Raw genomic sequence first — 108,877 nt, 5'->3', positions numbered from 1 at the left:
AACAAACCCACCACATCACTCCAACCTCTCTTAGGACACCCCGCCGCCCTAGTAACCAACACCCTTCGGGGGGTGGGGGTTGGGGTTCACTCCCCCCCCCCCCCCCCCCCCCTCCGCCGTCTCCGTACACCTCCGCCGTCTCCGTAAGGGCGGATCAGGGTCCTACTGCTGGTGCAGGCCCCGGCCCGCCAAGGTCAGGAACGTCTCGCCCACCGCCTCCGACAGGGTCGGGTGGGCGTGGATGTGGTGGGCGACGTCGGAGGGTTCGGCGTCCCAGCCGACGATGAGCTGGCTCTCGGCGATCATCTCCGAGACGTGGGGGCCGACCAGGTGCACGCCCAGGACCCGGCCGTCGCGCTCGGCGACGACCTTCACCATGCCGCCCTGCCCGTGCACCATGCCCTTGGCGACCGCGGTCAGCGGCATGGTGTTCGCCACCACGTCCAGGTCACGGGCGCGGGCCTCCGCCTCGCTCAGGCCGACGGCGGCGGTCTGCGGCGAGGAGTACGTGACCCGGGGCACCGCCGCGTAGTCCACGGGCTGCGGGGCGAGCCCGGCCAGGGTCTCGGCCACCAGGAGCCCTTCGGCGAACGAGGCGTGCGCCAGTCCGAGGGACGGCGGCGGCAGCAGGTCCCCGACCACATGGATGCCGGGCACCGGGGTCTCCAGCCGCGCCCAGTCGGCCGGGGCCACGAACCCCCGCTCGTCGGTGGTCAGTCCGGCCGCCGCCAGGCCGAGACCGTCGGTCACCGGGACGCGGCCGACGGCGACGAGCAGCCGTTCCGCCGCGACGGTACGGGTCTCGCCGCGCGCGGTGCGCACCGTCGCCCGTACCCCGTCCGCCAGCACTTCCGCGTCCAGCATCCGCGCCCCGGTCCACACGTCGACACCGCGCTTCTTCAGCCCGCGCGTCAGATGCCGGCTCACGTCGGCGTCCTCCAGCGGTACGAGCCGGTCCGCCGCCTCCACGAGGGTCACCTCGGCGCCCATCGAGCGGTGGAACGAGGCGTACTCGACCCCGATCGCCCCGCCGCCCAGCACCAGCACGGAAGCGGGCAGCGCGGGAGCGAAGAGCGCGTCGTCGCTGGTGACGACCCGCCGCCCGTCCGGGTCCAGACCGGGCAGGGTGCGCGGCCGCGAGCCGGTGGCCAGCACGATGCCCCGGCGCGCGGTGAACTCGCCCCGCCCGGCCACCCGTACCGAACGCGGCCCTGTCAGCTCCGCACTGCCACGCACCACCCGCACCCCCGCGTGCGACAGATGCCCCTCCACGCCCTTGTGGTTGCGGGAAACGATGTCGTCCCGGGTTGCCACCAGCGCAGGCCAGTCGACCGAGTCGAGGGTCGCCTTCACGCCCCAGCGCTCCCGGGCCTCCGCGATGCCGTCGACGAGTTCGGCGGCGTGCAGCATCGCCTTGGACGGGATGCAGCCCCGGTGCAGGCAGGTGCCGCCCACCTTGTCGCGCTCGGCCAGCACCACGGTCAGGCCGAGGGCGGCGGCCCGCAGGGCGGTGCTGTAACCGCCGGTGCCGCCGCCGATCACGATGACGTCCACGTCGTTGCTCACGTCGTTGTTGTTCATGGCTTCACCCTCCGCCGACCAGCGGTGATGCGTCCAAGGCAATAATTGTCTGGCTGCGATGCACGATCTTTATGAGCGATGAGCGACGGGGAGCGGACGGTCATGAGCCTGCGTCAGATGGAGTACTTCCTCACCGTCGTCGAAGAGGAGTCCTTCACCCGGGCCGCCGAACTCCTGCACGTCACCCAGCCAGCCCTCTCGCACCAGATCAAGGCCCTGGAGAAGTCCGTCGGCGGCCCGCTCCTGGAGCGCAGACCGCGCGGCGTCGGCCTCACCGTCATGGGCCGCGCCTACCTCCCGCACGCCGAACGCGCCGTCCGCAGCGCCGTCCAGGCCGGCCGGGCGGCCCGGGCCGCGGCCGGTGCGGACGGCGGCGAACTGCACGTCGCCGCCCTCCACTCGGTGGCCGTCGGCATCCTCCCCGACGTCTTCGCCCGCTGGCGCCGCGAGCACCCCGGTGTCGCCCTCCACCTGCACGAGTACGCCACCACCGACGCCCTGGAGGACCACGTCGAACGCGGTGTCGCCGACCTGGCCGTGGGCCCCGAACCCGCCCACTGGCCGGGGCCCGTGGTGCGGGTGGGGCAGGAGGAGATCGTGCTCGTCGTCCCCTTCGACGACCCCCTGGCGGGCCGTACGACGGTACGGCTGGAGGAACTGTCCGAGCATTACTGGGTGCGGTGCGCGATGGAGGCCGTGGTCGAGGGGCGCGCCTTCCTCGACTGGGTCTGCGAACGGGCCGGGTTCGTCCCGCGTACGGCGGTCCGCACCGAGCACACCTCCACGGCCGTCCGGATGGCCGCCGCCGGTGTGGGCGTGGCGACCGCCCCCGCCCATGTCGTACGGGGCGCGGTGGGCGAGGACTGCGTGGTCCTGTCGGTGGACCCGCCCTGGAGCCGCGCCCTCACGGTCTACTCCCGGGTGGAACTCACCGGCGCTGCCGCCCGCTTCACGGACCTGCTGCACCGCTCGTCCTCCCTGGGAGGGCTGGGCGCCCGCCACGAGGAAGCGTGCGGCGCCGTCTAGCCGCCCAGCCGTCCAGCCGCCGAGTCGTCTAGCCAGGAACAGGTTCCGCCCGCACCAGCAGCCCCACCGGCCGTTCCCCGAGCAACCTCCGCAACAGCACCGCCCCCTCGAACTCCCGCCCCGCCCCCGCCCACTCCACCCAACGCCCCTCCGGCAGCTCCACCACCGTGGACTGCCAGCCCCCCGCCTCCGCCAGCCGCAGCGACAGCCGGGTCACCACCGTCACGGCCTCCCCGCCCCGCACGAACGCCACACAGTGACGCGCCGCAGGGCCCCGTACGGCCAGCGGTGCGTACGTCCCCGTCTCGCCGAACACCTCCGGCCGCTCCCGCCGCAACCGCAGCACCGCCGAGGTGAGAGCCAGCTTCTCGTCCGAAAGGCCCCTGGGCCCCGTCGGCTCCTCCCGCACCCGGGCGAGCTCCGCGGGATCGAATCCCACCACCCCCCGGTTGTCCGGATCCACCAACGCCAGGGACTCCCGCTCCGTCCCCTGGTACAGCTCCGGCACCCCCGGCATCGTCAGCTGTACCAGTACGCCGCCCAGCACGTTCGCCCGCACAAAAGGTGCCAACTCCCGCTGGAACACCACCAGTTCGTAGGATGCCGCCCCGCAGGGGCCCGACCGTACGAAGCCCTCCAGCGCCTGCTCGTACGCCGTGTCCTGCTCCGTCCAGCTGGTGTGCAGCCCCGCCTCCCGCGCCGCCTTCAGCAGTGCCGGAACCAGCCGCTCCGCCCCCGCCTCCGGCAATGCCACGGCGGTCTGCCAGGCCACCCACGCCGCGTGCGGATCCGGCGCGGCGGCCGTGCCCGCCACCCGTTCCAGGAGGCCCGCCCACCGCTGCGGGCACTCGGTCAGCACCGCGAGCCGCGCCCGTACGTCCGCACTGCGCTTGGTGTCGTGCGTGGACAGTACGGTCCCGGTAGCCGGCCAGTCCCGGGCGATCCGTGCGCAGAAGGCGTGGAACTCGTCGGGCGGGACGGCGGGCCGCCCCGGGGCACCACCCACCTCGGCCGCCGACAGCAGCGGGGCGTACCGGTAGAACGCCGTGTCCTCGACGGACTTGGCCCGCAGCGCCGACGAGGTCTGCGCGAACCGTGCGCAGAACGCCTGGTGGTCGTCCCCCGTCCCCAGCCGCCCGAGCGCCAGCTCCCGTACGACGTCCACCGCTTCGGCCTCCTCCGGCACGGAGAACACCGCCTTCGCCTCCCGGACCGCCTCGGGCGGCAGCGTCGCCTCCGCCTCCTCGGGGGTGGGCCCGCCCGCCGCCACGTACGGGCGGTACACCGGCATCCGGACGAGCAGCTCGCGCAGCGCGGTGCGCAGGGCCCACGGGGCGTGGTCGCGCAGGGCGGGGTCGGCCGCGCAGATCCGTCCGGCGGCGCGCACCAGGAAGCCGGTCTCGGCGGCCAGTTCGTGGGTGAGGATGCGGTACGCGGCCCGGCGCGCGGTGGCCGCCCAGTAGCCGCCCCTGTCGCCGGGCGGATCGGCGAACACGCGGTAGAACTCGGTGAGTTCGTCGGCTCCGGTGGGGTCGTGGAACAGTCCGTCGATCCTGTGCAGCGCGTCGTAGCCCGTGGTGCCCGCCACCGGCCAGTCGGCGGGCAGCCGCTCCTGCCCCGTGAGTATCTTCTCCACCACGGTCCACACGGTCCGCCCGGAGCCGGCCCCCTCCACCGCCTCCGCCAGCCGTCGCAGGTAGTCCCCGGGCGCGGCGAGCCCGTCCGGGTGGTCGATCCGCAGCCCCTCCGCCACGCCGTCCCGCACCAGCTCCAGGATCTTCGCGTGGGTGGCGGCGAACACCTCCGGATCCTCCACCCGCACCCCGATCAGGTCCGAAATGGTGAAGAAGCGCCGGTAGTTGAGCTCGGTGCGGGCCAGCCGCCACCAGGCCGGGCGGTACCACTGGGCGTCCAGCAGCTCCGGCAGCGGCAGCTTCTCGGTGCCCTCGCGCAGCGGGAAGGCGTGGTCGAAGTAGCGGAGCACGCCGTCCTCGACGGACAGGTGAGCCAGCTCGTCGCCGAGCCGTCCGCCGAGCACCGGCAGCATCATCCTGCCGTCGCCCGCCGCCCAGTCCACGTCGAACCAGCGCGCGTAACGGGAGGCCGGACCGTCCCGGAGCACCTCCCACAGCGGGCCATTGAGGTGCTCGGGCGAGGGGACGGCCATGTGGTTGGGCACGATGTCCAGGACCAGGCCGAGGCCGTGCTCCCGGGCCGTGCGGGCGAGCGCCCGCAGTCCCTCCTCGCCGCCCAGCTCCTCGCGCACGCGCGCGTGGTCCACCACGTCGTAGCCGTGCGCCGAACCCGGCACGGCTTCCAGGACGGGCGACAGGTGCAGGTGCGACACCCCGAGGGCGGCCAGGTACGGCACCGCCGTCGCGGCGGCCGCGAACGGGAAGGAGGGCTGCAGCTGGAGGCGGTAGGTGGAGGTGGGCGTCATGCGAACCTACGTACCCGCATTCGGGGCTTCTGTGTCATCGACCCATGCACCTACGTGCGTACGCCTGAGCTAATTTCGCCCAATGGCTGGAGACAACAAGGTACGGAACGGCAAAGGCAGTTCAGGAGCACTCAGTACCTACCGGCAGAGCTACCGGGAAGCGATAGCACTCACCGGACCCGTACTGCCCCTCGTCTCCTTCCTGGGCCGGCTGCCGCTCGCCATGTGCCAGCTCGGCACCCTGCTCCTGGTCGCCGAGACCAGCGGCAGCCTCGCCACCGCGGGACTCGTGGGCGGCGCGCTCGCGGCCGGACAGACCGTCGGCGGCCCCCTGCTCGGCCGGGCCGCCGACCGGCGCGGACAGCGCGTCGTGGTGCTCGGCGCGACCCTCGTCAACGCCCTCGCGGTGACCGCCCTGGTCCTCGCCGCCCTCGCCCGCACCGAGACCCTGCCGCTCGCGCTGATCGCCGTCGTCGCGGGCGCCTCCGTACCGCAGATCGGCCCGATGTCGCGCACCCGCACCCTGGCGCTGGCCCGCCGGAAGAACGCCGACGAACGGCTCATCGGCACGGTCCTGTCCTTCGAGGGCACCCTGGACGAGGTCACCTTCGTCCTCGGCCCCGCCCTCGTCGGCCTCGCCGTGGCCGTCGCGCACCCGGCCGCCGCCCTGCTCGCCGCCGCGGGACTCCTCGCCGTATGCGGTACGTGGTTCGCCCTCCATCCGACGGCAGCCCTGCTACGCCCCGCCGCGCGCACCGCCTCCGCCGAACGTACGAGGCTGCCCGGCTCCGTCTACGCGCTGCGCACCGCGATGGCCCTCCAGGGCGCCATGTTCGGCGCCTCCCAGGCGGGCATCACCGCCCTCACCGAGGACCTGGGCATGCCGGAACAGGCCGGACTCGTCTACGCCGCCATGGGCGTGATGAGCGCCGTCGCGGGCTTCTCGATGGCGGCCGTACCCGCCCGGATCGGCCTCTCCACGCGCTGGCGGATGGCCACCGCCGCCCTCGTCGTGCTGTCCGTACCGCTGCTCTTCGTGGGCAGTCTGTGGGCGCTGTACGTCGTCGTGGTCGTGCTCGGCGTCGCGTACGCCCCGCACATGATCACGATCTTCGGCCTCACCGAACGGGTGGTCCCCGCGAACCGGCTCGCCGAGTCGATGGCCTTCCTGATGAGCGGTGTCGTCGGCGGCCAGGCACTGGCCCTCGCGCTCTCCGGGCGGCTCGCCGAGACCAGCGGCCCGCCCGCCGCCTTCGCCGTCGCGATCGGCGCGGCCGTCCTGTGCGCGGGCCTCGCCTGGGCGGTGCGCCCCCGGGCCGCGCGCGGACGCACCGTACACACGACTCCCGGAACCGGCCCCGGCGCGGCTCCCGTCAAGCAGGACGCTGAAGGACCGTCAGGCTCCGGCCGATCAGCGTGACGTGCTCACCGGCGTCGTGCTTGGCACCGGTCCCCGGCGGTACGCCGTCCTCGCGCGCGGTGTCCACCACGACCTGCCACCGCACCCCGTGGTCCGCGGGAACCATGAAGTCCAGCGTCTCGGCACTCGCGTTGAACATCAGCAGGAACGAATCGTCGGTGATCCGCTCCCCGCGCGGCCCCGGCTCCGAAATCGCCGCCCCGTTCAGGAACACCGTCAGCGCCTTGGCGTGCGCCGCCTCCCAGTCCTCCTGGGCCATCTCGTCGCCCTCCGGCGTGAACCACGCGATGTCCGAGAGCTCGTCCTGCGTACCGCGCACCGGACGGCCGTGGAAGAAGCGGCGGCGCCGGAAGACCGGGTGCTCGCGGCGCAGTGCCACCATCGCGCGCGTGAAGGACAGCAGTGTGCCGTCCTGCGGTGGGCTGCCGTCCGCGTCGGGGCGCGGCCACGGCACCCAGGACAGCTCGTTGTCCTGGCAGTAGGCGTTGTTGTTGCCGTGCTGCGTGCGCGCGAACTCGTCCCCGTGGCTGAGCATCGGCACGCCCTGCGACAGCATCAGGGTGGCCACGAAGTTGCGCATCTGACGGTCCCGCAGGGTCAGGACGGCGTGGTCCTCGGTGACCCCTTCGGCGCCGCAGTTCCACGACCGGTTGTGGCTCTCGCCGTCCCGGTTGCCCTCGCCGTTGGCGCTGTTGTGCTTCTCGTTGTACGCGACCAGGTCGTGCAGCGTGAAACCGTCGTGGCAGGTGGTGAAGTTGATGGAGGCGAGCGGGCGCCGCCCGTCGTCCTGGTAGAGGTCGGAGGACCCGGTCAGCCGCCCGGCGAACTCCGCTATCGTCTGCGGCTCGCCCCGCCACATGTCGCGCACGGTGTCCCTGTACTTGCCGTTCCACTCCGTCCAGAGCGGGGGGAAGTTCCCCACCTGGTAGCCGCCCTCGCCGACGTCCCACGGCTCCGCGATCAGCTTCACCCGGCTCACCACCGGGTCCTGCTGCACCAGGTCGAAGAACGACGACAGCCGGTCCACCTCGTGGAACTGCCTGGCCAGCGTCGCCGCCAGGTCGAAGCGGAAGCCGTCCACATGCATCTCGGTCACCCAGTACCGCAGCGAGTCCATGATCATCTGGAGGACGTGCGGGGAACGCATCAGCAGCGAGTTGCCGGTGCCGGTGGTGTCCATGTAGTACTTCGGGTCGTCGGTGAGGCGGTAGTACGACTGGTTGTCCAGCCCCCGGAACGACAGCGTCGGCCCCAGGTGATTGCCCTCCGCCGTGTGGTTGTAGACCACGTCGAGGATGACCTCGATGCCCGCCTCGTGCAGCGCCTTGACCGCCGTCTTGAACTCCAGCACCTGCTCGCCCCGGTCGCCCCAGGAGGCATAGGTGTTGTGGGGGGCGAAGAAGCCGATGGTGTTGTAGCCCCAGTAGTTGCGCTTCCCGGCGTCGACCAGCCGGTGGTCGTTGACGAACTGGTGCACCGGCATCAACTCCAGCGCGGTGACGCCCAGTTCCACCAGGTGGTCGATGATCGCCGGATGGGCGAGCGCCGCGTACGAACCGCGCAGCTCGTCGGGGAGCTCCGGGTGCAGCATGGTGAGGCCCTTGACGTGCGCCTCGTACAGGATCGTCTGGTGGTACTCGGTGCGCGGCGGGCGGTCGTCGCCCCAGTCGAAGTACGGGTTGATCACCACCGAGGTCATGGTGTGCGGCGCGGAGTCCTGGTCGTTGCGGGAGTCCGGCTTGCCGAAGTGGTAGCCGTACACCGACTCGCCCCACTCGATCTCGCCGCTGATGGCCTTGGCGTACGGGTCCAGGAGCAGTTTGGCGGAGTTGGACCGTAACCCCTGGGACGGCTCGTACGCGCCGTGCACCCGGTAGCCGTAGCGCTGGCCCGGCATGACGCCGGGCAGAAAGGCGTGCCGTACGAACGCGTCGCTCTCGCGCAGTTCCACCGCCATCTCCGAGCCGTCGTCCTGCAGCAGGCACAGCTCGATGCGGTCCGCGGACTCCGAGAACACCGCGAAGTTGGTGCCGGCGCCGTTGTACGCGGCGCCCAGGGGGTAAGCCTCTCCGGGCCAGATCTGCATGCGGTCGACTCTTCCACTCGGTGGGCGCCGTAGCGTCAGATCTTCCCCGGAATCCTCCCTCAATGCGGGCCGGGCGGCCTGCTGTTCCGGCCTTGGGGCGCCTTGTGGCGCTTTCTCCCCGCCGTCTCGGGGAACGGCTGCACCCGCCACCCCATGCGGAGTACCCTTCCTTGATCGTTGACGATGGTCGGAAAAGCGTTCAGAAGGCGGTGCGTGGGTGAGCTCGGGAGGGCTGGAGCTACCCCCAGGTGACACGGGTCACGAGGGGGGCTCGGGCGACATCCCGCCCGGTACGGTCTCGCTCGCGCGGCCGGTGGAGATCGGCGCGGAACTGGACTGGGACACGGACGCCTGGAGCGAGGTGCGTACGCGCGCCCAGCGGGCCGGCCGTGCCTACATCTGGCTCAACCTGGTCGAGCAGCGGATGCGCGCCGTCGTCGCCGCCGTCCTGCGCCCGGTGTACGAACCGGTGCACGGCGAGGAGTGGGTGGTGGCCGCGGCGGGTCCCGCCGGACAGGAGTGGGTGCAGCGCGCCGTCGCAGTCCGCGAGGTCAGCCGCCGCAAGGGCTATCTGCTCGACCCCGCCGACGACAACATCCTCAGCTTCCTCACGCTGCCGCAGCTGCGCGAGCTGATGGTGCAGCACTGGCCGTGCTTCGAGCCGTACTACGACGACCGCAGGGACGTCGAACTCGCCCTGGACGAGCTGGAGGTCACCCGCAACGTCGTCTCCAGGAACAGGGCCCTGTCGGTGACCGTGCTCGCCCAGGCGGAGCGGGCGTCCGCCCGCCTCCTGGAGATCCTCGGCGCGGGCTCCGGCGCCCCGGCCGCCGACCGGCTGCCGGTGGACGCGGTCGAGGACCTGGTCGGCGACCGGTACGCGGACGTGGTCTCGGTCCACCCCGACCGGGTGAGGCTCCAGCGGCAGCTGCCCGCCGAGGACCTCTTCGGCGGGGCGCGCAGGGTCGACGCGATCGGCATAGGCCTCAACCTGCTGGTGCAGAACTTCTCCGGGCGGCGGCTGGTCAGGCTCGCCGAGGCGGGCTGCCGGGTGCGGCTGCTCTTCCTCAACCCGGCGAGCAGCTCCGTCAAACGGCGGGAGCGGGAACTCGGCCTGAAAAAGGGCGAGTTGAGCCGCTCGGTGGAGATGAACATCCTCCACATGCGGCGGGTGCGGGCCAGTCTCCGCGACCCCGGCGCCTTCCAGATCCAGGTCTTCGACGAGACGCCGCGCTTCACCGCGTACCTCGTCGACGGCGACGGCCCCGGCGGGCTGGCCGTCGTCCAGTCGTACCTGCGCAGGGCACGCGGCATGGAGGCACCGGTGCTGGTGCTGCGCGGCGGCGGGCGGGGCGGCCGCGACGGGGTGGTGCGGCACGGACAGGACACCGAGCACGGCCTGTTCGAGACGTACCGCGAGGAGTTCGAGGCGGTCTGGACGGACTCCCGGCCGGTCTCCTGACGATCTTCGTGGCCGGATTGTCAGTGCTGCGTGCGAGGGTGGTTCTCCGTTGGGGGAGCACATCGAAGGAGGCCCAGGACATGGGATGGCACGGGGAATCGCTGATCGGCTTCGACCTGGAGACCACGGGCACGGAGCCGCTGGAGTCGCGCATCGTGACCGCGGCGGTGGTCGAGGTGCGGGGCGGGGCCGTGACCGGTCAGCGGCTGTGGCTGGCCGATCCGGGGGTACGGATTCCGGCCCAGGCCTCGGCGATACACGGGATCAGCACCGAGCGGGCGACGGCGGAGGGGCGGCCGGCGGGGGAGGTCGCCGACGAGGTGGCCGGGCTGCTGGTGGAGAACTGGGCGCGCGGCGTTCCGGTGGTCGCGTACAACGCCGCCTTCGACCTGACGCTCCTCTCGGCCGAACTGGCCAGACACGGTCTGCCCGCACTGGGGGACCGGATGGCCGCGCTGACGGGTGACGGGGGGATCGGCCCCGTCGTGGACCCGCTCACCATCGACCGGGCGGTGGACCGCTACCGGCGCGGCAAGCGCACGCTGGAAGCGGTGTGCGTGGAGTACGGGGTGGTGCTGGACGGGGCGCACGAGGCGTCGGCGGACGCGCTGGCGGCGGTCCGGGTGGCCCTGGCGATAGCGGAGCGGCACCCTTCGATCGCCGCCCTCCCGCTGGCCGACCTCCACCAGGAGCAGGTGCGGTGGTACGCGGACTGGGCGATCGGCTTCCAGGACTTCCTGCGCAAAAAGGGCACTCCGGATGCGGTGATCGACCCGACCTGGCCCCTGCGGGCCCCGGCCCCGGTCTCCACCACGAACTGACCCGGGCGGCAGCGAAGTCCCGGCAGCAGGGTCAGAACGGGTACCAGCGGACCTTGGGGTCGTTCTCCCTGAGCGAGGTCACCCGGCGCCGGAACTCGGCGAGCGCCTTCGGGTTGGTCGGCGCGTGCTGGGCGACCCAGGCACAGCTCGCCGTCTCGCGGGCGCCGCGCAGCACCGTGCAGCCGTCCCACTCGCGGACGTCCCAGCCATAGGTGGTGACGAACGCGTCGTACGCCTCGGCCGGCAGGCCGTAGCGGTCCCGGGAAAGAGCCATGACCACCAGGTCGTGCTCGCGGAAGTCGAAGGAGAAGGTCTCCAGGTCGACGAGGACCGGACCCTCGGGGCCGACCAGGACGTTGCGGGGGAGCGCGTCGCCGTGGATCGGCCCGGGCGTGAGGTGCGGGTTCAGGGCGGCGGCCGCCGTGGCGAAGCCGTCCCGGCGCCCGCGCAGGTACACCGCGTCCTCGGCGTCGATCGCGTCACCGGCCAGCCGCAGCCAGCGCTCGACCCCGTCCAGGAGTTCGCGCGGCGGCAGGGCGAACGGCGGGGCCGGCAGGGCGTGCACCAGGTTCAGGAGCGCGGCCACATCACGCGGCTCGGAGGGCCGGACCGCCTCGGGCAGCTTGTGCCAGAGGGTCACCGGGTGGCCGTCCACCAGCCAGGGCTTCGACGCGGCCGGACGCACCGCGGGAATTCCGGCCGTGGCCAGCCACTCCCCGACGGCCAGTTCGCGCTCCGCGCGGGCCGCCAGATCGGGGGAGTCCCGTCCCACCTTCGCGACGAAGGAACCGTCCGGGCCCGTCACGGCGAACACCGCGTTCTCGCCCAGGGACAGCAGCTTCGCCCCGGCGGCAAGCCCGGTCGCCTCCAGCACCTCGCGTGCGCGCGTCTCGTCCATCGTCGTGCTCTCCGTTATGGCATGGGCCCCGGATGCCGGTGGTCCCGGATTGTCGGGGAACGGGTGGTGAATCCGTCAAAGTCTCGCATCCGTGCAGGCAGACGTGCCGATTGGCTTGACGAACAGACGGGGCGTCAGCACGATGACGGAGGCCGCCCGGGCGGCCAGACCGGTACAAGCAGCCTGAACTGCCCTAAGGAGCCGAATTCGTGTCATTGGCTACTGAAAAGGGGCAGTCGGGGAGACCCGGCCGACCAGCAGGGAGACCGGCAGGGCGGAAGGAGGGACGAGGGACCGACTTCGGCACCTGGTTCCTGGTGCTGCCCGCCCTCATCCCCATCCTCATCCTCAGCGTCGGCCCTCTGCTTTACGGCATCGCCCTCGCCTTCACCGACTCCCAGTCCGGCCGCACCGCCCCCACCCAGTGGATCGGCGCCCTCAACTTCCAGGACCTGCTGCACGACACCCTCTTCTGGGACTCGTTCCGGATCGGCCTGCTGTGGGCGGTCGGTGTCACCGTTCCCCAGTTCCTGCTGGCCATGGGCCTTGCCCTGCTGCTCAACCAGAACCTCCGCTTCCGCTGGCTGGCACGCGCCCTGGCGATCGTCCCGTGGGCCATGCCCGAGGTCGTCGTCGGCATCATGTGGCGCCTGGTCTACAACCCCGACGCGGGCATCCTCAACGAAACGCTGCGCAACCTGGGCCTCGGCGAAGGCCGCGACTGGCTGACCGGCCTGGCCACCGCCCTGCCCGCCGTGATCCTCGTCGGCATCTGGGCCGGCATGCCGCAGACCACCGTCGCCCTGCTCGCCGGACTCCAGAACACCCCGCACGAACTGCACGAGGCCGCCGCCCTCGACGGTGCGGGGGCCTGGCGCCGGTTCCGTACCGTCACCTGGCCCGCCCTCAAGCCCATCGCGCTCTCCATCACCGCGCTCAACTTCATCTGGAACTTCAACTCCTTCGCCCTGGTCTACGTCCTGACCAGCGGCGGACCCGGCGGCCGGACCCGGCTGCCGATGCTCTTCGCGTACGAAGAGGCCTTCCGGTACGGCCAGTTCGGATACGCCGCCGCGATGGGCTGTGTGATGGTCGCGGTCATCTCCGTACTGCTCGCCGTGTTCCTGGTGGGCCGGCTCAAGGGAGGCGAGGACAGTTGAGCCTCCGTACCAGCAGACCCGCACGCGCCGGACAGTACCTCGCGCTCCTCGCGTACCTGGTCTTCCTCGCGTTCCCGTTCCTGTGGCTGATCTCCACGTCGTTCAAGTCCCCGCGCGAGCTCGGTGATCTGCACCCGACCTGGATCCCCAAGGACCCGAGCCTCGACAACTACCGGCAGGCCTTCGAGGAACAGCCGCTGCTCCAGGCCGCCCTCAACAGTCTGGTCGCCGCCCTGGCCGCCGCCCTGATCGCCGTCCTCATCGCCACCCCGATGGCGTTCGTGATGGCCCGCCACCGCTCCCGGCTGACCCGCGCAGCGACCGGCTGGGTCGTGGTCAGCCAGGCGTTCCCGTTCGTCCTGGTGATTATTCCGCTGTTCCTGATCCTGAAGAACCTGCACCTGATCAACTCGCTGCCCGGCCTGATCATGGTGTACGTCGTCTGGTCGCTGCCCTTCGCGCTGTGGATGCTCGTCGGGTACGTCCGCGCGGTCCCCCACGAGCTGGAGGAGGCCGCCGCCGTCGACGGCGCGAGCAAGCTCCGTACCCTCGTCTCGGTCACCGCACCGCTGCTCGCACCCGGTCTCGTCGCCACCGCGCTGTTCGCGTTCATCACCGCATGGAACGAGTTCTTCTTCGCGCTCGTCCTGCTCAAGTCCCCGGAGAAGCAGACCTTGCCGGTCATCCTGACGCACTTCATCGGTACCGAGGGCGTCGCCGACCTCGGCCCGCTGGCCGCAGCCGCCTTCCTCGCCACCCTGCCCTCCCTGGTGATCTTCTCGGTCATCCAGAAGCGGATCACCGGCGGCATGCTGGCCGGGGCGGTGAAGAGCTGATGCGCACCACGCCCTGGCTTCCGGCGGCCCTCTGCGGGGTCCTGCTCCTCTCCGGCTGCGCGGCCACCGACCGGGGCCCCGACAAGGACGGCGTGATCACGCTCCGCTTCCAGTCGCTGGCCTGGCAGAAGGAGTCCGTCGACATCAACAAGCAGCTGGTGAAGGAGTGGAACGCGGCCCACCCCAAGGTCCGCATCGAGTACGTCCAGGGCAGCTGGGACAACGTCCACGACCAGCTCCTCACCTCCTTCGAGGGCGGCGAGGCGCCCGACATCATCCACGACGCCTCCGACGACCTCGCCGACTTCTCCTACGGCGGCGACCTCGCCGACCTCACCCCCTACCTGACGGGACCCCTCGCCCGGCTGAAGAAGGACGTCCCGCAGCGGAGCTGGCAGACCGCGACCTTCGACGAGAAGGTGTACGGCGTCCCCTTCCTCCAGGAGCCGCGCGTCCTGATCGCCAACGCCAAGCTGCTCAGGACGTCGGGCGTACGGATCCCCACGCCCGCGAAGCCGTGGACCTGGCAGGAGTTCCGGCAGGTCACCAAGAAGCTGACCGCCGACATGGGCGACAAGAAGTACGGCGTCGCCTGGCCGCTGAAGGAGCCGGTCTCCGCCACCCTCAACCTGGGGCTGACGGCGGGCGGCGAGCTGTTCCACAAGGGCGACGACGGGAAGTTCCAGGTCCGCTTCACCGAGGGCGACGCGGTCGTGCCCGGCACCGTCCACGACCAGGTCAACACCGACCGCTCCGCCTCCTCCGCCACCCTCGGCATGGGCGGCTCCGACACCCTGCCCGGGTTCTTCGGCGGCAAGTACGCGATGGTCCCGCTCGGCTTCTCCTACCGCCAGCAGATCAACGAGCAGGCACCCGAGGGCTTCGAGTGGACCGTGCTGCCCGCCCCGGCGGGCCGCGACTGGCTCGCCCAGGGCGTCAGCCCGCAGACGCTGTCGGTGGCCGAGGACAGCCCGTACAAGAAGGAGGCGGTCGAGTTCATCGACTTCTTCCTGCGGCCGGCGAACATGGTGCGCCTCGCCAAGGGCGACTGGATGCTGCCGACCGGCACCGAGGCCCTCAAGGACCCGGCGCTGCACGCCGAGAAGGACGGCTGGGCCACCGGCACCGCCCTCGCCGCACACCTGCGGGCGGCCCCCGCACAGGAGGTGCGCGGCTACCCGGAGTGGAAGGACAAGGTCGCCACGCCCGCGTACCAGGAGTACTACAGCGGAGCCATCGACGAGGCGGCGCTGCGCCAACGCCTGGAGAAGGACGGCAACTTGGTGCTCGCCCGCTACCAGCGCTGAGGAGGACCCGTACGGAAAATCGCTTGCACGAGACGTCTCGTCTCGCCTACGGTGTGCGCATGACTGCCACGCCCCGCACGGGCACACCCCGCGCCGCCGCCCATATCGCCATGTTCTCCGTCGCCTTCCCCGGCCACGTCAATCCGAGCCTCGAAGTCGTACGGGAGCTGGTCGCGCGGGGTCACCGGGTGAGCTACGCGATCCCCGCCCCGTACGCCGACAAGATCGCCGCCACCGGCGCCCGGCCGGTGATCTACACCTCGACCCTGCCGGACGAGAACGCCGACCCGGAGGTCTGGGGCACCGAACTCATCGACAACCTCGAACCGTTCCTGGAGAACGGCATCCACGCACTGCCGCAGCTGATCGAGGCCTTCGAGGGCGACGAGCCCGACCTCGTCATCCACGACATCACCGGCTACCCGGCCCCGATCCTCGCCCACCGCTGGGGCGTCCCCGCGATCTCCCTGTCGCCGAACATGGTCGCCTGGAAGGGGTACGAGGAGGAGGTCATGGCCCCGATGTACGCAAGCCTCCTGGAGACCGAGCGGGGGCAGGCGTACATGACCCGCTTCGGCGACTGGCTGCGGGAGAACGACATGCCCGCGGACGACTTCTTCCAGTTCATCGCCCCCACCCGCTCCCTCGTCCTCATCCCCAGGGCCCTCCAGCCGAACGCGGAGCGGGTCGACGAGAGCATCCACACCTTCGTCGGCGCCTGCCAGGGCGAGCGCGCGGACCAGGGGGAGTGGCACCGCCCGTCCGACGCGCAGAAGGTCGCCCTGGTCTCGCTCGGCTCGTCGTTCACCAAGCAGCCCGCCTTCTACCGCGAGTGCCTGAAGGCCTTCGGGGAGCTGCCCGGCTGGCACCTGGTGCTCCAGATCGGCAAGTTCGTCCAGGAGTCCGAGCTCGGCGAGATTCCGGCCAACGTCGAAGTCACGCACTGGGCACCGCAGTTGAGCATCCTCAAGCAGGCCGACCTGTTCATCACGCACGCCGGTGCAGGCGGCAGTCAGGAGGGGCTGGCCACCGCCACGCCGATGATCGCGGTCCCGCAGGCCGTCGACCAGTTCGGTAACGCCGACATGCTCCAGGGGCTGGGCGTGGCCAAGCGCATCGACACCGAGGACGCCACCGCCGAACTCCTGCGCAGCACCGCGCTCGACCTCACCTCGGACCCCGAAGTGGCACGCAGGCTCCAGGAGATCGCGCGCGAGATGGCGGCGGAGGGCGGCACCCAGCGGGCCGCCGACCTCATTGAGGCGGAACTCCCCTAAAGGAAGCACGCCATAATCCATCCGCAATTGAGGAGATGAAGAGAAGAAGTGAAGGAGCCCGGCCCTTGCGATATTCGCAAGGGCCGGGCTTTTTGTGAAGAGGTGAACTGACTTCAAAGTAAGCCCAGTCGGCAATCTGTCCGACTCGGCCCGCGCTGTCCCCATTTTTGATTACGGATTTTTGTTTAATGGATTACGGCCGTATGGAGGTCTTGATCTGACGCCGTCAATCCGCCAGTGTTTCGACCCAACCCCCGGAGGACTTCCGGTCCTTGGGGGGTACCCCCACATTTTCCCCCCACAAAAGAATGGCGAGGAGTCTCCTCTTCATGGCCATACACAAGACCAAGCTGATCGCGGCGATAACCACCGTTGCCGCCGTGGCAGGCATGACCGCCCTCACCGCCCCCACGGCTGGTGCGGCCCCGGCCGAAGGCATCATCTACGGTGCGAACGCCGAAGGCGCGGTAGCGGGCAGCTACATCGTGACGCTCGACCAGAAGGCGGACAAGCAGGCCCTCGCCAAGAACTACGGCGGCGAACTGAAGCGCAACTACAACGCCGCCATCAACGGCTTCTCCGCCTCTGGCCTCACCGAGACCGAGGCCAAGCGGCTGGCCGCCGACCCGGCCGTCTCCAAGGTCGTGCAGAACAAGAAGTTCACCGCCGACGCCACTCAGGACAACCCGCCGTCGTGGGGCATCGACCGCATCGACCAGGCCGACACCGCCGGGGACAAGAAGTACACCTACCCCGACAGCGCCGGCGAGGGCGTCACCGCGTACGTCATCGACACCGGCGTCCGGATCACCCACAAGGACTTCGGCGGCCGCGCGGTCTCCGGCTTCGATGCCATCGACAACGACGACAACGCCGACGACGGCAACGGCCACGGCACCCACGTCGCCGGCACCATCGCGGGCGAGGCCCACGGCGTCGCCAAGAAGGCGAAGATCGTCGCCGTCCGCGTCCTCGACGACTCTGGCTCCGGCACCACCGAGCAGGTCGTCGCGGGCATCGACTGGGTCACCAAGAACCACAAGGGCCCCTCCGTCGCCAACATGAGCCTCGGTGGCGGTGTCGACCCGGTCCTCGACGAAGCTGTCCAGAAGGCCATCGCCTCCGGAGTCACCTTCGGCGTGGCCGCCGGAAACGACGCCAGCGACGCCAAGGACTCCTCCCCGGCCCGCGTCCCGGAGGCCATCACGGTCGCCTCGTCGGTCAACGACGACAGCCAGTCGGACTTCTCCAACTTCGGCTCGGTCGTGGACATCTACGCCCCCGGCTCGGACATCACCTCGGCGTGGAACGACAGCGACACCGGCACCAAGTCCATCTCCGGTACGTCGATGGCAACGCCGCACGTGGTCGGCGCGGCAGCCGTCTACCTGGCCGGCCACAAGGACGCCACCCCGGCCCAGGTCGGCGAGGCCCTGACCGCTGGCGCCACCCCGGACAAGATCACCAACCCGTCCGCGGGAACGCCGAACAAGCTCCTCAAGGTCGTCGAGTAGCCACCGGCAGCACCATCTGAGGAACCTCAACACCGAGGAACCGAGGAACCGAAGAACCGACAACTCGGCCGCCGTGCTCTCCCCCCACGGAGCACGGCGGCCGATTGTCAGTCCCGGGATCTATCGTCGAGGCATGACGAACAGGACCGGGACGACGACGAAGAAGTACGCAGCCCTGCTGCGCGGCGTCAATGTGGGCGGCGCCAAAGTGCCGATGGCCGAACTCCGCACCGTGCTCGACGAGTTGGGTCATACAGACGTAGTCACCTATCTCAACAGCGGCAACGCCGTCTTCGGCGCGGACGCCGCCGCCTCCGAGGACGACCTCGCCCGCGACCTCGAAACCGCCGTCGAGAAGCACTTCGGCCTCAAGGTCCCGATCCTGGTCCGCGACCACGCATACCTGAGCGCGGTGGCCGACGCCTGCCCCTTCCCGGCCGCCGAACTGGAGGGCAGACAACTCCACGCGACTTTCTACGCCGCACCCCTGGACCCGGACCGATTCGCCGCACTGGACAGGGCGGCTTACCTCCCCGAGGAATTCGCCCTCGGCGAGCGGGTCGTCTATCTCTACGCCCCGAACGGCCTCGGCCGCTCCAAACTCGGCGAAGCCCTCGCCAAACCCGCCCTCAACAAGGGCCTGACCGCCACCAGCCGCAACTGGAACACCGTGGTGAAAATGATCGCCCTCACCGCCCCGTGACGGGCCCGCACTCCCTCGGGCATGATCGTCGGACGACAAGCGACCAGCCAGGGGGACACATGCGGTACATCGTCATCGGCGCCGGTGCGGTGGGCGGCACCATCGGCGGACGCCTGGCCGAGAACGGCCACGAAGTGGTCCTCGTGGCGCGCGGCAGCCACCTCGCGGCACTGCGCGACACCGGCCTGCGGCTCACCACCCCGGAGGGGACGCGCACCCTGCGGCTCCCCTGCGCGGCCGGGCCCGAGGACGTCGGCCTCCGCCCCGACGACGTACTCGTCCTGGCGGTCAAGACCCAGGACAGCATCGCCGCACTCGACGCGTGGAGCGGACGGCCGGTCGCCGGCGGGGGCACCGCGGGTGAACTGCTGCCCGTGGTCTGCGCCCAGAACGGGGTCGAGAACGAGCGCCTCGCCCTGCGCCGCTTCCGCCGGGTGTACGCGATGTGCGTCTACCTCCCGGCCACCTTCGTCGAGGACGGCGCGGTGTCGGCGGCCGGAGACCCGGTGACCGGCATCCTGCACCTCGGCCGTTACCCCGAGGGCGCCGACGACACGGCCCGCGCGATAGCCGCCGACCTGGAGAAGTCGTGCTTCCTGGCACCGGTGGTGCCCGACCCGATGCGCTGGAAGTACGCCAAGCTGCTGCACAACCTCGTCAACTCCCTGAACGCGGTGTCCGGCACGGACGGCCTCCAGTCCCCGGCGGGCCGCTCCCTGGTGGCCCGTGCGCTGGCGGAAGGCAGGGAAGCACTGACGGCAGCGGGCATCGCCGTGGCGAGCGACGCCGAGGAGGAGGCGGCCAGGGGCGGCCGGATCGCCATGGTCAAGCTCGACGGCAAGGAGCCGGGCGGCGGCTCGTCCTGGCAGAGCCTGGTACGCGGCACCGGCAGCATCGAGGCCGACCACCTGAACGGCGAGATCGTCCTGCTCGGCAGGGAGCACCGGGTGCCGACACCGGTGAACGAGGTACTGCTGCGACTCGCGAACGACTTCGCCAGGGAACGGCGGGCGGCGGGCTCGATGCCTGCGGAGGAAGTGGCGGCCCACGTAGCGGCGGCGGAAGAGCGAGCAGCCGAAATGGCCCAGCGGGACGCGGGCTGAATGGACCGGGATTCCGGGCCGCTCCATGCCTAGGGTCGCAGTCATGACGACAACGACCTCGGTGGACTTCTACTTCGACCCCGCGTGCCCCTTCGCCTGGATCACCTCCCGCTGGATGCTGGAGGTCGAGAAGCACCGCGACATCCTGCTCCGGTTCCGCCCGATGAGCCTCTACCTGCACAACGAGGGCAACGAACTGCCCGACTGGTACCGGGAACTGGTCGACAAGTCGATCGGCCCCGTACGGGTTGCCGTCGCAGCCGCCGAGCAGGCGGCGGAGCGAGCGGGGGCAGGCGCGGGGGAGGGCGCGGCGGAAGGCGCCGAGGACGCCGTCCTGCGCGACCTCTACACCGCCTTCGGCACGCGCATCCACCAGGAGAAGAACAAGGACTTCGACGAGGTGATCGCGCAGTCGCTCGCGGAACTGGGCCTGCCTGCCCGGCTGGCGGACGCCGCGCACTCCGCCGAGTACGACGAAGCGGTACGCCGCAGCCACCGGGCGGGCTTCGACCCGGAAGCGGACGGCTACGTCGGCACGCCGACCATCCACGTCGACGGAACCGTGTGGTTCGGCCCCGTACTCCAGTCGATCCCCCGGGGCGAGGAGGCCGCACGGCTCTTCGACAGCTTCCGGGTGATGGCCAACCACCAGGGGTTCTTCGAGCTGAAGCGCACCCGCGCGGGCAAGCTCGACTTCAGCTGAGGCTGAGGCAGCCCGCGCCGCCCCGGGACTACGCCGCCACCGGCACCCGCGCCCCCGCCTCCTCGTACCGGTGCAGCACCAGCCGCGCCAGTTCCCACGAGGCGCCCAGCACCCCGGCCAGTACGTCCGCCCCGGCCGCGCCCCGCGCGATCCGGTCCGGCAGCCGGCCGGGGGCCAGGACGTACGGGGCCACGGCCACCCGCCGCACCCCCGTCGCCCTCAGTTCCCGTACGACGTCCTCCGTACGGGGCAGTGCCGCGGAGGCGAACGCAGGCCGCACGGCACACCAGCCGGTGTGCCGCAGCTCCCGCGCGATTTCAGCGATCACTGCGATCGCCTCCGGGTCGGTGGAGCCCGCCGAGGCAAGGACGACCCCGGTCGAGCTCTTGTCGGTGGGCCGCAGCCCGGCCTCGTACAGCCGCCGCTCCACGGCGGACAGGAGGAGCGGGGACGGGCCCAGTACGTCCGCACGGGTGACGTGCAGCCGGGGGTGCCTGGCCCCGGCCTCCCGCAGCACGGCCGGGATGTCCGACTTGGCGTGGAAGGCGCGGGTGAGCAGGAGCGGCAGCGCGACGACCTCGCGCACCCCCTCGGCGTCCAGGCGGTCCAGCTCGTCCGGTACGGAAGGGGAGTCGAAGTCCAGGAAGGACACCTCCACCCGGGTCCCCGGCCGCTGCTCGCGCACCCGCGCGGCCAGCGCCCGTACGGTCGCCGCGTGGCGGGGGTCGCGGCTGCCGTGGGCGATGAGCAGGAGGACGGGGCCGGAGGAGTCGTACATGAGGGGGATCAGCTCCTGACGAGGAGGCCGCGGCTGCGCAGCACGCGACGCTCCAGGGGAGAGAAGAACAGCAGGTCGATGCCGATGCCGACGATCAGGATGAGGATGATCGTGGCGAGCACGCCGGACATGTCGCTGTTGATGCGGAAGTTTTCCATCAGCTGGCCGAGTCCGGTGCCCAGGTCCGGCGAGTTGGCGATCAGCTCGGCCGCCATCAGGGACCGCCAGGAGAACGCCCAGCCCTGCTTGAGTCCGGCCAGATAGCCCGGCAGCGCGGCCGGGAGCAGAACGTGGCGGACACTGTCGAGGCCACGCGCACCGAGGGTGCGGCCCGCCCGCAGGTAGAGCGGCGGGATCTGGTCGACGCCGGAGACCAGGCCGTTCGCGATCGAGGGGACCGCGCCCAGCAGCACCACCGCGTAGATCGTCGCGTCGGTCAGGCCGAACCAGATGATCGCGGCCGGCACCCAGGCGACGGAGGGCAGCGACTGGAGGCCGGAGAGGATCGGGCCGATCGCCGCCCGCACCACCTTCACCCGGGCCACCAGCAGCCCCAGCGGCGTACCGATGGCGACGGCGACCACGAAGCCGAGGGCGCCGCGCGAGATGCTGGTCCAGATGTAGCCCAGCAGGGTGCCGTCGAGCCACATCGTCTCGACGGCCTTCCACACGTCGAGCGGACCCGGCAGGACGTAGTCCGGCTTGAGGTCGGAGGCCGCCGCGAGCTGCCAGACCGTCAGGACGAGGACGACGGCGACGAGCGGCGGGACGACCTTGGCGAGGACGATCCGGCCCAGACCGACGCGCTCGCGCGCCGGACCCGACTCCAGGGCGTCGAGGCCCGCTTCGAGCCCGGCCAGGCCGGTGGTGCCGCCCGAAGTGTCTTCGCCGGCGGCCTTCCCGGCCTTTTCGGCCGACCCGCCCGGCCCGGTCGCCTCGGTGGCCGTGGTCGTCGTCTCAGTGCTGGCCATGTCGGCGGATCTCCCCACGCAGCTGTTCGGTGATCTCTACGGACAGGTCGGCCACCGCGGGGTCCTCGATGCGGCGCGGTTGCGGGATGTCGACCTGCCACTCGCGCGCCACCCGTCCCGGGCGGGACGACAGCAGCACGACGCGCTGCGCGAGCCGTACCGCCTCGCGCACGTTGTGCGTGACGAAGAGGACGGAGACGGACGTCTCGGCCCAGATCCGGGTCAGTTCCTCGTGCAGGACGTCCCGGGTGATGGCGTCCAGTGCCGCGAACGGCTCGTCCATCAGGAGGAGTTGGCTGTCCTGCGCGAGCGCCCTGGCGAGCGCGACGCGCTGGCGCATGCCGCCCGAGAGCTCGTGCACCCGCTTCCCGTACGCACCCTTCAGCCGTACGAGTTCCAGCAGCCGCTCCGCCTCCGGGCGGCGGTCCGCCTTCGGCACGCCGCGCAGCTTCAGCGCGAGCTCGATGTTCTTGCCCGCGGTCAGCCACGGGAACAGGGCATGCTCCTGGAACATCAGCGCCGGGCGCCCGCCCGGTACGTCGATGGCCCCGCTCGACGGCTTGTCGAGCCCGGCCACCAGGTTGAGCAGCGTCGACTTGCCGCAGCCGGAGGCTCCCAGGAGGGTGACGAACTCACCCGGCGCGACATCGAGGGTGATGTCGTCCAGTACGAGCTGTCCGCCCGCGCCGGGCCTGCCGAACGACTTCGAGACGTGGTCGATGCGCGCGGCGTACGACGACGCTCCGCCGGTGACCGGGACAGCGGCTGCCGGTACGTCCTGCTTGGCGAGTGCGGTGGCCATGGGTCTCACCTCCTGGGGGTTGCTGCGGTGACGAACTGCGGTGGTGCGGGGCTTACTTGACGCCGAGACCCGCATCGTCGACGGCCGGCTTGCCCGCCGCCTTGAGGACCTTGTTCAGCGGACGCAGGTCGTAGATGCCGTCCAGCAGCGGCTCCTTGAGCAGACCGGCCTTCACCGCGTGCTGGGCCTCGTCGCGCAGGGTGGAGGCCAGCGGGTCGTCGATCACCTCGACGTTCTTGAACGCCCGGTCGAGTACCTTCGCGGGCAGCTCCTTGCCGGAGTCCGCCTTCAGCTTGGCGTTGACGCTGGCCTTGGCCTTGTCCGGGTTGGCCTTGATCCACGCGTTGGTGTTGACCGAGCCGCGCAGTACGGCCTCGACGACGTCCGGGTGCTCCTTGAGGAACTTCTGCGAGACGATGATGTTCGTGATGACGAACTTCTCGTCCTTCCACAGCTTCTTCTCGTCGAGCAGCACCTTGCCGCCCGCGTCGACCAGCCGGGCAGCGGTCGGCTCCGGGACCCAAGCACCGTCGATGGCACCGGACTTGAAGGAGTTCGGGATCTCCTTGTTGTCCTGCCGCAGAACGGTGACGTCGCCCTTTCCGGTGGCCGCGTCGACCTTGTGGCCCTTCTCGGAGAGGTAGTTGAGGAGCGCCACGTCCTGGGTGTTGCCGAGCTGCGGGGTGGCGATGCGCTTGCCCTTGAGGTCGTTCAGGGACTTGATCTTGTCGCCGTTGACGACCAGGGAGACCCCGCCGGACGCGGAGCCGCCGACGATACGGAGGTTCTGGCCCTTGGACTTGCTGAAGCCGTTGATGGAGGGGGAGGGGCCGATCCAGCCGATGTCGATCGCACCGGCGTTCAGCGCCTCGATCTCGGAGGGGCCGGCGTTGAAGACCTGGGACTTGATCCTCGTACCGCCCAACTCCTTCTGGAACAGGCCTTCCTGGAGGCCTGCCAGGGCGGTGGCGTGGGTGACGTTGGCGAAGTAGCCGATCTTCACCTCGTCGAGGCCGCCGGTCTTCGCGCCCTTGGCGACGGGTGCGGTCTTGTCCTCGCTCTTGGCCTGGGATCCGTAGCCGCAGGCGCCGAGCACGCCGACCAGCAGGGGCAGGGCGGCGACGGCGGCCAGTGAGCGGCGCAGGGTGGTGCGACGGGCAGTCATGGTGATGGGTCCTCAGGTCTTCGCTTGTGCGGCTCGCGCGGCTGCCGGTGCGGCGGGCGCGGCGCGTACGGGGGAAACGGGGAGCACGGGGAAAAGGAGCATCGGTGGCCGGGGGCGTACGTCATCGCGCACATCGCCCGACCCCGCCCTGCCCGCTGCCGAGGGTGCCGCTGCCGATCCGGCCGCCCTCCTTCGCGAAGGACGCGTACACATCGATGGTCGTCGTCATGGTCAGAAGTCCCAGCCCTCGTCGTCCGCGGCGGAGTCGGCGGAACCGGCGGAGCCGTCCGGCTTCGCGGCGGCGGCCGCGAAGGACTCGCCCGCCATGCCCGCCGCCAGCGTCGTGCCGTCCGCCGGGTCGATCAGGAGGAAGGAGCCGGTGCGCCGCGAGTCCACGTACGCGTCTAGTGCGAGCGGCTCCGCCGTGCGGACCACGACCCGGCCGATGTCGTTGGCGACCAGCTGCCCGGGGGCCGGGTGCTGGGAGAGGTCGTCCAGGGTGAGCCGGGACGGGATGTCCTTGACGATCGCCTTGACGGTGCGGGTGGTGTGCTTGAGCAGCACCCGCTGGCCCACCGAGAGCGGCTGGTCGGCGACGTGGCAGACGGTCGCCTCGACGTCCTGCGTCGGCGCCGGGGCGTCCGAGCTCGGCGCGATCAGATCACCGCGCGAGACGTCGATGTCGTCCGCCAGGCGCAGCGTCACCGACTGCGGCGCCCACGCGATGTCCACGGACCGGCCCAGTGCGTCGATGCCCTCGATGGTGCTCGTACGGCCCGACGGCAGCACGGTCACCCGCTCGCCGACCCGGAACGCGCCGGCCGCGATCTGGCCCGCGTAACCCCGGTAGTCGGGGTGCTCGGCGGACTGCGGGCGGATCACGTACTGGACCGGGAAGCGGGCGTGGCAGGCGGTCAGGTCGTGGGCGACCGGCACCGTCTCCAGGTGCTCCAGGACGGTCGGACCGCCGTACCAGTCCATGTGCGCCGACGGCTCGACGACATTGTCCCCGGCGAGCGCCGAGATCGGGATCGCGGTGATCTCCGGAACGCCCAACTCGCTGGCGTACGCGGTGAATTCACGGGCGATGTCGGCGAAGACGGGCTCCGCGTAGTCGACCAGGTCCATCTTGTTGACGGCCAGCACCACGTGCGGGACGCGCAGCAGGGCGGCCACCGCGGCGTGCCGGCGGGTCTGCTCGACGACCCCGTTGCGGGCGTCGACCAGGACCACGGCCAGCTCGGCGGTGGACGCGCCGGTCACCATGTTCCGGGTGTACTGCACGTGCCCGGGGGTGTCGGCCAGGATGAACCGGCGCCGGGCCGTCGCGAAGTAGCGGTACGCCACGTCGATGGTGATGCCCTGCTCCCGCTCGGCCCGCAGCCCGTCGGTCAGCAGCGCCAGGTCCGGCGCGTCCTGGCCCCGGCTCAGCGACGCCTGCTCGACGGCCTCCAGCTGGTCGGTCAGCACCGACTTGGAGTCGTGCAGCAGCCGTCCCACGAGGGTCGACTTGCCGTCGTCCACGGAACCCGCGGTCGCGAAGCGAAGAAGGGTGGTGGTGCTCAACTGCTCTGCCACTGTGGTCATGGTTAGAAGTACCCCTCGCGCTTGCGGTCTTCCATCGCGGCCTCGGACATCTTGTCGTCGGCCCGTGTCGCGCCCCGCTCGGTGAGCCGGGACGCCGCGATCTCGGTGATGACCTGCTCCAGCGTCGTCGCGTCCGAGTCGACGGCGCCGGTGCAGGACATGTCGCCGACGGTGCGGTAGCGGATCAGCCGCGTCTCGACCGTCTCCGACTCCTTCGGGCCGCCCCAGTCGCCCGCGGTCAGCCACATGCCGTTGCGGGCGAACACCTCGCGCTCGTGCGCGTAGTAGATCTCCGGGAGTTCGATCTCCTCCCGCTCGATGTACTGCCACACGTCCAGCTCGGTCCAGTTGGACAGCGGGAACACCCGGACGTGCTCGCCGGGGGCGTGCTTGCCGTTGTAAAGCTGCCACAGCTCGGGGCGCTGGCGGCGCGGGTCCCACTGCGAGAACTCGTCACGCAGCGAGAACACCCGCTCCTTCGCGCGCGCCTTCTCCTCGTCGCGGCGCCCGCCGCCGAACACCGCGTCGAACCGCATCTCCTGGATCTTCTCCGTCAACGGCAGGGTCTGGAGGGGGTTGCGGGTGCCGTCGGGGCGCTCGCGCAGCACACCCCGGTCGATGTAGTCCTGTACGGAGGCGACGTGCAGCCGCAGCCCGTGCCGCGCCACCGCCCGGTCCCGGTACTCCAGGACCTCGGGAAAGTTGTGCCCGGTGTCCACGTGCAGCAGCGAGAAGGGGACCGCCGCGGGGGCGAACGCCTTCAGCGCCAGGTGCAGCATGACGATCGAGTCCTTGCCGCCGGAGAAGAGGATCACCGGCCGCTCGAACTCACCCGCCACCTCGCGGAAGATGTGCACCGCCTCGGACTCCAGCGAGTCCAGGTGGCTCAGTGCGAACGGGCTGCCGAGACTCTCGTCGTCGGCGGTGACGGCGCTGGTCGTCATGCCAGACCCCTCTCGGTGAGCAGCGCGTGCAGGGCCGCGGCGGACTCCTGCACGGACTGGGTGTGCGACTCGATGCGCAGGTCCGGCTCGGCGGGTGCCTCGTAGGGGTCGTCCACCCCGGTGAGGCCCGAGATCTCGCCGGCCGCCTGCTTGGCGTACAGCCCCTTCACGTCCCGTACGGAGCACACCTCGACCGGCGTCGCGACGTGCACCTCCAGGTACGCGGTGCCCTCGGACTGGTGCCGCTTGCGGACCGCCTCGCGGCTGGCGGCGTACGGGGCGATGACCGGGGCCAGCGCCAGCACACCGTTGCGGGCGAGGAGTTCGGCCACGTAACCGATCCGCTGGACGTTGGTGTGCCGGTCCTCGCGGGTGAAGCCGAGCCCGGCGGAGAGGAACTCGCGGATCTCGTCCCCGTCGAGCACCTCCACCCGGCGGCCCTCGGCGCGCAGCCGCTCGGCGAGCGCGTAGGCGATGGTGGTCTTGCCGGCGCTGGGCAGGCCGGTGAGCCAGATGGTGGCTCCGGTCACGGTGGTCTCCCGAGGGGTCTGGCTGTCCTGGCTGTCCGTCATCCGTGCAGCCCGCATTCGGTCTTGCCGCGTCCGGCCCAGCGTCCGGCCCTGGCGTCCTCGCCCGCCAGCACCCTGCGGGTGCAGGGCGCGCAGCCGACGGACGCGTAGCCGTCCATGAGGAGGGGGTTGGTCAGGACGCCGTGCTCGGCCACGTAGGCGTCGACGTCGTCCTGCGTCCAGCGGGCGATGGGCGACACCTTCACCTTGCGGCGCTTCTCGTCCCAGCCGACGACCGGGGTGTTCGCCCGGGTCGGGGACTCGTCGCGGCGCAGTCCGGTCGCCCAGGCGTCGTACGAACTCAGGCCGTCCTCAAGGGGCTTGACCTTGCGCAGCGCGCAGCACAGGTCCGGGTCGCGGTCGTGCAGCCGGGGACCGTACTCGGCGTCCTGCTCGGCGACGGTCTGCCGCGGGGTGAGCGTGATGACGTTGACGTCCATCACCGCGTCCACCGCGTCGCGGGTGCCGATGGTCTCCTCGAAGTGGTAGCCGGTGTCGAGGAACACCACGTCGACACCGGGGAAGGCGCGCGAGGCGAGGTGGGCGACGACCGCGTCCTCCATCGAGGAGGTCACGCAGAACCGGCTGCCGAAGGTGGCGGTGGCCCACTTGAGGATGTCGAGCGGGGAGGCGTCTTCGAGGTCGCGTCCGGCCTGCTCGGCCAGTGCGCGCAGATCTTCCTGAACGACTGTCATATTCCTTCCCCTTCGGTCGAGTTGGTCGAGTTGGACGAGGAGACGGTGGTCGTGGTGACGCCCCGGGAGAGGAGACCCAGGTACTTCAGCTGGAACGCCCGGTTGCAGGAGTGGCACTCCCAGGCGCCGTGCCCGGTCTCGTTGGGCCGCAGGTCCTCGTCACCGCAGTACGGGCAGTGGAACGGGGCCGCCCGCTCGCTCACGACAGGTCTCCGTCCGCCGCACGCGTCACCCAGGTGGCGAACCGCTCGCCGTCCTCGCGCTGGTCCTGGAAACGGGTCAGGACGCGCTCCACGTAGTCGGGCAGCTCGGCCGAAGTGACCTTCAGGCCACGGACCTTGCGACCGAACCCGGCCTCCAGGCCGAGCGCGCCGCCCAGGTGCACCTGGAAGCCCTCCACCTGGTTGCCGTCGGCGTCCAGCATCAGCTGGCCCTTGAGACCGATGTCCGCGACCTGGATACGGGCGCAGGCGTTCGGGCAGCCGTTGATGTTGATGGTGAGCGGCTCGTCGAACTGCGGGATACGGCGCTCCAGTTCGTCGATCAGCGAGGCGCCGCGCGCCTTCGTCTCGACGATCGCCAGCTTGCAGAACTCGATGCCGGTGCAGGCCATCGTGCCGCGCCGGAACGGCGAGGGGGTGACCCGCAGGTCCAGCGACTCCAGACCGGAGACGAGCGACTCGACCTGGTCCTCGGCGACGTCGAGCACGATCATCTTCTGCTCGGCGGTGGTACGCAGCTGGCCCGAGCCGTGCCTGCCGGCCAGCTCCGCGATCTTCGTCAGCGTCGATCCGTCGACCCGGCCGACGCGCGGGGCGAAGCCGACGTAGAACCTGCCGTCCTTCTGCGGGTGGACCCCGAGGTGGTCGCGCCACGTCCCGGCGGGCTGCTGGGGGGCGGGCCCGTCGCTGAGCTTGCGCTTCAGGTACTCGTCCTCCAGGACCTGGCGGAACTTCTCCGGGCCCCAGTCCGCGACCAGGAACTTCAGCCGGGCGCGGTTGCGCAGCCGGCGGTAGCCGTAGTCGCGGAAGATGCCGATCACCCCGCCGTAGACGTCCGGCACGTCCTCCAGCGCCACCCAGGCCCCCAGCCGTACGCCCAGCTTGGGGTTGGTGGAGAGCCCGCCGCCGACCCACAGGTCGAAGCCGGGGCCGTGCTCGGGGTGCTCTACGCCGACGAAGGCGATGTCGTTGATCTCGTGCGCCACGTCCAGCTGCGGCGAACCGGAGATCGCCGACTTGAACTTCCGGGGGAGGTTGGAGAACTCCGGGTTGCCGATGAAGCGGCGGTAGATCTCGTCGATGGCGGGGGTGCCGTCGATGATCTCGTCCACGGCGATGCCCGCGACCGGCGAGCCGAGGATGACGCGCGGGGTGTCGCCGCACGCCTCGGTCGTCGACAGGCCGACGGCCTCCAGACGGCGCCAGATCTCCGGCACGTCCTCGATGCGGATCCAGTGGTACTGGACGTTCTGCCGGTCGGTGAGATCGGCCGTGCCCCGGGCGAACTCCTGCGAGATCTCGCCGATGACCCGCAACTGCTCGGTGGTCAGCCGTCCGCCGTCGATGCGCACCCGCAGCATGAAGTACTCGTCGTCCAGCTCCTCCGGCTCCAGGATCGCGGTCTTGCCGCCGTCGATGCCGGGCTTGCGCTGGGTGTACAGGCCCCACCAACGCATGCGTCCGCGCAGGTCGTTGGGGTCGATCGAGTCGAAACCGCGCTTGGAGTAGATCGTCTCAATGCGTGTCCGCACATTGAGACCGTCGTCGTCCTTCTTGAACTGCTCGTTGCCGTTGAGAGGCGTGTGGTGCCCTACGGCCCACTGGCCTTCGCCACGGTGGCGTCCGGCCTTGCGGCGGGCGGTGGCAGCAGCACCCGCGGCGGGCTTCTCTGGGGTGGCAGGCATGGCGATACGTCCTTCGGGGGTGCGAGCGGTCTTCGGAGAACTCGCGGGCAGGCGGCTCTGACCTGCACACTCGCGCAAAAGCGGCGGGTGGGTGCGCAGACATGCTGAAAGGCGGTGAGGCGGGGGGATGCGAAGGGGGAAGTGCGGCAGTGCTGGGCTGTCAGCAGGCCGGACAGATGGCGCTGGACATGCGGCCGAGGTCGACGTGACGTCGACTCACCAAGGCAACTCCAGCGGTATCCATGGCGGAAGCGTGGCACGGGCATCTCGGGCCAGTCCACCGTTGTCCGCGATGTGGACGAGACTGTCCCGAAATGTGGGACGGTGTGTCACCGGTCACGTCCGCGCGAAATGGTCGTACAGGGGGAAAGCGGGGCGGATCGGTCGCCCCGCTTTCCCTCATTCGATCGAGCCGGATCCCACCGTGGACCCGGGAGACCCGTGAAGGGGCTCAGGCGTGGGCGCCCGGCCACGGGCCCGGGTTGGCCACCTCCGCCTCGGGCTCCTCCTTCGTGTCGAAGAGCCGGAACCCGCGCTTCAGGTAGTTGTCCATGGCGTGCGGACCGTCCTTCGAGCAGGTGTGCAGCCAGACCCGCTTGGTGGGGGTCCGGCCCGGGTGCCGCTCGGCCAGGTCCCAGGCGCGCTGGATCCCGTACGAGAGGAGATGACCGCCGATCCGCCTGCCGCGGAACGCCGGGATGAGCCCGAAGTAGACGACCTCGACGACGCCGTCCTCCTGGGCCTCCAGTTCGACGTACCCCGCCGGGGTCCCCCTGTCGTACGCCACCCAGGTCTCGGCGCCCGGCCGGTCCACGACCCGCTGCCACTGCTCGTACGACCAGGGCAGCCGGTCCGTCCACCCGATGTCGCCACCGACGGCGGTGTACAGGAACCGGCTGAGCTCCGGGGACGGCACCTCGGCGCGGACGATCCGCAGGGCGTCGCCCGGCGGGGGCGGGACGGGTGTGTGGTCGGCGGGGGAGGTCTGTTCCAGCGACCAGGTGGTCACGGTGACGGTGCGGTTGTTCATGGGCCTCAGGGAATCACGGCCCCCAAAGCGGGCCGCACGCACGGGCTCAGATCTCCACCCTGGCCCGCTCCACCACCGCCCCCAGGTCCAGGCTCGACGGCAGCGTCCCGAAGGCCGCCCCCCAGTCGCCGCCGAGGCGCGAGGCACAGAACGCGTCGGCGACCTCGGGCGGCGCCCAGCGCACCAGCAGCGACCCCTGGAGCACCAGCGCCATCCGCTCCACGAGACGCCGTGCCCGGCCCTCGATGCCGTCCAGGTCGGCCAGCTCGGTCAGGAGGTTCTTGATCGCGCCGTCCAGCCGGTGGTCGGCGCCGCGCGCCTGGCCGACCTCGGCGAGGAACGCGTTCAGCGCCGTGGGCTCGCGCTGGAGGGCGCGCAGGACGTCCAGCGCCTGGACGTTGCCGGAACCCTCCCAGATGGAGTTCAGCGGGGACTCGCGGAGCAGCCTGGGCATCCCGGACTCCTCGACGTACCCGTTGCCGCCCAGGCACTCCAGGGCTTCCGCCGCCACCGGGGTGCACCGCTTGGTCACCCAGTACTTGGCCGCCGGGACGGCGAGCCGCAGCAGCGCCCGGTCCTGCTCTGTGTCGCTGTCGTACGCCGCCGCCAGCCGCAGCGCGAGAGTGGTCGCGGCCTCCGACTCCAGGGCGAGGTCCGCCAGCACGTTGCGCATCAGCGGCTTGTCGATCAGCTCGCCGCCGAAGGCCCTGCGGTGCGCCGCGTGATGGGTGGCCTGGGCGACCGCCTGCCGCATCAGGGCCGCCGAGCCGATCACACAGTCGAGCCGGGTCGCCGCCACCATCCCGATGATGGTGCGCACCCCGCGCCCCTCCTCGCCGACCAGCCGCCCCCACGTCCCGTCGAACTCGACCTCGCTGGACGCGTTCGACCTGTTGCCGAGCTTGTCCTTGAGGCGCTGGATACGGAAGACGTTGCGCGTGCCGTCCTCCAGCACGCGCGGCACCAGGAAGCAGCTCAGCCCGCCCGGTGCCTGCGCGAGCACCAGGAAGCCGTCGCTCATCGGCGCCGAGCAGAACCACTTGTGCCCGGTCAGCACGTACTCGCCGTCGACGCCGGTCGGCGCCGCCTCGGTCGTGTTCGCCCGTACGTCGCTGCCGCCCTGCTTCTCCGTCATGCCCATGCCGAACAGGACGCCCGGCTTGCGTGCCGCCGGCAGCAGCTCCTGCCCGTACACGGACGAGGTCAGCCGGGGCTCCCAGAAGGCGGCCAGCGAGGGGTCGGCGCGCAGCGCGGGCACCGCCGCGTGGGTCATCGACACCGGACAGCCGTGGCCGGCCTCCGCCTGGGTCCACACCAGGAACCCGGCGGCCCGGCGGACGTGCCCGTTCGGGCGGCCCCAGGCGCCGGTCAGCCCGGCGGAGACGGCGTGGCCGAGCAGCCGGTGCCAGGACGGGTGGAACTCGACCTCGTCGAGCCGGTTCCCGTACCGGTCGTGGGTGCGCAGCTTCGGCGGATTCTCGTTCGCCTGCACCCCCCACTCCTGTACCTGGGCGGAGCCCGCGGCCTGTCCGAGCGAGGTCAGTTCCTCCCGTACGCCGTCCAGGAGAGCGGCGTCGGTGTGCCGGGCGACGGCCTCGGTGAGCGCCCGGTCCGTGCCGAAGACGTCGTACCCCACCAGGGGCGGGGGCTGATTGGTCACTGTGTGGGTGGTGGCTGCCATGCCGATACGGTAAGGAGGTGCAGGCAGCAAAGGAAACACCCGAACGGCCCCGGAAACACCGGCGGGAGAATCGGCTCCACCGGGCTCGCGTTCTCTACCGCAACGTATCGAAGCGCAAGCTGGCCTGGCTGCTGCTCAAGGACACCGTCAACAGCTGCATCGAGTACCGCATCCTCGGCCTCGCCGCCGAGGCCGCCTTCTTCACCCTGCTGTCGCTGCCGCCCCTGCTCCTGGGTCTGCTCGGGCTGCTGGGATACATCGACAACTGGACGGCGACCGAGACGGTCAAGTCCATCGAGGAGAACATCCTCGGCGCGTCGAACGCGGTGCTCTCGGAGCGGGGGGTGAACGAATTCGCGAAACCGCTGCTGGAGGACGTCACCCGGGAGGGCCGCCCCGACGTCATCTCCATCGGCTTCGCCATCGCCCTGTGGTCCGGGTCGCGCGCCGTCAACGTCTTCATCGACACCATCACCGTGATGTACGGGCTCGACGGCCACCGGGGCATCGTCAAGACACGCCTGCTGGCCTTCCTCCTGTACGTGGTCGCGCTGCTGATCGGGGCGGTGGTGCTGCCCCTGATGGTGGTCGGCCCCGACCGGGTGGTGGCGCTGGTCCCCTTCGGCACCGAGGTCATCAGCGTCCTGTACTGGCCGCTGGTGATAGTGCTCTCGGTGGTCTTCCTGACGACGCTCTACCACGTGTCCGTGCCGGTGCGCTCCCCGTGGGTGGAGGACGTACCGGGCGCGCTGATCGCCCTGGGCATGTGGGTGCTCGGCAGCTTCCTGCTCCGCATCTACGTCACCAGCACGGTCGAGGGCGGCACCATCTACGGGTCGCTGGCCGCGCCCATCGCGGTCCTGCTGTGGATCGGCGTCTCCGCCTTCGCCGTGCTGGTCGGCGCCGCCGTCAACGCGGCCATCGACCGGGTCTGGCCGTCGGTCGCGACGGCCGCCGCCCGCGCCGAGAACGACCGGCTGCGGACGGTGCAGGCGGCGGAGGTGATAGCGCGTGCGCGGGCTGCGGAGGCGGAGAGCGCGGCGGCGGGGCGGGCCGAGGACGAGGAGGACTTCGAGGACGGGGAGGGGGAGTGGACCGGGGCCAACCCGGACATGCCCTCGGAGTTCCCGGAACGGTGGTCGCGGTTCCTGCCACCGGACGACGTCAAGGCCCACCTGCACAGCCCTCGGGAGTCCCGGGAGAAGGCCCAGGGCCAGGCTTCGGACACCGGTTCGGACTAGCCTGGCGGCATGACGGGTGACGACGGGGCGTACCGGGAGCGGCCCTCCCGGCTCGGTGGGGCCGTCGTCTGGCAGCGCGGCGCGGCTCCTGGCACGGGGTCCGCTCCCGCCACGTACCCCGTGCTGCCGGACGGCTGCATGGATCTGCTCTGGACCGGGGGCCGGCTGATCGTGGCCGGTCCCGACACCCGGGCCCACGGCGCCACCGACAGCCCCGGCGCGGCCTTCGCCGGGATCCGTTTCGCGCCCGGCACGGCGCCCGGCTTCCTCGGCGTACCGGCGCACGAACTGCGGGACCGGCGCGTACCGCTCGACGCGCTGTGGGCAGGGGCACGGGAGCTGGCGGAGCGGGTCTCCGAGGCCCCGGACCGGGCGGCCGCCCTGGAGGAGCTGGCACTGCGCAGAGCCGCCGAGGCCGGGCCGCCGGACGCGCTCGTCCGGGCCGTCGCGGCGGAGCTCGAAGCGGGAGGCACCGTCGCGGGCGCCGCCGATCTGGTGGGGCTCAGCGCACGCCAGCTGCACCGCCGCTCGCTCGACGCGTTCGGGTACGGGCCCAAGACGCTCGCCCGGGTGCTCCGGCTCCAGCGCGCCCTGGCGCTCGTACGGGAAGGGACACCGTTCGCGGCCGCCGCCCACGCGTCCGGCTGTGCGGACCAGGCCCATCTGGCCCGCGAGACAAGGGAATTGGCGGGGATGACGCTGAGCGCCTACGCCTCGCTGGCGGCGAAGAGGGACACCCCGCACCCGTCCGGGTCGAGCACGACCGCGTAACGCTGCCCCCACACCGCGTCCCACGGCTTCAGGTGCCCGCCGTAACCGGCGCCGATCAGGTCGTCGTACACCGCGTCGACCTCGGCCGGGCTGTCGCAGAGGAAGGCCAGCCCGACCCGGTCCCCGCCCTGCGGCTTCTGCCACTGCGGATCGAAGGACTTCATGACCTCCTCGGTGTCCCACAGCACCCGCACCCCGTTGGGCAGCACGGCCTCCACGTGCGGCTGGGAGGCGGCGTCGGCGGGGAGCGGTACGCCGAGGCGGCGGTAGAAGTCGAGGGATGCGGCCATGTCGGAGGTGACGATGCCGATGGCGTCGAGTCGAGGAGTCATGGCACGAGCGTAGACGGGGAGCACGCGACGGATCTTGAAGAAAACGGACGCGGCCGGTGCGCGCACGCACGGACGCCCACGGACGTCACGGAACGGTAAGCACCACGGGGCGCGCACGGCCGCCGGGACCGGGCGAGACTGTCCGACATGGAGAACGAGGACGACGACGGCCGACCGCAGCCGACACCCCCGGCGACACCCCCGCCGGACGCCCATGACCAGGACGTTCCGGGGCCCGGTGGCACCTCCCCGCGCCACGTCCTCGTCGTCGATGACGATCCCACCGTCTCCGAGGTCGTCACCACCTACCTCCGCAAGGCCGGTTTCCGGGTCGGGCAGGCGGGGGACGGGGCCGGGGCGTTGCGGTCGGCGGAGGCAGAGCGGCCTGATCTTGTGGTGCTCGATCTGATGCTGCCCGGTATGGACGGGCTGGAGGTGTGTGCGCGGCTGCGGGCCGAGTACGGGGCTCTGCCGGTCATCATGCTCACCGCGCGTGGCGACGAGGAGGACCGCATCCTCGGGCTTGAGGTCGGGGCCGACGACTATGTGACCAAGCCGTTCAGCCCGCGTGAGCTGGTGCTGCGCGTGGAGTCCGTGCTGCGGCGGGCGGTGGCGGCGCGGCAGGCGTCGGGGCCGTTGCTGCGGGCGGCCGGTGTGGTTGTGGATCCGGCCGCTCGGCGGGTTACCCGGGATGGTCGTGAACTAGCCCTCACGCTGAGGGAGTTCGACCTTCTGGCGCACTTCCTGGCCCACCCCGGCCGGGTGTTCGCCAGGGAGCAGCTCCTCAAGGACGTGTGGGGGTGGGACTTCGGTGACCTGTCGACGGTCACCGTCCATGTGCGCCGACTGCGCGGCAAGATCGAGACGGACCCGGCGCAGCCCGCCCTGATCCAGACGGTGTGGGGCGCGGGCTACCGGTTCGATCCCGGTGCGGGGCAGGGCGTCTCCGGCTCCGGGGAGTCCGGATGAGCGCGGTGGCAGGGCGGCTGCTCGCCGCGGGCGGCATGGTCGACAACATGGGTGGGATGGGGGATATCGCCCTCATCGCGCTGTTCGCCGCCCTCGGGGCCGCCGTCGCCGGGCTCGGCGGTGCGCTCGCTCTGCGGTTGCTGCGGCGGCGGTCGGTGGCCGTTTCGCTGACCGTCGTCGTGGCGGTGACCGTGGCGGCCATGCTCGCCGGGACGCTCTCCGTGTCCTGGGCGATGCTCATCAACGCGCACGACCTCGCCGTCGTCACCACCGTCATCGCCATGGCCGCCGTCGTCTCCCTCGCCACTGCGGCCCTCCTCGGGCGGTGGGTCGTGGCCCGGAGCAGGGCCCTGACCCATGCCGCCCGGTCCTTCGGCGAAGGGGGCGACTTCGCCGCGCCCGGCGGCACCGCCACCGCTGAACTCACCGAGCTGGCTGAGGAGTTGGCCGCCACGAGTGCGAAGCTGTCCGCCTCGCGGGAGCGGGAGCGCGCGCTGGAGACCTCGCGGCGCGAGCTGGTCGCGTGGATCTCGCACGACCTGCGCACTCCGCTCGCCGGGCTCTGTGCCATGGCCGAGGCGCTGGAGGACGGCGTGGCGGAGGATCCGGGCCGCTACCACCGGCAGATCCGTACCGAGGTCGACCGGCTCAACACCATGGTCGGCGACCTCTTCGAGCTGTCCCGGATACATGCCGGTTCGCTCACCCTCGTCCCCACCAGGCTCTCCCTGTACGACCTGGTGGGCGACGCGCTCGCGGGCGCGGACCCGCTCGCCCGTGAGCACGGTGTCCGGCTGGTGCCAGGACGGGTCGACTCCCTGCCCGTCGAGGTCGACGGCCGCGAGATGTCCCGGGTGCTCGCCAACCTCCTCGTCAACGCCATCCGCCGCACCCCCGCCGACGGCACCGTCGCACTCGCCGCCGAGCCGGGACCCGACCCCGGGACCGTCCTGCTCTCCGTCACCGACGGCTGCGGCGGCATCCCGGAGGCCGAACTTCCCCGGGTCTTCGACACCGGCTGGCGCGGCACCGAGGCCCGGACCCCGCCCGCAGGGGCGGGACTCGGACTGGCCATCGTGCGCGGCATCGTCGAGGCACACGCGGGGCGGGCGGGGGTCCGCAACGTGCCGGGCGGCTGCCGGTTCGAGGTGACCCTCCCGCTCGCGCCGTCCGCTCGGGCATGATGGCGATCATGAAGCTACTCATACTCGGCGGGACCGAGTTCGTCGGCCGGGCGGTGACCGAGGACGCCCTCGCCAGGGGCTGGGACGTCACCGTCTTCCATCGCGGCAACCACGCCCCGCCGCCCGGCGTGCACGCCCTGCACGGCGACCGGCTCGGCGACCTGTCCGCGCTCGCCGACGCCGTACGGGACGGAGCGCGCTGGGACGTCGTACTCGACACCTGGTCGGGCGTACCGGGTGCGGTGCGGGACGCCGCTGAGCTGCTGGCGCCGCACGCCGGGCGGTACGTGTACGTGTCGACCGTCTCCGTGTACGCCGACCCCCTGCCGGCCGGGCACGACGAGAGCGCCGCGCTGGTCGAGCCGGGCGACGAGGGATACCTGCACATGAAGCGGGGCGGCGAGCTCGCCGCCGCCGGGGCGTTCGGCGAGGACCGTACGGTGTTCGCGCGGGCGGGCCTGATCCTGGGCCCCGGCGAGAACATCGGCCGTCTCCCCTGGTGGCTGAACCGCGTCGCCCGGGGCGGCCCGGTCCTCGCTCCCGGACCGCGCGACCTGCCCCTCCAGTACATCGACGCCCGCGACCTGGCCGTCTGGATGCTGGACGCGGCCCGGTCGGGACTCTCGGGACCGTACAACCTGGTCTCCCCGGCGGGGCACACCACCATGGGGGAGCTGCTGGATTCCTGCGTACGGGTGACGGGGTCAAGCACCGCCGAACTCCGTTGGGCGGAGCCGGAGTTGATCCTTTCGTACGGCATCGAGCCCTGGATGGACCTGCCGGTGTGGCTTCCGCCGGGCGAGGGACACGACGCCGCTCACGGTACCGGGGTCGCCAAGGCCCTTGCGACGGGGCTCAGTTGCCGCCCGGTCGGGGAGACGGTCGCGGACACCTGGGCGTGGCTGGGGACGCTGGGCGGGGTCGCTCCGCAGCGCCCCGACCGGCCGGTGGTGGGACTCGACCCGGCGACCGAGGCGAAGGTGCTTTCCGCGCTGGGCGGCTGACGGGAGGCGGGAGGGGGGAGTGGCTGGGGCGCCGGTCACTCCTGCCAGCCCTCGGTGGCGATGAGCAGGCCCACCCGGTGCGGCTGGAAGTCGACGAGTTCGCGGCACCGCTCGGTCATCGAGTGGTGCCGCTGCGCCCAGTCGGGCCGGTACCCGTAGGCGGAGAAGAACTCCTCCAGCGCGCCGACGGCCTCGGGATGGTGGGTGCGGACGATCCACTCGCACCACGCCAGGTCCTCGACGGGGTCGCCCGCGTGCGCCCACTCCCAGTCGAGCAGTGCCGTCACCCGTGAACCGTCCCCGGTCAGCAGGACGTTGTTCGGCCCGAAGTCGCCGTGCACGAGTGCGGTACCCGGTCTGGCCCGCTGGAAGACGTCGGAGGCGTCGACGGAGTGCACGGTGCGCAGTGCCGTACCGCAGGCGTGCAGCACCTCCTCCGCCCGGCCGGCCTCGATCAGGTCCTGGCCGTGCACCCCCGCCAGGAACGTCATGCTCAGGCTCTCGCCGGTGCAGCCGATCAGCTGGGGCACGGGCAGCGCGGCCCCCATCGTCTCCAGACCGCCCAGGGCGGCGGCCTCCCGCTCCATCCTGCGTTGCGCGTCGCGGCCCCGATAGGTCTTGGTGACCACCCCCGCGTGGTGGGTGGTGTGGTTGGTATATCCGTGCGGCAGCATCTCCATGGGGTCAGCTTTGCCCATGAACCGCCGTGTGTGTGCCCGTCGTTGGTGCTACGGCGGGAGGTTGACGCCCACGGGGGTGGCAATACTGGAACATCCGTGCACTCCTCGCAAGAACAGGGGCCCTCTCGATCTTCGTCATACGTTAGGTTAGGCTCACCTAAGGAAGTCGAGGGAGGCCCTTTCATGCCCGAGCACATACCGGCACAGCTGCCGCATCAGTCGTCCGCGCCGGGCGAGTTCGCCGGCCGGGTCGCACTCGTCACCGGCGCCGGACAGGGCATCGGTGAGGCAGTCGTACGGGCGCTGGTGGCACGGGGTGCGACCGTCGCCGCCACCGACCGGGCGCCGGAAGGCATCATCGCGCTCGCCGAAACCCTGACAAAGGGGGACGAGGCGGGGAAAGTGGTGGTGTATCCCCTCGATGTCACCGACGGCGGGGCCGTGAACGACACCGTGGCCCGCGTCGAGGCCGAACTCGGTCCGCTGGACCTCCTGGTGAACGTCGCCGGAATCCTCCGTACCGCACCGGCCACCGAGCTCACCGACCGGGACTGGGCCGACACCTTCGCCGTCAACACCACCGGTGTCTTCCACACCTCCCGGGCCGTCGCCGCCCGGATGACGGAGCGCCGCAAGGGCTGCATCGTCACCGTCGCCTCCAACGCGGCCGGGATCCCGCGCACCGGCATGGCCGCGTACGCCGCCTCCAAGGCGGCGGCGGCCATGTTCACCAAATGCCTCGGTCTGGAGGTCGCCCGCAGCGGGGTCCGCTGCAACGTGGTCGCGCCGGGATCCACCGACACCCCCATGCAGCGCGGCTTGTGGGACGGCAAACCCGACGCCGAACAGGGCGTCATAGAGGGCGACCTGGCCTCCTACCGGACCGGTATACCGCTCGGCCGGATCGCCCAGCCGTCGGACATCGCCGACGCCGTGCTCTTCCTCGCGTCCGACCGGGCGCGGCACATCACCATGCAGGACATCTACGTCGACGGCGGCGCGACGCTTCGCTGAGTCGCCCGTGCGGACGTCGTACCTCTCCGTACCTCTCCGTACCTCCCTGCAACTCCCTGTACCTCTCTCGCTCCGCCCCCACATCCTCACGAGCATTGGAGACACCGTGGACACCGTGTCGACGGCACCCGAAGTCGCCACCGCCACGCATCGCCGCCCGTCCGGCGACGCGGCGCATCCCGCCGTTGGCGCGGCCACCGGACTGCTGGACGCCTACACCTGCGGCGCCCGCTTCCTCGCCACCCCCAGCCGCACCCTGCTCGCCGACGGCCCCGCGCGTGAAGTCCCGCACGGGGACGCGCCGTTGGCGCAGCGTGTCGCCGAGACGCTGGCCGCCGCGCGGCGCGACGGGCAGCCGCAGCCGGTGGTCATGGGCGCGGTGCCGTTCGACCAGAGCGCGCCCGCCGCCCTGGCCGTACCGGAGTTCGTGCAGGACGCGCCGCCGCTCGCCACCGACCCGCTGATCGCGCTGCCCGCCGACCTGCCGGCCGCGACCGAGTGGAAGGTACGGCCGGTGCCCTCGCCGGAGATGTACGGGGCCGGGGTCGCGGCGGTGGTGGACCGGATGTGGCGCGGGGAGTTCAGCAAGGTCGTCCTGGCACGCACCCTTGAGCTCACCGCCGACGCGCCGCTGGACCTGCCGGTGATGCTGCAGCGGCTGGCCCGGCGGGACTCGTCCGGGTACACGTTCGCGCTGCCGACCGGGCCCGGGCGGACGCTGATCGGCGCCAGCCCCGAGCTGCTGCTCTCCCGGCGCGGCAACAAGGTCGTGGCCAACCCGCTGGCCGGGTCCACGCCGCGCAGCGAGGACCTCGCGGAGGACGTGCGGCGTGCGGCCGCGCTGCTGACCTCGGCCAAGGATCTGCACGAGCACGCGGTGGTGGTGGACGCCGTGCACGGGGCGATGGCACCGTTCTGCGACACGCTCGACGTGCCGGCCAAGCCGACGCTGATCAGGACCGCCACCATGTGGCACCTGTCCACCACGGTCACCGGCACCCTCCCCGAGGGAAGCACCGTCTCCGCGCTGGAGCTCGCCTCGGCGCTCCACCCGACGCCGGCCGTGTGCGGCACGCCGACGCTGACGGCACGCCAAGTGATAGCGGAGACCGAACCGTTCGACCGGGGCTTCTTCACCGGGATGGTCGGCTGGGGCAACGCCGACGGCGACGGGGAGTGGGTCGTGACGATCCGCTGCGCGGAGGCGGAGGAGCGGACGCTGCGGCTGTACGCGGGGGCGGGGGTGGTGGCCGCTTCTGATCCGGAGGCGGAGACGGCGGAGACGGGGGCGAAGTTCAGGACGTTCTTGCATGCGGTGGGGGCGGAACAGTAGGAGGTGACGGGGGGCCACTCCCTGGCGGGGGCGCATGGAGGACGCCCCCCTTCCTCGGCCTGCGGTCGAGCGGCGTCACACCTGTTCCGTCCGGGCGTGCGGCCCAGGCTGTCCAAGGGTGTCGCGCCTGCGGCGGGCTGGATGCCCCTCCCCGCCCCTTCCCTAGACCGCTGGCCGCGGGGCCAGGGGTTTGCACGCGCGGGCCGGTGGGTGGTTGCTCGCGCAGTTCCCCGCGCCCCTAAAGGGGCGCCTCCCCGCCGCCCGCCTCGGCGGCGTTGCCCCCGCCTCCCTTGGGCACCGGGGCCGCCCCCCGGGGGCGGGACGGGTGGGCAAGGGGGGCGGCCCCCCGACCCCGCTCGGCCCCCGCTCCCGTCCCACCTCCGCCATGGCCCCCCACTCCACCCCCACCCGCCACACAGGGGTCGCCCCGGCGCGGTGCCGTCACTCCTGACGTTCCCTTCGTGGCATCCGTCCTACGGTGACCGGTATGAACGCATCCGACATGGATTCAGCCCGGCTGAACGCCCTCGCCGCGCTCAGCCAGAGCACCGACGACAACCGCCCCGACCTCCTCGCCACCGCCTGGCTCACCGGCACCCGCAACGCCACCGAACTCGCCTCGGTCGCCTCCACGGACCGGGACACCGTCTACGCCGCCCTCACCGCCCACAGCATCGACTGGCGCGACCCCGACGCCGCCCCCGCGCCCCGCCCCGAGCGGGTCACCGCCGAAGTGGTCGAGCCCGTCGCCCGTCAGGCCGAGGAGGCGTTCGGGCCGCTGGTCCACGACACCCACGACCCCGGCCCCCTCACCACCGTCACCTGGCAGCTCGCCATCGCGTACCGCTCCATCGCCGCCCTCCTCCTCGACGAACTCCCGGACGCCGAACGGGAGGAGACCGCCGAAGAGCTCTCCGACCGGCTCCAGATCGCCCAGCACCACTCGCACATCTACCGGGCCTCCCGAAGCACCCCGCGCCGCCTCGCCGCCCAGACCCGGCGGACCGACGCCGAGATCTCCGTACTCCAGCCGCTGCCCAGCGGTGCGACCGTCACCCTCAGCCTCCAGTCGGGCGAGACCCTGACCGTGCACCTCGGCAGCGACGAGAACACCGGGCTGGCCACCCTGACCTCCGACAGCCCCCTCCTCGACACCGTCCTGGAGCCCCACGACCACCTGGAGCTCCACACGGCCCTGGACACGATCGCCCAGGTCATCACCCGGCATCTGTGACCACCTCAAAGCGCGCTACGTCGCCGCCAGTTCGGCCGCCCCGAACGACACGTCGAAGCGGTCGCACCAGATGCTGACACTGCGGTACCCGGTCAGGTCCAGGTCGGCGGGCAGGGCGTAGTTCTGGTCGCCCTTGTTGCCCTTGAGCTTCGCCAGGGTGGTGTGCTTGCCGTCGTCGAAGACGTGCCAGCCCGCCTTCCCCGGCACCACCTTGGCGTCGCTCAGGACCACTCGCAGGTCCGGACCGTCGCTGGTGTCCAGGTTCTCGATGCGCAACGTCCGGCTGCCGTCGGGCAGACGCAGCACCTTGACCGTGCCGCTGGTCGCATGCTCGTGGCTGATCAGGGTGCCGGACGAGAGGGCGGCCGGGCCGATTTCGGCCTCCGTGGCGTCCGCGGATTTCGTCGGGGCTGCCATGGGGGCCGCGTCCCGCACCGTCGTGTCCGTGAAGAGCTTCCACGGCTGGAACCAGTACGCCCCGAACCCCGTCGCCAGCACGGCGACCACCAGTATCCCGCGCACCAGCGGGCGGCTGAAGAATCCTCGCTTGTTCATGACTTCATTCAACTGCGCGCAGCGGGTCCGTGGTCATGATCGACAGGTGACGAAAGTCTGACGCCGTCCCGCCCGAGTCGGCCGCTCAGGCCCGCCACCAGCTGGAGTCCCGCCGCCGTCAGCAGTGCCGCCGGTACGGAGCGGGCGGCCAGCGGGCCCGCTGCCGCCGCTCCCAGGGCGAAGCCGGTGATCTTGAGGCTGGCGCCCGTGGTGAAGATCCGGGCCCGCAGGTGCGGCGGTGCGAAGCGGTGGCGTACCGCGAACAGCGCCGTGAGCTGTGGCCCCGCAGCCATGCCCGCCAGGAGTGCGGAGACAACCACCGGTAGCGGTCGGAGAGTTGCCGACAGCAGGTGAGAAGTGGCCAGGAGGATAGTGCTCAGTGTGAGGACCGCGGTCGGGTGCTGTGCCGCGCGGGGGAGGCGGGTCAGCGCGGCGTTGGCGGCCAGCGCGCCCAGCGCCGTACCCGAGAGCAGGAGCGCGCCGTGTTCCGGGCTGCCCAGTGCGGCCGCTCCCAGCAGTGGCGTCACCGCGACGTAGATGCCCTCGCCCGCGCACGAGAGAGTGGTCAGCGCGGTGGCACCGGCGATCGGGCGGTTGCGTACGACTGCGCGGAAGCCGTCCGTGAGGTCTGTGAGGAGGGTTGCCGGGAGTGCATTGGCCTGTGTCGTACGGGGGAGGGCCCAGGCCGCCGGGACCGCCGCCACTATCAGTGCGACCGACACCGCCACCGCCGCCGACGCCCCCGCCCATGCCGCGACCGTGCCCGCCAGCGCGGGGCCCGCGAGGCTTGCCGCGCTGAAGGTCTGGGCGTCCCAGGCGTTTGCCCTCGGCAGCTCCTCCTCCCGTACGACGTGCGGGAGTTGCGACGTCCAGCCGCCGGACAGCGCCGGGCCCAGCAGTCCCGCGCCGACCGCCACCACCAGCACCACCCCGACCGGGACGCGTCCCAGCGTCAGCAGGATCACCAGCAGCGCGGCCGCGTACAGGGCCAGCGCCCCGGCGAGCAGTCCGCCCGGGCGGCGGGTCCGGTCCAGGAGGACCCCGAACAGCGGGCCGCCCAGCGCGGCCGCCACGGTCACCGCCGCCAGCAGGGACGACGCGTTCGCCGCCGAACCGGTGACCGTCAGGGCGAGCAGGAGCAGCGCCGGTCCCGACATCTCGTCCCCGGTACGGGCAGCGGTCGCACCGGCGACGTACCGCCACCGGTTCCGACGGGGTGAGGAGGTTCGCTGAGGCATGGCTGGAACGGTAGAGGTGTAACGCAATTAGTTGCTAGTTGCGTTACATTCTCCGCATGCTGTCGATGACGATGGAGACCGCCAGGCGGACCGTGGCACTGGTCAACGTCCTCTGTGAAGAGCGCGGGGAGGATGACGCGCTTGCGGCCGTTCGTGCGGTGCTCGTCGAGTACGGGGAGGCCGAGCCGCTCGGGATCGGGTCCGCCGACCTCGCCGAACTGCGGGCCGCAGCAGTCCTGTTGCGCGACGTCTTCGCCGCCCGGGACACCGGCGGGGCGGCTGCCCGGCTGAACGGCCTCCTGCGCCGTACACACGGGCATCTGCGCCTCACCGACCACTCCGGCACCACCGCCTGGCACCCCCACCTCGACAGTGACGACGAAGCCCCGTGGGGGGAGTGGTTCCTGGCCTCCTCCTGTCTGGCACTGGCGGTGCTGCTGTGGGACCGGGGGGCGGCGCCCGGCGGGCTCTGTGCCGCCGACGGGTGTCCGCACGTCTACCTGGCCCACGGTGCGGGACCCGAGCGCCGCTACTGCTCGCGGCGCTGCGCGACCAGGGAGCGGGTGGCGGCACACCGTAGGGCCCAGGCGGCGAATCGCGCCGTCACCGGGTGACCGGAGTGGTCTGTCCCGCCCTCTCCGTAGCGCCGCCCGCGGCCCTTTTCTCGTCCGCGTCCGCCAGCCACAAGTACACCGGCGGCATGACCAGTTCGATGACCAGCAGCACGATCTGGAACGAGTGCGGCCGGCCCTCCGCCACGAGCGACACCAGCCGTCCCGCCGCGCCCAGCAGGAAGATCCCCGCCAGCCGGCGCACCGTCGTCGCGGGGATCGGGGCCTGGCGGGCCGCCCACAGCCAGGCCAGTCCGTAACCGGCGAAGACCGCGCCGAAGAAGCGGCCCAGGCTGTCGATCGTGGCGCCCGCCGACTCCGCCCCCGGGATGACGGCGTTGCCGCCCACCACGTGCAGCAGGCCGATCGCCACACAGGCGTACCCCATCACCTGCGCGAGCACCTTGAGAGTTCTTGCCACGGCTCAACCACCCTTTTCCGTAAGCCTGGTTGGTAGTTAGTTGACATGCGTCTACCAAGCTAGCCGAGGTAAGTAGACATGTGTCAAGTAAGGTGGGCGGGTGCCTCCTCGCAGACGACTCGCCCCCGCCGACCGCCGCGCCCAACTCCTCGCCGTCGGCGCCGGACTCTTCGCGGCCAGGCCCTACGACGAGGTGCTGATGGAGGAGGTCGCCGACGCCGCCGGGGTGTCCCGCGCGCTGCTCTACCGGCACTTCGCCAGTAAGCGCGACCTGTTCGTGGCGATCTACCAGCAGGTCGCTGACCGGCTGCTCGCCCAGTCGCGGTTCGACCCCGCCGACACCCTGGAGGAGCAGCTCGTCGAGGGGCTCGACGCCCACTTCGCGTTCTTCGCCGAGAACCGGAACACCGTCATCGCGGCCAACCGCACCCTGGCCGGTGACCGGCTCGTCCAGACCGTGATCGCGGGCGAGCTCGACGCCCTGCGCGAGCGGCTGCTCGACTCCCTCGCCGTCACCGAACCCGGGGCGCGGGCGGCGCTCTCCCAGGTGATCAAGAGCTGGCTCGTCTTCGTCCAGGTGCTGGTCGTGGACTGGCTGGCCGACGAGACCTGCACCCGCACCGAGCTGCGCGACGTGGCCATCGGCGCACTGCGCGGTGCGCTCGGGCCGCTGCTCGGCGAGGAGGGGCGGGAGGAGAAAAAATAGCTGGCGCGATCCGGGAGGGCCGGTTTATCGTGTGGACCGTTCCTCCGGCAGCCGCCGCAAACGGCCGCCGGTGTCGGCCCGATCAAGGCAGGAGGTGTGACCGATGGGTGTCATCACCATGGGTGCCGTGCGCACTCGGAAGCTCGTCATCACCACCTCCGTGGCCACCGGCTGACCACTCCTCTTTCCGCGCCTTGAGGCGCGTTGCCGGGGCCACCCTGTTCGTGAAGGGTCACCCCTTGTCTTTCTCCACGCTCCACCAGACTTCGCTCCACCAGGCTTCCGCCATGCCCTCGCACCCGCTTGCCCCTTACGGGTGGGACGCGGGCTGGGAGGCCGAGTTCGCCCCGTACGCCGAGCAGGGTCTGCTGCCCTGCCGGGTGCTCCGGGTCGACCGCGGCCAGGCCGACGTCATCACCGCGGACGGAACGGTCCGCGCCGACACCGCCCTGGTCACCCCGCACGACCCGCTGCGCGTCATCTGCACCGGCGACTGGGCCGCCATCGAGCCCGCCGGTGACCCGCAGCTGATCCGGACGCTGCTGCCGCGCCGGACCGCCTTCGTGCGTTCCACTTCCTCCAAGCGGTCCGAGGGGCAGATCCTCGCCGCCAACGTCGACCACGCGATCATCGCGGTCCCGCTCACCGGCGAACTGGACCTCGGCCGCATCGAACGCTTCCTGGCCCTGGCCTGGGAGTCCGGTGCGACCCCGCTCGTCGTCCTGACCAAGGCCGACGTGGTGCCGGACGCCACCGGACTCTCGTACCTCGTCGAGGACGTCGAGACCACCGCGCCCGGTGTCCAGGTCATTCCGGTCAGCTCTCTGACCGGCGACGGCATCGACGTCCTGTCCGCCGTCGTCTCCAGCGGTACGAGCGTGCTGCTGGGCACGTCAGGAGCGGGCAAGTCCACCCTGGCCAACGCCCTGCACGGGGCCGAGGCCATGGAGGTACAGGCCATCCGGGACGTCGACGGCAAGGGCCGTCACACCACCACCACCCGCAACCTGCTCGTCCTGCCGGGCGGGGGCGTGCTCATCGACACCCCCGGGCTGCGCGGGGTCGGGCTGTGGGACTCCGAAACCGGGGTCTCCCAGGTCTTCTCCGAGATCGGGGAACTGGCGCGGCAGTGCCGCTTCCACGACTGCGGCCATGTCTCCGAACCCGGCTGTGCCGTGATCGCCGCCGTCGAGGACGGCACACTGCCCGACCGCCGGCTGGAGAGCTGGCGCAAGCTGATCCGCGAGAACGAGCGCATCGTCGCCAAGACGGACGCCCGGCTGCGCGGCGAGATGCGCCGGGACTGGAAGCAGAAGTCGGCGGAGGGCCGCGCCAACCACGCGGCCAAGCGCGGCGGCCGGATCCGGTAGGCCGCCAGGTAGCCGTCAGGGTGCCCCGGACGTCGGCTGGTCGGGCGGCGAGTCCTTGAGGAACACCAGCCCGTCCACGCTCGTCAGGTGGTCCGGGTCGAACGGGGCGTAGCCGAACCAGGGCGACACGCGGTGGGCCGGACGCGTGTCGCCCAGGGCGGCGGCCAGCAGACGGGGGTCGACGACGCAGCGGTCCTCCGGCAGGGCGTACAGGAGGCCCTCGATCGTGTCCGGCTCCGGGGTGTCCACTCCCCGGTGCCGGATCGTGCCCAGCGCCGTGGCCAGGAAGGCGTACTCCGCACCCAGCCGCGCACTCACCAGGGCGCCCGCGCTCCACCACTCCACCGGGCCCTGCCACATCCCCATCGAGCTCTTCACCCGCTGGAAGTGGGCGTTCTGGGCGTGCGCGAGCAGTGGGCGCCGGTCGGCGAGGGCGAGGAGGTTCCGGGCCATCATCAGGTCCCGCTGGGCGCACAGCCGGGACATCCGGGCAGGTGAGGTGTCGGCCATGGAGAAGTGGTAGCGCAGCAGACCGGTCGCGGTGCGGCCGTGGAGCTGTGCCCGGTCCAGGTCGGTCAGGTCCAGGTCCGCACGCGACGTCGCGGCGAGCAGGTGCGGTGTCTGCGTGTCGAGGAGTGCCACCAGGTCGTCGGCGAGCAGCCGCAGCTCCCCGACCTCGTCCGCGCTGCCCACGGACTCGGCCGGGTCCATCATCGCGGCGGGGTTCGTCCACCGGTCGTCGTCGCCGAGCAGGCGGTCGAGCGTCCCGGCGGTGCAGGGGAGCAGGTCGGCGGGCAGGTGGGCGGCGAGGTACGTGTGGAGTGCGGTGAGGGACCGGCGGGGGCTCTCGGCGGCGGCGATCTCCAGGGGGCCGTCGAAACCGGCGAAGTGGACGTGGTCGGTGGCGGGCCTGCCCTCGTTGAAGGTGCGCATCCAGCGCACCAGCTCGCGGTTGGCGGCGGACTCGCCGTATCCGTGGCTGAAGCCGTGCGCCATGGCGTCGTCGAGGGTGCCCGCGCCCTTTGTCACGTAGTCGTCCACGGCCAGGGCGCGCAGGCAGTCGCTCTCGATGGCGATCGTCCGGTAGCCCTCCTCCGCGACGAGCTGCCGGAAGAGGCCGTTGCGCAGTTCGAGGAGGGAGTCCTCGCCATGGGTGGGCTCGCCCAGGGCGAGCACCCTCGGCCTGGTGGCGAGCAGGCCCAGGACGGCGGAGGCATCGACGGGGTGGCAGGTGTCCTTGATGTCGGGCGTCATGCCTTCCACGCTATCGTTGAACCCTCGGTGGAAACTTTCCCGCGGCGGGGTCAGTAAAATGGCGCAGAACCTTAAAACCGGTGGTCGGCTCAGGCCGGTCGATCTGGCGCGCGGGCACGGCCTGTCCACCCAGGCGATCCGCAACTACGAGGCCGCCGGCATCCTCCCGGCCGCCGACCGCACGCCCAGCGGATACCGCACCTACACCCCGCTGCACGCGGCGGCCCTGCGCGCGTTCCTCGCGCTGGCGCCCGGCCACGGCCACCAGCAGGCCACGGCGATCATGCGGGCGGTGAACGAGGGCCCGGCCGAGGAAGCAGGCGAGGAAGCCTTCCGCCTCATCGACGAGAGCCACGCCCAGCTCCTCGACGACCGCCGGACCCTCCGGGCCGTGGAGGACGCCCTGCGCGACCTGGGGCCGACGACGGCGACGGCCACCGCGCCCGCTTCCGCACCCGCCTCCGCACCGGCCCCCGGCGGCACCTTCGTCGGACCCCTCGCCGCCCAGCTCGGGATCCGCCCCGCGACGCTGCGCAAATGGGAGCGTGCCGGGCTGGTGAACCCGCGCCGCGACCCGGTGACCGGCTACCGGGTGTACGAGGCTGCCGATGTACGCGACGCCAGGATGGCCCACCAACTCAGGCGCGGCGGCTACGGGTTGGACCGTATCGCCCCGCTGATCGCCCAGGTGCGCGCGGCGGGCGGACCGGAGCCCCTGGAGGCCGCGCTCGGCGACTGGCACAAGCGGCTGGCGTCGCGCGGCCGGGCGATGCTGGCCGGGGCCGCCGAGCTGGAGGAGTACCTCCGCCGCCGCGCACGCGACCAGGACCGTCCCGGGCGACGGCCTGCCTCGATGTCCGAATCCCGCGAGCCCGGCGCCGGGAGCGGGCGCACACTGGGGGCATGAGTGCATCGGAGGACACCCGCTACCAGGCTGTGAGCAGCCGCGACGCCCGTTTCGACGGAGTGTTCTTCTTCGCCGTGACCAGCACCGGCATCTACTGCCGCCCCAGCTGCCCGGCGGTCACGCCGAAGCGCGCGAACGTACGGTTCTTCCCCACGGCCGCCGCCGCCCAGGGCAACGGGTTCCGCGCCTGCCGCCGCTGCCGTCCGGACGCCGTTCCCGGCTCGGCCGAGTGGAACGTGCGCGCCGATGTCGTCGGCCGGGCAGTCCGGCTGATCGGGGACGGCGTCGTCGACCGCGAGGGCGTCCCCGGACTGGCGGGACGGCTCGGCTACAGCGCCCGGCAGGTGCAGCGCCAGCTGACCGGGGAACTGGGCGCGGGCCCCGTCGCCCTCGCGCGCGCCCAACGCGCTCACACCGCACGGGTGTTGCTCCAGACCACCCGGCTGCCCATCACCGAGATCGCCTTCGCCTCCGGCTTCGCGAGCGTGCGGCAGTTCAACGACACGGTGCGGCAGATCTACGCCCGTACCCCCAGCGAGCTCCGCGCCGAGAACGCGACCGGCCTGCCCAAGGGCTGCAAGGCCGATGCGGCCCCGGGCGCCGACGGCAGCACCGGCCGCCCCGCCGCCGGAGTCCCGCTCCGCCTCGCCTACCGGGGCCCGTACGCCGCCCGCCAGGTCTTCGACCTGCTCGCCCGCGACGCCGTGCCCCGGATCGAGGAGATCCTCGGCGAGCCGGGCACCCGCACCTACCGGCGCACCCTCCGCCTCCCGTACGGCAGCGGCGTCGCCTCCGTCGACGAGGCGCCGCACCCCGGCTGGCTGGAGGCCCGGATCAGCCTCAGCGACCTGCGGGACCTGACCACCGCCGTCCAGCGGCTGCGCCGCCTCTTCGACCTGGACGCCGACCCGTACGCCGTCGACGAACTGCTCGGCGCCGACCCGCGGCTCGCTGCGCGCGTCGAGACCAGCCCCGGGCTTCGTTCGCCCGGCGCCGCCGACCCCGACGAGCTGGCGGTACGCACCGTCGTCGGCCGGGACCGGGCTGCCGCGCTCGTCGAGGCGTACGGGGAGGAGCTGCCCCAGCCGTGCGGCACGCTGGACCGGCTCTTCCCGCTGCCCGGCGCCCTCACCGGCGACCCGGCGGCCGGGCCGCTGGCCGCCGCGCTCGCCGACAGCACCGTACGCCTCGACGCGGGGACCGACCGCGAGGAGGCCGCGCGGGCGCTGGCCGCCGTGCCCGGGGTGGACGCGCACGCCGTCGCCCTCATCCGGATGCGCGCGCTCGGCGACCCGGACGTGGCCCTGCCCGGCGGGGCGGACGACGCACGGTGGCGGCCGTGGCGCTCGTACGCCACCGGGCACCTGAGCACCGCCGAGCTGAGTCAGTCCTCGCCCAGATAGGCCTTGCGGACGGACTCGTCGTGCAGGAGGTGCTCGCCCGTCCCGGAGAGCACGACCCGGCCGATCTCCATGACGTGGCCCTGGTCGGCGAGGGAGAGCGCCGCCTGCGCGTTCTGCTCGACGAGGAGGATCGTCGTGCCCGACGAACGGAGCTCGGCGATGGTCTCCATGATCTTCTTCATCATGATCGGGGAGAGGCCCATGGAGGGCTCGTCGAGCATCAGCAGTTTGGGCCGTGACATCAACGCCCGCCCCATGGCGAGCATTTGCTGCTCCCCGCCGGACAGGGTGCCCGCCGCCTGCTTCCGCCGTTCGCCCAGGATGGGGAAGAGGTCGTAGGCGCGCCGGACGTCCTTGGCGATGGCCGCCTTGTCGGTGCGGAGGAACGCGCCGAGCTGGAGGTTCTCGGCGATGGTGAGGCGCGGGAAGATGTGCCGGCCCTCGGGGGAGTGGGCGAGGCCCAGGGCGACGACACGGTGGGCGGGCACTCCCGAAAGCGGCTTCCCGTCGAAGACGACCTTGCCGCCGGTGGGTCTCAGCAGCCCGGACAGCGTGCGCAGGGTCGTCGTCTTGCCCGCGCCGTTGGTGCCGATCAGGGTGACCACCTGGCCCTCGTCCACCCGGAACGAGATCCCCTTCACCGCTTCGATCCTGCCGTACGAGACCCGTAGGTCCTTGACCTCCAGAAGTGCGCTCACGCGGCGGCTCCTTCGCTGTCCGTGGTGCCCAGATAGGCGGCGACGACGCGTTCGTCGCCCCGTACGACATCGGCCGAGCCCTCGACCAGCTTCTCGCCCCGGACGAGGCAGGCGACCCGGTCGCAGAGGTTGAAGATGAACCGCATGTCGTGCTCGATGACCAGGACGGCGACGCCCCGGTCGCGGATCGCGAACACCAGCTCCTCGGTGGCGCGCGTCTCCTGGGGGTTCATTCCGGCGGTCGGCTCGTCGAGCAGGAGCAGTCCCGGATCGCTGGCGAGTGCGCGGGCGATCTCCAGCTTGCGCTGTTCTCCGTAGGGGAGGTTGCGGGAGAGGTGGTTCGCTTTGTTCGCGAGGCCGGTGAACTCCAGGAGTTCCATGGCGCGTTCGCGCGAGGACTCCTCCGCCCGACGGAAGCCGGGTCCGCGCAGGAGGGCGGAGAAGAGGCCCTCCTTGGTGCGGGTGTGGCGGCCGACGAGGACGTTCTCCAGGACGGTCATGTTGGCGAAGAGCCGGATGTTCTGGAAGGTGCGGGCGATGCCCGCCTTCGTCACCAGGTGCGGCTTGGGCGGCAGGACCGTGCCCCGGTAGCGGACCGTGCCCTCGGTGGGGACGTACAGCCCGGTCAGGCAGTTGAAGAAGGTGGTCTTGCCCGCGCCGTTCGGCCCGATCAGGCCGACGATCTCGCCGGGACCGACCCGCAGGTCCACCCCGCGCACCGCGGTCAGCCCGCCGAAGCGCATGGTCACCCCGGTCGCGTCCAGCACGTACGTCTCAACCGGCACAGCCGTCTCGGCCGTCACAGCCGTCTCATCCGTCTCGTCCGTGGGGCTCATGCCGGGGCTCCTGCCGCGTCGTGGGTCATGCGCTGCCTGCGGTCCTTGACCAGACCGTCGGGGCGGAACCGCATCAGCAGGACCAGCGCGATGCCGAACGCCATCAGCTGGTAGTCCTGCATGAACTGGAGCTTCATCGGGATCAGGTACAGCAGCGCCGCCCCGATCAGCGGACCCGCCACCGTGCCCGTACCGCCGAGGACCACCGCCGCAAGGAGGAAGGCCGAGTTGGGCGGCACCGCGCCCGCGAACTGGTACGGGTCGGGCACCACCGCGTACGACACGTGCGCCTGTACGGTGCCCGCGACGCCCGCCAGTGCGGCGCCCAGCGCGAACGCGATCAGCTTCAGCTTGAAGCTGTTGATGCCCATCGCGGTCGCCGCCGTCTCGTCCTCGCGGATCGCCACCCAGGCCCGCCCGGTGCGGGACTCCCCGACCCGTCCGAAGACGACCACCACGACGGCGGTGACGAGCAGCATCAGCAGGAAGTAGTTGGCGAAGCGGCCGAGTTCGACCCCGGCGATCACATGGGCGGCGCCGAAGTCGAAGCCGAAAAGGGCGAGGTCGGGGATGTTGGGGATGCCGCCGGGGCCGCCGGTGATGTTCGGGCCCGAGACCCCGTCGAGGTTGTTCACGGCGATGCGGAAGATCTCGCCGAAGCCCAGCGTGACGATCGCCAGGTAGTCGCCGCGCACCCGCAGCGTCGGGGCACCGATGACCAGACCGAAGAGCATGGACATCAGGCCGCCCGCCAAAACCGCTGCCCAGAAGGGGAGTTGGAACCCGAGTGCGGACGCGGAGGCCCCGGACACCAGGGCCGCCGTGTACGCGCCGACACCGAGAAAGGCCACGTAACCGAGGTCGAGCAGCCCGGCGAGACCGACGACGACGTTCAGGCCGAGTGCCACCGTCGCGAAGATCAGGATGTTCACGCCCACCGACATGTACGACTCGTCGGACCCGGTGAACGGGAACGCCACGGCCGCGGCCAGCGTCGCCCCGGCGGCAGCGGTACGGTGCCGGGCGGTCAGCGCGGTCAGCCGGCCGAGCACCCCCGACTTGGCGAGTGCCGCCGCCGTGAACCCGGCGGTGATCAGGAACCCGGCGAACAGCTCGCCGTACTCCGTGCCGATCCCGTACGTGAAGACCAGCAGTCCCGCACCGGCCGCCGCCGCGATCAGCAACAGCTCGGCCCAGGCGGGCAGTTGGCGTGCCTTCGCCGCCTCCCGGGAGTCCTGCGGCAGCAGGAAGGCGCCCAGCACCGGCACCGCGGCGGCGACCGCCGCGAACCAGCCGCCCGCCACCACGTTGACCGCGCCGCCCAGTGTCCACGAGATGGCCGCGACCGCGAACCAGGTGACCGCGAGCCCGCCCAGCGCGTACAGCCGCAGCGCCGTCGTCGCCCCTGCGGGCACCGTCCACCGCAAGCCCCGTACGCCGTACGCACCCAGCGTGGCAAGCACGGTCAGCAGCCCGGACACCAGCGTGAGCACCTGGAGCCCGCCCGGCCAGCCGGTCACCGTCAGATCGCCGGGGAACTCCGTCGTCCAGGTCCACGCCACGAAAGCGGAACCGGCGCTCAGCACGCCCCCGAGCCCGGTGAGGGCCCGGCCCAGCGGCAGGGACACCGGCAGGGTGGCCGCATTCGGCATCGAATCCGACACGGAACCCGTCTTCGACAAGGAACTCATCCCCCTCACGCCCTGTCCGCGGTCAGCCGGCTGAACAGCCCCTGCGGCCTGATCAGCAGCACCACGATGAGCAGCACGAACGCCCAGACGTTCGCCCACGCGCCACCGCCGAACAGCTCAAGCCCCGGCAGGTGCTGCACGTAACCGGAAGCCAGCGCCTCCGCCAGCCCCAGCGCCAGACCGCCCAGCATCGCGCCCTGGATGGAGCCGATGCCGCCGAGCACCGCCGCCGTGAACGCCTTCAGCCCGGTGATGAACCCCATCCGGAAGTCCACCTGCCCGTACCGCAGCCCGTGCGCCACCGCCGCCAGCGCGGCGAACGCCGCCCCGATGGCGAACGCGGTGACGATGATGCGGTCCGTGTTGATGCCCATCAGCCGCGAGGTGTCCGGATCCTGCGCGGTGGCCTGCATGGCCCGTCCCGTACGGGTCCTGCGGACGAACCACATCAGCGCCAGCATCGACCCGACGGCGGCCACCACCAGGAAGATGTCCCCGGTCTGCACGGTCACCGGCCCCCACTCGTAGGGCCCGCCCGGCAGATGCGGGAAAGTACGGGCCTGCTTGGCGTCCGGGTACCAGGCCCACACCATCTGCTGGATGGCGATCGAAAGACCGATCGCGGTGATCAGCGGCGCCAGCCGGGACGACCCGCGCAGCGGCCGGTAGGCCAGCCGCTCCGCGAGGACCGCCACCGACGTCGACACCAGGACGGCGGCGAGCAGCATCACCGGCAGCGCCAGCCACAACGACACACCGCTCGGCAGCATCAGGAACGCGGTCAGGGCGCCGAAGCCCCCGGTCATGAAGACCTCGCCGTGGGCGAAGTTGATGAGCTGGACGATGCCGTAGACCATCGTGTATCCGATGGCGATCAGCCCGTACATCGAGCCGAGCATGAGGCCGTTGGCCAGCGTTTGCGGCAGTTCGTGCACTGCAACGCCTCCGTGGGAGAAGTGAACGGGGAAGGGAGGGTGGCTACTTCTCGGTGAAGGTGCTGCTGGTGACCGGCGCCCACGCGCCGCCCTTGACCTGATTGACCGTCAACTGCTTGTTGGTGGTGTCGCCGAACTCGTCGAAGGAGACCTTGCCGGTCACCCCGTCGAACGCGACCTTCTGCACCGCCTCGGTGACCTTCGCGCGGGCGTCGGACGGCAGCCTGCCGCCGTTCGCGGCCACCACCGCCTTCACGGCCTCGATCAGCGTGGTCGCCGAGTCGTGCGCGTATCCGCCGTAGGCGCCGTACGGGTCCTTGAAGTCCGCCGCCTTGTAGGCCGTGGCGAAGGCCTTGCCCGCCGCGCCCTCTTCGAGGGGCGCGCCGACCGTCGTGCAGTAGTCGCCGGTCGCGCCGCCGCCCGCGAGCTTCACGAAGTTGGCGTCCGAGATGCCGTCGCCGCCGACCAGCGGGATCTTCACGCCCGCCTTCTTCAGCTGGCCGGTCAGCGGGCCCGCGTCCGGGTACTCGCCGCCGTAGTAGACGAACTGGGCGCCCGAGCCCTTGATCTTGTTGATCACCGAGGAGAAGTCCTTCTCGCCCGAGTTGATCTGATCGGTGCCGGTCACCTTGCCGCCGCGCTTCTTGAACTCGTCGGTGAAGGTGGCAGCCAGGCCCGCCCCGTACGCCTTCTTGTCGTCGACGACGAAGACCTTCGTCAACTTGAGGGTGTCGTGCAGGTGCTGGGCGGCGAAGGGGCCCTGCACGGCGTCGGTCGTCGCGGTGCGGAAGTACGTCTTGAAGCGGCGCTCCTTGGTGCCCTTCGCCCAGTTGTCGCCCTGGGTGAGGCCGGGGCTGGTGGTCGCGGGGGAGACCACGGCCAGCTTCGCCTGCTCGAAGATCATCTGCATGGACTTGGCGACGCCGGAGTTCAGCGGGCCGACCACGCCGAGCACCTGCTTGTCGCCGGTGAGCACGGTGGCGTTCTGCTGGCCCGTGCCGGGCTGGCCCTGGTCGTCCAGTGACTTCAGGGCGAACTTCACCCCCGGCACGGCCTTGGACTTGTTGGCCTGGTCGACGGCGAGCTGCGCCGCGTTCTTCGCGCCGATGGCGAGCGCGGACAGGTCGCCGGTCAGCGGGCCGTCGAAGCCGATGACGACGGTGGTCTCCGTGCCGGACGCGCCGGTGGCCGCCCCGCCGTTCGAGCGGGTGCCGCAGGCGGACACCAGGAGAGTGGCACAGAGGGCGAGCGCGGGCATGGCAACAGTGCTTCTGCGCATGGGAGTTGATCCTTGTCCGAGGAGGGTGGGTTACGGCTGGCTGTTGCGGAAGGGGGCGTCCGGCCGCCCGAGGTTCGGCTTGCCCAGCACCTTCGGCGCGGACAGCGCGTAGATGCCGTGGTTGGTCAGCGCCCAGGCGATGTTGCGGTCCCACTCGACGTACACGCCGTGCGTCTGGTTGCCGTAGGCGTAGTCCGGGGTGTCCTTGCCGTACGCCTTCGGCACGAAGTACGCCTCGATCTCCGGCTTCGCGGGCTTGGACACGTCGAAGAACTGCACGCCCGCGTTGTAGAAGCCGTAGCCCAGTACGCCCGCGTCGTGGCTGCCCGGGTTGGTGTAGTAGCCGGTGCGCTTGGGGCCGAAGCTGCCGCGCCGCTGGCAGAAGTCCGTGATCCCCGAGGACTTCGGCGGGGTGGGGCGGGGGAGCCGGCCGACGATGCGCGGATGCGCCGGGTCCTTCGCGTCGACCTGGAAGATCTCCTTGTACGGCTCGTAGCAGTCCTCGGTGAGCGGATAGCCCGAGACGTAGACCATGCCGGTCTTCTCGTACTGCGAGACGTCGATGTTGTCGCCCTCGGTGCCCGCCACCGACGGCGGCAGGTCCAGGTGCCCGACCGTCCGCATCTTCGCCGGGTTCGAGATGTCCAGGACCGTCAGTCCGAGTCCGCCCTGCACCGCGAACGCGTAACGGCCGCCCTGCTCCGGTGACTTGGGGATGAACAGCGGCATCCGCGCGCCCAGCCAGCTGGTCCGGTTCCCGCAGCGGGGGTTCTTCCGGTACGCCGCCGTTTCGCCGGTCACCTGACCCGGCAGGTGCCAGGTGTCCAGCAGCTTCGGGTGCGCCGGGTCGGACATGTCCCAGGACTGGTAGCCGGCCGAGTGCAGGTTGGTCGGGTACTCGTTGCCGGAGTAGGTGTCGTTGGGGGCGACCGCCAGGAACATGTACTTCCCGCCCGTCCAGTACGGCACGTCCAGCGAACCCGAGCCCTGCTGCGGCTTGTTGAGGTCGCTGTTCAGCGGATCGCGCTGGGTGGAGTCCGTCGAGACCGTCGACAGCAGCTTCCAGTCCTTCTTGCGCGGCCCGTCCAGGCGGTAGACCTTGAAGCCCTTCAGTCCCTTCTTGGCGCGCAGCTTCGCGACGCCCTCCGGGTTGGAGTACTTGTCGTGCCCCGGCTCGTCGCTGAGCTCGCTGATCTGCCGCTTGTCCTCGAAACTCACCACCATCACATAGGCCTTGAGCTTCTTGTTCCACTGGATGGTCGACCCGCCCCAGTAGTCCCCGGCCGCCCAGTCCCTGCTCGCCCTCGACTCGTCGCCGTCGACGTCGGCGCGGGTCAGCTTCTCGACGACCTTGACCTTCTTCACGTCGGTCACGTCGTAGACCCGGGCCTCGGAGCGGTCGTACTGGAAGAGGTAGCGGCGGCCGTCGAAGTCGACGATGTTCTGCCAGGTGTGAAAGTAGTCCGGGGTGAACTCGGCGCCCTCGTAGGCCGCTTCGACCTTCATGTTCTTGCTGTACGACTTCGTGTCGTACTTCTCGCCGCGCCCCGGGAAGGGGTGCGGGTGCTCCTCGTCGAGCGGGGTGAGGGCGGGGTGCAGGAAGGTCCTGTCGAGCTGCATGCCGTACGACCCGGGGTCCACCGGGTCCGGGCGGCGGTCCTCGCACACGGTGGGGATGTCCGGATCGGCGGGAGCGGCGGCCACCGCCTCGCCCGGCGTCGGTACGAGGAGGGTCGCGGTGACGGCTGCGACGGCGGTCGCGGCCAGCGCGACCCGGACGGGGGCGGGCCTCGTGAAGGTGGGACGGGCGGTGCGCATGTGGCGGTCCTTCCGGGAACAGGAGGTGCATATGCGGAGGAAAGGGGCGGCGCGGGGGTGTGCGGTGCCGGGGGAGGGGCGGGGTGCCGCCTCCCCGTGACAGGGAGCGGGGGTGGAAGGGGGTGGGCCGGTCGGCTCAGGTCACCGTGCTGCTCCGCTGGAAGCGCGCATCACGGTGCTCGCCGGTGCTGACGATCTCCCTCAACTGCCGTACACAGCAAAGGACATCGCCGTACGAGACATAGAGCGGGTTGACCCCGAACCGCAGCAGGTCCGGCGCCCGCATGTCGCCGATCACACCGCGCGCGACGAGCGCCGCGATCAGCGGGTACGCCTCCGGGTGCCGCAACGCCACCTGGCTGCCCCGGCGTTCGGCCTCGCGCGGCGTCGCCGCCGTGAAGCCGAACCCGTCCAGGAGCGCGTCCGCGCACTCCTGGAAGAACCCGGTCAGCGCGAGCCCCTTCACCCGGACGTCCGCCATCGCCACCCCGTCGTACGCGGTGAGCGCCGCCTCCAGGGCGAGCAGCGACAGCAGTGGCGGAGTGGAGATCCGGGCCCGGCCGATGCCCGGTGCCGGGGTGTACGTACCGTGCATGCCGAACGGGTCGGCGTGCCCGTGCCATCCGGTGAGCGGCTGGTCGAAGGAGGCCTGATGGCGTTCGGCGACGTACAGGAACGCCGGGGCGCCGGGCCCGCCCGAGAGGTACTTGTAGCCGCAGCCCACCGCGAAGTCGGCCCCGATCGCGTCGAGTTGGATGTCGAGGGCGCCCGCCGCGTGGCACAGGTCCCACACCATCACCGCACCCGCCTCGTGGGCCGCCGAGGTGATCGCCGCCATGTCGTACGCCTCGCCGGTCCGGTAGTCGACCGGTGCGTACGCGGCCACCGCCACGTCGAAGCCCTCGGAGGCGAGCACCGACCGCACCTCGCGGGCCGGCACCCGCCGCACCTCGACGCCGAGCAGCCGGGCCACCGAGTCGGCGATGTACTGGTCGGTGGGGAAGTGGTCCGGGTCGGTCAGCAGCAGACTGCGCCCCGGCCGCAGCCGGACGGCCGCGACCAGCGCGTTGTAGAGCTGCACACTCGTCGAGTCGCCGCCGACCACGACCTGCCCGGGCGCCGCGCCGACCAGTTTGCCGACGGTGTCGCCGACCCGCAGCGGGGCGTCCCACCAGTCGTTGTCGTTCCACGACCGGATCAGGTCGGTGCCCCACTGGCGGCGTACCGCGTCCTCGACCACGGCGGGCACGGCGGCGGGCAGCGCGCCCAGCGAGTTGCCGTCGAGGTAGACGACGCCCTCCGGCAGCAGGAACCGCTCCCGTACCCCGGCGAGCGGATCGGCCGCGTCGAGCGCCTCGGCGCGCACGGTGAGTTCCTTCAACTGCTCGTCAATGTCCATGGGTTGACGCCCTCCTTCGGGGTTCACACGGGCGGGGTTCGTGCCGACGGGGTTCGTGCCGGCGGGATTCATACGGGACTCCGTTGCTGTACGAGGTCCAGGGCGATGTCGGTCAGCAGGTCCTCCTGGCCGCCGACCATCCCGCGCGCCCCCGCCTCCACCAGCAGGGCCCGGGTGTCCAGCCCGTACCGGGCGGCGGTCGCCTCCGCGTGCCGCAGGAAGCTGGAGTACACCCCGGCGTACCCGAGGGTGAGGGTCTCCCTGTCCACCCGTACCGGACGGTCCTGGGTCGGCCGTACGAGCTCCTCGGCCGCGTCCATCAGCGGGAACAGGTCGCAGCCGTGCTCCCAGCCCATCAGCTCCATGACCGCGACGAACGGCTCCAGCGGGGCGTTCCCGGCCCCCGCGCCCTGCCCGGCCAGCGAGGCGTCCACCCGGTGGGCCCCCGCCTCGACGGCGACGACGCTGTTGGCGACGCCTAGGGCGAGGTTGTGGTGGGCGTGGATGCCGATCTGGGTGCCCGGGTCGAGTACGTCGCGGTACGCGCGCACCCGCTCCCGCACCCCGTCCATCGTCAGTCGGCCGCCCGAGTCGGTGACGTACACGCAGTGTGCGCCGTACGACTCCATCAGGCGTGCCTGGGCGGCCAGTTCGGCGGGCGGTGCCATGTGCGACATCATCAGGAAGCCGGAGACATCCATCCCCAGCTCCCTAGCCAGCGCGATGTGCTGGGCGGAGACGTCGGCCTCGGTGCAGTGCGTGGCGACCCGGATCGACGTCACGCCCAGCGCGTGCGCGCGGCGCAGGTCGGCGGCGGTGCCGATGCCCGGCAGCAGCAGGGTCGTCAGCTTCGCCCGGGTCAGCACCGAGGCGGCCGCCTCCAGCCACTCCCAGTCGGTGTGCGCCCCAGGCCCGTAGGTCACGGAGGCACCGGACAGGCCGTCCCCGTGGGCCACCTCGACGGCGTCCACACCCGCCGCGTCGAGCGCGGCGGCGATGGAGCGGACCTGGTCGAGGGTGTAGCGGTGGGAGACGGCGTGCATGCCGTCCCGGAGGGTGACGTCCTGGACGTACACGCGCGTCATGCCGCACTCCCCGCTGTGGTGGCCAGCCGCTCGGCGGTGCGCAGCGCGGCGGACGTCATGATGTCGAGGTTCCCGGCGTACGCGGGGAGGTAGTGGGCGGCGCCCTCCACCTCCAGGAACACCGAGGTCAGCACCCCGCCGGTGGCGCCGAGCCCGGCCAGTTCGGCGAGCGGGTCACCCGCCGCCAGCTTCCGGAACTGCGGCTCCTGCTTCAGCCGGTAGCCGGGTACGTACGCGGCGACCCGCTCCGTCATCGCCCGCACTGACGCGGCGACCGCACCGGTGTCGCAGTCTCCGCTCACGCAGTGCACGGTGTCGCGCATCAGCAGCGGCGGCTCGGCCGGATTGAGCACGATGATCGCCTTGCCGCGCGCCGCACCGCCGACCTGCTCCAGCGCCCGCGCGGTGGTCTCGGTGAACTCGTCGATGTTCGCCCGGGTCCCCGGTCCCGCCGAGCGCGAGGAGATTGACGCGACGATCTCCGCGTAGGCGACCGGGGTGACTGCGGAGACGGCGGCGACGACCGGCACGGTGGCCTGCCCGCCGCACGTCACCATGTTGAGGTTCGGCGCGTCCAACTGGGCGTCGAGGTTCACCGGAGGCACGACATAGGGGCCGATGGCCGCCGGGGTCAGGTCGATCAGCCGCTTGCCGTAGGGGGCCAGGGCGGCGGCGTTGCGGTGGTGGGCGGCGGCCGAGGTGGCGTCGAAGACGACGTCGATCCCGTCGAAGCCGTCGAGCGCGATGAGCCCCTGGACGCCGTCCGCGCTGGTGGGGACACCGAGCCGGGCGGCGCGGGCCAGCCCGTCGGACCCGGGGTCGATGCCGATCATGGCGGCGGCGGTGACGGGGCCCGAGCCCCGGAGGATCTTGATGAGGAGGTCGGTGCCGATGTTGCCGGAACCGATCACTGCCGCCTTCAGCGGTCGTACGGTCATCGCGCCACCTCGCTCCGGGCCGCCGCGCGACCGCTCGCGCGGGCCTTGTCGAGGGCGAAGAAGCGCAGGGCGTTCCCGCCGAGTACCGCGTCCTTCTCCTCCTCGGTCAGCGCGCTCTCCCGGACGAGCCGGCCGATCTCGGCCTCGCCCAGCGGGAACGGATGGTCGGACCCGAGCAGCACCTGCCCCGCCCCCATCACCCGTACCAGCAGCTCCAGCGCCCGCTGGTCGAAGACGGCCGAGTCGACACTGAACCGGCCGGTGTACGCCGACGGCGGGCGCGGACTGTCCGCCCGGACCAGATCCCGCCGGTGCCACGCGTTGTCGGCCCGGCCGAGCAGGTACGGGAAGCTGCCGCCGCCGTGCGCGAACAACAGCCGCAGGGATGCGGGGAGTTGCTCGAAGGTGCCCGACAGCATCATCGACAGGATCGTCAGATGCGTCTCGGCCGCCATCCCCACCAGCCACTGGAGCATGTACCGCTCGATGCGCGGCCCGGCGGGCAGGTCCCACGGGTGGACGAGCACGGCGGCGTTCTCGTGCGCGCAGTGCGTCAGGAACTCGATCACCGCACCGTCGTCGAGGTCGCGCTCACCGATGTGGTTGCCGATGTGCACGCCGTGGAAGCCCTGCCGCATGGCCTCCGTGACCTGGGCGCAGGCGGCCTCGGTGTCCTGGAGCGGCACCTGGCAGAGCGGGGCGAGCCGGTCGGGAGCGTACGAACTGAACTCCAGAATCCGCGAGTTGACCATCGCGCACCAGTCGGCGGCCCGCACCGGATCGGCGTCGTAACCGAAGAGCAGCGGAGTGCTGGAGAGCACCTGGACGTCCACGCCGTGCCGGTCGAGGTCGGCAATCCGGGCCACCGGGTCCCAGAGGGTGCGGCTCACCGGGCGGTACTCCTGCGAGCCGCGCATCATCATGCCCCGGCCGGCCTCGTCGACCCCGTCGGCGTCGGTGCGCAGCCACGGACCCTCGGAGTCCTGGAGCAGCCGGGACTCGGCGCGGGAGAGGCGGGGGAAGACATGGGCGTGGACGTCGACGACGGGCGAGGCGCCGTGCGGGGCGGTCATGCGCGCTCTTCGGGAGCGGGCGTGCTCGGAAGCGTGGTGCTCGGGCGCAGGGCGTCCGGCCAGTCCTTGCCGGGGTGCACGGCGGCGCAGTGCGGGCAGGTGCGGGCCGACTCGTCACCGTAGAAGGCGTCGAAGACCGGCGGCAGGTCGTCGACGATCGACTTCAGCTGGAGCTCGCTGCGGTGCACCAGCCGGTGGCAGTTCATGCAGTACCACTCGAAGGCGTCCAACTGCCCCTCGGGGCGGGCGAATTCGACGACCAGACCGATGCTGCCCGGCTCGGGGCGCTGCGGTGAGTGGCGCAGATGCGCCGGGGCCAGGAAGACGTCGCCCTCGCGGATGTGGATGTCGCGCGGCGGCTCGCCGTCCTCCTCCACCACCCGGAGCACCATGTTGCCCTTGAGCTGGTAGAAGAACTCCTCGATGGGGTCGTCGTGGAAGTCGGTGCGCCGGTTGGGGCCGCCGACGACGGTGACCATCAGGTCCGCGTCCTGCCAGACCTGGACGTTGCCGACCGGCGGCTTCAGCAGGTGCTGGTGCTCCTCGATCCAGTTCTGGAAGTTGAACGGAGCGGGCAGGGGCCTCTTGCTCATGCGGGGGTCTCCTCGTGCTGGGGGGAGAGGGGTTCGGGGGAGGGGAGCGCGGGGGAGAGGGGCAGATGGGCGACCGCGCTGATCTCGATCAGCAGCTGCGGATGCGGGAGCTGGTGGACGGCGACGGTGGTGCGGGCCGGGCCGCTCTCGTCGAAGTACTCGGCGTAGACGTCGTTGTAGCCGCCGAAGTCGTTCATGTTCACCAGGTAGGTGGTGACGGACACCAGGTCGCGCAGACCACCGCCGGCGGCGGCGAGCAGCCGACCGATGTTGTCGAGCACGGCACGGGTCTGCTCGCGGACGTCGAGGTCGGTGACGCCCATCGGGTCGACCCGGGCCCCGGCGAAGGTGCCGTCCGGCCGCCGGGAACTCGTACCGGAAACGAAGACCAGGTCACCGGCGCGCCGCAGGTGCGGGAAGCGGCCACGGGGGACCGCGGCTCCTTCGACGATCATGCGGTGGCCTCCGCCGCGGAGGCGGCCGCGTTCGCCGCGGTGCCGAAACCGACCGTGCCCAGCCCCGCGACCGTGGCGCGTACGTGCACGCCGGGCGCGAGCGGTACGGCCGCGGTGGCGGCGCCCGCGAGGATCACCGTCCCCGCCTCCAGCCGCACCCCGCTCGCGGCGGCCAGCCGGGCGGCGGCGGCCAGGGCGCGCAGCGGATGACCGAGGATCGCGGCGGTGGAACCCGCCTCGACGAGACGTCCGTCGAGCTCCAGCAGGACGCCCAGGTTGCCGAGTTCGACGGGGGTGCGCCAGGCGCCCACGCAGTAACCGGCGGCCGAGGTGTTGTCCGCGACGACCTCCGGGAGCGAGAAGGTGAAGCCGTCGTACCGCGAGTCGATGACCTCCAGGGCGGGCGCGACCGCCGCCACCGCCGACAGGGGGTCCCCGTCGCCGGGCAGCAGCGGCCCGCCCAGCAGGAACGCCACCTCGGGCTCCACCCGGGGGTGGATCAGCGTCCCCGTGTCGAGGGTGCCGCCGTCGGCGATGCGCATCCGGTCGGTGATCCGGCCGTGGATGAGGTCGTGCACCCCCATCTGGCGCATCTTGGCCGCACTGGTGAAGCCCAGCTTGAATCCGGTGAGCCGCTCGCCGCGCGCCAACCGCCGTGCCACCAGGGCATTTTGGACGGCGTACGCGTCGGCGACCTCGCCGATTCCGGTGCTGCCGCCGCGCAGCGGGCTGCGGTGCAGCGCAGCCTCGTCGAGTGTGGCGGCGCACTCCTTGAGCAGTGCCTCGTTCATGCCGTGCCCTCCTCGCCGGACGCCGCGAAGGCCGCCCGTACCGAACCCAGTCCGTCGATCCGTGCCTCCAGCACATCGCCCGGCGCCACGGGCACCACCGGCCCCAGCGCCCCGGTCAGCACCGTGTCACCGGCCCGCAGCGGCCGCCCCAGCCCGGCCAGGGTGTCCGCCAGCCACAGCGCGGCGTGCAGCGGATTGCCCAGGCAGGAGGCCCCTGCACCGACCGAAACGGGCTCGCCGCGCCGCTCCAGGACCGCGCCCGCCGTCCGCAGGTCGAGGGCGTCCAGGGTGACGGGCCGGGTGCCCAGGACGTACACGCCGCTCGACGCGTTGTCGGCGACCGTGTCCACGAGGGTGATGTCCCAGTCGCGGATCCGGCTGCCGACCACCTCGATCGCGGGCAGCGCGAACTCGGTGGCCCGCACGAGGTCGGCCACCGTGTGCCGCTCGTGGTCAAGGTCCGCGCCCAGTACCAGGGCCACCTCCACCTCGGCGCGCGGCTGGAGGACCGTACCGAACGGGATCTCGTCGCCGTCCAGCACCGCGGTGTCGTCGAAGAGGGCGCCGAAGTCCGGTGAGTCGACGCCCAGTTGGCGCTGTACGGCGACGGAGGTCAGGCCGACCTTCCAGCCGGTGATGCGGCGGCCCGCCGCGAGCCTGCGCTCGGTCCGCAAGTTCTGCACGGCGTACGCGGCGGACACGTCACCCGCGGGCAGCAGCTCCCGTACGGGGGCGATCGGCACGCCACTGCGACAGGCCTCGTCGAGCAGATCGGCGGCCTCGGTCACGGCCCTGCCGACGGCATTCGTGGATTCCGGAGAGCTCATAGCTTCACGCACACATTCATCGGCTCGGAGAAGAAGTCGAGGGAGTGGTGGCCGCCCTCGCGGCCGATCCCGGAGGCCTTCACGCCCCCGAACGGGGTCCGAAGGTCCCGCAGGTTCCAGGTGTTGACCCAGGCGATCCCGACGTCCAGCCTGGGCGCCACCCGGTGGGCGCGGGCGAGGTCACGGGTCCAGACGGTGGCGGCCAGCCCGTACGGTCCGGCGTTCGCGAGTCCGATCGCCTCCTCCTCGGTGTCGAAGGGGGCCACGTGCACCACCGGCCCGAAGATCTCCTCCCGTACCGCCGGATGGTCCTCGGGCAGCCCGCTGAGCACGGTCGGCCGCACCCAGAACCCGCCGTCCCGCGCATCGCCGAACTCCGGCGCCCCGCCGCCCGCCAGTACCTTCCCGTCGACGGCGGCCCGCCCCAGATATCCGAGCACCTTGTCGCGGTGCTCGGCCGACACCATCGGGCCGTACGTCACCTGCTCGGCGCCCCGTGCCAGCGCCGCCGTGAACTCCTCGAACGCGGGCCGCTCGACGTACACCCGCTCGGTGCACAGGCACACCTGGCCGCTGTTGGTGAAGGACGACCGCAGCGTCCCCGCCACCGCCTCCTCCAGGTCGGCGTCCGCGAAGACAAGACCGGCGTTCTTGCCGCCCAACTCGAAGGAGACCGGGGTGAGTTGATCGGAAGCTGCCCGCATGATCGCGCTGCCGGTACGGGATTCGCCGGTGAAGGCGATGGCGTCCACGCCCGGGTGCGCGGTCAGCCAGGCCCCGGCAGCGTCGGCGCCGTACCCGTGCACCAGGTTGAACACCCCGGCGGGCAGTCCGGCGGCGTCGATCACCTCGGCGAGCAAGTGGGCGGTGGACGGGGTGAGTTCGGAGGGTTTGGCGACGACGGTGTTGCCCATCGCGAGGGCCGGGGCGACCTTCCAGGTCAGCAGGAGCAGCGGCAGGTTCCACGGGGCGACCACCGCGACGACACCGAGCGGCTTGTGCACGGTGTAGTTGAGCGCGCCCCGCCCGTCCGGGGTCTCGGTGTGCCAGGACTGCTCGCTCCGGGACGCCGAAAGGTCGGCGTAGGCACGGAAGTTGGCGATGCCGCGCGGTACGTCCACGGCGGCGGCCAGCTCGCGCGGCTTGCCGGTGTCGGAGCACTCCGCCGCGACGAACTCCTCGAAGCGGGCCTCGATGCCGTCGGCGACGGCGTGCAGCAGCCGGGAACGGTCGGCGGCGGTGTACGACGCCCACGGCCCGGACAGTGCCTCGCGGGCCGCCCGTACCGCCGCGTCCACCGTCGCCCGGTCCGCGTCCGGGACCGTGCCGACGGTCCGGCCGTCCACCGGATCGATCAGCGGGAACGGCTCGCCCGTGGTGTGGAATCGGCCACCCGTGTAATGCCGTACCGGCGAACTCACCTCGTAGACCTCCCTTTTCACGGCAGAAGCACCCGATCCGGTCCGGACCCTGGTGTCTTGTTCCGCCCCTGTGCATCATGAGGCCGCCCAGCCATGCCCAGCCAATGCCGGAACGGGGAGCCGCCATACCGATCCGGGTATAGGGCCTGCTCGTGTGAGGAGTCGTTCCCGATGGACCTGCTCGACGGACGGTTGAAATTCCGCCATCTGACCCTGCTCGCAGCGATCGCCGAACACGGCAGTGTCGTCAGGGCCGCCGAATCACTCCACCTGACCCAGCCGGCCGCCACCCGCACCCTGCGCGAGCTGGAGAAACTCGCCGACGTGGAGCTCTTCCACCGCGAGCCGCGCGGAATGCGCCCGACGGTGTACGGGGAGGCCCTCGTCGGTCACGCCCGTGCGGTCATCGCGGAGGTCCGCCGGGCCGGCGACCACCTGACCGGCCTGCGGGAGGGCCAGGCGGGCACGGTCACCGTCGGCACCCTCCTGGCGGGGGCGAACCTGCTGCTGCCGCGCGCCGTCGCGCGGCTGAAGGCGGAACGCCCGCAACTGACCGTCATCGTCCGCGAGGGCACCTTCGACCTGCTGCACCCGGCGCTGCTCACCGGCGAACTCGACGTCATCGTCGGCCGGGTCGGCCCCGCCCCGGAACCGGGCCGCATCCGCCAGCGCGCCCTCTACCGCGAACCGATCCGCCTCGCCGTCCGCACCGGCCACCCGCTCCTGCGCGGCCCGGCGACCACCCTCGCCGACACGGTCGGCCACCCCTGGATCCTCCCCCTCGAACAGACCGCGCTCCGCCAGGAACTCGCCGCCGTCTTCGAGTCCCAGGGCCTGGCACTGCCCGCGAACCGGGTGGAATGCACGTCCATCCTGACCATGCGCGCCCTGCTCCTGACCACCGACATGGTCGCCGCGCTCCCGGAGCTGATCCTGCGCGACGACGACCGCCTGGCCGCCCTCCCGGTCGAACTCCCCTCGGTGGGCCGCACGGTGGGCACGACCGAAGCCGCCTGCCGCATCCGCACCCCGGCGCTGGTAGCCCTCCTGTCCCACCTGACCCACGAGGCGGCGGAACTACGCGCAACCCTGAACCCCCGTACCAGCCCGGCCCTCTGACCTGGACCCACCCGCCCTACCTCGCCACCCACCCCCTCTCATACGCATGCCACCCCAGCTGCAACCTCGTGCCCACCCCCGCCACCTCCATCAGCCTCTTCACCCTCCGCTGCACCGTCCGCAGCCCCAGCTCCAACTGCTTCGCCACGCTGGCGTCCGTCAGGCCCGCCAGCAGCAGCGACAGGATCCGCAGGTCCAGCTCGTCCGGTGCGTCGTGCTCCTCCACGAAGTCGCCCTTCGTGAGCCCCAGCCGGACCGGGCGGGCCTCGCGCCACACCGCCTCGAAGAGGCCCATCAGGGACTCCAGCAGGCCGCTCGCGTGCACCACCAGTGCCGCGGGCTCCGCGTCCCGGCCGGTCAGCGGGACCATGGCCAGTGCACGGTCGGCGACGACGAGTTTGGTCGGGACGCGGTCGACCACCCGGACCTGTTCGTCGCGGCTCAGTGCCGCGGTCAGCTCCACCATGCCCCTCGGCAGCGTCAGCACCTCCCGCTCCAGGACCACCCGGTACAGCACGCCGCGCTCCGCCGCACGCTCCTCGGCCACGTTGTCCAAGCCGGTGACGGCCACCGGCTGCCCGGTGACCAGCGCGCACACCTCCTCCGTCGCGCCCAGCTGCAGCTGCGCGAACCGGTGCGCCACCGCACTCGCCCCCGTCACCACCTCCACCAGGTCGTGCACCGCCGGTTCCGAGGCCTCCGCCCGGTACTCCTCCGCCAGCAGCACCGCCGCCAGTTCCGCCTGCTCCAGCTCGTGGCGCTGCTGGGTGAGGAGCGCGCCGAGCGCCACCCCCGGCGGCGCCGCCACCCACCGCGTACCCGAAGACGACTTCGCGGCCAGCCCCTGCCGCTCCAGCCGGCGCAACGCCCGCTCCGTCTCCGCCTCGCCCGCGGACAGCCGGTGCGCCAGGTCGGACACCTCGGCCGCCCCGACCGAGACGAGCGTCCGGTAGGCCGCCTCCTGCGCCTCGTCCAGCCCTATCGCACCCAGCACCTCGACGCTCACCCCTCACACACCAGCGCATTCACCACGCCACACGAACCACACCGACCACACGGGTGGCGGGAAAGAGCCACGGCACAAACCCGCCTCAGAACATCATCCCCGCACCCCCCGCCCCTCTGCCACTGTGTCGCCACCGGCCACCAACCCGTGTGCCGAACCGACTTGGGGAGCAGCATGCGTCCGAGATCGCGCATATCGCGTACGGCGTTGGGGGCGGCCACCGCCGCGGTCCTCGCCGCCACCGCGGTGACCCCGTCCGTGGCGGCGCCCGCGCCCACGGACCCGGCCACCGCGAAGCGGCCGATCGCCGGGAGCGACAAGGCCGGCGAGCAGCAGTCGCGCGCCGTCGTCGTCACTCTCGTGACCGGTGACAAGGTCCTTGTACGGCAAGGGGGTTCGGGCCCGGACGCGGCGAGCGCGCTGCCCCGCCCGGACGGTACGGTGCCGCTCGTGCAGACCCGTACCTCGGCCAAGGGCACGAGCGGAAAGCCGGACCTCTACGTCATTCCCGAGTCCGCGTCCGCCGCCCTGGCCACCGGCCGCGTCGACCGCGAACTCTTCAACGTCACCGGCCTGATCCGGCAGGGGTACGACGACGCGCACAGCAAGTCCCTGCCCCTGATCGCCGTGTACGACAAGTCCGTGAACGTTGCCCGCGCGCTGCCCGCCACCCCGCGCGCCGCCACCCGGGGCGCGGTCCTCGCCCCCGTCGGCGGTGTCGCGCTCAAGGCGGACAAGGCCAAGGCCGCCGACTTCTGGGCGGACATCAGCGACACCCGCTCGCGCTCCGCCTCCGACCTCACCAAGCTGTGGCTGGACCGCAAGGTCACCGCTACCCTGGACCGGTCGACCAAGCAGGTCAGGGCGCCCGAAGCGTGGGCCGCCGGATTCGACGGCAAGGGCACCAAGGTCGCCGTCCTGGACACCGGCGCCGACACCGAGCACCCCGACCTCAAGGGCCGGGTCGTGGCCGCCCAGAACTTCACCGACTCGGGCTCCGAGGCCGACGCCCAGGGGCACGGCACCCACACCGCCTCCACCGTCGGCGGCAGCGGCGCGGCCGGCGGCGGCAAGAAGAAGGGCGTCGCCCCCGGCACCGAACTCCTCAACGGCAAGGTCCTCAACGACCAGGGCCAGGGCGCCGAGTCGTGGATCATCGCGGGCATGGAGTGGGCGGTCGCGCAGAAGGCCGACGTCGTCTCCATGAGCCTGGGCGCGGGAGCGGGCGACTGCACCGACCCGCTCAGCGTCGCCGCCGAGGAGCTCGCCAAGAGCAAGGACACCCTGTTCGTGGTGGCCGCAGGCAACGAGGGCCCGCGCAACAACTCCCTCTCCTCGCCCGGTTGCGCCCCCGGCGTCCTCACCGTCGGCGCCGTCGACCGCGACGACACCACCGCCCAGTTCTCCAGCCGGGGCCCCAACGTCACCACCCACACCCTCAAGCCCGAGATCGCCGCCCCCGGCGTGGCCATCTCCGCCGCCTCGGCAGGCGGGCGCGGCACCCAGGCGTACCGCTCCATGTCCGGTACGTCGATGGCGACGCCGCACGTCGCCGGCGCGGCAGCCATCCTCAAGCAGGCCCACCCCGACTGGTCCGCCCAGCAGATCAAGGCGACCCTGGTCTCCGCCGCCAAGCAGGTCCCCGGCGACGTACGCCAGACCGGCGGCGGCCGCCTCGACGTCAAGGCGGCGCTCGACGCCAAGGTCACCGGCGCCCCCGCCGTACAGGGCGGCACCTTCGACTGGCCCCAGCACAGCAGCGACCGCACCACCGTCGACCTGCCGTACACCAACACCGGTGACAAGCCGGTCACCCTGGACCTCAAGGTCCAGCAGCCCACCGGCAACGACGGCTCCGCCATCCGCTCCAGGATCGCCGAGCTGGGCAAGAACCGCGTCACGGTGCCCGCCGGATCCACGGTCACCGTGCCCCTGACGCTCGACCCGGCCGCCCGGCTGGACCGCGCCCAGTACGGCGACGTCACCGGCCGCGTCCTGGCCACGGCACGCGGCGGCGTCAGCGTCGCCACCCCGTTCTCCCTGTACGTACAGGCCGAGACCGTCACCCTGCGGGTCAAGGTGATCGACCGCGAGGGCAAGCCCGCCAGGGGCGCCAGCTCCCTCGACGTGATCGGCACCGACGACGACTCGGGCGAGAGCCGTCCCAACAACGGTGCCGCGGAGCAGCGTTACGAGGTCCGCCCCGGCGCGTACTTCCTCTCCGCCTACGTCGCCACCCCCGACCCGTCCGACGCCACGGGCAGGGCCTACCGGTCGCTCAGCTACCTGGGCCACCCCCAGCTTGAGGTCAAGAAGGACACCACCGTCGTCCTCGACGCGCGCAAGGCGCACAAGCTGAGCATCCGCACCGACCGCCCCACCGAGACCCGCAACACCACCCTCGCCTTCGAGCGGACCTGGAAGAACACCTGGATCCACTCCGGCACCCTCAGCGGCGGCCGGGGCATCGCCGACTTCTACGCGGACGTCCAGGGCCGCGCCGACGACGGCGAGTTCGAGTTCGGCAGCTACTGGCGCGCGGGCGCCCCGCTGCTGAGCAGCCTCAAGGTCACCGGCGGTCCCGCCCTGCACGCCGTGGCCGGCACCGTCGGTTCCGCCAACCTCGACGGCAGGGGCAGCGCCCCGCTCGCCGACGCGGGCAGGGGCACCCCGGCCGAGCTCAAGGCGGCGGGCGTCAAGGGCGCGGTCGCCCTGGTCGAAGTACCCGACGACGACAACTTCCTGGGCACGGTCGCGCGGAACGCGCTCGCCGAGGGCGCCGTCGCCGTCCTGGCCCACCGCCCGTCGGCGGGCACCTGGTACCCGACCGCCGGATTCGGCAGCCTCGCCCTCCCGGTACTCGCCGTACCCGCCGCAGAGGCCAAGGACCTCAAGTCCCGCCTCGCCCAGGGCAAGGTCACCCTGGACTGGCAGGCCACCGCACGCACCCCGTACCTCTACAACCTCGGCTTCCAGGAGAAGGGCCCGGTCAAGTCGGCGCGCACCTACACCACTTCCGACCGCAAGCTCGCCGCCGTCCAGTCCGACCACCGGGCGATGGGCGTACGGGGCGACTTCGTCGACACGGTCTTCGCGCTGCGCCCCAGCGGCAACACCATCGCCTCCTCCGCCTACGGGGACCCGGTACCGGTCCCCGGTGCCCGCACCGAGCTGTACTCCGCCGACGGTTCCGCCTGGGGCCGCTATGTCGGCAGCAGCTTCCCGTTCGGTGAGCTGATGGTGTCCCCCGACCGGAAGTTCAAGACCGGCCAGCGCCTCACCGAGAACTGGTACGGCGGGGTCATCGCCCCCACCGCCCCGCGCGACGAACAGGACAAGCAGCTGCTGGTCGCCGAGCGCCAGGGCAACTGGATCGGCTTCGAGAACGCGATGTGGGGCGACCGCGAACACTGGGCGATCCCGGGCAGCTTCGGCGACATCGGCTCGCTGGAGCTGAAGCGCGACGGCGAGGTCATCGGCCGGACAGGGTGGCCCAAGGGCGCCTTCGAGGTCCCGGCCGACCGGGGCTCGTACGAACTCACCCAGAGCATCACCAAGATCGGCGCGCACGCCAAGGTCTGGCAGCGCTCGACCGCCGTCACCACCAGCTGGCGGTTCACCTCGCAGCTCGACGAGAGCGCCGCGTCCACCCCGGTCCCGGTCCTCTTCCCCGGCTACGCACTCCCGGAGGACGGCCTGAAGACCCTGCCCGCGAGCGACGGCCAGAAGATCGGCCTCTCCGTCACCGGCCACGCGGGCTACACCCCCGGCGCGATCAAGGCCGCCAAGCTGTCCTACTCGTACGACGAGGGCAAGACCTGGACCGAGGCCAGGACGGCCGGTTCCGGGGCCAGTTGGACGGCCACCGTCGACCATGCGGGTGCCACCGGCAAGCAAGTCACCCTGAAATCCGAACTGACGGACACCAACGGCACCTCCGTCACCCAGCTCGTGACCCGCGCGTACGACGTGCGCTAGCCACAACGGCCAGCCGCACGACCGGCATTCGCCGGCCATGATCGGTCCGCCGGGCGTCCTTCCCGTGGGGGGTGGGTCTGTCCGGCGGACCACTTTTTCGTTCCTGCCCCGTTTCCGAATCGCCTCAGCGGTGGACAATAGGGGCATGAGTCAGCAGGGGGAGCGGCGCCGAGACGCCGAGGACGACTGGTGGGACCGGCTGTACGACGAGTCAGCCCCGGACACCGGCCCGGCACCCACGGGCAAGACCTTGGACGACCACTTCGACTCCACCCCGGGAGGCCCCGGCCACCGGGACCCGGTACCCCCACCGGAACCGCCCCCACCGACCGGGGCCCCGCGCAGGGAACACCCTCCGGCCCCCTGGGAACCGCCACCGCCCGACCCCCGCGCGCCCGTTCGCGCGGCGACCAGGGAGTGGGACGCCTGGCTGCCGACACCCCGCCAGACCCCGCCCCACCCGCCCCCCGCCCCCGAGCCCGAGGACGCCCCGCCGGCAACAGTCAGGCCCCCGGACCCCACCACCACCTCCACCTGGGGCCCGCCCCCGTCCCCACCAGGCCCACCCGGCACCCCCGGCCGCCGCACCCGCCGCCTCTGGGACGAACCCACGGAGCCCCGAACACCCACGGATTCCCGGACGCCCATGGAGCCCCGGACGCCCACGGAGCCCACGGCACGCCAAGAACCCCCGGCCCGCTCAGAGCCAACGGCACGCCCAGAGCCGACGGCGCCCACCGACCCCCCGGAGCACGCCCTCCGCGACATCCCCCCGCTCCCCACCTCCTTCCCGCCCTGGGACGAGGGCCTGGCCGACGACCCGGACGACCGACCCTCCCCGGACGAGCGGCCCACCCTGGACGACCGGCCCGCCCCGGAACTCCCCGCCACCGACCGCACCCGCACCGCCGTCGACCGCGCCTCCACCGACCGCACTCCCACCAGCCGCAGCTCCACCGAACGCACCCGCACCGCCGAATGGGATGCACCCCCCGTACCTCCCGCACCCCCCACCCCAGCCCACCAGGCCCCACCAGCAGCACCGACCCCACCACCCCCACCGACCCCCCGCCCCATCACCACCCACATCGGCACCGGTCCTCCCACCTACGACCCCGAGCCGACCGCCCTGGTCGCCGCGGATCCCAACAACCTGGAGGGACTGGTCGCGGACACCGTCCTGGACGGCGCCCGCTACGGCGCCTACACCCTGCGCGCCGCCTCCATACGCGGCGACTCGGCCCGCTTCCGGGGCGAACCCCGACGCGACGCCCTCCTCACCGCACGCTTCGGCGAAGGCGAGAGCGGCCTCGTCCTGGTCGCGGTCGCCACCGGCGCCCGCGCCGCCGAGGGCGCGCACCTCGCCGCCGCCGACGCCTGCGACTGGATCGCTGGCGCGGTGGGCCGCAGCCACTCCCGGCTCGCCGAGGACATCAGGGCCGGCCGCCGGGGCGACCTCAAGTCCGGACTGCACCGCCTGACCGACCGCGCCTTCGGCAAGCTCCGCTCCCGCGCGGTCGAACTCGGCCTGGAACCGGGGGAGTACACCGCCGACCTGCGCTGCCTGCTGTTGTCCGCCGACCCCCAGTGCCGCACCCGGATCTTCTTCGGCGTCGGCGAGGGCGGTCTGCTGCGGCTCCGCGACGGGGTCTGGCAGGACATCGAGCCCCCGGAGCCCCGCCCCGACGCGGTCACCGGCGCCCCGGTGGTCGGCTTCGGCTCCGTACCGACGGAATCGCCGTCCGTATCACCGGACCGCGCGGAGTCCCAGGACTCCGAGGAGACCCCGGAGGGCGACCGCCTCACCATGGACCTCGGTATCACCACACCGCCCTCCCCGCACGTGGACACCGTCCCGCCAGGATCGCTCTTCCGGTTCCGGGCGTCGGTGGCGCAGCCGGGTGACACCCTGCTGCTGTGCAGCGCGGGCCTGGCCGACCCGCTGCGCGGCGAGAGCGCGCTCGCCGACGTGCTGGCCACCCGCTGGGCAGGCCTGGAACCGCCCGGCCTCACCACCTATCTGGCCGACGTCACCCTGCGGGCCAAGGGATACGCCGACGACCGGACGGCGGTGGCGGTCTGGGAGTCCTGAGGGCCGACAGGGCCGACAGGGAAGCCCTGAGTTCATATTCCGGGATTTTTGGGACAGGATGATCCAAGAAATGTGATTGTCGTCCTGAGAGGTGTGACCCGGTCATGGCCAAACAGAAGGTGGCGGAGCAGTTCGTCGACACGCTCGTCCAGGCGGGCGTCCAGCGCCTGTACGGAGTGGTCGGGGACAGTCTCAACCCAGTCGTCGACGCGATCCGCCGCAACGGCTCCATCGACTGGATCCAGGTCAAGCACGAGGAGACCGCCGCCTTCGCCGCGGGCGCCGAGGCCCAGATCACCGGGAAACTCGCCGCCTGCGCGGGCTCCTGCGGCCCCGGCAACCTGCACCTGATCAACGGTCTGTACGACGCCCACCGGTCCGCCGCACCCGTGCTCGCCCTCGCCTCGCACATCCCGTCCGGCGAGATCGGCACCACCTTCTTCCAGGAGACTCACCCGCAGCAGCTGTTCCAGGAGTGCAGCAACTACAGCGAGCTGATCTCCAGCCCCAAGCAGATGCCGCGCGTCCTGCAGACCGCCATCCAGCACGCGGTCGGCCTCAACGGAGTCAGTGTCGTCACCCTCCCCGGCGACATCGCGGGGGAGCCGGTCAGCGAGGACGGCGGCGGGCTCACCCTCGCCACCTCCCGGCCCGCCGTACGCCCCGGCGAGGCCGAGGTGGCCAGGCTGGCGCAGCTCATCGACGACGCCGAGAAGATCACCCTGTTCTGCGGGGCGGGCACGGCGGGCGCGCACGCCGAGGTGATGGAGTTCGCCGAGCGGATCAAGTCCCCGGTAGGCCACGCGCTGCGCGGCAAGGAGTGGATCCAGTACGACAACCCGTACGACGTCGGCATGAGCGGTCTGCTCGGCTACGGCGCCGCCTACGAGGCCACCCACGAGTGCGATCTGCTGATCCTGCTCGGCACCGACTTCCCGTACACCGACTTCCTGCCCGACGACGTACGGACCGTGCAGGTCGACGTACGCCCCGAGCACCTGGGCCGGCGCACCAAGCTGGACCTGGCGATCTGGGGCGACGTACGCGAGACGCTGCGCTGTCTGACGCCCAGGGTGCGGGCCAAGAGCGACCGCAAGTTCCTCGACAAGATGCTCAAGAAGCACGCCGACGCGCTGGAGGGCGTGATCAAGGCGTACACCCGCAAGGTCGAGAAGCACACCCCGATCCACCCCGAGTACGTCGCCTCGGTCCTCGACGAACTGGCCGATGACGACGCCGTGTTCACCGTCGACACCGGAATGTGCAACGTCTGGGCGGCCCGCTACCTCACCCCCAACGGCAAGCGCCGGGTCATCGGCTCCTTCTCGCACGGCTCGATGGCCAACGCGCTCCCGCAGGCCATCGGCGCCCAGTTCACCGACCGCAAGCGGCAGGTCGTCTCGATGTCCGGCGACGGCGGCTTCTCAATGCTCATGGGCGACTTCCTCACCCTGGTGCAGTACGACCTGCCGGTGAAGGTCGTCGTCTTCAACAACTCCTCGCTCGGCATGGTCGAACTGGAGATGCTGGTCGACGGAATGCCCTCGTACGGCACCAGCCACCACCCCACCGACTACGCGGCCATTGCCCGCGCCGCCGGGGCGCACGGGGTCCGCGTCGAGAAGCCCAAGGATCTGGCGGGGGCCCTCAAGGACGCCTTCAAGCACAAGGGCCCGGCCCTGGTCGACGTCGTCACCGACCCCAACGCGCTGTCCATCCCGCCCCGCATCAAGGCCGACATGGTCACCGGCTTCGCCCTTTCCGCAAGCAAGATCGTGCTGGACGGCGGCGTCGGCAGGATGGTCCAGATGGCCCGCTCCAACCTGCGGAACGTGCCGCGACCCTAGGTCCCAAGTCGCCGCCGGTCCTTCGCGCGACGCGAGGGGGCGGCGGCGGCCCCGCTCGGGGGCGTACGGGGGGAAGCGGACGCTGCCACGGACCCTCTCCGCCCCTCCGCGCCCCGCATCCCGTACGCCGGAAGCGACAGTCGCGCATCGGGCGAACGTGCGAAAGGTGACACGCGGTCCATACGCCCTCCCTACCGGACATGAGTGTCGTCTCCCCTTGCTGGGCATCCATTCCGTGAGGTTGTTCGAGGGAGAAAGGGTCGAACCGGGGTGTGGGTGGGGGTTATGACGAGACAGCATCCGGGCGGGGGCAGCACGGGGGCAGCCGTCAACGGGAGGGTGGCGGGCACGGACGACAAAGGCGACGTGGACCACGAAGTGCCGGGCATGCGCTGCCGGTTGGGGCGGTCCGACCTGACCGCCGTATCCGAAGTGCGGCGCACACTGCGCGAATTGCTGCGCCACTGGGGACGCCCGGAGGTCGCTGACGTCGCGGAACTGCTCACCAGCGAGCTGGTGACCAACGCGCTCATCCACACCGAGAGCGACGCCGAACTGACGGCGACGCTCCACCGGACGGTCCTGCGCGTCGAGGTGCGCGACCATCTGGAGCGACTGCCCGAGCCCATGCTCGCCGACTGTGACGAGAGCACGCACGGCCGGGGGCTGTTCCTGGTGCAGGCACTCTCCGACGCCTGGGGAGTGCGGATGCCGGGACGCGGTCTCGGCAAGGTGGTGTGGTTCGAACTCGACGGGGGTCCGGCCGGTGCGTGACCGGCCGAACCCCCGCTGAGATCCGGTTCACTGACGACCCGTCAACCGAACTGCTGCTCAAGGTCCTTGAGCTTCTGTTCCAGTGAGTCGAGCCTGGGCAGTGCCTGGGTGTCGTCCTCGGCGGTCAGATCGACCGTCCTTGTCTCAACTCCCTTGTTCCCAGCGCCTTTCACGGCCTGGAGGGAGGGCCGGGAGCGAAGCGGCAGTTGTCCGGGTTCTGGTATGGCGGGCTCCGCGACGGCATGCGGCGCGGCGCCCGAACCACCGGGCGCCAGGGACTGCACGTCCACCTGGCGGCCGTTCCGGTTGCGCCCCCAGGCGCGGTGCTGCCGGTTGATCGCCTTCAACTGGGCGCGCTCCAGCTTCTCGTGCTCCCTCCTGCGGAGACGGTTCTGCTCCTTCTGCCGCCGGTCCTCGCGTACCTCGTCGACCGCCTCGTCCAGCGTCCGTACGCCTTCCAGCAGCATCAGCGACCAGGCCCCGAAGGTCTCCCTGGGTGCCCGCAGCCACCTGACGATCCGGATCTGCGGGAGCGGCCGGGGGACCAGCCCCTGCTCGCGCAGTGCCGCACGGCGGGTCTGCTTGAGCGCCCGGTCGAAGAGGACCGCCGCCGAGAGCGACATCCCGGCGAAGAAGTGCGGCGCGCCCGCATGCCCGAACCCCCTGGGAGCGTGCACCCAGTTGAACCAGGCGGCGGCCCCGGCGAACGTCCACACCAGCAGCCGCGAGCCGAGCGCCGCGTCACCGTGACTGGCCTCCCGGACCGCGAGCACGGAGCAGAACATGGCCGCGCCGTCGAGCCCGAACGGCACCAGGTACTCCCAGCCGCCGGACAGGCTCAGGTTCTGCTGCCCGAAGCCGACCAGCCCGTGGAACGACAGGGCGGCGGCGACCGCGGCACAGCAGAACAGCAGGACGTAGGAAGCACTCCCGTAGAAGGCTTCCTTCCTTCTGCGCCGCTCCTCGCTGCGTTCCCACGAATCCTCCGCCGTGCCCGCGGCGGCCTTCTGGCCCGCCCGCTTGCCGCGTGCGATTACCGCGACCGCCGCCAGGACACCCGCGATCATCACGACGCCAGGAAGCAGCCAGTCCAGCGATATGTCGGTCATTCTCATTGCGGAGTCCCTTTGCGTCAGCGCATGCGGCCGGACCGCGGAAAAGCGCTCAGTGCGTTTCGGCGACATATTGGCCCACCGCGTGAGGTGCACAAGGGGATTCGGGACAAGAGAACGCCAACGGGACTCCGCACCATGCGGATAGGTGGCAAAAACTCGAACCCCCGCTCCCATGAGGTGAGTTGGGTTCGAATACGGCCACCCGCACGGGTGGCGTGGCGATCAGCCGGAGGTTACGGCTTCCGTGAGCAGCTTCCGCACCCGGTCCGCGTCGCAGGTCCGGGGGCAGGTGACACAGGTGTCGTCGGGGCGCAAGGTGTAGAAGAGACAGCAGGTGGCACGGTCCCGGGTGGGCAGCTTCTCGCCCTCGGGACCGGTCAGCTCGCGGAAGCCCGCGGAGGCGCGGTAGGGGGCCGTCGCGCCGGGCAGCAGCAGCTCCAGCTCCGCCATGGCCCGCCGCTCCTCGCCGAGCAGATGGGCGACGTACCAGAGCCCCTCGACGATCTCGTCGGTGGCCATGCCCCACAGCGCGTGCGAGCGCCGCCGCATCCGGGGCCCGAAGCCGTTCAGCACCGGCTCCAGGTGCTCGGCGAGCGCCGCCCGCACATCGGCGCGCAGCGCCTCCTCGTCCGGTACGACGCGGGCGCCGGGCAGCGCCGCCGCCGGGTCGCCGGGCAGGCACGCGAAATCCTCCACCCGTACGGTCATCCGGCCCCGCACCCGGTGGAAGGCGACGTTCCCGGCCGGCACCCGGGGCACCCGGCGGTGCAGGAACCAGGGCACGGTCACCAGGAGGCAGGCGGGCCAGGCGTAGCGGTGCATGCCGAAGCTGGCGATCACATCGGGGCGGCCCTGCTGCCCGTAGTCGCGCAGCACCTGGGCGTCGTCCCAGGCCAGGAACGCGTCGAGGGCGGGACCCCCGGCCGCCAGCTCGTCGGCGCCGACCCAGCCGGACCCGCGCGGTGCACGCTCCTCGCCCGTCAGCTCCCGTACGACCAGGCTCGGGAAGACCTCGGTGAGGCGCGCGTAGGAGTCCGCCACGGGGGAGGCGGCGGCCGGGCGCGCGGCGCCGGAGGGGAGCAGGGAGGGGACGTGCATGCAGGGGACCACCGAATCGCATCACGGGTCGAGTGCAGGTAAGCCTTACCTTACCCGATCAGTGGCAGGTTTGAACTGTGAGGCCCGCCCCCTAGGCTGCTGCACACGGACATAAGCCCGCACAACGGAGGTGGACCAGGTGGAGCAGCCGCGAGGGCTGGACATACCCGGGCAGCCGCAAGCCGCTGACCGCTCCGCCGCCCGCGGTGACCACACCCACAGCGAACCGCCGGCGCCCCGGCTGGTGCGGCACTCGGTGCGCGGACAGATCCTGGACGCCCTGCGCACCGCCCTCGTCAGCGGCGAACTGGCCCCCGGTCAGGTCTACTCGGGCCCCGCGCTCGGCGCCCGCTTCGGGGTGTCGGCCACCCCGGTCCGCGAGGCGATGCAGCAACTCGTCCTGGAGGGCGCGGTGGAGGTGGTCCCCAACCGGGGCTTCCGCGTCGCCTCACGCGCCGAGTCGGACCTCTCCGACCTCGCGGCCGTACGGGCGTTGATCGAGGTGCCGACGATGCTGCGGCTGGCCCGCACGGTCGCACCCGAGCGGTGGTGCGCACTGCGCCCGCTCGCCGAGGCGGCTACGGCGGCGGCCGCCGGGGGAGACCGGGCGGCCTACGCGGAGGCGGACCGCACCTTCCACAGCGCGGTCCTCGGCCTCTCCGGCAACGCCCAGCTGGTCACCATCGCGGCCGACCTGCACCGCCGCGCCCAGTGGCCGCTGCTGGGCGCCACCGCCGTCCGCCGGGCGGATCTGGTGGCGGACGCGGCGGAACACCTGGCACTCCTGGAGGCCCTGATCGCACAGGACCTGCCCGTGGTGGAATCACTCGTACGAGAACACTTCACCGGCGCCCATTAGGGCCCCGGTCACGCGGCACCCCGGTCAGGCAGCACCCCGGTCACGCGGCACCCCGGTCAGGCGCCCTCCGCCACCGGTGCGACGGCGAGCTGGCTCCGGAGCCAGGTGGGGACGCCGTCCAGCAGGTGGAAGAGGCGGGAGGCTTCGGCCCGCAGCCGGGTGGCCTCCGGTTCCGGTTCGGTGTCCGCCAGGGCCACCAGGGCGGGGGCGGTGCCCACCAGATAGCCGAGTTCCTCCCGTATCCGCAGGGACTCCGCGAAACCGTGCCTGGCCTGTGCCAACTCCCCCTCGCGCAGGGCGAGTCCGGCCAGGTGCCGCCAGGTGAAGGACAGCAGGAGCGGCTTGCGGTGGGTGGTGGCGCCCTCGTGCGCCCGCCGGTACGCGGCCCGCGCGGACTGCGGCGAGTCGGAGAGGTGCTCGGCGATCAGACCCCGGCGGAAGTCCAGCAGCGGCCGGTTCGCGGAGTCCGGGTGCAGCAGGGCCGCCGCCCGGCCCAGCGCGGAACGGGCCTCGTCGGCCCGGTCGCGTACCCCGAGGACCGTCGACGCGTACGCCAGGTGCCCCCGCTCGCAGGCCGCCCCGCCCCGCTCGTCGTCCTCCTTGGCGAGGGCCTCGGCGCCGCGCAGCGCCTCCTCGGCCTCCGGCCAGCCCTGCTCGGTGAACAGACAGCGTTCGACCAGCAGGGCCGCCCGCTGGAGCGCGGGCGCCGCGCCGGGGCGGGCTTCGAGCAGAGCCGCCGCATCCGCCCAGCAGCCCCGGGAGCGCAGCCGCCACACGGCCGTCTGGAGTGGTCCGCCTCCCCCCTCGAAGGCCCCCTGCGTACCGGGCTCCCCTGTCCCCGAACCGGAATCCGACATGGCGGTGTCCGCCACATTGCCCTCCCCGAGCGCGCCATTGAGCTGTGAAGTGCGACCGTTCGGACGTCCGGTGAACGCCAGTCGGACGTGCGGTCGTTGCGCGCATCACAGCATGAAATGACCATCGGGCCAAGAGTCCGGGTGAATTTTTTCACAAAGGACGGGCCCCGCTCGGCGGTCGGTGGCCGTCCCTCGAACGCCGCCCGGGGGTCAGCTCATGCGCAGGGCCAGGAAGAAGTCCAATTTGTCTTCCAGCCGCGAGAGATCACGGCCCGTCAGCTGTTCGATCCGCCCGACGCGGTAGCGCAGCGTGTTGACGTGGAGGTGCAGCCGGGCCGCGCAGCGGGTCCAGGAGCCGTCGCTGTCGAGGAACGCCTCCAGGGTCGGAATCAGCTCCGCGCGGTGCCGCCGGTCGTAGTCCCGCAGCGGATCCAGCAGCCGCGCGGTGAAGGCGCGGCGCACGTCGTCCGGGACGAACGGCAGCAGCAGTACGTGCGAGGCCAGCTCGTGGTGCCCGGCGGCGGCGACCCGGCCGGGGCGGGCCGCGGCGACCCGGCGGGCGTGCCGGGCCTCCTCCAGCGCACCGCGCAGGCCCTCCGCGGAGTGCACCGGGGCACTGACCCCCAGGGTGAGCCGCCCGTCGTCCGCCAGACCGCCCGACAGCGGCGCCTGGACGGCGGCCAGCAGGGTCTCCGCGTGCAGCCCGGGGCTCTCCTCGCCCTCCGCGAGATCGGCGGCGACCGCGGGCAGCGGAACCAGGGCGATGGCCTCCTCGCCGCTGTGCGCGACCGCGATCCGGTCCGCGGGTTCGGCGGCGGCCGCCATCGAGTCCGCCGGAATGGTGGGATCCACCAGGATCTCCTCCAGCAGCGCCTGCGCCGCGGGCCCGCTCTCCGCCTCACCGCCGTCCCACTCGACGCGCGCCACGACCACCTGCCAGTGCGGGGCGGCGCCCAGACCGGGCAGCAGCACCGGGGCGGCCACCCGCAGCCTGGCGGCGATCTCGGAAGGCGCGGCACCCGACTGGACCAGCTCAAGGACCTCCTGGGCGAGCCTGCGCCGCACGGTGCGGGCCGCGTCCCTGCGGTCGCGCTCCACGGCGATCAGCTGTGTGACGCCCTGGAGCAGGTCCAGCCGGGCCGCCGGCCACTCGCCCGCGTCCGCCTCCACGGCCAGCAGCCAGTCCGACAGCACGCTCTCGCGCACGTCCCGGGAGGCCGCCGTACCGGCGAGGGCGGCCGTGCCCCGGCCCGCGTGACGGATGGGGAACAGGGAGTACGTGGTGCCGCCGGAGGTCACCCGGTGCGGGCTGCGGCGCCCGGTGCGGCTGGCCGCCAGGTGCTCGGCGGCCAGCGCGGGGCCGACCCCGGTGGGCAGCGGGGTGTCCGATCCGGCCACCTGGCGGCCGACCGGGGACAGCACCCAGGCGTGCAGGTCCAGGTCGGAGGTGAGCAGGTCCAGGACCACCTCCGGGCCGCCGCCCGCCGGACCCGAGGTCATCAGCCGCCGGTGCCGGTCGACGACCGCCGCCAGGTCCCCGGCCCGCTCGCCCGACACCTGTCGTACGACGTGCTCGGTGATGGTCGCGAAGGCCACCGACTCGGTCACCGCGAACAGCGGCAGCCGGTGCCTGGCACAGGCCTCCACCAGGTCGTCGGGGACGCTGCCGAGCTCCGCCTCGCCCGCCGCCAGACCGACCACGCCGGCCGTGGCGAGGATCCGTACGAACGGCTCCGAGTCCTCGGCGGTGTGCCGCCAGGCGAGCCCCGTCAGGACCAGCTCGCCGCCGGACAGATAGCGGGTGGGGTCGCGCAGGTCGGTCGTCATGACGCCGCGCACCGTACGGTCGAGCTCGTCCTCGCCGCCCAGCAGGCGCAGGCCGAGCGCTTCGGTTTCCAGCAGGGCGCGCAGCCGCATCGTCGTGTCGCCGCCGTTCTCTCGTCGGGACCGGCGCGGACGCCGGTCGGGGTGTGTGCCGTGGCCGAAAGCGGTGTGGCCGGTGAAAACTGTGAATTACGGCGAGGTTGCTGTTCCCCGCCTTTCGTTCGAATCTACAAGACGAGACGGGCGACCAGCCAACTCCTTCATGGTTTCGGTGACTGCACCGGACTTCCCCCGGCTTGTGTACTTGGGCCACCACCACGTGAACAGGACGTTAAGCAAGGGTCGAACGTCACTTGCGAGCCGCGAAGGTCATGTGGTGGCAGCAACTGAACAGTCGCCCCCGAACACGAAGAGAGAGCCACTCATGGACTTCCTTCGCCCCGCCAGCTGGGAGGAGGCGCTCGCCGCCAAGGCCGAGCACCCCACCGCTGTCCCCATCGCGGGTGGCACCGATGTGATGGTCGAGATCAACTTCGACCACCGACGTCCCGAGTACCTTCTGGACCTGAACCGCATCGGTGAGCTGCGGGAGTGGGAGGTGGGCCAGGACAACGTGATTCTCGGCGCCTCCGTTCCGTACACCCAGATCATGGACCACCTGCGCGCCGAGCTCCCCGGACTCGCGCTCGCGTCCCACACCGTGGGATCGCCGCAGATCCGCAACCGCGGATCCGTCGGCGGCAACCTCGGCGCGGCCTCCCCGGCCGGCGACTCGCACCCGGCACTGCTCTCCGCGGGCGCCGAGGTCGAGGCCGAGTCCGTACGGGGCACCCGCCTGATCCCCGTCGAGGAGTTCTACACCGGCGTCAAGCGCAACTCGCTGGAGCCCGACGAGCTGATCAAGGCCGTACACATCAAGAAGGCCGACGGGCCGCAGCAGTTCTCCAAGGTCGGCACCCGCAACGCGATGGTCATCGCGGTGTGCGCCTTCGGTATCGCGCTGCACCCGGAGACCCGGACGGTGAAGACCGGCATCGGTTCCGCCGCACCGACCCCGCTGCGCGCCCGCGCCGCCGAGGAGTTCCTGAACGCCGCGCTGGAAGAGGGCGGCTTCTGGGAGAGCGGCAAGATCATCACGCCGTCGATCGCCAAGCAGTTCGCCACGCTCGCGTCCGGCGCCTGCAACCCCATCGACGACGTCCGGGGCACCGCCCAGTACCGCCGCCACGCGGTCGGCATCATGGCCCGCCGCACGCTCGGCTGGACCTGGGAGCAGTACCGCGGCAACGCCCGCACCACGCTGGAAGGAGCTGCGTAACCATGCGCGTCAATTTCACGGTCAACGGCCGCAAGCAAGAGGCGGACGACGTCTGGGAGGGCGAGTCCCTCCTGTACGTACTGCGCGAGCGCATGGGCCTGCCCGGCTCCAAGAACGCCTGCGAGCAGGGCGAGTGCGGCTCCTGCACGGTCCGTCTGGACGGAGTCCCGGTCTGCGCCTGTCTGGTCGCGGCCGGTCAGGTCGAGGGCCGCGAGGTCGTCACGGTCGAGGGCCTGGCCGACTACGCCCAGCACCGCACCGCCGAGCACCCGGGCGGCGCCTGCGGCACCAAGGCGTGCGGCACGAGCATCGACTCCGCCAAGCGCTGGCAGGCCAGGCCGTCCGACGGCCGGACCGGCGAGGCGGGCGAGCTCTCCCCGATCCAGCAGGCGTTCATCGACGCCGGCGCCGTGCAGTGCGGTTTCTGCACCCCCGGCCTGCTGGTCGCCGCCGACGAGATGCTGGAGCGCAACCCCTCGCCGTCCGACGCGGACATCCGCGAGGCGCTCTCCGGCAACCTCTGCCGCTGCACCGGTTACGAAAAGATCCTGGACGCGGTGCGCCTCGCCGCCGCCCGCCAGGATGGCCAAGGACTTCAGGAAAGCGCGGTTTGAGCACCATGGGCGTCACAGGAACACCCACGAACATCAACCAGGGCACCAAGACCAAGGGCGGCATCGGCGAGTCCACGCTCCGCCCCGACGGCACCCTGAAGGTCACGGGCGAGTTCGCCTACTCCTCCGACATGTGGCACGAGGACATGCTCTGGGGCCACACCCTGCGCTCCACCGTCGCGCACGCCGAGATCGTCTCCATCGACATCGGCGAGGCCGTCGCCATGCCCGGCGTCTACGCCGTGCTGACGTACGACGACCTGCCGGCCGCGCAGAAGACGTACGGCCTGGAGTTCAAGGACACCCCGGTCCTCGCCTGCGGCAAGGTCCGCCACCACGGGGAGCCGGTGGCGCTCGTCGCCGCCGACCACCCGGAGACGGCCCGCCGCGCCGCCGCCAAGATCAAGGTCGAGTACCGCGAGCTCCCCGTCATCACCGACGAGGCGTCCGCGACCGCACCCGACGCGATCCTGGTGCACGAGAACCGCGACGACCACCACGCCGACCACGTCCCGCATCCCAACATCGTGCACCGCCAGCCGATCATCCGCGGCAACGCCGACGAGGCCGCCAAGAAGGCCGACGTCATCGTCAGGGGCGAGTACACCTTCGGCATGCAGGACCAGGCCTTCCTCGGCCCGGAGTCCGGCCTCGCGGTGCCCGCCGAGGACGGCGGCATCGACCTGTACGTCGCCACCCAGTGGCTGCACTCCGACCTCGGCCAGATCGCCCCCGTCCTCGGCATGCCCGAGGAGAAGATCCGCATGACGCTCTCCGGCGTCGGCGGTGCCTTCGGCGGCCGCGAGGACATCTCGATGCAGATCCACGCCTGCCTGCTCGCGGTGCGCACGGGCAAGCCGGTCAAGATGGTCTACAACCGCTTCGAGTCGTTCTTCGGGCACGTCCACCGCCACCCCGCCAAGCTTTACTACGAGCACGGGGCGACCAAGGACGGCAAGCTCACCCACATGAAGTGCCGCATCGTGCTCGACGGCGGCGCCTACGCCTCGGCCTCCCCGGCGGTCGTCGGCAACGCCTCCTCGCTGAGCGTGGGCCCGTACGTCATCGAGGACGTCGACATCGAGGCAATCGCGCTGTACTCCAACAACCCGCCCTGCGGCGCCATGCGCGGCTTCGGCGCGGTCCAGGCGTGCTTCGCGTACGAGGCCCAGATGGACAAGCTGGCGGCCAAGCTGGGCATGGACGCGGTGGAGTTCCGCCAGCTGAACGCCATGGAGCAGGGCACCCTGCTGCCGACCGGACAGCCCTGCGACTCGCCCGCCCCGGTGGCCGAGCTGCTGCGCCGGGTCAAGGCCATGCCGATGCCGCCGGAGCAGCAGTGGCTGGCGGCCGGCGAGCAGGCGGACGTCCGCGCGCTGCCCGGCGGGTTGTCCAACACCACGCACGGCGAAGGCGTCGTACGGGGTGTGGGTTACGCGGTCGGCATCAAGAACGTCGGCTTCTCCGAGGGCTTCGACGACTACTCCACGGCCCGCGTCCGGATGGAGGTCATCAACGGCGAACCCGTGGCGACCGTCCACACCGCGATGGCGGAGGTCGGCCAGGGCGGCGTCACCGTCCACGCGCAGATCGCCCGCACCGAGCTGGGCGTCACCCAGGTGACCATCCACCCGGCGGACACCCGGGTCGGCTCGGCCGGCTCCACCTCGGCCTCCCGGCAGACGTACGTCACCGGCGGCGCGGTCAAGAACTCCTGCGAGCTCGTCCGCGAGCAGGTGCTGGAGATCGGGCGGCGCAAGTTCGGCTCGTACCACCCCGCGTGGGCGACCGCCGAGCTGCTCCTGGAGGGCGGCAAGGTCGTCACCGACGGCGGCGAGGTGCTCAGCGACCTGGTCGACGTACTGGAGGACGAGTCGGTCGAGGTCGAGGCGGAGTGGCGGCACCGCCCCACCGAGGCCTTCGACCTGCGTACCGGACAGGGCAACGGCCACGTCCAGTACTCCTTCGCCGCGCACCGCGCGGTGGTGGAGGTCGACACCGAGCTGGGCCTGGTCAAGGTCATCGAACTGGCCTGTGCGCAGGACGTCGGCAAGGCGCTCAACCCGCTGTCGGTGCTCGGCCAGATCCAGGGCGGCACCCTCCAGGGCATGGGCATCGCCGTCATGGAGGAGATCGTCGTCGACCCGGTGACCGCGAAGGTGCGCAACCCCTCCTTCACGGACTACCTGCTCCCCACCATCCTCGACACGCCGACCATCCCCGTCGACGTGCTCGAACTCGCCGACGACCACGCGCCGTACGGACTGCGCGGCATCGGCGAGGCCCCGACCCTCTCGTCCACCCCCGCCGTGCTCGCGGCGATCCGGGCGGCGACCGGGCTGGAGCTCAACCGGACTCCGGTACGCCCGGAGCACCTCACCGGGACCTGATCACCCGTCAGGTCACTCAGGACCGGTGCACGAACTCCCCGGGCGGCGTTGCCTCCAGGAACGTCACACTTCCGTCCGCCCGCCGCCCGGGGCCGTCAACGTCCGCAGCGCTAGCGGCAGTTGTATCGGCAGCACCCCGCAAGAACCGCAGTACGGGCAGTGACCCGTAGTGCCGCATTTCGCACCACGCGCTTTCGTCTCGGACCGTCCCTCCGGGTCGTGCAGCCCTCGCACAGTCCCCGAATTCCGCGGCCCGCTCGTTCGCTTCCGCTGCGAGCCCGCTCACGGATGCCCCTTTGAACCTTGGGAGACAAGGCATCATGACCCAGCAGTCCACTGAGCCCACGAAGACGGCGGAGGACGCCGGCGCGGGTACGCGCCAGCCCGCCGGCCGTTCGTGGCTCGACCGGTACTTCCACATATCCAAGCGCGGCTCGACCGTCGCCCGTGAGGTTCGCGGCGGCATCACGACCTTCATGGCGATGGCGTACATCCTCCTGCTCAATCCGGTGATCCTCAGCGGCCCGGACGCCAAGGGCGGTGTGCTCGGCAACGCCGCGCTGATCACCGCGACCGCCTTCGCGGCAGCCGTCACCACCCTCCTGATGGGCTTCGTGGGCAAGGTCCCGCTCGCCCTGGCCGCCGGTCTCAGCGTCTCCGGCGTACTCGCCTCGCAGGTCGCACCCAACATGACCTGGGGCCAGGCCATGGCGATGTGCGTCATGTACGGCGTCGTGATCATGCTCCTGGTCGTCACCGGACTGCGCGAGATGATCATGAACGCCATCCCGCTGGCGCTCAAGCACGGCATCACCATGGGCATCGGCCTCTTCATCGCCCTGATCGGGCTGGTGAAGGCCGGGTTCGTGCACCCGGGCAAGGCGACCCCGCTCTCCCTCGGCCCGGCCGGTGAACTCGCCGGCTGGCCCGTCCTGATCTTCGCGGTCACCCTGCTGCTGATCTTCGCGCTCCAGGCGCGCAACATCCCCGGCGCGATCCTCATCGGCATCGTGGTGGGCACGGTCATCGCCGTCATCGTCAACGCGATCAGCCCGATCCCGGCGAAGGCCTGGAGCAACCAGCGCCCGCCGGCCCTGGACGGCGTGGTCTCGATGCCGGACTTCTCGCTCTTCGGCAAGGTCGAGTTCACCGGCTGGGGCGACATCGGCGTACTGACCGTCGGCATGATCGTCTTCACCCTGGTGCTGGCGGGCTTCTTCGACGCCATGGCCACCATCATCGGCGTCGGCACCGAGGCCAAGCTGGCCGACGACAAGGGCCGGATGCCGGGCCTGTCCAAGGCGCTGTTCGTCGACGGTGCCGGCGGTGCCATCGGCGGTGTCGCGGGCGGCTCCGGCCAGACCGTGTTCGTGGAGTCCGCGACGGGCGTCGGGGAGGGGGCCCGTACGGGTCTCTCCGCGGTCGTCACCGGCCTCTTCTTCGCCGCCTGTGTCTTCTTCACCCCGCTCACCGCGATCGTCCCGGCCGAGGTGGCCTCCGCCGCCCTGGTCGTGATCGGCGCGATGATGATGCAGAACGCCCGTCACGTGGACTGGGCCGACCGAAGCACCGCGATCCCGGTCTTCCTGACGGTCGTGCTGATGCCGTTCACGTACACCATCACCACCGGCGTCGCGGCCGGCGTCATCGCCTGGGTCGTCATCAAGGTGGCCCAGGGCAAGGCGCGCGAGGTCGGCGGCTTCATGTGGGCGCTGACCGGCATCTTCGTCATCTACTTCGCCCTCCACCCGATCGAATCCTGGCTCGGCGTCGGGTAGTCGTACCCCTGAGCCCTCCACGCTTCCCCCCTCGACCCGTCGAAGGAGACAGTCATGCTGGACATCGCCGAAGAGCTCGACCGGTGGGCCCGGCAGGGCCGGGAGTTCGCCGTCGCCACGGTCGTGGCGACGAGCGGAAGCTCGCCCCGGCAGCCCGGTGCGGCCCTCGCCGTCGACAGTGACGGCACGGCCATCGGATCCGTCTCCGGGGGATGCGTGGAGGGCGCCGTCTACGAGCTGTGCCAGCAGGCGCTGGCGGACGGCCACTCGGTCGTCGAGCGCTTCGGCTACAGCGACGAGGACGCCTTCGCGGTCGGTCTGACCTGCGGCGGCGTCATCGACATCCTGGTGACGCCGGTCCGCGGGGACGCACCGTCCCGCGAGGTCTACGCCTCGGCGTACGCCGCTGCCGCCGGGGGGACGGCAGCGGCCCTCGCCCGGATCACCGAGGGCCCACGGGAACTGCTCGGCCGGGCCCTGCTCGTCCACCCCGACGGACGGTACGAAGGCGGCCTGGGCGGCCACCCCGAACTGGACCGCACCGCCGCCTCGGAAGCCCGCGCCATGCTGGACGCCGGCCGCACCGGCGGCATCACCATCGGCGAGGACGGCTCCCGCTGCGGACAGCCGCTCACCCTCCTGGTCGAGTCGAGCGTGCCCGCCCCCCGCATGATCGTCTTCGGGGCGATCGACTTCGCCTCGGCACTGGTACGGGTCGGCAAGTTCCTGAACTACCACGTCACCGTCTGCGACGCCCGCCCCGTCTTCGCCACGGCCGCCCGCTTCCCCGAGGCGGACGAGATCGTCGTCGACTGGCCGCACCGCTACCTGGAGTCGGCCGAGACCGACAGCCGCACCGTGCTCTGCGTCCTCACCCACGACGCCAAGTTCGACGTCCCGCTCCTCGAACTCGCCCTCAAGCTCCCGGTCGCCTACGTCGGCGCCATGGGATCGCGCCGCACCCACCTGGAGCGCAACGACCGCCTCCGCGAAGTCGGCGTCACCGAACTGGAGTTGGCCCGCCTACGGTCGCCGATCGGCCTCGACCTCGGCGCCCGCACCCCGGAGGAGACCGCCCTGTCGATCGCCGCCGAGATCGTCGCCACCCGGCGCGGCGGCAGCGGGGTCTCCCTGACGGGCGCACACACCCCAATCCACCACGACGGCTCGAACGGTCCTACAGGCCGGATAGGCTCCGCGGCCTGAACCGGACCAGGCTGAGCCGAACCGGCCTGAACCGGGCCGGGCTGAACCGGAGCGGCCCGTATCGGGCCGAGCCCCGCCGGGCTGGGCTGAGCCGGGGCCCCTCCGGATCGGGTCGGGCTGAGCCGGGCCAAGCCCCGCCAGGTCGGGCTTAGCCAGGTCGGGCTTAGCCAGGTCGGGTCCTGCCGGGCCGGCCTGTACCGGGTCGGGTCCCGCCAGGCCGAGCCCCGCCGGGTTGGGCCGGGTCCGCTCAAGGGGCGCGGGCCGAGGCCCCAGGCCCCGCCCGGACAGCCGCAGCCTGCCCGCCGCTCCGTCGTCTCCGTCCGGGATGCGCTGAACACCCGTCAAGTCCCTTTCCTCACCCGTCCGGCTCCCCGGAACGCACTCCGGCCTGCGCGTTCCGGTGACCTGATGCACCGTGAGTCCGCGGCCCGGGAGCATCAGAAGTCACCTCACTCTTGACGCGCACATGGCCCTGGGCAACTCTCGTGCGGGAACCGCTCCCGCACGTCCTTGCGACCCAGGAGTGCCCCATGCGACCCGAGGAACCCGCGCAGCCCACTCGGCACACCGAGCCCGTGCCGACCCTGCGCCCCGTCAAGCACGACCGTCCCAAACGCAACAGGCGGCTCAAACGTCCAGCAGGCCCGCTGCGCCGCGGCACCCTCGTCCTGGCGGCCGTGCCGCCACTGGCCGCGGCGGTCATCTGGGCCACGACCAGTGGATTCGCCTCCGGTGCGCCGGAGCCCGCCGAGGGCGCCCCGGCCGCGGCCGGACCCCCCGCGCCCACGCTGGCGGGCAGCCCCCGCCTCTACACCCCGCTCGCCAATCCGGACGCGTACAAACAGGCCCTGAAACTGACGAACAGCGGCACCGTCAGCGGTCTGCGCGACGCCGCCGGGATCATCAGGATGGTGCGCACCCCGCATGCCGTCTGGTACGGGGACCAGAGCCCCGAGGCCGTCGAGAAGGATGCCAGGGAGGTCGTCAGGGACGCGCGCATCGACGGGTCGATGCCGGTCTTCGCGCTCTACAACATCCCCGGCCGGGACTGCTCCAACTACTCCGGTGGCGGCGCGAGCACCACCGCCGAGTACAAGGCCTGGATCGACGGCGTCGCCCGGGGCATCGGCAAGCGCGACGCGCTGATCGTCCTGGAGCCCGACTCGCTGGCCCTGGTGCCCTCCGACTGCGGTCAGGACGACGCCCAGGGCACCAAGACGGCCGCCCGCTACGAAGAGGTCAACTACGCCGTCAACACCTTCGCCGCCCTCCGCAAGACCCGCATCTACCTCGACACAGGACACGCGGGCTGGCACGACACCGCCAGCATCGTGCCGCGCCTCATCAAGGGCGGCATCAAGACCGCGACAGGCTTCTACACCAACGCCTCCAACCACCAGACCGACGAGACCAACTCCTGGTACGGAAAGCTGATCTCGTCCTGTCTGGCCTACGTCGAGGAGGGCGGCAAGGCCGAGGACTGCCCCTCGCAGAAGGGGCCGCGCGACGCCGCCCAGGCCTGGATCGACAAGAACGTCACCACGCCCGCCTCGCGGATGAAGCACTTCGTCACCGACACCAGCCGCAACGGCAAGGGCCCCTGGACCCCGCCCGCCGGCAAGTACACCGACCCGCAGGACTGGTGCAACCCGCCGGGACGCGGCCTCGGCGTGCGCCCCACCACCCGCACCGGCGACCCGCTCCAGGACGCCAAGCTGTGGATCAAGACCCCAGGCGAGTCGGACGGCCTGTGCCTGCGCGGCACCCCGGGCCCCAAGGACCCGGAGCGCGACACGGTCGACCCCAAGGCGGGCGACTGGTTCCCGGACCAGGCCCTGGAACTCGTACGGCTGGCCAACCCGCCGATCGTGCCCGCCAGGCCCGAGTAGCCCGGCGGGTCTCACTGCACCTCGATGCCGATCAGACAGGTGTCGTCGTCGGTGTCCGACCGGCTGTGGGTCAGCAGCCGGTCGAGGTGCTTCTCCAGCTCGGGCGGCGCGGTGCCCGCCAGCGCGAGGAGCTGCTCCAGCGAGTCCTGCACCGTGCGGTCGCGCCGCTCGATCAGACCGTCGGTGTACATGAGCAGCCGGTCACCCGCCTCCAGCACCAACTCGTTCTCGCTGTACGCGGCTTCGCCTATCGCGCCGAGCAGTATCCCGCGCGGCATCGGCAGCGCGGCCGCGGCCCCGCCCCGCACCAGCACCGGCGGCGGATGGCCCGCGCGGGCCCAGCGCAGCAGCCGGGTCGACGGGTCGAAGATGCCGCAGATGGCAGTCGCGGTGACATGCTCGGTCAGATGGTGGGCCACCGAGTTCAGCCAGCCGAGCAGCTGGGCCGGACCGGCCCCGGTGGCGGCCAGACCGCGCAGCGCGTTGCGCAGGACGACCATGCCGGTGGCGGCGTGGATGCCGTGCCCCGCCACGTCGCCGACCGCGAGCAGCACCTTGCCGTCGGGCAGCGCCACCGCGTCGTACCAGTCGCCGCCGACCAGGTGCTCCTCCTCGGCGGGCCGGTAGCGCACCGCGACCCGCAGTCCCGCGGTCTCCACCGCGTCCCGGGTCGGCGGCATGATCGCCTGCTGGAGCTGGAGGGCGAGCCTGCTCTGCTCCTCGGACTGCTGCTCGGAGTCGGCGAGCCGGTCACGGGTCGCGGCGAGCGCCACCTCCGTCCAGTGCTGGGACGACACGTCCTGATAGGCCCCGCGCACGGACAGCAGGGTGCCCGCCGGGTCGGTGACCGGCTCGGCGACGATGCGGATGTGCCGCATCACCCCGTCCGCACGACGCAGCCTGAACGCCGTGGACGCCGAGTGCCGGTGGTGCAGCAGGGTCCGCAGGAACCGGCCGATGGCCACCGAGTCGTCGTCGTGCGCATGGTGGTGCAGCCGCTCCAGCGGTACGGGCGACGAGGTGGGCGGCAGCCCGAAGAGGGTGTACAGCTGACTGTTCCACAGCACCTCACCGGTGACCGTGTTCTCCTCGAACCCGCCGATGCGGCCCAGGCGTTGGGCGTGCTGGAGCAGCGAGGCGAGCCGGGACGCCTCGTCCTCCAGACGCCAGGTCAGCAGTACGGAGTCCCCGTAGCGGCCGATGCCCACCGAGGCCACCGACACCAACGGCACCTCGTCCACCTGGGAGTTGAGCGCCATCCGCCCCGAGCGGAACGGTTCTCCGGTGGCGTGCACCCGCAACAGCGGCTCGTACAGCCCGCCCTGACAGGCACTCAGCGGGTACGCCTCCAGCCAGCGCATCCCGGTCAGCACCGCCCTGGGGCGGCCCGCGAGGTCGGTGAAGCGTTCGTTGGCGTACGCGATGTGGAAGTCGACCACGGTGTTCTGGTCGTTCAGCAGCGGCAGCAGCACCAGCGCCGGATCGAGCAGCCCGTCCGCGAGGTCGGCCAGCGGGCCCGCCTTCTCGTCCGGCGGGCAGTCGGCCGCGGCGGCCGACACGTCCGTGCCCGGCAGGGTGTGCCCGCACAGGTCGGCCAGGGCGTCCAGCTGCCGGGTCGCGGCGGTGGACAGCGGGGGCTGCGGCTGCGGCCAGCACACCTCCAGCACGCCCAGGATCCGGCCGCCCACCTCGGCGGGCAGCACGCTGCGCGCCCCGTCGGTGCCGTGCCGCAGGCCGATCCCCGGGGTGCCGGCGGGCAGCGACCCGTACCAGCGCGGACGGCGCTCGGTCAGCACCTGCTGCGCCCAGGTCCCCACCCCCGGTGGTACGTAGCGCCAGCGGTCGGCCTCGCCGCGCGAGAAGCCCGCGTGTCCGGCCAGTATCAGAGCGCCGTCGCGCCCGGCCGCCCACAGCGCCAGCGCGCTCGCGCCCAGCGGGGCGAGCGCCTGCTCGAACAGGGACCGGGCCGCGGTCTGCGCGTCACCCGTCATGGACCCGGTCTCGGCGGCCCGCAGCCGCAGTACGTTGCCGGGCCGCGCACCGCCCCCGGGCCCGGCGGGCGCGGGAACGGACGGCGTGCCGGCACCGGTGGCGCCACCCGCGTCCGGTCCGGCGGACCCGGCCAGGGAGGCGGACGCGGACACGGACGCCGACATCGGCACCGGGAGCGTGTCCGTCATGTGGTCCCCGGCCGCCCCGTGCACGATGTCGGCCGCCAGCTCCAGGAGCGGCACCCGCGCGGACTCGGCGAGCCGCTCCAGGTGCAGGGCGGCCTCGGCCGGCCCGCCCTGCCCCCGCTCGACCAGGATCCCCGTCGCGATGCCTATCAACGCCCTTGAGTCGGAAGACTCCTGAGAGAGCGTCAGGTCGTGGCGGAGCTGCTCGATGGTGGCGGCGAGCGCGTCCAGCGGACGTGTCTGCTCGCGCCCGTCCTCCTTGCGCCTGGCCTTCGTCCGCCGGTCGGACTTGCGCCGCTCGGGGTCGCGTCGGTCGGGGTCGCGCCGGTCGGGGTCGCGCCGTCCCGCGTCGCGCTGTTCGTCGGTCACCGCGAGAGCCAGGTGCGCATCCGGTCCACCAGGTCGCCCGCGTCCACGGGCTTGGTGATGTAGTCACTGGCCCCGGCCGCCAGGCACTTGTCCCGGTCGCCCTCCATCGCCTTCGCCGTCACCGCGATGATCGGCAGATCCGCGTACTCCGGCATCGCGCGGATCGCCGAGGTCGCCGCGTACCCGTCCATCTCCGGCATCATCACGTCCATCAGGATCAGCTCCACCCGGCCGTGCAGGGCGAGCACCTCAAGGCCCTTGCGGCCGTTGTCCGCGTGCAGGACGCGCATCCCGTGCAGTTCGAGGATGCCGGTCAGCGCGTAGACGTTGCGGGCGTCGTCGTCGACCACCAGGACCACCCGGCCCGTCAGGTCCAGCGCCCCGTCCGGGGCCGGTTCGGGTGCGCCGGCCGCCTCGACGGGCGGCACCACCGTACGTACCAACGGCAGGACGTCGGCGGGCCGTTCGGCCGTCAGGTGCAGCGCGATCCGCTCGCGCAGCTCGTCCAGACTGGGCAGCAGCTCCAGCGGTTTGGTCCGCGACCAGTCGGTCAGCTGCCGTTCGTGCACCGGCTCCAGCGGCCGGGTGTGATGGGCCAGCACCGGCACCTGGCGCAGCGCCGGATCGCCGTCCAGCGCCTGCAGCAGGCGCATCGCGGACCCGTCGGGCATGTCCAGGCCGATCACCACGCAGTGGCACGGGTCGGCCGCCAGGGCCGCGGCCGCCTCCTCGGGGCCGACCGCCGTACGCACGTGCACGGGCCCCCTGGCGTCCGGCAGCGAACCCTCCGCGAGCTCCGCCACCGCGCTCTCCGCGACCAGCGACAGCAGACCGCGCGGCCGGTCCTCTATGACCAGGAGCCTGCGCTGCTGCGCCGGTACGACGGCGGAGGGCACGGGCAGCCCGGCCGCCTCGCGGTGCTTGTCCGCCGGGTCGGCGTACGCCGCCGGGGACTCGAAGCGGGCCACCGGGATGTACAGGGTGAACGTGCTGCCCTCGCCGGGCGTGCTGGTCACGTGGATGGCGCCGCCCAGCAGGTGGGCCATCTCCCGGCTGATCGACAGGCCGAGCCCGGTACCGCCGTACTTGCGGCTGGTCGTGCCGTCCGCCTGCTGGAAGGCCCCGAAGATCGCCTCCAGCTGCTGGTCGGCGATGCCGATGCCGGTGTCCATCACCCGGAAGGCGACGGCCGGGCCGTGCGGACGCACCAGCGGCGGCAGATCGGCGCCGATCACCGGGTCGATCCGCAGCTCGACGGCCCCGGACTCGGTGAACTTCACCGCGTTGGACAGGAGGTTGCGCAGCACCTGGCGCAGCCGCGAGTCGTCCGTCACCAGCTCGGCCGGTGCGCCCGGCGCCACGCTGATCCGGAAGTCCAGGCCCTTCTGCGCGGTCATCGGGCGGAAGGTCGCCTCGACGTAGTCCAGCAGCTTGCGCAGGCCGACCGGCTCCGGGTTGACGTCCATCTTCCCGGCCTCGACCTTCGACAGGTCGAGGATGTCGTTGATCAGCTGGAGCAGGTCGGAGCCCGCCGAGTGGATGACCCCGGCGTACTCGACCTGCTTGGGGGAGAGGTTGCGGGTCGGGTTCTGGGCGAGCAACTGGGCCAGGATCAGCAGGGAGTTGAGCGGGGTGCGCAGCTCGTGGCTCATGTTCGCCAGGAACTCCGACTTGTACTTGGAGGCGATGGACAGCTGCTGCGCCCGGTCCTCCAGCTCCTGCCTGGCCTGCTCGATCTCCAGGTTCTTCGCCTCGATGTCCCGGTTCTGGGAGGCCAGCAGGGCCGCCTTCTCCTCCAGTTCGGCGTTGGAGTGCTGCAACTCCTCCTGCTGCGACTGGAGTTCCTCGGAGCGCGACTGCAGTTCGGCGGCCAGCCGCTGGGACTCGCCGAGGAGTTCATCGGTACGGGCGTTGGCGACGATGGTGTTGACGTTGACGCCGACCGCCTCCATCAGCTGCTCCAGGAAGTCCCGGTGCACCGGGGTGAACCCGCCCACCGAGGCCAGCTCGATCACCCCGAGCACCAGGCCCTCGACGGCGATCGGCAGGACGAGGAGGCTGCGCGCGTCCGCCGAACCGAGGCCCGAGGAGACGGTGACGTACCCCGGGGGCAGCTCGTCGACGGCGATCGTACGGCGGCTGCGGGCGACCTGGCCGACCAGCGACTGGCCCAGTTCGAAGCGGACCGGGCGGTCCTCGGCGGACTGGAAGTGGCCGTACCAGCCGATGAGTTCGAGCTTGGCGGAGTGGATGGCGTCGTGGCCGGTGTCGTGCGCGAGGTAGAAGGCGCCGTACTGCGCGCCGACCAGCGGGGTCAGCTCGTCCATGATCAGCTCGGCGACGACGGTGAGGTCGCGCTGGCCCTGCATCAGGCCGGAGATCCTGGCGAGGTTGGTCTTGAGCCAGTCCTGCTCCTGGTTGGCGCGGGTGGTCTCGCGCAGGGACTCCACCATCGAGTTGATGTTGTCCTTGAGCTCGGCGACCTCGCCGGAGGCGTCCACGGTGATGGACAGGGTGAGGTCGCCCTCGGCGACGGCGCTGGTGACCTCGGCGATGGCGCGGACCTGCCGGGTGAGGTTCCCGGCCAGCTCGTTGACGTTCTCGGTGAGCCGCTTCCAGGTCCCCGAGACGCCCTCGACCTCGGCCTGTCCGCCGAGCCGGCCCTCGGAGCCCACCTCGCGGGCCACCCTGGTCACCTCGGCCGCGAAGGACGACAGCTGGTCGACCATCGTGTTGATGGTGGTCTTGAGCTCCAGGATCTCGCCGCGCGCGTCCACGTCGATCTTGCGGGTCAGGTCGCCCCGCGCGACGGCGGTGGTCACCTGGGCGATGTTGCGGACCTGCCCGGTGAGGTTGTTCGCCATCGAGTTGACGTTGTCGGTGAGGTCCTTCCAGGTCCCGGCCACGTGCGGGACGTGCGCCTGGCCGCCGAGGATGCCCTCGGTGCCCACCTCGCGGGCCACCCGGGTGACCTCCCCGGCGAACGCGGAGAGGGTGGTGACCATCGTGTTGATGACCCCCGCCAGCGCGGCGACCTCGCCCTTCGCCTCGACGTTGATCTTCTGCGACAGGTCGCCCTTGGCGACGGCGGTCGCGACCTGCGCGATCGACCGCACCTGACCGGTGAGGTTGGACGCCATCACGTTGACGTTGTCGGTGAGGTCCTTCCAGGTGCCCGAGACGCCGCGCACGGTCGCCTGGCCGCCCAGATTGCCCTCGGTGCCCACCTCGCGGGCGACCCGGGTGACCTCGTCGGCGAACGCCGAGAGCTGGTCGACCATCGTGTTGATGGTCTCCTTCAGCTCCAGGATCTCGCCGCGCGCGTCCACCCGGATCTTCTGCGAGAGGTCGCCCTTGGCGACGGCGGTGGTGACCTGGGCGATGTTCCGCACCTGGGAGGTGAGGTTGTTCGCCATGACGTTGACGGACTCGGTCAGGTCCTTCCACGTACCGGAGACGCCCTGTACGTCGGCCTGTCCGCCGAGCCGGCCCTCGGTGCCCACCTCACGGGCCACCCGGGTGACCTCGTCGGCGAACGAGGACAGCTGGTCGACCATGGTGTTGATGGTGTTCTTGAGCTCGTGGATCTCGCCCTGGGCGTCCACGTCGATCTTGCGGGTCAGATCGCCCTTGGCGACCGCCGTGGCGACCTGCGCGATGTCGCGCACCTGAGTGGTGAGGTTGCCGGCCATCGCGTTGACGGAGTCGGTCAGGTCCTTCCAGGTGCCGTCCACGCCGGGCACCACGGCCTGGCCGCCGAGGCGTCCGTCGGTGCCGACCTCGCGGGCGACCCGGGTGACCTCGGAGGTGAACAGCGACAGCTGGTCGACCATGCCGTTGAAGACGAGGGCGATCTCGCCGAGGAGGCCCTCGCGGTCGTCCGGCAGCCGGGTGCCGAAGTCCCCGTCGCGTACGGCGGTGAGTCCCGCGAGCAGCTGCCTCAGCTCTGGCTCGCCCACCGAACCGGCCGGGCCCTGTTCCGGGGCCGGGGCCGCTTTACCGGCGGCCGGTCCCGGTTTCGAGGCGGCCGGTCCCGGTTTCGCCGGACCGTTCTTCACGATCGAGCCGTCCGCGCGCGCCGCCGCGGCCGACGTGCGCCGCCTGCCTGTCTCCGCACCAGTTCCCATGGTCCTGTTCCACCCCTCCACCGCGACTTGCTCGATACCGGCCCGCGCAGGGGGCGGTACCGGTCCGACCAGCTCACTTCCGAACGGGCGTTCCGTGGGTCATGGTGCCACAGTTGCCGTACGGCAATTTTCTTCACGGTCTTACGGGTTCGCCGCTGTGACATCAGTGGTTGAGCGTGGGCCTGGACCGGTCGTGGAGCTCATGCCTGTCACTCAAAAGGGTAGGTGCTCGATTGGGTGCTCGATAAGAGCGGGGAAGCTCCGGGTGTGCGGAATCGCGCCCGGAGCGGGCAGACAGTGAGGAGAGCCGACTCATGGCCGGGAGCGGAAGCAGAGATTCGAGCGGCAGCGGGTCGCCCACGGGCAGAGCGGAGAGCGAGGACGAGCGCGCCGACCGCCAGTGGGCCGAGCTCGTCCAGGAGATCCGGGTGGCCCAGACGGGCGTACAGATCCTCTTCGGCTTCCTCCTCACGGTGGTCTTCCAGCCGGGCTTCCAGGCCCTTCAGCAGACCGACAAGACCATCTACGTCATCACCGTGGTGCTCGGCTCCGCCGCCACCGGCGCCCTGATCGGTCCGGTCTCCTTCCACCGCATCGTCTCCGGCCGCAAGATCAAGCCGCAGGCGGTGGCCTGGGCCTCCCGGCTGACCTTCCTCGGACTGGCCCTGCTGCTCGCCACCCTGTCGTCCGCGCTGCTGCTCGTCATGCGGGTGGTGACGCACAACGCCTACGCACCGTGGCTGGTCGCCGGAGTGGTGACCTGGTACCTGCTGTGCTGGTACGTGCTGCCGATGTGGGCCCGCAGGCGGCACACCACGGACTGAACGGGTACTTCGGTGACCGATTCGGGACTTTCGGCCCCCGAGGAAGGGCCGACGGCCTTCCTAATCTGAAGGATCGATCCGCACCCGCGGGGTCGATCCGCCGAGCCCGCCGCTTCCGCCGGGCCCGAAGAAGTACGAGGAAGAATGCGCCGCTCCGTCATGCCCGCCGTCCGGATACCCGTCGCGATCGCCGCGTTCACCCTGGCCGCCACGGCCTGCGGGGGCGAGGGGACCCGGGCCCTGACCCCGGCGGAGAACGCCGTGGCCGCAGACGTGGAAGCGGGCCCGGGCAGGGGAGCGGACGCGGGCGCGGGAACGGATCCCGGCGCGGCGGGGAAGCAGGCACCGGCCGCCAAGCCCGCACCGCCCGCCGTCGAGCTCCCCGCAAGCACCGCCCGCCGCACCGTCGCCCCGCAGATCGCCCCGCGAGACGGCGCCACGGTCGGCGTCGGCCAGCCGCTCGCGGTCGTCTTCAAGGGGCAGCGGGTCGACAAGGAACTGCGCGCGGGCATCGAGGGCGCCCTCAAGGTCACCACCAAGGGCTCCCCGGCGCCGCTCACCGGCGCCTGGCACTGGGCCGAGGTCAAGGGGGACACCCTGGTCCACTTCCGCCCCGAGGCCTACTGGCCGGCCGGCACGCAGGTCACCCTCGACGCCCGGCTCGCCCGGGTCAAACTGGCCGGGACCACCGCCGCCGACCGCGACCGCAAGGTCTCCTTCACCGTCGGCGACTCCATGGTCAACAAGGTGGACCTGGCCGCCCACACCATGACCGTCGTACGCAACGGCAAGGTCGCCCGCGTCATCCCCGTCAGCGGGGGCGAGAAGCGCTTCAAGACCCGCGAGGGCATCAAGACCGTGCTGTCCAAGGACGGCCGCGTGGTGATGGACTCGCGCACCATCGGCATCCCCCGCAACAGCCCCGACGGCTACTACGACCCGTACAACTGGAGCATGCGGGAGACCATCAGCGGCGAGTACATCCACGCCGCCCCCGACAACGCCGCCTCCTTCGGCAAGGAGAACGTCAGCCACGGCTGCATCGGCATGAGCGACAGCGACGCGAAGTGGCTGTACGGGCAGAGCCGGGTCGGCGACGTCATCGAGGTCACCGGCACCACCGGCAAGCCGATGGACCACTTCGGCAACGGATACGGCGACTGGAACCTGAGCTGGGAGCAGTGGCTCGCGGGCAGTGAACTGGGTGAACGGCCCACCGCCTGAGCCGAGTTGACGGAGGTCCTGCCAGTGCAGGGGGGTGGGCCCATATCTCGCCCCGGCAACGGTTCGGCAGGGTCACTTTCAACTAAACCTAAGGTTAGGCTAACCTTCCCGGCGTGCAGGCAGGTCAAGCAGGCGAAGAGACGTCCACGGACAGCCGTCCCCGTGGTTCCCATGGCCCCCGTGGTCATGAACTGGCGGCCACGGGAGTCACCGTGGCGTACGACGGCGTCGACGTCGTCCACGACGCCTCGCTGCGGCTCCGGCCCCGCGAGGTGACGGTCCTGGTCGGACCGAACGGCAGCGGGAAGTCGACGCTGCTGCGGACCATCTCCCGGCTCCAGCGCCCCAAGGCCGCGAACCTCGTCATCGACGGGGACACCGACGCCCTGGCCCTGAGCGCCCGGGAGTTCTCCCGCAGCGTCGCCCTGCTCACCCAGGGGCGGCCCACGCCCAGCGGTCTCACCGTGCGCGACCTCGTCGAGTTCGGCCGCTACCCCTACCGGGGACGCTGGGGCAAGGCCGACCCCGAGGGCCCGGCCGCGGTCGACCGCGCGCTGGCCATGACGGGCGTCGCAGAGCTCGCCGACCGGGGTGCCGAGCACCTCTCCGGCGGACAGCTCCAGCGCGTCTGGCTGGCCGGCTGCCTCGCCCAGGAGACCGGCGTACTGCTCCTCGACGAGCCGACCACCTACCTCGACCTGCGCTACCAGGTCGAACTCCTCGACCTCGTACGCGACCTGGCGGACGACCACGGCATCGCCGTCGGCGCCGTCCTGCACGACCTCGACCAGGCCGCCGCCATCGCCGACCGCGTCGTCCTGCTGGACGGCGGACGCGTCATCGCCGACGGCAGCCCCCAGGACGTACTCACCGCCGAACGGCTCACCGCCACCTACGGCATCCGTATCGAGGTCGACCCCGACCCGCTCACCGGCAGGCTGCGCACCCGCGCGATAGGCCGCCACCACACGCGAAGCGAAAGGCTCAGCGCCACCTCATGAGACGCCTCCTCCTCACCGCAGCGGCAGCCACTGCGGCGGCCCTCACCCTGACCGCCTGCGGGACCACCGAGCCCGCGGCCGACGCCGCCAAGCCGAAGACCGCCGAGAAGATCACCCTCAACGGCGCCAACGGCACCAAGGTCGTCCTCGACGGCCCCGCCAAGAAGGTCGTCGGCACGGAGTGGAACGTCGTCGAGGCGCTGCTCTCGCTGGGCGTCCAGCCCACCGGCGTCGCCGACGTCAAGGGCTACAAGGCGTGGGCCACGGCCGCCCCGCTGAACGACGGTGCCAAGGACATCGGCACCCGCGGCGAGCCCAGCATGGACACCGTCGCCGGGCTGGCCCCCGACCTCATCGTCGCCACCACCGACCTGCCGGCAGCCGCCCTCAAGCAGCTGCGCAAGGTCGCCCCGGTACTGGAGCTGAAGGCCGCCGACGCCACCGACCCGCTCGGCCGGATGACCGCCGACCTCAACGAGATAGCCAAGGCCACCGGCACCACCGCGAAGGCCGAGAAGCTCCTCAAGGACTTCGACACCAAGCTGGCCGACGGCAAGAAGGCCATCGAGACCGCGGGCCACGGCGGCGACGAGTTCGCCTTCGCCGACGGCTACGTCGTCTCCAACCAGGTCTCCATCCGCCCGTACACCAGCGGTTCGCTGATCGGCGCGGTCAACGACAAGCTCGGCCTGAAGAACCCCTGGACGCAGAAGGGCGACAAGGACTACGGCCTCGCCAAGACCGACGTCGAGGGCCTCACCAAGCTGGGCGACGACGTCCAGTTCGCCTACATCGGCAACGAGACCGACAAGGACGCCAACCCCTTCTCCGGCGTCCTGACCACCGACTCCGTCTGGAAGTCGCTGCCGTTCGTCAAGAAGGGCAACGTGCACCGGCTGCCCGACGGCGTCTGGATGTTCGGCGGACCGCTGTCGATGGGCCAGTACGTCGACTCCGTCGTAGAGGCGCTGAAGAAGTAGCACCATGGCCGTCACCGCAACCACCACCCCCGCCCCCGCCCCCGTCACCCCCCGAACGACGGCCAGGAACCGGACGGGTGCGGCCGCGGTGACGGCCGCCCTGGTCCTCCTCGTCGCCGTGCTCGCGGTCGTCGACGTCTCCCAGGGCACCTCGTCCGTCGGCCTCCCCGAGGTCTGGAAGGCGCTCACCGGGCAGGCCTCGGAGGGCGACGCGTCCGTCGTCGCCGCCGCCCGGCTGCCGCGCATGGTCGCCGGACTGCTGATCGGCGTGGTGCTCGCCGTCGCGGGCACCGCCCTGCAGTCCGTCAGCCGCAACGTCCTGGCCTCGCCCGACACCCTCGCGGTCAACGCGGGCTCCTACCTGGCGCTCGGCATCGCCGCCGTCACCGGCGTCTCCGTACCGCTGTTCGCCACCACCGGCATCGCCTTCATCGGCGGACTCGCGGCCGCCGCCCTCGTGCTCGGGCTCTCCGGGCTCGGCGCGGGCACCGTACGCCTCGTGCTCGCGGGCAGCGCCATGCTCCTGGGCCTCAACGCGCTGACCGACACCCTCCTGCTGCTCTTCCCGCAGGAGACCGAAGGCCTCTTCCAGTGGAACCAGGGCGCCATCGCCCAGCGCGGCTACGACGGCATCCTGCAGACGCTGCCGCTCGCCGTGATCGGCGTCGTCGGACTGCTGCTGCTCTCCCGGCGGATGGACGCCCTCGCGCTCGGCGACGACGCCGCCCGGGGACTCGGCGTCCCGGTCCGGGCCACCCGGATCCTGGCCGTCGTGCTCGCCGCACTGCTCTCGGCCGCCGCCGTCGCCCTCGCCGGGCCGATCGGCTTCGTCGGACTGTGCGCGCCCGCGCTGGTGCGCCCGCTGGCGAAGCGGATGCGGGTGTTCACCAAGTCCCGGGCCGTCATGCCGTTCACCGGACTCGTCGGCGCCGCACTGGTGCTCGGCTCGGACGTGGCGCTGCGGGCGCTGCTGCCCTCCGACACCGCCGTGTCCGTACCGACCGGCGTCGTCACCAGCCTCGCCGGCGCCGTGTTCCTGATCGTCATGGCGAACCGGACCAAGGACACCGTCGGTGCCGCCCCGCCGGACCGGCTGCGCATCCGCAGCCGGGGCGTCTTCGTCGTCTCCACGACGGTCCTGGTGACCCTGCTGGTCGGCGCGACCATCGCCGCCGTACTCGTCGGCGACAACAAACTGCTGCTCGGCGACGTCGCCAACTGGGCGCAGGGCAACGCGGGACGGGCCGTCACCTTCGTCCTGGACACCCGGGTGCCACGGGTCGTCGCCGCCCTGCTGGCCGGCGCGGCACTCGCCCTCGCGGGCACCCTGGTCCAGTCCGTGACCCGCAACCCACTGGCCGAACCCAGCACCCTCGGCGTCTCCGGAGGCGCGGCGCTCGGTGCCGTGCTGCTGGTCACCACCGTGCCGCTGGCGGGCCCCTGGGCGGTGGCCGGTGCCGCGTTCGCGGGTGCCGTGGCCGCCTCGGCCCTGGTCTTCGGACTCTCGGCCCGCGACGGCTTCCAGCAGAACCGCCTGGTCCTGGTGGGCTTCGGAGTGGCCACCGGGGCGATGGCACTGATCGCCCTCATGATCATCCTCACCGACCCGTTCAACGCCATCAAGGCACTCACCTGGCTGTCCGGCTCGACCTACGGCCGCACCCTGCCGGACGTCGTACCGCTGGCGATCGTGCTGGTCATCGGGCTGGCCGTCGCGTTCGCCCGCCGCTCCGAACTCGACCTGCTCTCCCTCGACGAGGACACCCCGCGCCTGCTCGGCCTGAACCTGGGACGGGGCCGCTTCGCCTTCCTCGCCCTGAGCGTGCTGCTCAGCGCCACCGCCGTCGCGGCGGCGGGCACCATCGGCTTCGTCGGCCTGGTCGCCCCGCACGCGGCCCGCGCCATGGTCGGCCGCCGCCACGGGCGGGTGCTGCCGGTCGCGGTCCTGCTCGGCGCCCTGCTGGTCTGTACGGCGGACCTGGTTGGCCGCACGGTCATCGCGCCCGCCCAGCTCGGCGCGGGCCTGATGACGGCGGTGATCGGCACGCCGTACTTCCTGTACCTGCTGATCCGCAGCCGCCGCCAGGGCGCCTGACCGGACCCCGAACAAGGCCGGAGCCGGGTCAAGGGAAATCCAAGGGAGCGCCAAGGGAACTCAAAGGGGCCGCTCGGGCGTTGGCATGGACAAGCGCGGAAAGCGCGCCGACGGACACGGACAACGGGTAGCCGAGGTGGCACGGATGGCGATGTGGGACCGGATCAAGGACCAGGCCAAGGGTCTGCAGCAGCAGACCCAGGGAGCGCGGAGCTCCGGCGGCCAGTCACGGCCCGGTGCGGGCTCGTCGGGAGGGTCCAAGGCTCAGCTGGTGGGCGTGCTCAAGTCCCAGCTCTCCACGCTCAAGACGGAGCTCAAGAGCGGTGGGTACCGGGACGCCAGCATGGCCATGTGCGCCCTGGTGGCCGCCGCCGACGGCTCCGTCGACCCGGCCGAGCGGCAGCACGTGGAATCGCTGATCCTGCAGAACGACGTCCTGAAGAACTTCCCGCCGGACCAGCTGCGCCAGCGCTTCAACAAGCACGCCGACGAGCTGACGGCCAACTTCCAGCACGGCAAGACCGAGGCGATGCAGGTGATCGCCAAGGTGGCCAAGAAGCCGACGGAGGCCAAGGCGGTCGTGCAGACCGGCTTCGTCGTCGCGGGCGCCGACGGATACGTCTCCCCGCCCGAGGAGCAGATCCTGCGCGAGGTGTGCGCGGCGCTGGGGGTGAACCCGCAGGAGTTCGGCCTCTGAGGGCCCACCCGAAGGAACCGAAGGGAAAGGGAAGGGGACGGGCGACGCGTGGTCTGCCCGCCCCCCCACCCGGTCTAGGGCGTGACGATCGCGAAGTCCGGGTCCGGGGCGTCCAGCAGCCCCGCGAAGGTGAGCAGCGCCTGCGCGTCGCCGTCGAGTGCCGCACCGCCGCCCGCCAGCTCGTCCCGGAAGGTCGAGGCGCCGCCCAGCACCGCGTCGAGAGCGGTACGGGCCAGCCGGAGGACGGCGTCCGGCGCTTCACCGCGCGGGGCGTCGCCCGGCATCGGGGTGAGCGCCCCGTTGGAGAGCAGCAGCGTCCAGACCTCGCCGGAGTCGGTGAACTCCCAGCGCAGCAGCAGCCGTCCGGCCGCCGCGGCGCGCGGGCCGTTGACCCGTACCGCCATGGACTGGAACACCTGCCCATTGCTGATCGCGGCCAGCATGTCGGGCGCAACCCTGGTGGGGGTCCCCAGGATTCCGCCGCGCAGCTCGGCCGCCCCCATCAGGTAGAAGTTCCGCCACGGACCGCACTCGGAGCCCTGACCCAGCCGGTCGAACGTCTCGGCCTGGAGCGCCCGGGCCCCCTCGTGGCCGGGTTCGGCGAACAGCACGTGGCCGAGCACCTCCGCCACCCACCGCAGGTCCCCTTCCTCGTACGACTTCCGGGCCCGGGCCACCACCGAGTCCGCGCCGCCCATGAACTCCACGTACCGCAGGGCCGCTTCGGCCGGCGGGTGCTGCCACAGATGGGCCGGGTTGCCGTCGAACCAGCCCATGTACCGCTGGTAGACCGCCTTCGCGTTGTGGCTGAGCGAGCCGTAGTAGCCGCGCGCGTGCCAGGCCTGCTCCAGGCCCGGCGGGAAGCGGAGCTCCTCGCCGATCTCGGCACCCGTGTACCCCGCGTTGATCATCCGTACGGACTGGTCGTGCAGGTACGCGTACGCGTCGCGCTGCTCCTCCAGGAAACGCACCGCCCGCTCCTGACCCCAGGTGGGCCAGTGGTGGGAGGCGAAGACGACATCGGTGGAACCGGCGAACAGCCGCAGCGTCTCGGTCAGATAGCGCGCCCAGGCACTGGGGTCACGGACCAGTGCACCGCGCAGCGTGAGCACGTTGTGCAGGGTGTGGCAGGCGTTCTCGGCGACGCAGAGCACCCGCAGGTCGGGGAAGTGGAAATTCATCTCCGCCGGGGCCTCGGTGCCCGGCGTGAGCTGGAAGACCATCCGGACACCGTCGACCGTCTCGGTCTGCCCGGTGCGGCTGACGTCGAGGGTCGGCGCGATCAGGCCGACGCTGCCGGTCGACGTCGTCTGGCCCAGGCCGCAGCCGATCTGCCCGGCGGGCCCCTTGGGCAGCGCGGCGCCGTACATGTATCCCGCGCGGCGGGCCATCGCCGTACCGGTGAAGACGTTCTCGCCGGCGGCGTGCTCCATGAACCCCGAGGGGGCGATGATCTGGATCCGTCCCGCCGCCACGTCCTCGGGGTCGGCGACGCCGCGCACTCCGCCGAAGTGGTCCACGTGCGAATGGGTGTAGAGCACGGCGGTCACGGGGCGTTCGCCCCGGTGCTCGCGGTACAGGGCGAGGGCGGCTGCCGCGACCTCCGCGCTGATCAGCGGGTCGATCACGATGACGCCGCGCTCGCCCTCGACGAAGGTGATGTTCGACAGGTCCAGGCCGCGCACCTGGTACAGGCCGGGCACCACCTCGTACAGGCCCTGCCGGGCGACGAGCCGGCTCTGCCGCCACAGCGAGGGGTGGGCGGTGGGCGGGCACTCGTCGTCCAGGAAGGCGTACGCGTCCGCGTCCCAGACCACCTGCCCCGACGCGTCCCGCACCACGCCCGGATCCAGCCGGGCGACGAACCCCCGGTCCGCGTCCCGCGCGTCCTGGCTGTCGGTGCCTTCTTCGTCCCGGAACTCCCGCTCGCTCATGGTCATGCCGTCGATCGTCACACCTGCCGCGCGGGCACGCCCGATGACGGACCCCAGGGTGGGCGGTGATCCGTCACAGCCACCCGTTGCGCTGCGCCTGCAACGCCATCTGGAAGCGGTTCGCGGCGCCCAGTTGCGCCATCAGGATCTGCAGTCGGCGGAAGAGCGTACGGCGGCTGATGCCCAGCTCACGGGCGATGACGTCGTCGGCCGCGCCGCCCGCGAGCAGCCACAGCAACCGGCGGTCGGCGGGCGGCAGTCCACCGGGGCGGGTGGTGCGGCCGTGGAACGGCAGGGCGTTCTGCCAGGACTGCTCGAACAGGGCGATCAGGGCGGACAGCAGCCCGCACGGCTGCACCACCAGCATGGTGCTGTGCACATCGGCCTCCTTGATCGACAACGACACCAGCGCGTACGCCTCGTCGATGACCACGAGCTTGACCGGCACCGACGGCAGCACCCTGGCCTGCTCGCCCGCGTTGACGCACGGCTCGATGGCCTCCTCAAGACGGCCCGGGTACTCCAGCGACTCCCGCGAGTACACGACGCGCTGCGTCACCCCTCGGGCCAACGTGGCCAGCGCGTCGTCGGTGGCGTCCGGATGGCTGATGTACGGAGGTGACTCCAGCTGCCGGATCTGCTCGCGGGCACTGGCCCACGCCTGCCGGATCCTGGGGCCGACGGCATCGCCCGTGACCACCTCCACCAGATGGTCGTGGTGCCCGGCCAGCCGCTGGCGCCTGAACGAGTCGAAGGCGCTGCCGACCGCGATCCGCGACTTCTCGACCTCGGCCGCCCGGTGCCTGGCCAGCACCTCCAGACCCGCCGTGGGCGGCACCGGGGCCACCTCGTCCGCGCCCTCCTCGGCGGCACTGGCCAGACCCGCCTCGACCAGCGCCCCGTACGCCCTGGAGACATCGGCGCCGCTCAGCCCGGCCGCCGCCGCAATCGCGCTCAGCGGGGCGGGGGCCAGTTCGAGCAGGGCCGGATAGACCCGGGCCGCCGCCGGGTCGAGGCCCAGCAGCCGCAGCGCCTCGCCGAGTTTCGGGTTCGTCATGCACCGCATTATCGACGGCCGGGGACGGCGACCCGTGTCCGATCCGTGCCAGTGGCACTTTTCGGCGCCGCGCGCGTGCGGTGCGGGATACCGTCCG

General features: G+C 71.7%; 90 protein-coding genes. 43 read left to right on the top strand and 47 right to left on the bottom strand.

Going from position 1 to position 108,877, the window contains the following annotated elements; genetic code table 11:
• Nucleotides 1-162: 162 nt before the first annotated feature.
• Nucleotides 163-1,581, bottom strand: a complete 1,419-nt coding sequence (lpdA, locus tag ACZ5PB_RS03385) for a dihydrolipoyl dehydrogenase (protein WP_468687345.1) — start codon at nt 1,579-1,581, stop codon at nt 163-165.
• Nucleotides 1,582-1,683: 102 nt separating this feature from the next.
• Between lpdA and ACZ5PB_RS03380 the strand changes: the two genes are divergently transcribed.
• Nucleotides 1,684-2,607 (top strand): LysR family transcriptional regulator, encoded by a 924-nt coding sequence (locus tag ACZ5PB_RS03380; RefSeq protein WP_468687343.1) that lies wholly within the window; start codon nt 1,684-1,686, stop codon nt 2,605-2,607.
• Between the two features lie 28 nt (nt 2,608-2,635).
• Here ACZ5PB_RS03380 and treY read toward each other — a convergent pair whose 3' ends face one another.
• The gene (gene treY / locus ACZ5PB_RS03375) at nt 2,636-5,047 is read right to left on the bottom strand and encodes a malto-oligosyltrehalose synthase (protein ID WP_468687341.1); all 2,412 of its coding nucleotides are present in this window, start codon (nt 5,045-5,047) and stop codon (nt 2,636-2,638) included.
• Between the two features lie 82 nt (nt 5,048-5,129).
• Here treY and ACZ5PB_RS03370 point away from each other — a divergent pair, with 82 nt between their 5' ends.
• Nucleotides 5,130-6,467 carry an MFS transporter gene (locus tag ACZ5PB_RS03370; RefSeq protein WP_468687339.1) on the top strand — a complete coding sequence of 446 codons (1,338 nt, stop codon included), beginning with the start codon at nt 5,130-5,132 and terminating at the stop codon, nt 6,465-6,467.
• Here the strand turns inward: ACZ5PB_RS03370 and glgX are convergent.
• A complete protein-coding gene (glgX, locus tag ACZ5PB_RS03365) occupies nt 6,421-8,553 on the bottom strand; it encodes a glycogen debranching protein GlgX (RefSeq protein WP_468687338.1) in 2,133 nt (710 codons plus the stop codon). The two genes, ACZ5PB_RS03370 and glgX, sit on opposite strands and share 47 nt — an antisense overlap.
• 217 nt (nt 8,554-8,770) lie before the next feature.
• Here glgX and ACZ5PB_RS03360 point away from each other — a divergent pair, with 217 nt between their 5' ends.
• Together ACZ5PB_RS03360 and ACZ5PB_RS03355 are read left to right on the top strand one after the other, a co-directional pair.
• The gene (locus ACZ5PB_RS03360; protein WP_468687337.1) at nt 8,771-10,015 is read left to right on the top strand and encodes an SAV2148 family HEPN domain-containing protein; all 1,245 of its coding nucleotides are present in this window, start codon (nt 8,771-8,773) and stop codon (nt 10,013-10,015) included.
• A gap of 80 nt (nt 10,016-10,095) precedes the next feature.
• On the top strand, nt 10,096-10,836 hold the full coding sequence (locus tag ACZ5PB_RS03355) for an exonuclease domain-containing protein (protein WP_468687335.1): 741 nt from the start codon (nt 10,096-10,098) through the stop codon (nt 10,834-10,836).
• A 31-nt stretch (nt 10,837-10,867) separates the two neighbouring features.
• On the opposite strand, the gene ACZ5PB_RS03350 is transcribed toward ACZ5PB_RS03355, so the two are convergent.
• Nucleotides 10,868-11,734, bottom strand: coding sequence for a phosphotransferase enzyme family protein (locus ACZ5PB_RS03350; RefSeq protein WP_468687333.1), 867 nt, complete (start codon nt 11,732-11,734; stop codon nt 10,868-10,870).
• Nucleotides 11,735-11,943: 209 nt separating this feature from the next.
• Here ACZ5PB_RS03350 and ACZ5PB_RS03345 point away from each other — a divergent pair, with 209 nt between their 5' ends.
• The 8 genes from ACZ5PB_RS03345 to ACZ5PB_RS03310 all read left to right on the top strand — a co-directional run bounded on the left by ACZ5PB_RS03345 (nt 11,944) and on the right by ACZ5PB_RS03310 (nt 20,337).
• Nucleotides 11,944-12,894, top strand: coding sequence for a carbohydrate ABC transporter permease (locus ACZ5PB_RS03345; protein WP_468687331.1), 951 nt, complete (start codon nt 11,944-11,946; stop codon nt 12,892-12,894).
• A complete protein-coding gene (locus ACZ5PB_RS03340) occupies nt 12,891-13,730 on the top strand; it encodes a carbohydrate ABC transporter permease (protein ID WP_468687329.1) in 840 nt (279 codons plus the stop codon). The genes ACZ5PB_RS03345 and ACZ5PB_RS03340 overlap by 4 nt, the downstream gene beginning before the upstream one ends.
• On the top strand, nt 13,730-15,037 hold the full coding sequence (locus tag ACZ5PB_RS03335; protein ID WP_468687327.1) for an ABC transporter substrate-binding protein: 1,308 nt from the start codon (nt 13,730-13,732) through the stop codon (nt 15,035-15,037). Before ACZ5PB_RS03340 ends, ACZ5PB_RS03335 begins: the two co-directional genes overlap by 1 nt.
• Before the next feature lie 59 nt (nt 15,038-15,096).
• Nucleotides 15,097-16,314 (top strand): macrolide-inactivating glycosyltransferase, encoded by a 1,218-nt coding sequence (mgt, locus tag ACZ5PB_RS03330; protein ID WP_468687325.1) that lies wholly within the window; start codon nt 15,097-15,099, stop codon nt 16,312-16,314.
• 329 nt (nt 16,315-16,643) lie between these two features.
• Nucleotides 16,644-17,828: a S8 family peptidase gene (locus ACZ5PB_RS03325; protein WP_468687324.1), complete on the top strand. Its 1,185-nt coding sequence runs from the start codon at nt 16,644-16,646 to the stop codon at nt 17,826-17,828.
• 133 nt (nt 17,829-17,961) lie between these two features.
• Nucleotides 17,962-18,531: a DUF1697 domain-containing protein gene (locus tag ACZ5PB_RS03320; protein WP_468687322.1), complete on the top strand. Its 570-nt coding sequence runs from the start codon at nt 17,962-17,964 to the stop codon at nt 18,529-18,531.
• A gap of 59 nt (nt 18,532-18,590) precedes the next feature.
• A complete protein-coding gene (locus ACZ5PB_RS03315; protein WP_468687320.1) occupies nt 18,591-19,634 on the top strand; it encodes a ketopantoate reductase family protein in 1,044 nt (347 codons plus the stop codon).
• Between the two features lie 43 nt (nt 19,635-19,677).
• Nucleotides 19,678-20,337 carry a DsbA family protein gene (locus ACZ5PB_RS03310; protein WP_468687318.1) on the top strand — a complete coding sequence of 220 codons (660 nt, stop codon included), beginning with the start codon at nt 19,678-19,680 and terminating at the stop codon, nt 20,335-20,337.
• Between the two features lie 28 nt (nt 20,338-20,365).
• On the opposite strand, the gene ACZ5PB_RS03305 is transcribed toward ACZ5PB_RS03310, so the two are convergent.
• From ACZ5PB_RS03305 to ACZ5PB_RS03245, 13 genes are all read right to left on the bottom strand, one after another.
• On the bottom strand, nt 20,366-21,115 hold the full coding sequence (locus ACZ5PB_RS03305; protein ID WP_468687315.1) for a sirohydrochlorin chelatase: 750 nt from the start codon (nt 21,113-21,115) through the stop codon (nt 20,366-20,368).
• A gap of 8 nt (nt 21,116-21,123) precedes the next feature.
• Nucleotides 21,124-22,086: an ABC transporter permease gene (locus ACZ5PB_RS03300; protein ID WP_468687313.1), complete on the bottom strand. Its 963-nt coding sequence runs from the start codon at nt 22,084-22,086 to the stop codon at nt 21,124-21,126.
• Nucleotides 22,073-22,888, bottom strand: coding sequence for an ABC transporter ATP-binding protein (locus ACZ5PB_RS03295; RefSeq protein WP_468687311.1), 816 nt, complete (start codon nt 22,886-22,888; stop codon nt 22,073-22,075). The genes ACZ5PB_RS03300 and ACZ5PB_RS03295 overlap by 14 nt, the downstream gene beginning before the upstream one ends.
• Before the next feature lie 52 nt (nt 22,889-22,940).
• Nucleotides 22,941-24,053 (bottom strand): aliphatic sulfonate ABC transporter substrate-binding protein, encoded by a 1,113-nt coding sequence (locus ACZ5PB_RS03290; RefSeq protein ID WP_468687309.1) that lies wholly within the window; start codon nt 24,051-24,053, stop codon nt 22,941-22,943.
• 231 nt (nt 24,054-24,284) lie between these two features.
• The gene (locus ACZ5PB_RS03285; RefSeq protein WP_468687307.1) at nt 24,285-25,640 is read right to left on the bottom strand and encodes a sulfate adenylyltransferase subunit 1; all 1,356 of its coding nucleotides are present in this window, start codon (nt 25,638-25,640) and stop codon (nt 24,285-24,287) included.
• 2 nt (nt 25,641-25,642) lie between these two features.
• Entirely contained in the window at nt 25,643-26,584 is a 942-nt protein-coding gene (cysD, locus tag ACZ5PB_RS03280; protein WP_468687305.1) for a sulfate adenylyltransferase subunit CysD, read from the bottom strand.
• Nucleotides 26,581-27,156: an adenylyl-sulfate kinase gene (cysC, locus tag ACZ5PB_RS03275; protein WP_468687303.1), complete on the bottom strand. Its 576-nt coding sequence runs from the start codon at nt 27,154-27,156 to the stop codon at nt 26,581-26,583. The genes cysD and cysC overlap by 4 nt, the downstream gene beginning before the upstream one ends.
• The gene (locus ACZ5PB_RS03270; RefSeq protein ID WP_468687300.1) at nt 27,153-27,848 is read right to left on the bottom strand and encodes a phosphoadenylyl-sulfate reductase; all 696 of its coding nucleotides are present in this window, start codon (nt 27,846-27,848) and stop codon (nt 27,153-27,155) included. Before ACZ5PB_RS03270 ends, cysC begins: the two co-directional genes overlap by 4 nt.
• Complete coding sequence (locus ACZ5PB_RS03265) at nt 27,845-28,051, bottom strand: hypothetical protein (protein ID WP_468687298.1); 207 nt, start codon at nt 28,049-28,051, stop codon at nt 27,845-27,847. The genes ACZ5PB_RS03270 and ACZ5PB_RS03265 overlap by 4 nt, the downstream gene beginning before the upstream one ends.
• Nucleotides 28,048-29,754 (bottom strand): nitrite/sulfite reductase, encoded by a 1,707-nt coding sequence (locus ACZ5PB_RS03260; RefSeq protein ID WP_468687296.1) that lies wholly within the window; start codon nt 29,752-29,754, stop codon nt 28,048-28,050. The genes ACZ5PB_RS03265 and ACZ5PB_RS03260 overlap by 4 nt, the downstream gene beginning before the upstream one ends.
• Before the next feature lie 160 nt (nt 29,755-29,914).
• On the bottom strand, nt 29,915-29,998 hold the full coding sequence (locus tag ACZ5PB_RS03255) for a putative leader peptide (protein ID WP_389244825.1): 84 nt from the start codon (nt 29,996-29,998) through the stop codon (nt 29,915-29,917).
• Nucleotides 29,999-30,205: 207 nt separating this feature from the next.
• Nucleotides 30,206-30,784, bottom strand: a complete 579-nt coding sequence (locus ACZ5PB_RS03250) for a GNAT family N-acetyltransferase (protein WP_468687295.1) — start codon at nt 30,782-30,784, stop codon at nt 30,206-30,208.
• A gap of 46 nt (nt 30,785-30,830) precedes the next feature.
• Nucleotides 30,831-32,465 carry an acyl-CoA dehydrogenase family protein gene (locus tag ACZ5PB_RS03245; RefSeq protein ID WP_468687292.1) on the bottom strand — a complete coding sequence of 545 codons (1,635 nt, stop codon included), beginning with the start codon at nt 32,463-32,465 and terminating at the stop codon, nt 30,831-30,833.
• Between the two features lie 17 nt (nt 32,466-32,482).
• Here ACZ5PB_RS03245 and ACZ5PB_RS03240 point away from each other — a divergent pair, with 17 nt between their 5' ends.
• Complete coding sequence (locus ACZ5PB_RS03240) at nt 32,483-33,706, top strand: YihY/virulence factor BrkB family protein (RefSeq protein ID WP_468687290.1); 1,224 nt, start codon at nt 32,483-32,485, stop codon at nt 33,704-33,706.
• 9 nt (nt 33,707-33,715) lie between these two features.
• Nucleotides 33,716-34,477, top strand: a complete 762-nt coding sequence (locus tag ACZ5PB_RS03235; protein ID WP_468687288.1) for a helix-turn-helix domain-containing protein — start codon at nt 33,716-33,718, stop codon at nt 34,475-34,477.
• On the opposite strand, the gene ACZ5PB_RS03230 is transcribed toward ACZ5PB_RS03235, so the two are convergent.
• A complete protein-coding gene (locus ACZ5PB_RS03230) occupies nt 34,414-34,809 on the bottom strand; it encodes a VOC family protein (protein WP_468687287.1) in 396 nt (131 codons plus the stop codon). The two genes, ACZ5PB_RS03235 and ACZ5PB_RS03230, sit on opposite strands and share 64 nt — an antisense overlap.
• A gap of 147 nt (nt 34,810-34,956) precedes the next feature.
• Here ACZ5PB_RS03230 and ACZ5PB_RS03225 point away from each other — a divergent pair, with 147 nt between their 5' ends.
• Genes ACZ5PB_RS03225 through ACZ5PB_RS03215 form a run of 3 tightly spaced genes read left to right on the top strand, consistent with a single transcriptional unit; the run spans nt 34,957 to nt 37,966 of the window.
• Nucleotides 34,957-35,778 carry a response regulator transcription factor gene (locus ACZ5PB_RS03225; protein WP_468687285.1) on the top strand — a complete coding sequence of 274 codons (822 nt, stop codon included), beginning with the start codon at nt 34,957-34,959 and terminating at the stop codon, nt 35,776-35,778.
• A gap of 56 nt (nt 35,779-35,834) precedes the next feature.
• Entirely contained in the window at nt 35,835-36,962 is a 1,128-nt protein-coding gene (locus ACZ5PB_RS03220; RefSeq protein ID WP_468688261.1) for a sensor histidine kinase, read from the top strand.
• 8 nt (nt 36,963-36,970) lie between these two features.
• Nucleotides 36,971-37,966 carry an NAD-dependent epimerase/dehydratase family protein gene (locus ACZ5PB_RS03215; RefSeq protein ID WP_468687282.1) on the top strand — a complete coding sequence of 332 codons (996 nt, stop codon included), beginning with the start codon at nt 36,971-36,973 and terminating at the stop codon, nt 37,964-37,966.
• A 35-nt stretch (nt 37,967-38,001) separates the two neighbouring features.
• Here the strand turns inward: ACZ5PB_RS03215 and ACZ5PB_RS03210 are convergent, their stop codons facing one another.
• Nucleotides 38,002-38,664 (bottom strand): phosphotransferase family protein, encoded by a 663-nt coding sequence (locus tag ACZ5PB_RS03210; RefSeq protein ID WP_468687281.1) that lies wholly within the window; start codon nt 38,662-38,664, stop codon nt 38,002-38,004.
• 165 nt (nt 38,665-38,829) lie between these two features.
• Between ACZ5PB_RS03210 and ACZ5PB_RS03205 the strand changes: the two genes are divergently transcribed.
• The 3 genes from ACZ5PB_RS03205 (at nt 38,830) to ACZ5PB_RS03195 (ending at nt 42,227) form a co-directional block, all read left to right on the top strand.
• Nucleotides 38,830-39,660 carry a 2,3-dihydro-2,3-dihydroxybenzoate dehydrogenase gene (locus tag ACZ5PB_RS03205; RefSeq protein WP_468687279.1) on the top strand — a complete coding sequence of 277 codons (831 nt, stop codon included), beginning with the start codon at nt 38,830-38,832 and terminating at the stop codon, nt 39,658-39,660.
• A 115-nt stretch (nt 39,661-39,775) separates the two neighbouring features.
• Nucleotides 39,776-40,993 carry an isochorismate synthase DhbC gene (gene dhbC, locus ACZ5PB_RS03200; protein ID WP_468687277.1) on the top strand — a complete coding sequence of 406 codons (1,218 nt, stop codon included), beginning with the start codon at nt 39,776-39,778 and terminating at the stop codon, nt 40,991-40,993.
• A gap of 487 nt (nt 40,994-41,480) precedes the next feature.
• Nucleotides 41,481-42,227 carry a hypothetical protein gene (locus tag ACZ5PB_RS03195; protein WP_468687276.1) on the top strand — a complete coding sequence of 249 codons (747 nt, stop codon included), beginning with the start codon at nt 41,481-41,483 and terminating at the stop codon, nt 42,225-42,227.
• Between the two features lie 15 nt (nt 42,228-42,242).
• Here ACZ5PB_RS03195 and ACZ5PB_RS03190 read toward each other — a convergent pair whose 3' ends face one another.
• Nucleotides 42,243-42,782, bottom strand: a complete 540-nt coding sequence (locus ACZ5PB_RS03190) for a DM13 domain-containing protein (RefSeq protein ID WP_468687274.1) — start codon at nt 42,780-42,782, stop codon at nt 42,243-42,245.
• An 8-nt stretch (nt 42,783-42,790) separates the two neighbouring features.
• Complete coding sequence (locus tag ACZ5PB_RS03185) at nt 42,791-44,020, bottom strand: MFS transporter (protein ID WP_468687272.1); 1,230 nt, start codon at nt 44,018-44,020, stop codon at nt 42,791-42,793.
• 56 nt (nt 44,021-44,076) lie between these two features.
• On the opposite strand from ACZ5PB_RS03185, the gene ACZ5PB_RS03180 reads away from it, so the two are divergent.
• Nucleotides 44,077-44,634 carry a CGNR zinc finger domain-containing protein gene (locus ACZ5PB_RS03180; RefSeq protein ID WP_468687271.1) on the top strand — a complete coding sequence of 186 codons (558 nt, stop codon included), beginning with the start codon at nt 44,077-44,079 and terminating at the stop codon, nt 44,632-44,634.
• On the opposite strand, the gene ACZ5PB_RS03175 is transcribed toward ACZ5PB_RS03180, so the two are convergent.
• Nucleotides 44,624-45,052, bottom strand: a complete 429-nt coding sequence (locus tag ACZ5PB_RS03175; protein WP_468687268.1) for a DUF4345 domain-containing protein — start codon at nt 45,050-45,052, stop codon at nt 44,624-44,626. The genes ACZ5PB_RS03180 and ACZ5PB_RS03175 overlap by 11 nt on opposite strands.
• Nucleotides 45,053-45,152: 100 nt before the next feature.
• Here ACZ5PB_RS03175 and ACZ5PB_RS03170 point away from each other — a divergent pair, with 100 nt between their 5' ends.
• A complete protein-coding gene (locus ACZ5PB_RS03170; protein WP_468687265.1) occupies nt 45,153-45,758 on the top strand; it encodes a TetR/AcrR family transcriptional regulator in 606 nt (201 codons plus the stop codon).
• Nucleotides 45,759-46,045: 287 nt separating this feature from the next.
• Nucleotides 46,046-47,128 (top strand): ribosome small subunit-dependent GTPase A, encoded by a 1,083-nt coding sequence (gene rsgA, locus ACZ5PB_RS03165; RefSeq protein WP_468687263.1) that lies wholly within the window; start codon nt 46,046-46,048, stop codon nt 47,126-47,128.
• A gap of 15 nt (nt 47,129-47,143) precedes the next feature.
• Here rsgA and ACZ5PB_RS03160 read toward each other — a convergent pair whose 3' ends face one another.
• Entirely contained in the window at nt 47,144-48,382 is a 1,239-nt protein-coding gene (locus tag ACZ5PB_RS03160; protein ID WP_468687261.1) for an erythromycin esterase family protein, read from the bottom strand.
• Nucleotides 48,383-48,440: 58 nt separating this feature from the next.
• Between ACZ5PB_RS03160 and ACZ5PB_RS03155 the strand changes: the two genes are divergently transcribed.
• Together ACZ5PB_RS03155 and ACZ5PB_RS03150 are read left to right on the top strand one after the other, a co-directional pair.
• Nucleotides 48,441-49,289, top strand: coding sequence for a TioE family transcriptional regulator (locus tag ACZ5PB_RS03155; protein WP_468687259.1), 849 nt, complete (start codon nt 48,441-48,443; stop codon nt 49,287-49,289).
• Nucleotides 49,286-50,692 carry an AlkA N-terminal domain-containing protein gene (locus ACZ5PB_RS03150; protein WP_468687258.1) on the top strand — a complete coding sequence of 469 codons (1,407 nt, stop codon included), beginning with the start codon at nt 49,286-49,288 and terminating at the stop codon, nt 50,690-50,692. The genes ACZ5PB_RS03155 and ACZ5PB_RS03150 overlap by 4 nt, the downstream gene beginning before the upstream one ends.
• Here ACZ5PB_RS03150 and ACZ5PB_RS03145 read toward each other — a convergent pair.
• The 15 genes from ACZ5PB_RS03145 to ACZ5PB_RS03075 all read right to left on the bottom strand — a co-directional run bounded on the left by ACZ5PB_RS03145 (nt 50,674) and on the right by ACZ5PB_RS03075 (nt 66,531).
• On the bottom strand, nt 50,674-51,390 hold the full coding sequence (locus tag ACZ5PB_RS03145) for an ABC transporter ATP-binding protein (RefSeq protein ID WP_468687256.1): 717 nt from the start codon (nt 51,388-51,390) through the stop codon (nt 50,674-50,676). The two genes, ACZ5PB_RS03150 and ACZ5PB_RS03145, sit on opposite strands and share 19 nt — an antisense overlap.
• Nucleotides 51,387-52,133 (bottom strand): ABC transporter ATP-binding protein, encoded by a 747-nt coding sequence (locus ACZ5PB_RS03140; RefSeq protein WP_468688259.1) that lies wholly within the window; start codon nt 52,131-52,133, stop codon nt 51,387-51,389. Before ACZ5PB_RS03140 ends, ACZ5PB_RS03145 begins: the two co-directional genes overlap by 4 nt.
• 89 nt (nt 52,134-52,222) lie before the next feature.
• Entirely contained in the window at nt 52,223-53,917 is a 1,695-nt protein-coding gene (locus ACZ5PB_RS03135) for a branched-chain amino acid ABC transporter permease (protein ID WP_468687255.1), read from the bottom strand.
• A 5-nt stretch (nt 53,918-53,922) separates the two neighbouring features.
• Entirely contained in the window at nt 53,923-54,852 is a 930-nt protein-coding gene (locus ACZ5PB_RS03130; protein WP_468687253.1) for a branched-chain amino acid ABC transporter permease, read from the bottom strand.
• 43 nt (nt 54,853-54,895) lie between these two features.
• Entirely contained in the window at nt 54,896-56,131 is a 1,236-nt protein-coding gene (locus ACZ5PB_RS03125; protein ID WP_468687251.1) for a branched-chain amino acid ABC transporter substrate-binding protein, read from the bottom strand.
• A gap of 30 nt (nt 56,132-56,161) precedes the next feature.
• Nucleotides 56,162-57,949 carry an LVIVD repeat-containing protein gene (locus tag ACZ5PB_RS03120; RefSeq protein WP_468687250.1) on the bottom strand — a complete coding sequence of 596 codons (1,788 nt, stop codon included), beginning with the start codon at nt 57,947-57,949 and terminating at the stop codon, nt 56,162-56,164.
• A 136-nt stretch (nt 57,950-58,085) separates the two neighbouring features.
• Nucleotides 58,086-59,348 (bottom strand): kynureninase, encoded by a 1,263-nt coding sequence (kynU, locus tag ACZ5PB_RS03115; RefSeq protein ID WP_468687248.1) that lies wholly within the window; start codon nt 59,346-59,348, stop codon nt 58,086-58,088.
• Nucleotides 59,349-59,416: 68 nt separating this feature from the next.
• The gene (dmpG, locus tag ACZ5PB_RS03110) at nt 59,417-60,433 is read right to left on the bottom strand and encodes a 4-hydroxy-2-oxovalerate aldolase (protein ID WP_468687246.1); all 1,017 of its coding nucleotides are present in this window, start codon (nt 60,431-60,433) and stop codon (nt 59,417-59,419) included.
• Complete coding sequence (locus ACZ5PB_RS03105; RefSeq protein ID WP_468687245.1) at nt 60,430-61,371, bottom strand: acetaldehyde dehydrogenase (acetylating); 942 nt, start codon at nt 61,369-61,371, stop codon at nt 60,430-60,432. The genes dmpG and ACZ5PB_RS03105 overlap by 4 nt, the downstream gene beginning before the upstream one ends.
• On the bottom strand, nt 61,368-62,444 hold the full coding sequence (locus ACZ5PB_RS03100; RefSeq protein WP_468687243.1) for an amidohydrolase family protein: 1,077 nt from the start codon (nt 62,442-62,444) through the stop codon (nt 61,368-61,370). The genes ACZ5PB_RS03105 and ACZ5PB_RS03100 overlap by 4 nt, the downstream gene beginning before the upstream one ends.
• Nucleotides 62,441-63,037 (bottom strand): 3-hydroxyanthranilate 3,4-dioxygenase, encoded by a 597-nt coding sequence (locus tag ACZ5PB_RS03095; protein ID WP_468687242.1) that lies wholly within the window; start codon nt 63,035-63,037, stop codon nt 62,441-62,443. Before ACZ5PB_RS03095 ends, ACZ5PB_RS03100 begins: the two co-directional genes overlap by 4 nt.
• Nucleotides 63,034-63,492, bottom strand: a complete 459-nt coding sequence (locus ACZ5PB_RS03090) for a RidA family protein (RefSeq protein ID WP_468687240.1) — start codon at nt 63,490-63,492, stop codon at nt 63,034-63,036. The genes ACZ5PB_RS03095 and ACZ5PB_RS03090 overlap by 4 nt, the downstream gene beginning before the upstream one ends.
• Nucleotides 63,489-64,283, bottom strand: a complete 795-nt coding sequence (locus tag ACZ5PB_RS03085; protein WP_468687238.1) for a 2-keto-4-pentenoate hydratase — start codon at nt 64,281-64,283, stop codon at nt 63,489-63,491. The genes ACZ5PB_RS03090 and ACZ5PB_RS03085 overlap by 4 nt, the downstream gene beginning before the upstream one ends.
• Nucleotides 64,280-65,110, bottom strand: coding sequence for a 2-keto-4-pentenoate hydratase (locus ACZ5PB_RS03080; protein ID WP_468687237.1), 831 nt, complete (start codon nt 65,108-65,110; stop codon nt 64,280-64,282). Before ACZ5PB_RS03080 ends, ACZ5PB_RS03085 begins: the two co-directional genes overlap by 4 nt.
• Nucleotides 65,107-66,531: a 2-hydroxymuconic semialdehyde dehydrogenase gene (locus tag ACZ5PB_RS03075; protein ID WP_468687235.1), complete on the bottom strand. Its 1,425-nt coding sequence runs from the start codon at nt 66,529-66,531 to the stop codon at nt 65,107-65,109. Before ACZ5PB_RS03075 ends, ACZ5PB_RS03080 begins: the two co-directional genes overlap by 4 nt.
• Nucleotides 66,532-66,702: 171 nt before the next feature.
• Here ACZ5PB_RS03075 and ACZ5PB_RS03070 point away from each other — a divergent pair, with 171 nt between their 5' ends.
• Nucleotides 66,703-67,650 carry a LysR substrate-binding domain-containing protein gene (locus ACZ5PB_RS03070; protein ID WP_468687233.1) on the top strand — a complete coding sequence of 316 codons (948 nt, stop codon included), beginning with the start codon at nt 66,703-66,705 and terminating at the stop codon, nt 67,648-67,650.
• A gap of 16 nt (nt 67,651-67,666) precedes the next feature.
• On the opposite strand, the gene ACZ5PB_RS03065 is transcribed toward ACZ5PB_RS03070, so the two are convergent.
• Entirely contained in the window at nt 67,667-68,644 is a 978-nt protein-coding gene (locus tag ACZ5PB_RS03065; protein ID WP_468688257.1) for a helix-turn-helix domain-containing protein, read from the bottom strand.
• Nucleotides 68,645-68,830: 186 nt separating this feature from the next.
• Between ACZ5PB_RS03065 and ACZ5PB_RS03060 the strand changes: the two genes are divergently transcribed.
• The 4 genes from ACZ5PB_RS03060 to ACZ5PB_RS03045 all read left to right on the top strand — a co-directional run bounded on the left by ACZ5PB_RS03060 (nt 68,831) and on the right by ACZ5PB_RS03045 (nt 77,347).
• A complete protein-coding gene (locus tag ACZ5PB_RS03060) occupies nt 68,831-72,634 on the top strand; it encodes a S8 family peptidase (protein ID WP_468687231.1) in 3,804 nt (1,267 codons plus the stop codon).
• A gap of 145 nt (nt 72,635-72,779) precedes the next feature.
• Complete coding sequence (locus tag ACZ5PB_RS03055) at nt 72,780-74,726, top strand: protein phosphatase 2C domain-containing protein (RefSeq protein WP_468687229.1); 1,947 nt, start codon at nt 72,780-72,782, stop codon at nt 74,724-74,726.
• 104 nt (nt 74,727-74,830) lie between these two features.
• Nucleotides 74,831-76,573, top strand: a complete 1,743-nt coding sequence (locus tag ACZ5PB_RS03050; RefSeq protein ID WP_468687228.1) for a pyruvate dehydrogenase — start codon at nt 74,831-74,833, stop codon at nt 76,571-76,573.
• Nucleotides 76,574-76,858: 285 nt separating this feature from the next.
• Nucleotides 76,859-77,347 carry an ATP-binding protein gene (locus tag ACZ5PB_RS03045; protein ID WP_468687227.1) on the top strand — a complete coding sequence of 163 codons (489 nt, stop codon included), beginning with the start codon at nt 76,859-76,861 and terminating at the stop codon, nt 77,345-77,347.
• Nucleotides 77,348-77,388: 41 nt separating this feature from the next.
• On the opposite strand, the gene ACZ5PB_RS03040 is transcribed toward ACZ5PB_RS03045, so the two are convergent.
• Both ACZ5PB_RS03040 and ACZ5PB_RS03035 read right to left on the bottom strand, forming a co-directional pair.
• Nucleotides 77,389-78,462 carry a DUF2637 domain-containing protein gene (locus tag ACZ5PB_RS03040; RefSeq protein WP_468687226.1) on the bottom strand — a complete coding sequence of 358 codons (1,074 nt, stop codon included), beginning with the start codon at nt 78,460-78,462 and terminating at the stop codon, nt 77,389-77,391.
• 222 nt (nt 78,463-78,684) lie between these two features.
• Nucleotides 78,685-79,560, bottom strand: coding sequence for a (2Fe-2S)-binding protein (locus ACZ5PB_RS03035; protein WP_468687224.1), 876 nt, complete (start codon nt 79,558-79,560; stop codon nt 78,685-78,687).
• A gap of 139 nt (nt 79,561-79,699) precedes the next feature.
• On the opposite strand from ACZ5PB_RS03035, the gene ACZ5PB_RS03030 reads away from it, so the two are divergent.
• The gene (locus ACZ5PB_RS03030) at nt 79,700-80,419 is read left to right on the top strand and encodes a GntR family transcriptional regulator (RefSeq protein WP_468687223.1); all 720 of its coding nucleotides are present in this window, start codon (nt 79,700-79,702) and stop codon (nt 80,417-80,419) included.
• Between the two features lie 56 nt (nt 80,420-80,475).
• On the opposite strand, the gene ACZ5PB_RS03025 is transcribed toward ACZ5PB_RS03030, so the two are convergent.
• Both ACZ5PB_RS03025 and ACZ5PB_RS03020 read right to left on the bottom strand, forming a co-directional pair.
• On the bottom strand, nt 80,476-81,291 hold the full coding sequence (locus ACZ5PB_RS03025; RefSeq protein WP_468687222.1) for a hypothetical protein: 816 nt from the start codon (nt 81,289-81,291) through the stop codon (nt 80,476-80,478).
• Between the two features lie 195 nt (nt 81,292-81,486).
• Nucleotides 81,487-83,193 (bottom strand): PucR family transcriptional regulator, encoded by a 1,707-nt coding sequence (locus ACZ5PB_RS03020; RefSeq protein WP_468687220.1) that lies wholly within the window; start codon nt 83,191-83,193, stop codon nt 81,487-81,489.
• A gap of 331 nt (nt 83,194-83,524) precedes the next feature.
• Here ACZ5PB_RS03020 and ACZ5PB_RS03015 point away from each other — a divergent pair, with 331 nt between their 5' ends.
• The 6 genes from ACZ5PB_RS03015 (at nt 83,525) to ACZ5PB_RS02990 (ending at nt 92,295) form a co-directional block, all read left to right on the top strand.
• A complete protein-coding gene (locus ACZ5PB_RS03015; protein ID WP_468687218.1) occupies nt 83,525-84,418 on the top strand; it encodes an FAD binding domain-containing protein in 894 nt (297 codons plus the stop codon).
• 2 nt (nt 84,419-84,420) lie between these two features.
• Nucleotides 84,421-85,032: a (2Fe-2S)-binding protein gene (locus ACZ5PB_RS03010; protein ID WP_468687216.1), complete on the top strand. Its 612-nt coding sequence runs from the start codon at nt 84,421-84,423 to the stop codon at nt 85,030-85,032.
• A 5-nt stretch (nt 85,033-85,037) separates the two neighbouring features.
• Nucleotides 85,038-87,422, top strand: coding sequence for a xanthine dehydrogenase family protein molybdopterin-binding subunit (locus tag ACZ5PB_RS03005; RefSeq protein WP_468688255.1), 2,385 nt, complete (start codon nt 85,038-85,040; stop codon nt 87,420-87,422).
• A gap of 320 nt (nt 87,423-87,742) precedes the next feature.
• The gene (locus ACZ5PB_RS03000; RefSeq protein ID WP_468687215.1) at nt 87,743-89,200 is read left to right on the top strand and encodes an NCS2 family permease; all 1,458 of its coding nucleotides are present in this window, start codon (nt 87,743-87,745) and stop codon (nt 89,198-89,200) included.
• Nucleotides 89,201-89,254: 54 nt separating this feature from the next.
• Entirely contained in the window at nt 89,255-90,406 is a 1,152-nt protein-coding gene (locus tag ACZ5PB_RS02995; RefSeq protein WP_468687213.1) for an XdhC family protein, read from the top strand.
• Between the two features lie 530 nt (nt 90,407-90,936).
• Nucleotides 90,937-92,295 (top strand): glycoside hydrolase family 6 protein, encoded by a 1,359-nt coding sequence (locus ACZ5PB_RS02990; RefSeq protein WP_468687212.1) that lies wholly within the window; start codon nt 90,937-90,939, stop codon nt 92,293-92,295.
• Nucleotides 92,296-92,306: 11 nt separating this feature from the next.
• Here the strand turns inward: ACZ5PB_RS02990 and ACZ5PB_RS02985 are convergent, their stop codons facing one another.
• Together ACZ5PB_RS02985 and ACZ5PB_RS02980 are read right to left on the bottom strand one after the other, a co-directional pair.
• The gene (locus ACZ5PB_RS02985) at nt 92,307-94,841 is read right to left on the bottom strand and encodes a SpoIIE family protein phosphatase (RefSeq protein WP_468687211.1); all 2,535 of its coding nucleotides are present in this window, start codon (nt 94,839-94,841) and stop codon (nt 92,307-92,309) included.
• On the bottom strand, nt 94,838-98,968 hold the full coding sequence (locus ACZ5PB_RS02980; protein WP_468687210.1) for a HAMP domain-containing protein: 4,131 nt from the start codon (nt 98,966-98,968) through the stop codon (nt 94,838-94,840). Before ACZ5PB_RS02980 ends, ACZ5PB_RS02985 begins: the two co-directional genes overlap by 4 nt.
• 314 nt (nt 98,969-99,282) lie before the next feature.
• On the opposite strand from ACZ5PB_RS02980, the gene ACZ5PB_RS02975 reads away from it, so the two are divergent.
• From ACZ5PB_RS02975 to ACZ5PB_RS02950, 6 genes are all read left to right on the top strand, one after another.
• Nucleotides 99,283-99,792, top strand: a complete 510-nt coding sequence (locus tag ACZ5PB_RS02975; protein ID WP_468687208.1) for a DUF6328 family protein — start codon at nt 99,283-99,285, stop codon at nt 99,790-99,792.
• Between the two features lie 144 nt (nt 99,793-99,936).
• Nucleotides 99,937-101,016, top strand: a complete 1,080-nt coding sequence (locus ACZ5PB_RS02970) for a L,D-transpeptidase (RefSeq protein WP_468687207.1) — start codon at nt 99,937-99,939, stop codon at nt 101,014-101,016.
• A gap of 113 nt (nt 101,017-101,129) precedes the next feature.
• Nucleotides 101,130-102,017: an ABC transporter ATP-binding protein gene (locus ACZ5PB_RS02965; RefSeq protein ID WP_468687205.1), complete on the top strand. Its 888-nt coding sequence runs from the start codon at nt 101,130-101,132 to the stop codon at nt 102,015-102,017.
• Nucleotides 102,014-102,997 carry an ABC transporter substrate-binding protein gene (locus ACZ5PB_RS02960; RefSeq protein WP_468687203.1) on the top strand — a complete coding sequence of 328 codons (984 nt, stop codon included), beginning with the start codon at nt 102,014-102,016 and terminating at the stop codon, nt 102,995-102,997. Before ACZ5PB_RS02965 ends, ACZ5PB_RS02960 begins: the two co-directional genes overlap by 4 nt.
• Nucleotides 102,998-103,001: 4 nt before the next feature.
• Nucleotides 103,002-105,092 carry an iron ABC transporter permease gene (locus tag ACZ5PB_RS02955; protein WP_468687201.1) on the top strand — a complete coding sequence of 697 codons (2,091 nt, stop codon included), beginning with the start codon at nt 103,002-103,004 and terminating at the stop codon, nt 105,090-105,092.
• 145 nt (nt 105,093-105,237) lie between these two features.
• Entirely contained in the window at nt 105,238-105,789 is a 552-nt protein-coding gene (locus tag ACZ5PB_RS02950) for a tellurite resistance TerB family protein (RefSeq protein ID WP_468688253.1), read from the top strand.
• Nucleotides 105,790-105,863: 74 nt separating this feature from the next.
• On the opposite strand, the gene ACZ5PB_RS02945 is transcribed toward ACZ5PB_RS02950, so the two are convergent.
• Nucleotides 105,864-107,729, bottom strand: a complete 1,866-nt coding sequence (locus ACZ5PB_RS02945) for an alkyl/aryl-sulfatase (protein ID WP_468687199.1) — start codon at nt 107,727-107,729, stop codon at nt 105,864-105,866.
• Between the two features lie 67 nt (nt 107,730-107,796).
• Nucleotides 107,797-108,780, bottom strand: coding sequence for a LuxR family transcriptional regulator (locus ACZ5PB_RS02940; protein WP_468687197.1), 984 nt, complete (start codon nt 108,778-108,780; stop codon nt 107,797-107,799).
• Nucleotides 108,781-108,877 lie beyond the last annotated feature (97 nt).

The organism is Streptomyces sp. NPDC032721 (genome assembly GCF_055579625.1).
Note: the sequence above shows the minus strand (reverse complement) of the source record. Positions and strands in the feature narration are given on the sequence as shown.

Bases quoted from the DNA above. Each gene is read 5' to 3' on its own strand.
- ACZ5PB_RS03350 (WP_468687333.1), bottom strand. From the start codon at position 11,734: ATGGACGAGACGCGCGCACGCGAGGTGCTGGAGGCGACCGGGCTTGCC.
- ACZ5PB_RS03155 (WP_468687259.1), top strand. From the start codon at position 48,441: ATGGCGCAGAACCTTAAAACCGGTGGTCGGCTCAGGCCGGTCGATCTG.
- ACZ5PB_RS03140 (WP_468688259.1), bottom strand. From the start codon at position 52,133: ATGCGCTTCGGCGGGCTGACCGCGGTGCGCGGGGTGGACCTGCGGGTC.
- ACZ5PB_RS03090 (WP_468687240.1), bottom strand. From the start codon at position 63,492: ATGATCGTCGAAGGAGCCGCGGTCCCCCGTGGCCGCTTCCCGCACCTG.
- ACZ5PB_RS03085 (WP_468687238.1), bottom strand. From the start codon at position 64,283: ATGAACGAGGCACTGCTCAAGGAGTGCGCCGCCACACTCGACGAGGCT.
- ACZ5PB_RS03095 (WP_468687242.1), bottom strand. From the start codon at position 63,037: ATGAGCAAGAGGCCCCTGCCCGCTCCGTTCAACTTCCAGAACTGGATC.
- treY (WP_468687341.1), bottom strand. From the start codon at position 5,047: ATGACGCCCACCTCCACCTACCGCCTCCAGCTGCAGCCCTCCTTCCCG.
- ACZ5PB_RS03000 (WP_468687215.1), top strand. From the start codon at position 87,743: ATGACCCAGCAGTCCACTGAGCCCACGAAGACGGCGGAGGACGCCGGC.
- ACZ5PB_RS03380 (WP_468687343.1), top strand. From the start codon at position 1,684: ATGAGCCTGCGTCAGATGGAGTACTTCCTCACCGTCGTCGAAGAGGAG.
- ACZ5PB_RS03070 (WP_468687233.1), top strand. From the start codon at position 66,703: ATGGACCTGCTCGACGGACGGTTGAAATTCCGCCATCTGACCCTGCTC.
- ACZ5PB_RS03310 (WP_468687318.1), top strand. From the start codon at position 19,678: ATGACGACAACGACCTCGGTGGACTTCTACTTCGACCCCGCGTGCCCC.
- ACZ5PB_RS03285 (WP_468687307.1), bottom strand. From the start codon at position 25,640: ATGACCACAGTGGCAGAGCAGTTGAGCACCACCACCCTTCTTCGCTTC.
- ACZ5PB_RS03120 (WP_468687250.1), bottom strand. From the start codon at position 57,949: ATGCGCACCGCCCGTCCCACCTTCACGAGGCCCGCCCCCGTCCGGGTC.
- ACZ5PB_RS03195 (WP_468687276.1), top strand. From the start codon at position 41,481: ATGAACGCATCCGACATGGATTCAGCCCGGCTGAACGCCCTCGCCGCG.
- ACZ5PB_RS03185 (WP_468687272.1), bottom strand. From the start codon at position 44,020: ATGCCTCAGCGAACCTCCTCACCCCGTCGGAACCGGTGGCGGTACGTC.
- ACZ5PB_RS03315 (WP_468687320.1), top strand. From the start codon at position 18,591: ATGCGGTACATCGTCATCGGCGCCGGTGCGGTGGGCGGCACCATCGGC.
- ACZ5PB_RS03215 (WP_468687282.1), top strand. From the start codon at position 36,971: ATGAAGCTACTCATACTCGGCGGGACCGAGTTCGTCGGCCGGGCGGTG.
- ACZ5PB_RS02995 (WP_468687213.1), top strand. From the start codon at position 89,255: ATGCTGGACATCGCCGAAGAGCTCGACCGGTGGGCCCGGCAGGGCCGG.
- lpdA (WP_468687345.1), bottom strand. From the start codon at position 1,581: ATGAACAACAACGACGTGAGCAACGACGTGGACGTCATCGTGATCGGC.
- ACZ5PB_RS03220 (WP_468688261.1), top strand. From the start codon at position 35,835: ATGGGGGATATCGCCCTCATCGCGCTGTTCGCCGCCCTCGGGGCCGCC.
- ACZ5PB_RS03255 (WP_389244825.1), bottom strand. From the start codon at position 29,998: ATGGATACCGCTGGAGTTGCCTTGGTGAGTCGACGTCACGTCGACCTC.
- ACZ5PB_RS03300 (WP_468687313.1), bottom strand. From the start codon at position 22,086: ATGGCCAGCACTGAGACGACGACCACGGCCACCGAGGCGACCGGGCCG.
- ACZ5PB_RS03325 (WP_468687324.1), top strand. From the start codon at position 16,644: ATGGCCATACACAAGACCAAGCTGATCGCGGCGATAACCACCGTTGCC.
- ACZ5PB_RS03135 (WP_468687255.1), bottom strand. From the start codon at position 53,917: ATGAGTTCCTTGTCGAAGACGGGTTCCGTGTCGGATTCGATGCCGAAT.
- ACZ5PB_RS03270 (WP_468687300.1), bottom strand. From the start codon at position 27,848: ATGACAGTCGTTCAGGAAGATCTGCGCGCACTGGCCGAGCAGGCCGGA.
- ACZ5PB_RS03150 (WP_468687258.1), top strand. From the start codon at position 49,286: ATGAGTGCATCGGAGGACACCCGCTACCAGGCTGTGAGCAGCCGCGAC.
- ACZ5PB_RS03050 (WP_468687228.1), top strand. From the start codon at position 74,831: ATGGCCAAACAGAAGGTGGCGGAGCAGTTCGTCGACACGCTCGTCCAG.
- rsgA (WP_468687263.1), top strand. From the start codon at position 46,046: ATGCCCTCGCACCCGCTTGCCCCTTACGGGTGGGACGCGGGCTGGGAG.
- ACZ5PB_RS03035 (WP_468687224.1), bottom strand. From the start codon at position 79,560: ATGCACGTCCCCTCCCTGCTCCCCTCCGGCGCCGCGCGCCCGGCCGCC.
- ACZ5PB_RS02990 (WP_468687212.1), top strand. From the start codon at position 90,937: ATGCGACCCGAGGAACCCGCGCAGCCCACTCGGCACACCGAGCCCGTG.
- ACZ5PB_RS02970 (WP_468687207.1), top strand. From the start codon at position 99,937: ATGCGCCGCTCCGTCATGCCCGCCGTCCGGATACCCGTCGCGATCGCC.
- ACZ5PB_RS03250 (WP_468687295.1), bottom strand. From the start codon at position 30,784: ATGAACAACCGCACCGTCACCGTGACCACCTGGTCGCTGGAACAGACC.
- ACZ5PB_RS03190 (WP_468687274.1), bottom strand. From the start codon at position 42,782: ATGAACAAGCGAGGATTCTTCAGCCGCCCGCTGGTGCGCGGGATACTG.
- ACZ5PB_RS03355 (WP_468687335.1), top strand. From the start codon at position 10,096: ATGGGATGGCACGGGGAATCGCTGATCGGCTTCGACCTGGAGACCACG.
- ACZ5PB_RS03015 (WP_468687218.1), top strand. From the start codon at position 83,525: ATGGACTTCCTTCGCCCCGCCAGCTGGGAGGAGGCGCTCGCCGCCAAG.
- ACZ5PB_RS03160 (WP_468687261.1), bottom strand. From the start codon at position 48,382: ATGACGCCCGACATCAAGGACACCTGCCACCCCGTCGATGCCTCCGCC.
- ACZ5PB_RS02980 (WP_468687210.1), bottom strand. From the start codon at position 98,968: ATGGGAACTGGTGCGGAGACAGGCAGGCGGCGCACGTCGGCCGCGGCG.
- ACZ5PB_RS03045 (WP_468687227.1), top strand. From the start codon at position 76,859: ATGACGAGACAGCATCCGGGCGGGGGCAGCACGGGGGCAGCCGTCAAC.
- ACZ5PB_RS03295 (WP_468687311.1), bottom strand. From the start codon at position 22,888: ATGGCCACCGCACTCGCCAAGCAGGACGTACCGGCAGCCGCTGTCCCG.
- ACZ5PB_RS03010 (WP_468687216.1), top strand. From the start codon at position 84,421: ATGCGCGTCAATTTCACGGTCAACGGCCGCAAGCAAGAGGCGGACGAC.
- dmpG (WP_468687246.1), bottom strand. From the start codon at position 60,433: ATGACGCGCGTGTACGTCCAGGACGTCACCCTCCGGGACGGCATGCAC.
- ACZ5PB_RS03335 (WP_468687327.1), top strand. From the start codon at position 13,730: ATGCGCACCACGCCCTGGCTTCCGGCGGCCCTCTGCGGGGTCCTGCTC.
- ACZ5PB_RS03180 (WP_468687271.1), top strand. From the start codon at position 44,077: ATGCTGTCGATGACGATGGAGACCGCCAGGCGGACCGTGGCACTGGTC.
- ACZ5PB_RS03005 (WP_468688255.1), top strand. From the start codon at position 85,038: ATGGGCGTCACAGGAACACCCACGAACATCAACCAGGGCACCAAGACC.
- ACZ5PB_RS02960 (WP_468687203.1), top strand. From the start codon at position 102,014: ATGAGACGCCTCCTCCTCACCGCAGCGGCAGCCACTGCGGCGGCCCTC.
- ACZ5PB_RS03290 (WP_468687309.1), bottom strand. From the start codon at position 24,053: ATGACTGCCCGTCGCACCACCCTGCGCCGCTCACTGGCCGCCGTCGCC.
- ACZ5PB_RS03230 (WP_468687287.1), bottom strand. From the start codon at position 34,809: ATGACTCCTCGACTCGACGCCATCGGCATCGTCACCTCCGACATGGCC.
- ACZ5PB_RS03235 (WP_468687288.1), top strand. From the start codon at position 33,716: ATGACGGGTGACGACGGGGCGTACCGGGAGCGGCCCTCCCGGCTCGGT.
- cysD (WP_468687305.1), bottom strand. From the start codon at position 26,584: ATGACGACCAGCGCCGTCACCGCCGACGACGAGAGTCTCGGCAGCCCG.
- ACZ5PB_RS03370 (WP_468687339.1), top strand. From the start codon at position 5,130: ATGGCTGGAGACAACAAGGTACGGAACGGCAAAGGCAGTTCAGGAGCA.
- ACZ5PB_RS03320 (WP_468687322.1), top strand. From the start codon at position 17,962: ATGACGAACAGGACCGGGACGACGACGAAGAAGTACGCAGCCCTGCTG.
- ACZ5PB_RS03020 (WP_468687220.1), bottom strand. From the start codon at position 83,193: ATGCGGCTGCGCGCCCTGCTGGAAACCGAAGCGCTCGGCCTGCGCCTG.
- kynU (WP_468687248.1), bottom strand. From the start codon at position 59,348: ATGGACATTGACGAGCAGTTGAAGGAACTCACCGTGCGCGCCGAGGCG.
- glgX (WP_468687338.1), bottom strand. From the start codon at position 8,553: ATGCAGATCTGGCCCGGAGAGGCTTACCCCCTGGGCGCCGCGTACAAC.
- ACZ5PB_RS02945 (WP_468687199.1), bottom strand. From the start codon at position 107,729: ATGACCATGAGCGAGCGGGAGTTCCGGGACGAAGAAGGCACCGACAGC.
- ACZ5PB_RS03210 (WP_468687281.1), bottom strand. From the start codon at position 38,664: ATGGGCAAAGCTGACCCCATGGAGATGCTGCCGCACGGATATACCAAC.
- ACZ5PB_RS03305 (WP_468687315.1), bottom strand. From the start codon at position 21,115: ATGTACGACTCCTCCGGCCCCGTCCTCCTGCTCATCGCCCACGGCAGC.
- ACZ5PB_RS02940 (WP_468687197.1), bottom strand. From the start codon at position 108,780: ATGACGAACCCGAAACTCGGCGAGGCGCTGCGGCTGCTGGGCCTCGAC.
- ACZ5PB_RS03205 (WP_468687279.1), top strand. From the start codon at position 38,830: ATGCCCGAGCACATACCGGCACAGCTGCCGCATCAGTCGTCCGCGCCG.
- mgt (WP_468687325.1), top strand. From the start codon at position 15,097: ATGACTGCCACGCCCCGCACGGGCACACCCCGCGCCGCCGCCCATATC.
- ACZ5PB_RS03105 (WP_468687245.1), bottom strand. From the start codon at position 61,371: ATGACCGTACGACCGCTGAAGGCGGCAGTGATCGGTTCCGGCAACATC.
- ACZ5PB_RS02975 (WP_468687208.1), top strand. From the start codon at position 99,283: ATGGCCGGGAGCGGAAGCAGAGATTCGAGCGGCAGCGGGTCGCCCACG.
- ACZ5PB_RS03100 (WP_468687243.1), bottom strand. From the start codon at position 62,444: ATGACCGCCCCGCACGGCGCCTCGCCCGTCGTCGACGTCCACGCCCAT.
- ACZ5PB_RS02950 (WP_468688253.1), top strand. From the start codon at position 105,238: ATGGCGATGTGGGACCGGATCAAGGACCAGGCCAAGGGTCTGCAGCAG.
- ACZ5PB_RS03225 (WP_468687285.1), top strand. From the start codon at position 34,957: ATGGAGAACGAGGACGACGACGGCCGACCGCAGCCGACACCCCCGGCG.
- ACZ5PB_RS03260 (WP_468687296.1), bottom strand. From the start codon at position 29,754: ATGCCTGCCACCCCAGAGAAGCCCGCCGCGGGTGCTGCTGCCACCGCC.
- ACZ5PB_RS03080 (WP_468687237.1), bottom strand. From the start codon at position 65,110: ATGAGCTCTCCGGAATCCACGAATGCCGTCGGCAGGGCCGTGACCGAG.
- ACZ5PB_RS03060 (WP_468687231.1), top strand. From the start codon at position 68,831: ATGCGTCCGAGATCGCGCATATCGCGTACGGCGTTGGGGGCGGCCACC.
- ACZ5PB_RS02955 (WP_468687201.1), top strand. From the start codon at position 103,002: ATGGCCGTCACCGCAACCACCACCCCCGCCCCCGCCCCCGTCACCCCC.
- ACZ5PB_RS03040 (WP_468687226.1), bottom strand. From the start codon at position 78,462: ATGAGAATGACCGACATATCGCTGGACTGGCTGCTTCCTGGCGTCGTG.
- cysC (WP_468687303.1), bottom strand. From the start codon at position 27,156: ATGACGGACAGCCAGGACAGCCAGACCCCTCGGGAGACCACCGTGACC.
- ACZ5PB_RS03125 (WP_468687251.1), bottom strand. From the start codon at position 56,131: ATGCGCAGAAGCACTGTTGCCATGCCCGCGCTCGCCCTCTGTGCCACT.
- ACZ5PB_RS03055 (WP_468687229.1), top strand. From the start codon at position 72,780: ATGAGTCAGCAGGGGGAGCGGCGCCGAGACGCCGAGGACGACTGGTGG.
- ACZ5PB_RS03245 (WP_468687292.1), bottom strand. From the start codon at position 32,465: ATGGCAGCCACCACCCACACAGTGACCAATCAGCCCCCGCCCCTGGTG.